General features: G+C 72.4%; 96 protein-coding genes and 1 pseudogene. 45 read left to right on the top strand and 52 right to left on the bottom strand.

The window, feature by feature from the left end; genetic code table 11:
* Nucleotides 1-209: 209 nt before the first annotated feature.
* Complete coding sequence (locus AC07BS_RS28160) at nt 210-1,730, bottom strand: ricin-type beta-trefoil lectin domain protein (protein WP_478934880.1); 1,521 nt, start codon at nt 1,728-1,730, stop codon at nt 210-212.
* Between the two features lie 107 nt (nt 1,731-1,837).
* Here AC07BS_RS28160 and AC07BS_RS28155 point away from each other — a divergent pair, with 107 nt between their 5' ends.
* The 5 genes from AC07BS_RS28155 to AC07BS_RS28135 all read left to right on the top strand — a co-directional run bounded on the left by AC07BS_RS28155 (nt 1,838) and on the right by AC07BS_RS28135 (nt 8,557).
* Nucleotides 1,838-3,232 (top strand): class II fumarate hydratase, encoded by a 1,395-nt coding sequence (locus AC07BS_RS28155; RefSeq protein ID WP_478934879.1) that lies wholly within the window; start codon nt 1,838-1,840, stop codon nt 3,230-3,232.
* A 145-nt stretch (nt 3,233-3,377) separates the two neighbouring features.
* Nucleotides 3,378-4,076, top strand: coding sequence for a cytidylyl-2-hydroxypropylphosphonate hydrolase (gene fomD, locus AC07BS_RS28150; protein ID WP_478642994.1), 699 nt, complete (start codon nt 3,378-3,380; stop codon nt 4,074-4,076).
* Between the two features lie 115 nt (nt 4,077-4,191).
* Nucleotides 4,192-4,866, top strand: a complete 675-nt coding sequence (locus AC07BS_RS28145; protein WP_478642995.1) for a class I SAM-dependent DNA methyltransferase — start codon at nt 4,192-4,194, stop codon at nt 4,864-4,866.
* Between the two features lie 57 nt (nt 4,867-4,923).
* Entirely contained in the window at nt 4,924-6,909 is a 1,986-nt protein-coding gene (locus tag AC07BS_RS28140) for a SpoIIE family protein phosphatase (protein ID WP_478934878.1), read from the top strand.
* 181 nt (nt 6,910-7,090) lie between these two features.
* Nucleotides 7,091-8,557, top strand: coding sequence for a catalase (locus AC07BS_RS28135; protein ID WP_478642999.1), 1,467 nt, complete (start codon nt 7,091-7,093; stop codon nt 8,555-8,557).
* 70 nt (nt 8,558-8,627) lie between these two features.
* Here the strand turns inward: AC07BS_RS28135 and AC07BS_RS28130 are convergent, their stop codons facing one another.
* On the bottom strand, nt 8,628-10,910 hold the full coding sequence (locus AC07BS_RS28130; RefSeq protein WP_478643000.1) for a transglycosylase domain-containing protein: 2,283 nt from the start codon (nt 10,908-10,910) through the stop codon (nt 8,628-8,630).
* A gap of 241 nt (nt 10,911-11,151) precedes the next feature.
* Here AC07BS_RS28130 and AC07BS_RS28125 point away from each other — a divergent pair, with 241 nt between their 5' ends.
* Both AC07BS_RS28125 and AC07BS_RS28120 read left to right on the top strand, forming a co-directional pair.
* The gene (locus AC07BS_RS28125; protein WP_478934877.1) at nt 11,152-12,087 is read left to right on the top strand and encodes an SPFH domain-containing protein; all 936 of its coding nucleotides are present in this window, start codon (nt 11,152-11,154) and stop codon (nt 12,085-12,087) included.
* Entirely contained in the window at nt 12,084-12,332 is a 249-nt protein-coding gene (locus AC07BS_RS28120; RefSeq protein WP_478934876.1) for a type II toxin-antitoxin system antitoxin, read from the top strand. Before AC07BS_RS28125 ends, AC07BS_RS28120 begins: the two co-directional genes overlap by 4 nt.
* Nucleotides 12,333-12,347: 15 nt before the next feature.
* Here AC07BS_RS28120 and AC07BS_RS28115 read toward each other — a convergent pair whose 3' ends face one another.
* The gene (locus AC07BS_RS28115) at nt 12,348-13,298 is read right to left on the bottom strand and encodes a hydrogen peroxide-inducible genes activator (protein ID WP_478643248.1); all 951 of its coding nucleotides are present in this window, start codon (nt 13,296-13,298) and stop codon (nt 12,348-12,350) included.
* A 204-nt stretch (nt 13,299-13,502) separates the two neighbouring features.
* Between AC07BS_RS28115 and AC07BS_RS28110 the strand changes: the two genes are divergently transcribed.
* Together AC07BS_RS28110 and AC07BS_RS28105 are read left to right on the top strand one after the other, a co-directional pair.
* Nucleotides 13,503-14,057, top strand: a complete 555-nt coding sequence (locus AC07BS_RS28110; protein ID WP_478643005.1) for a peroxiredoxin — start codon at nt 13,503-13,505, stop codon at nt 14,055-14,057.
* Nucleotides 14,058-14,068: 11 nt separating this feature from the next.
* Entirely contained in the window at nt 14,069-14,602 is a 534-nt protein-coding gene (locus AC07BS_RS28105) for an alkyl hydroperoxide reductase (RefSeq protein ID WP_478934875.1), read from the top strand.
* Between the two features lie 84 nt (nt 14,603-14,686).
* Here the strand turns inward: AC07BS_RS28105 and AC07BS_RS28100 are convergent, their stop codons facing one another.
* The 4 genes from AC07BS_RS28100 to AC07BS_RS28085 all read right to left on the bottom strand — a co-directional run bounded on the left by AC07BS_RS28100 (nt 14,687) and on the right by AC07BS_RS28085 (nt 19,844).
* A complete protein-coding gene (locus tag AC07BS_RS28100) occupies nt 14,687-16,093 on the bottom strand; it encodes an AI-2E family transporter (protein ID WP_478643010.1) in 1,407 nt (468 codons plus the stop codon).
* A gap of 128 nt (nt 16,094-16,221) precedes the next feature.
* Nucleotides 16,222-16,938 (bottom strand): aggregation-promoting factor C-terminal-like domain-containing protein, encoded by a 717-nt coding sequence (locus AC07BS_RS28095; RefSeq protein ID WP_478643012.1) that lies wholly within the window; start codon nt 16,936-16,938, stop codon nt 16,222-16,224.
* 406 nt (nt 16,939-17,344) lie between these two features.
* Nucleotides 17,345-18,667 carry a PhoH family protein gene (locus AC07BS_RS28090; RefSeq protein WP_478934874.1) on the bottom strand — a complete coding sequence of 441 codons (1,323 nt, stop codon included), beginning with the start codon at nt 18,665-18,667 and terminating at the stop codon, nt 17,345-17,347.
* 415 nt (nt 18,668-19,082) lie between these two features.
* Entirely contained in the window at nt 19,083-19,844 is a 762-nt protein-coding gene (locus AC07BS_RS28085; protein ID WP_478643015.1) for an isoprenyl transferase, read from the bottom strand.
* Nucleotides 19,845-19,955: 111 nt separating this feature from the next.
* On the opposite strand from AC07BS_RS28085, the gene mgrA reads away from it, so the two are divergent.
* Nucleotides 19,956-20,999 carry an L-glyceraldehyde 3-phosphate reductase gene (mgrA, locus tag AC07BS_RS28080; RefSeq protein WP_478643017.1) on the top strand — a complete coding sequence of 348 codons (1,044 nt, stop codon included), beginning with the start codon at nt 19,956-19,958 and terminating at the stop codon, nt 20,997-20,999.
* 373 nt (nt 21,000-21,372) lie between these two features.
* On the opposite strand, the gene AC07BS_RS28075 is transcribed toward mgrA, so the two are convergent.
* The 3 genes from AC07BS_RS28075 to AC07BS_RS28065 all read right to left on the bottom strand — a co-directional run bounded on the left by AC07BS_RS28075 (nt 21,373) and on the right by AC07BS_RS28065 (nt 24,532).
* Nucleotides 21,373-22,761: an MFS transporter gene (locus AC07BS_RS28075; protein ID WP_478934873.1), complete on the bottom strand. Its 1,389-nt coding sequence runs from the start codon at nt 22,759-22,761 to the stop codon at nt 21,373-21,375.
* Between the two features lie 173 nt (nt 22,762-22,934).
* The gene (locus AC07BS_RS28070) at nt 22,935-23,516 is read right to left on the bottom strand and encodes a TetR/AcrR family transcriptional regulator (protein WP_478934872.1); all 582 of its coding nucleotides are present in this window, start codon (nt 23,514-23,516) and stop codon (nt 22,935-22,937) included.
* A 275-nt stretch (nt 23,517-23,791) separates the two neighbouring features.
* Nucleotides 23,792-24,532, bottom strand: coding sequence for a prepilin peptidase (locus AC07BS_RS28065; protein ID WP_478934871.1), 741 nt, complete (start codon nt 24,530-24,532; stop codon nt 23,792-23,794).
* A 59-nt stretch (nt 24,533-24,591) separates the two neighbouring features.
* Here AC07BS_RS28065 and AC07BS_RS28060 point away from each other — a divergent pair, with 59 nt between their 5' ends.
* Entirely contained in the window at nt 24,592-24,954 is a 363-nt protein-coding gene (locus AC07BS_RS28060) for a DUF192 domain-containing protein (protein WP_478934870.1), read from the top strand.
* Nucleotides 24,955-25,079: 125 nt separating this feature from the next.
* Here the strand turns inward: AC07BS_RS28060 and AC07BS_RS28055 are convergent.
* The 3 genes and pseudogenes from AC07BS_RS28055 to AC07BS_RS28045 form a co-directional block, all read right to left on the bottom strand.
* Nucleotides 25,080-25,380 (bottom strand): annotated as a pseudogene (locus AC07BS_RS28055) (IS5/IS1182 family transposase); the annotation flags it as partial.
* Between the two features lie 241 nt (nt 25,381-25,621).
* A complete protein-coding gene (locus AC07BS_RS28050; protein WP_478934869.1) occupies nt 25,622-25,966 on the bottom strand; it encodes a VOC family protein in 345 nt (114 codons plus the stop codon).
* Between the two features lie 163 nt (nt 25,967-26,129).
* Nucleotides 26,130-26,657, bottom strand: a complete 528-nt coding sequence (locus AC07BS_RS28045) for a PadR family transcriptional regulator (protein WP_478643029.1) — start codon at nt 26,655-26,657, stop codon at nt 26,130-26,132.
* A gap of 140 nt (nt 26,658-26,797) precedes the next feature.
* Here AC07BS_RS28045 and AC07BS_RS28040 point away from each other — a divergent pair, with 140 nt between their 5' ends.
* Nucleotides 26,798-27,355, top strand: coding sequence for a hypothetical protein (locus AC07BS_RS28040; RefSeq protein ID WP_478643031.1), 558 nt, complete (start codon nt 26,798-26,800; stop codon nt 27,353-27,355).
* Nucleotides 27,356-27,525: 170 nt separating this feature from the next.
* On the top strand, nt 27,526-28,029 hold the full coding sequence (locus AC07BS_RS28035; protein ID WP_478643034.1) for a carboxymuconolactone decarboxylase family protein: 504 nt from the start codon (nt 27,526-27,528) through the stop codon (nt 28,027-28,029).
* 58 nt (nt 28,030-28,087) lie between these two features.
* On the opposite strand, the gene AC07BS_RS28030 is transcribed toward AC07BS_RS28035, so the two are convergent.
* Nucleotides 28,088-29,356 carry a hypothetical protein gene (locus AC07BS_RS28030; RefSeq protein ID WP_478643036.1) on the bottom strand — a complete coding sequence of 423 codons (1,269 nt, stop codon included), beginning with the start codon at nt 29,354-29,356 and terminating at the stop codon, nt 28,088-28,090.
* Between the two features lie 83 nt (nt 29,357-29,439).
* Nucleotides 29,440-29,994 carry an ATP-binding protein gene (locus tag AC07BS_RS28025; RefSeq protein ID WP_478934868.1) on the bottom strand — a complete coding sequence of 185 codons (555 nt, stop codon included), beginning with the start codon at nt 29,992-29,994 and terminating at the stop codon, nt 29,440-29,442.
* Between the two features lie 281 nt (nt 29,995-30,275).
* Here AC07BS_RS28025 and AC07BS_RS28020 point away from each other — a divergent pair, with 281 nt between their 5' ends.
* Together AC07BS_RS28020 and AC07BS_RS28015 are read left to right on the top strand one after the other, a co-directional pair.
* Complete coding sequence (locus tag AC07BS_RS28020; RefSeq protein WP_478643041.1) at nt 30,276-31,127, top strand: Scr1 family TA system antitoxin-like transcriptional regulator; 852 nt, start codon at nt 30,276-30,278, stop codon at nt 31,125-31,127.
* Between the two features lie 11 nt (nt 31,128-31,138).
* Nucleotides 31,139-31,330: a hypothetical protein gene (locus tag AC07BS_RS28015; protein ID WP_478643043.1), complete on the top strand. Its 192-nt coding sequence runs from the start codon at nt 31,139-31,141 to the stop codon at nt 31,328-31,330.
* A gap of 17 nt (nt 31,331-31,347) precedes the next feature.
* Here AC07BS_RS28015 and AC07BS_RS28010 read toward each other — a convergent pair whose 3' ends face one another.
* From AC07BS_RS28010 to AC07BS_RS27955, 12 genes are all read right to left on the bottom strand, one after another.
* Nucleotides 31,348-31,992: an OmpA family protein gene (locus AC07BS_RS28010; protein ID WP_478934867.1), complete on the bottom strand. Its 645-nt coding sequence runs from the start codon at nt 31,990-31,992 to the stop codon at nt 31,348-31,350.
* Between the two features lie 8 nt (nt 31,993-32,000).
* Nucleotides 32,001-32,570, bottom strand: a complete 570-nt coding sequence (locus AC07BS_RS28005; RefSeq protein WP_478643047.1) for a hypothetical protein — start codon at nt 32,568-32,570, stop codon at nt 32,001-32,003.
* 40 nt (nt 32,571-32,610) lie between these two features.
* Nucleotides 32,611-33,183: a pilus assembly protein TadG-related protein gene (locus AC07BS_RS28000; RefSeq protein ID WP_478643251.1), complete on the bottom strand. Its 573-nt coding sequence runs from the start codon at nt 33,181-33,183 to the stop codon at nt 32,611-32,613.
* Nucleotides 33,180-33,437 (bottom strand): Flp family type IVb pilin, encoded by a 258-nt coding sequence (locus tag AC07BS_RS27995; protein WP_478934882.1) that lies wholly within the window; start codon nt 33,435-33,437, stop codon nt 33,180-33,182. Before AC07BS_RS27995 ends, AC07BS_RS28000 begins: the two co-directional genes overlap by 4 nt.
* Nucleotides 33,438-33,609: 172 nt before the next feature.
* On the bottom strand, nt 33,610-34,509 hold the full coding sequence (locus AC07BS_RS27990) for a DUF5936 domain-containing protein (protein WP_478934866.1): 900 nt from the start codon (nt 34,507-34,509) through the stop codon (nt 33,610-33,612).
* Nucleotides 34,510-34,615: 106 nt separating this feature from the next.
* A complete protein-coding gene (locus tag AC07BS_RS27985) occupies nt 34,616-35,554 on the bottom strand; it encodes a type II secretion system F family protein (protein WP_478934865.1) in 939 nt (312 codons plus the stop codon).
* Between the two features lie 13 nt (nt 35,555-35,567).
* The gene (locus tag AC07BS_RS27980; protein WP_478934864.1) at nt 35,568-37,028 is read right to left on the bottom strand and encodes a CpaF family protein; all 1,461 of its coding nucleotides are present in this window, start codon (nt 37,026-37,028) and stop codon (nt 35,568-35,570) included.
* On the bottom strand, nt 37,025-37,480 hold the full coding sequence (locus AC07BS_RS27975; protein ID WP_478934863.1) for a TadE/TadG family type IV pilus assembly protein: 456 nt from the start codon (nt 37,478-37,480) through the stop codon (nt 37,025-37,027). Before AC07BS_RS27975 ends, AC07BS_RS27980 begins: the two co-directional genes overlap by 4 nt.
* A gap of 3 nt (nt 37,481-37,483) precedes the next feature.
* Nucleotides 37,484-39,151, bottom strand: coding sequence for a P-loop NTPase (locus AC07BS_RS27970; RefSeq protein WP_478934862.1), 1,668 nt, complete (start codon nt 39,149-39,151; stop codon nt 37,484-37,486).
* A gap of 69 nt (nt 39,152-39,220) precedes the next feature.
* Nucleotides 39,221-39,940: a Flp pilus assembly protein CpaB gene (cpaB, locus tag AC07BS_RS27965; protein ID WP_478934861.1), complete on the bottom strand. Its 720-nt coding sequence runs from the start codon at nt 39,938-39,940 to the stop codon at nt 39,221-39,223.
* A 175-nt stretch (nt 39,941-40,115) separates the two neighbouring features.
* Entirely contained in the window at nt 40,116-41,030 is a 915-nt protein-coding gene (locus AC07BS_RS27960; RefSeq protein WP_478643064.1) for a hypothetical protein, read from the bottom strand.
* 243 nt (nt 41,031-41,273) lie between these two features.
* Nucleotides 41,274-42,140: a trypsin-like serine peptidase gene (locus tag AC07BS_RS27955; protein WP_478934860.1), complete on the bottom strand. Its 867-nt coding sequence runs from the start codon at nt 42,138-42,140 to the stop codon at nt 41,274-41,276.
* A gap of 212 nt (nt 42,141-42,352) precedes the next feature.
* Here AC07BS_RS27955 and AC07BS_RS27950 point away from each other — a divergent pair, with 212 nt between their 5' ends.
* The 6 genes from AC07BS_RS27950 (at nt 42,353) to AC07BS_RS27925 (ending at nt 49,409) form a co-directional block, all read left to right on the top strand.
* Nucleotides 42,353-43,726 carry a M14 family metallopeptidase gene (locus AC07BS_RS27950; RefSeq protein WP_478934859.1) on the top strand — a complete coding sequence of 458 codons (1,374 nt, stop codon included), beginning with the start codon at nt 42,353-42,355 and terminating at the stop codon, nt 43,724-43,726.
* Nucleotides 43,727-43,957: 231 nt separating this feature from the next.
* Nucleotides 43,958-44,542, top strand: a complete 585-nt coding sequence (locus AC07BS_RS27945; protein WP_478934858.1) for a hypothetical protein — start codon at nt 43,958-43,960, stop codon at nt 44,540-44,542.
* Between the two features lie 131 nt (nt 44,543-44,673).
* The gene (locus AC07BS_RS27940; RefSeq protein WP_478643074.1) at nt 44,674-45,963 is read left to right on the top strand and encodes an alanine racemase; all 1,290 of its coding nucleotides are present in this window, start codon (nt 44,674-44,676) and stop codon (nt 45,961-45,963) included.
* 80 nt (nt 45,964-46,043) lie between these two features.
* Nucleotides 46,044-47,687 carry an N-acyl-D-amino-acid deacylase family protein gene (locus AC07BS_RS27935; RefSeq protein ID WP_478934857.1) on the top strand — a complete coding sequence of 548 codons (1,644 nt, stop codon included), beginning with the start codon at nt 46,044-46,046 and terminating at the stop codon, nt 47,685-47,687.
* 64 nt (nt 47,688-47,751) lie between these two features.
* Nucleotides 47,752-48,963 (top strand): pyridoxal phosphate-dependent aminotransferase, encoded by a 1,212-nt coding sequence (locus tag AC07BS_RS27930; protein ID WP_478934856.1) that lies wholly within the window; start codon nt 47,752-47,754, stop codon nt 48,961-48,963.
* 59 nt (nt 48,964-49,022) lie between these two features.
* A complete protein-coding gene (locus AC07BS_RS27925; protein ID WP_478934855.1) occupies nt 49,023-49,409 on the top strand; it encodes an SCO4983 family protein in 387 nt (128 codons plus the stop codon).
* A 59-nt stretch (nt 49,410-49,468) separates the two neighbouring features.
* Here AC07BS_RS27925 and AC07BS_RS27920 read toward each other — a convergent pair whose 3' ends face one another.
* The 7 genes from AC07BS_RS27920 to AC07BS_RS27890 form a co-directional block, all read right to left on the bottom strand.
* Entirely contained in the window at nt 49,469-49,945 is a 477-nt protein-coding gene (locus tag AC07BS_RS27920; RefSeq protein ID WP_478934854.1) for a hypothetical protein, read from the bottom strand.
* 81 nt (nt 49,946-50,026) lie between these two features.
* Complete coding sequence (locus tag AC07BS_RS27915; protein WP_478934853.1) at nt 50,027-50,251, bottom strand: DUF397 domain-containing protein; 225 nt, start codon at nt 50,249-50,251, stop codon at nt 50,027-50,029.
* Between the two features lie 133 nt (nt 50,252-50,384).
* Nucleotides 50,385-51,203, bottom strand: coding sequence for a helix-turn-helix domain-containing protein (locus AC07BS_RS27910; RefSeq protein WP_478934881.1), 819 nt, complete (start codon nt 51,201-51,203; stop codon nt 50,385-50,387).
* 14 nt (nt 51,204-51,217) lie between these two features.
* Nucleotides 51,218-51,727, bottom strand: a complete 510-nt coding sequence (locus tag AC07BS_RS27905; RefSeq protein WP_478934852.1) for a DUF6879 family protein — start codon at nt 51,725-51,727, stop codon at nt 51,218-51,220.
* Entirely contained in the window at nt 51,714-51,956 is a 243-nt protein-coding gene (locus AC07BS_RS27900; protein WP_478934851.1) for a hypothetical protein, read from the bottom strand. Before AC07BS_RS27900 ends, AC07BS_RS27905 begins: the two co-directional genes overlap by 14 nt.
* 121 nt (nt 51,957-52,077) lie before the next feature.
* Nucleotides 52,078-52,515, bottom strand: coding sequence for a hypothetical protein (locus tag AC07BS_RS27895; RefSeq protein ID WP_478934850.1), 438 nt, complete (start codon nt 52,513-52,515; stop codon nt 52,078-52,080).
* 370 nt (nt 52,516-52,885) lie between these two features.
* Entirely contained in the window at nt 52,886-54,724 is a 1,839-nt protein-coding gene (locus AC07BS_RS27890) for a phosphoenolpyruvate carboxykinase (GTP) (RefSeq protein WP_478643082.1), read from the bottom strand.
* A 268-nt stretch (nt 54,725-54,992) separates the two neighbouring features.
* Here AC07BS_RS27890 and trhA point away from each other — a divergent pair, with 268 nt between their 5' ends.
* Nucleotides 54,993-55,706, top strand: a complete 714-nt coding sequence (gene trhA / locus AC07BS_RS27885) for a PAQR family membrane homeostasis protein TrhA (protein ID WP_478643085.1) — start codon at nt 54,993-54,995, stop codon at nt 55,704-55,706.
* A 416-nt stretch (nt 55,707-56,122) separates the two neighbouring features.
* Nucleotides 56,123-56,758: a TetR/AcrR family transcriptional regulator gene (locus AC07BS_RS27880; protein ID WP_478643088.1), complete on the top strand. Its 636-nt coding sequence runs from the start codon at nt 56,123-56,125 to the stop codon at nt 56,756-56,758.
* A 52-nt stretch (nt 56,759-56,810) separates the two neighbouring features.
* Here the strand turns inward: AC07BS_RS27880 and AC07BS_RS27875 are convergent, their stop codons facing one another.
* The 3 genes from AC07BS_RS27875 to mca form a co-directional block, all read right to left on the bottom strand.
* Nucleotides 56,811-58,838: a thioredoxin domain-containing protein gene (locus AC07BS_RS27875; RefSeq protein WP_478643091.1), complete on the bottom strand. Its 2,028-nt coding sequence runs from the start codon at nt 58,836-58,838 to the stop codon at nt 56,811-56,813.
* Nucleotides 58,839-58,899: 61 nt separating this feature from the next.
* A complete protein-coding gene (locus AC07BS_RS27870; RefSeq protein WP_478643093.1) occupies nt 58,900-59,127 on the bottom strand; it encodes an RAMP4 family protein in 228 nt (75 codons plus the stop codon).
* Between the two features lie 4 nt (nt 59,128-59,131).
* On the bottom strand, nt 59,132-60,001 hold the full coding sequence (gene mca / locus AC07BS_RS27865; RefSeq protein ID WP_478643096.1) for a mycothiol conjugate amidase Mca: 870 nt from the start codon (nt 59,999-60,001) through the stop codon (nt 59,132-59,134).
* Between the two features lie 168 nt (nt 60,002-60,169).
* On the opposite strand from mca, the gene AC07BS_RS27860 reads away from it, so the two are divergent.
* Both AC07BS_RS27860 and greA read left to right on the top strand, forming a co-directional pair.
* Nucleotides 60,170-60,580 carry a DUF4307 domain-containing protein gene (locus AC07BS_RS27860; RefSeq protein WP_478934849.1) on the top strand — a complete coding sequence of 137 codons (411 nt, stop codon included), beginning with the start codon at nt 60,170-60,172 and terminating at the stop codon, nt 60,578-60,580.
* Nucleotides 60,581-60,805: 225 nt separating this feature from the next.
* A complete protein-coding gene (gene greA, locus AC07BS_RS27855) occupies nt 60,806-61,306 on the top strand; it encodes a transcription elongation factor GreA (RefSeq protein ID WP_478643101.1) in 501 nt (166 codons plus the stop codon).
* 143 nt (nt 61,307-61,449) lie between these two features.
* Here the strand turns inward: greA and AC07BS_RS27850 are convergent, their stop codons facing one another.
* The 3 genes from AC07BS_RS27850 to AC07BS_RS27840 all read right to left on the bottom strand — a co-directional run bounded on the left by AC07BS_RS27850 (nt 61,450) and on the right by AC07BS_RS27840 (nt 64,725).
* Nucleotides 61,450-62,310, bottom strand: a complete 861-nt coding sequence (locus tag AC07BS_RS27850; protein ID WP_478643103.1) for an ABC transporter permease — start codon at nt 62,308-62,310, stop codon at nt 61,450-61,452.
* Nucleotides 62,307-63,287: an ATP-binding cassette domain-containing protein gene (locus AC07BS_RS27845; protein ID WP_478643106.1), complete on the bottom strand. Its 981-nt coding sequence runs from the start codon at nt 63,285-63,287 to the stop codon at nt 62,307-62,309. Before AC07BS_RS27845 ends, AC07BS_RS27850 begins: the two co-directional genes overlap by 4 nt.
* Before the next feature lie 121 nt (nt 63,288-63,408).
* Nucleotides 63,409-64,725, bottom strand: a complete 1,317-nt coding sequence (locus tag AC07BS_RS27840) for a threonine ammonia-lyase (protein WP_478934848.1) — start codon at nt 64,723-64,725, stop codon at nt 63,409-63,411.
* 338 nt (nt 64,726-65,063) lie between these two features.
* Between AC07BS_RS27840 and AC07BS_RS27835 the strand changes: the two genes are divergently transcribed.
* From AC07BS_RS27835 to AC07BS_RS27825, 3 genes are read left to right on the top strand one after another with little or no spacing between them, the layout of a single operon-like run.
* The gene (locus AC07BS_RS27835) at nt 65,064-65,573 is read left to right on the top strand and encodes a MarR family winged helix-turn-helix transcriptional regulator (protein ID WP_478643112.1); all 510 of its coding nucleotides are present in this window, start codon (nt 65,064-65,066) and stop codon (nt 65,571-65,573) included.
* A 31-nt stretch (nt 65,574-65,604) separates the two neighbouring features.
* Entirely contained in the window at nt 65,605-66,072 is a 468-nt protein-coding gene (locus tag AC07BS_RS27830) for a sigma factor-like helix-turn-helix DNA-binding protein (RefSeq protein ID WP_478934847.1), read from the top strand.
* Nucleotides 66,069-66,323 carry a hypothetical protein gene (locus tag AC07BS_RS27825; protein WP_478934846.1) on the top strand — a complete coding sequence of 85 codons (255 nt, stop codon included), beginning with the start codon at nt 66,069-66,071 and terminating at the stop codon, nt 66,321-66,323. Before AC07BS_RS27830 ends, AC07BS_RS27825 begins: the two co-directional genes overlap by 4 nt.
* A 51-nt stretch (nt 66,324-66,374) precedes the next feature.
* On the opposite strand, the gene AC07BS_RS27820 is transcribed toward AC07BS_RS27825, so the two are convergent.
* The gene (locus AC07BS_RS27820) at nt 66,375-67,520 is read right to left on the bottom strand and encodes a cystathionine gamma-synthase (protein WP_478643118.1); all 1,146 of its coding nucleotides are present in this window, start codon (nt 67,518-67,520) and stop codon (nt 66,375-66,377) included.
* A gap of 148 nt (nt 67,521-67,668) precedes the next feature.
* Between AC07BS_RS27820 and AC07BS_RS27815 the strand changes: the two genes are divergently transcribed.
* The 4 genes from AC07BS_RS27815 (at nt 67,669) to AC07BS_RS27800 (ending at nt 70,213) form a co-directional block, all read left to right on the top strand.
* Complete coding sequence (locus AC07BS_RS27815; RefSeq protein WP_478643120.1) at nt 67,669-68,760, top strand: hypothetical protein; 1,092 nt, start codon at nt 67,669-67,671, stop codon at nt 68,758-68,760.
* A gap of 67 nt (nt 68,761-68,827) precedes the next feature.
* Nucleotides 68,828-69,487 (top strand): peptide-methionine (S)-S-oxide reductase MsrA, encoded by a 660-nt coding sequence (msrA, locus tag AC07BS_RS27810; protein ID WP_478643254.1) that lies wholly within the window; start codon nt 68,828-68,830, stop codon nt 69,485-69,487.
* 103 nt (nt 69,488-69,590) lie between these two features.
* On the top strand, nt 69,591-69,944 hold the full coding sequence (locus tag AC07BS_RS27805) for a DUF6247 family protein (RefSeq protein ID WP_478643256.1): 354 nt from the start codon (nt 69,591-69,593) through the stop codon (nt 69,942-69,944).
* Nucleotides 69,941-70,213 (top strand): hypothetical protein, encoded by a 273-nt coding sequence (locus AC07BS_RS27800; RefSeq protein WP_478934845.1) that lies wholly within the window; start codon nt 69,941-69,943, stop codon nt 70,211-70,213. Before AC07BS_RS27805 ends, AC07BS_RS27800 begins: the two co-directional genes overlap by 4 nt.
* 30 nt (nt 70,214-70,243) lie before the next feature.
* On the opposite strand, the gene AC07BS_RS27795 is transcribed toward AC07BS_RS27800, so the two are convergent.
* Nucleotides 70,244-70,576 (bottom strand): hypothetical protein, encoded by a 333-nt coding sequence (locus AC07BS_RS27795; protein ID WP_478643124.1) that lies wholly within the window; start codon nt 70,574-70,576, stop codon nt 70,244-70,246.
* Nucleotides 70,577-70,631: 55 nt separating this feature from the next.
* Between AC07BS_RS27795 and AC07BS_RS27790 the strand changes: the two genes are divergently transcribed.
* From AC07BS_RS27790 to AC07BS_RS27780, 3 genes are read left to right on the top strand one after another with little or no spacing between them, the layout of a single operon-like run.
* Nucleotides 70,632-71,294 carry a hypothetical protein gene (locus AC07BS_RS27790; RefSeq protein WP_478934844.1) on the top strand — a complete coding sequence of 221 codons (663 nt, stop codon included), beginning with the start codon at nt 70,632-70,634 and terminating at the stop codon, nt 71,292-71,294.
* A complete protein-coding gene (locus tag AC07BS_RS27785) occupies nt 71,291-72,610 on the top strand; it encodes a nucleotidyl transferase AbiEii/AbiGii toxin family protein (protein WP_478934843.1) in 1,320 nt (439 codons plus the stop codon). Before AC07BS_RS27790 ends, AC07BS_RS27785 begins: the two co-directional genes overlap by 4 nt.
* A gap of 38 nt (nt 72,611-72,648) precedes the next feature.
* Nucleotides 72,649-73,071 carry an acyl-CoA thioesterase gene (locus tag AC07BS_RS27780; RefSeq protein WP_478643129.1) on the top strand — a complete coding sequence of 141 codons (423 nt, stop codon included), beginning with the start codon at nt 72,649-72,651 and terminating at the stop codon, nt 73,069-73,071.
* A gap of 20 nt (nt 73,072-73,091) precedes the next feature.
* Here AC07BS_RS27780 and AC07BS_RS27775 read toward each other — a convergent pair whose 3' ends face one another.
* Complete coding sequence (locus AC07BS_RS27775; protein WP_478934842.1) at nt 73,092-73,814, bottom strand: DUF4232 domain-containing protein; 723 nt, start codon at nt 73,812-73,814, stop codon at nt 73,092-73,094.
* A gap of 205 nt (nt 73,815-74,019) precedes the next feature.
* Here AC07BS_RS27775 and AC07BS_RS27770 point away from each other — a divergent pair, with 205 nt between their 5' ends.
* Entirely contained in the window at nt 74,020-75,477 is a 1,458-nt protein-coding gene (locus AC07BS_RS27770; RefSeq protein ID WP_478934841.1) for a helix-turn-helix domain-containing protein, read from the top strand.
* A gap of 42 nt (nt 75,478-75,519) precedes the next feature.
* Here AC07BS_RS27770 and AC07BS_RS27765 read toward each other — a convergent pair whose 3' ends face one another.
* The gene (locus AC07BS_RS27765; RefSeq protein WP_478934840.1) at nt 75,520-76,083 is read right to left on the bottom strand and encodes a class I SAM-dependent methyltransferase; all 564 of its coding nucleotides are present in this window, start codon (nt 76,081-76,083) and stop codon (nt 75,520-75,522) included.
* A 56-nt stretch (nt 76,084-76,139) separates the two neighbouring features.
* Between AC07BS_RS27765 and AC07BS_RS27760 the strand changes: the two genes are divergently transcribed.
* Entirely contained in the window at nt 76,140-77,018 is an 879-nt protein-coding gene (locus AC07BS_RS27760; protein ID WP_478934839.1) for a helix-turn-helix domain-containing protein, read from the top strand.
* Here the strand turns inward: AC07BS_RS27760 and AC07BS_RS27755 are convergent.
* Both AC07BS_RS27755 and AC07BS_RS27750 read right to left on the bottom strand, forming a co-directional pair.
* Complete coding sequence (locus AC07BS_RS27755) at nt 76,936-78,156, bottom strand: DUF2786 domain-containing protein (protein ID WP_478643142.1); 1,221 nt, start codon at nt 78,154-78,156, stop codon at nt 76,936-76,938. The genes AC07BS_RS27760 and AC07BS_RS27755 overlap by 83 nt on opposite strands.
* A 337-nt stretch (nt 78,157-78,493) precedes the next feature.
* Complete coding sequence (locus AC07BS_RS27750; RefSeq protein ID WP_478643144.1) at nt 78,494-79,768, bottom strand: L,D-transpeptidase; 1,275 nt, start codon at nt 79,766-79,768, stop codon at nt 78,494-78,496.
* A gap of 319 nt (nt 79,769-80,087) precedes the next feature.
* Between AC07BS_RS27750 and AC07BS_RS27745 the strand changes: the two genes are divergently transcribed.
* Nucleotides 80,088-80,354, top strand: a complete 267-nt coding sequence (locus AC07BS_RS27745; protein WP_478643147.1) for a hypothetical protein — start codon at nt 80,088-80,090, stop codon at nt 80,352-80,354.
* Between the two features lie 40 nt (nt 80,355-80,394).
* Here AC07BS_RS27745 and hutH read toward each other — a convergent pair whose 3' ends face one another.
* The 5 genes from hutH to AC07BS_RS27720 form a co-directional block, all read right to left on the bottom strand.
* Complete coding sequence (hutH, locus tag AC07BS_RS27740) at nt 80,395-81,939, bottom strand: histidine ammonia-lyase (RefSeq protein WP_478643149.1); 1,545 nt, start codon at nt 81,937-81,939, stop codon at nt 80,395-80,397.
* Between the two features lie 113 nt (nt 81,940-82,052).
* Nucleotides 82,053-83,192 carry a GGDEF domain-containing protein gene (locus AC07BS_RS27735; RefSeq protein ID WP_478643258.1) on the bottom strand — a complete coding sequence of 380 codons (1,140 nt, stop codon included), beginning with the start codon at nt 83,190-83,192 and terminating at the stop codon, nt 82,053-82,055.
* Between the two features lie 185 nt (nt 83,193-83,377).
* Nucleotides 83,378-84,220: an enoyl-CoA hydratase/isomerase family protein gene (locus AC07BS_RS27730; protein ID WP_478643151.1), complete on the bottom strand. Its 843-nt coding sequence runs from the start codon at nt 84,218-84,220 to the stop codon at nt 83,378-83,380.
* A gap of 129 nt (nt 84,221-84,349) precedes the next feature.
* Entirely contained in the window at nt 84,350-85,459 is a 1,110-nt protein-coding gene (locus AC07BS_RS27725; protein ID WP_478643153.1) for an adenylate/guanylate cyclase domain-containing protein, read from the bottom strand.
* A gap of 193 nt (nt 85,460-85,652) precedes the next feature.
* Nucleotides 85,653-86,504 (bottom strand): biotin--[acetyl-CoA-carboxylase] ligase, encoded by an 852-nt coding sequence (locus AC07BS_RS27720; RefSeq protein ID WP_478643155.1) that lies wholly within the window; start codon nt 86,502-86,504, stop codon nt 85,653-85,655.
* 167 nt (nt 86,505-86,671) lie between these two features.
* On the opposite strand from AC07BS_RS27720, the gene AC07BS_RS27715 reads away from it, so the two are divergent.
* The 5 genes from AC07BS_RS27715 (at nt 86,672) to AC07BS_RS27695 (ending at nt 91,020) form a co-directional block, all read left to right on the top strand.
* Nucleotides 86,672-88,270, top strand: coding sequence for an acyl-CoA carboxylase subunit beta (locus AC07BS_RS27715; protein ID WP_478643156.1), 1,599 nt, complete (start codon nt 86,672-86,674; stop codon nt 88,268-88,270).
* A 63-nt stretch (nt 88,271-88,333) separates the two neighbouring features.
* On the top strand, nt 88,334-88,540 hold the full coding sequence (locus AC07BS_RS27710) for an acyl-CoA carboxylase subunit epsilon (RefSeq protein WP_478643158.1): 207 nt from the start codon (nt 88,334-88,336) through the stop codon (nt 88,538-88,540).
* 80 nt (nt 88,541-88,620) lie between these two features.
* On the top strand, nt 88,621-88,749 hold the full coding sequence (gene mmpB, locus AC07BS_RS27705) for a morphogenic membrane protein MmpB (RefSeq protein ID WP_478643161.1): 129 nt from the start codon (nt 88,621-88,623) through the stop codon (nt 88,747-88,749).
* Nucleotides 88,750-88,897: 148 nt separating this feature from the next.
* Nucleotides 88,898-90,349 (top strand): peptidoglycan D,D-transpeptidase FtsI family protein, encoded by a 1,452-nt coding sequence (locus AC07BS_RS27700; protein ID WP_478934838.1) that lies wholly within the window; start codon nt 88,898-88,900, stop codon nt 90,347-90,349.
* A gap of 59 nt (nt 90,350-90,408) precedes the next feature.
* On the top strand, nt 90,409-91,020 hold the full coding sequence (locus AC07BS_RS27695; RefSeq protein WP_478643166.1) for a Maf family protein: 612 nt from the start codon (nt 90,409-90,411) through the stop codon (nt 91,018-91,020).
* A gap of 46 nt (nt 91,021-91,066) precedes the next feature.
* Here the strand turns inward: AC07BS_RS27695 and AC07BS_RS27690 are convergent, their stop codons facing one another.
* A complete protein-coding gene (locus AC07BS_RS27690) occupies nt 91,067-91,630 on the bottom strand; it encodes a hypothetical protein (protein ID WP_478934837.1) in 564 nt (187 codons plus the stop codon).
* Nucleotides 91,631-91,778: 148 nt separating this feature from the next.
* Here AC07BS_RS27690 and AC07BS_RS27685 point away from each other — a divergent pair, with 148 nt between their 5' ends.
* Nucleotides 91,779-92,543, top strand: coding sequence for an IclR family transcriptional regulator (locus tag AC07BS_RS27685; RefSeq protein WP_478934836.1), 765 nt, complete (start codon nt 91,779-91,781; stop codon nt 92,541-92,543).
* A 294-nt stretch (nt 92,544-92,837) separates the two neighbouring features.
* The coding region (locus AC07BS_RS27680) for a biotin carboxylase N-terminal domain-containing protein (protein ID WP_158786612.1) at nt 92,838-92,938 on the top strand (101 nt) is incomplete at its 3' end.

Below are 92,938 nucleotides of genomic sequence, written 5' to 3'. Positions count from 1 at the left end.
AGGCACATCAGCCCGTCCGGCGTTTGAGGACAAGGCACAGCAGCCCGTCCGGCGTTTGAGGACAAGGCACAGCAGCCCGTCCGGCGTTTGAGGACAAGGCACAGCAGCCCGTCCGGCGTTTGAGGACAAGGCACAGCAGCCCGTCCGGCGTTTGAGGACCGGGGTCCGGGGCGGAGCCCCGGGGAAACGGCGAAAGGGCGGGTCAGGGGCTACGCGAACCGCTGCGACGCCGACCCGTCGCACTTCGCGAGCCGTACCGCGTCCTTCGCCCCCGCCAGGGTCAGGCACAGATCCTGCGCCGCCGCGGGCCGGTACGTGTCGCCGGTCCGCGTGAACCGCTGGTTCGTCCCCCCATGGCAGTCCCACAGGACCACCGCCGCGCCCGCCGCGTACTTCCCGCCCGGTACGTCCACGCACCGGTCGTGGGACAGGGCGGTGTGCAGCGAGCCCCGCTGCCCGTCGTACCACCACTGCTGGTTCCGGCCGCCGGAGCACGGCCAGCCGCCGACCGTCGTGCCGTTGGCCGTCGCGGCGCCGTACGCGTCCACGCACGTCCCCGTGGCCGCGCTCTTCAGCGGCCGGAAGGCGTCGTCCCACGTTCCCTCGTACAGGACGGGCGTCCCGGTGCTCGCCGGGTCCGCGCAGCCGCCCTCGCGCCATCCGGAGCGGTAGAGCTGGGTCAGGCAGGACGCGAAGGCGGCGTGTCCGCGCGCGTTGGGGTGGAAGGACTGCCGGACGGAGTTCTCGTTGGGCGGGAAGGGGTTCGCCACGTCGACGTAGAGGCCCCGGGCCCAGGTGTTCTCCATGCACACCTCGTGCCCGTGGAAGAGGCGCGAGTTGTCGAGGTACAGGGCGCCCGTGTCGCGCGCGGCCTTCCGCATGCCGCGTTCGAACGCCGGTACCGCGGTGTTCCGCCCCCAGGCGGAGTCCGAGGTGTGGCCGACACAGCCGCCGGGGAGCTTGCCGGGGAAGTCGGGGTTGTCCTCGAAGTCGGGGCCGATGGGGCTGGGGTAGCCCATGACGACGAGCTTGTAGTCGTCGTCCGCGTAGCCCGCGTCCGTCATGACCTTGCGCAGGTCGCGGACGGTCGCCTCGACCTTGGGCACCAGCCCGTCGACGCGGGCCTGCCAGCCGGGCGCGTACTTGGGCTCGCACGGTCCCTGGAGGGTCAGGTAGCGGGTGACGCAGTCGGTCATCACGGGGCCGAACTGGAGGTCGTCGTTGGCGCCGGCGACCAGCAGCACCATCTTCACGCGCGTGTTGCGCGCCTTGATCGCGAGCGCGTCGCTCTGTACGAGCTCGTCGGCGTACTGCTTGCTGCCGCCGACGCGGATGTTGCCGGTGTACGCGCCGGAGCAGGCGACGTTGTAGGTGACGTCGGCGGGGATGCCGGTGCGGTGGACGGCGGCGTCGGGCGAGCGGTGGCACCAGTTCACGGGGCCGTTCGTGCCGGGTTCGTAGGTGCCGACGCCCTCGCCGGATATCTCGCTGTCGCCGAGGGAGAGCAGTGAGGTCCTGCGTTCCGTGAGGGGGCGCTCGGCGGCGTCGCCGTAGAGCTTCCGGGCCTCGGCGGCGCGGATCTTCTCCAGTTCGGGTGACAGGGGGGTGGACGCGGCCGTGCCGCGCGGCTGGGCGGCCGCCGCGGGGGCGGTGACGGTCAGTCCGCCGAGCGCTGCCGCGAGGGCGGCGAGCGCCGCGAGGGAACATCGCAGGGTGGGTCTGCGTGTCATGGAGCCTCCCCGATTTCTGTTGTTACTCGCGGTATTTACTGGACGGTTGTGGCTTTGGGAACAGGACGGACGAGACAAACGCTGTGTTTGCCAGGAGGTACGTGACCATGACCGACAGCGAGCAGTACCGGATCGAGCACGACTCGATGGGCGAGGTGCGGGTCCCCGCGCACGCCAAGTGGCGGGCCCAGACCCAGCGGGCCGTCGAGAACTTCCCCGTCAGCGGCCAGCGCCTGGAGCGGGCGCACATCGCCGCGCTGGGCCGCGTCAAGGCGGCGGCGGCGAAGGTGAACGCCTCCCTGGGCGTGCTCGACGAGGACGTCGCCCGGGCGATCGCGGAGGCCGCGGAGGAGGTCGTGGAGGGCCGTTGGGACGACCACTTCCCCGTGGACGTCTTCCAGACCGGCTCCGGCACCTCCTCGAACATGAACGCGAACGAAGTCATCGCCACCCTGGCGAGCGAGCGGCTCGGCCGTCCGGTCCACCCCAACGACCACGTCAACGCGAGCCAGTCGTCCAACGACGTCTTCCCGTCGTCCATCCACATCGCCGCCACCGCCGCCGTGACGTCCGACCTGATCCCGGCGCTGGAGCACCTGGAGGCCGCGCTGGAGCGGAAGGCCGGGGAGTTCGCGGAGGTCGTCAAGTCGGGCCGGACGCATCTGATGGACGCCACGCCCGTGACGCTCGGTCAGGAGTTCGGCGGCTACGCGGCGCAGGTCCGCTACGGCGTCGAGCGGCTGCGCGCCACCCTGCCCCGGCTCGCCGAACTCCCCCTGGGCGGCACGGCCGTGGGCACCGGCATCAACACCCCGCCCGGTTTCTCCGGCGCGGTCATCGCCGAGGTCGCCCGCGCCACCGGGCTGCCGCTGACCGAGGCCCGCAACCACTTCGAGGCGCAGGGCGCGCGCGACGGGCTGGTGGAGACCAGCGGCCAGCTGCGCACGGTCGCCGTCGGCCTCACCAAGATCGCGAACGATCTGCGCTGGATGGCGTCCGGGCCGCGCACCGGCCTCGCCGAGATCAACATGCCCGACCTCCAGCCGGGCTCCTCGATCATGCCGGGCAAGGTCAACCCGGTGATCTGCGAGGCGGTCCTGATGGTGGCCGCCCAGGTCCAGGGCAACGACACCACCGTCGCCTCGGCCGGCGCCGCCGGGAACTTCGAGCTCAATGTGATGCTCCCGGTCATGGCGAAGAACGTCCTGGAGTCGGTCCGGCTGCTCGCCAACGCCTCCCGGCTGCTGGCCGACCGCGCGGTCGACGGCATCACCGCCAACGTCGAGCGGGCCCGCGAGTACGCCGAGTCCTCCCCCTCGGTCGTCACCCCGCTGAACCGGTACATCGGCTACGAGGAGGCCGCCAAGGTGGCCAAGCGGTCCCTGGCCGAGCGCAGGACGATCCGCCAGGTGGTCCTGGAGTCCGGCTACGTCGAGCGCGGCCTGCTCACCCTGGAGCAGCTCGACGAGGCCCTCGACGTGCTGCGCATGACCCGCCCCTGACCGCCGGACCACCCGGGGAGGTCCGGGGCGCCCGGGGGACGCCCGCCGGTGCGGGCGCCGCGGCCCGCTCTGGACCGTACCTTTGCGGCGCACATCACGGCGGACTCCCCCGCGCATCGGTGCCCCGGGCACCTAAGATCTCCGCATGACAGCGGACACGACGAGGACGACGGGCACGGCGGGCGGCGGCCACTGGGCGCCCGGGGACCACATCCTCTGGCGCTACCGCGGCAACGCCAGACCCGGTACCGAGGGCGGCATCAGCATCTGCCGCCCCGTCACCGTCGTACAGGACACCGACGAGCTGCTCGCCGTCTGGATGGCCCCGGGCACCGACTGCGTCAAGCCCGTGCTCGCCGACGGCACCCCCGTCCACCGCGAGCCGCTCGCCACCCGCTACACCAAGCCGCGCGCCACGTCCGTCACCCGCTGGTTCGGGCCCGGCGTGCTCAAGCTCGCCCGGCCCGGCGAGGCGTGGTCGGTCTGGCTGTTCTGGGACCTCGACTGGAGCTTCCGGAACTGGTACGTGAACCTCGAGGAACCCCTGGCGCGCTGGGCGGGCGGCGTCGACTCCGAGGACCACTTCCTGGACATCGCCGTCTACCCCGACCGCAGGTGGGAGTGGAAGGACGAGGACGAGTTCGCGCAGGCGCAGCACGCCGGCCTGATGACCGCCGACCGGGCCGAGCGGGTACGGGCCGCCGGGCGCGCGGCGGTCGGGCTGATCGAGGCCTGGGAGGCGCCGTTCACCGCGGGTTGGGAGGACTGGCGGCCCGATCCCGCCTGGACGGTGCCGGAGCTGCCGGCCGACTGGGACCGCACTCCCACACGCGTCGGAGCGTGAACGGGGGCGGGAAACGCTTGCCGACTCCCCGCGCGACAACCGTAGGATCGGCCTCCGCGATACTGCACAGCACGGCACGACGAACGACGGTCATGGTCACGGGAGGGGCGAAGCCGTGAGCGGTGGGGATGCACGGGACTACGACGGCTACGCCCGGTTAGGGCTGGACCGCAATGGACAGGCCGAGGCGTTCGACGCCATCGGCGACCGTTACGACGAGGCCTTCCCGCACAAGGAGGGCCAGCTCGCGGCCGGCGCCTGGCTGGCCGCTTCGCTGCCGCCGGGGTCCCGCGTCCTCGACGTCGGCTGCGGCACGGGGCTGCCGACGGCCCGTCAGCTGGTGGCGGCGGGCCACGAGGTGGTCGGCAGCGACCTCTCGCCCGGCATGCTCGACCTGGCCCGGGCCAATGTGCCCGGCGCGGTCTTCCACCTGGGCGACCTCGCCGACCTGCGGGACGGGCGGCTGGGCACCTTCGACGGCGTCGCGGCGTTCTTCGCGCTGCTGATGCTGCCGCGCGCGGAGATCCCGTACGCCCTGCGCATGCTGCACGGCCTGCTCAGACCCGGGGGCCTGATGGCGCTCTCCATGGTCGAGGCGGACGTCGACGACTTCGCCATCCCGTTCCTGGGCAACACGATCCGGGTATCGGGATACCTGCGGGAGGAATTGCGCCAGGTCGTGCGCGACGCGGGATTCGACATCGCCGGGGAGAGCTCGCCGGCGTACGCCCCGGCGAGTACGGACGTACCACCCGAGATCCAGCTCTTTCTCAACCTGCGCCGCGTCTGACCCACGTGTGCCCGCCCGGCGGGCGGGTACACGGCCCCGACGGATGGAACCCCACGCGTGACGGAGCATTCCAACTCCCACGGAAGACACCCCCTGCCCCTGCCGGGCCAGGGGCGCCGTGCGGCCGGTGATGCCGCGACCGAGCGCGCCCGCGAGGCCGCCCCGGCCGGCGGCGAGGCGCACGCCTGTGCCGAGCACGCGGAGGCCGCGGGTCCCGCGGCCCGCCCGGCCGGCCCCGGTGACGTGCCGCTCCCGGCCGGTCCGCCGGACGGCGGCAGCGGCGGCACCGGCCCCGCCGGCGTCGCCCGGACGCCGGAGCGGAACCCGGGCGGCGGGGAGCGCCTGCGGTTCGTGGGCGCGGCCACCCGGCGCATCGCCCGCGGCATCGACCTGGACGAGATCGTGCTGGGCCTGTGCCGGGCCACGGTGCCGACGTTCGCCGACGCGATCCTGGTCTATCTGCGCGACCCGCTGCCCGTCGGCGACGAGCGGCCGGTGGGCCCGGTGGTGCTGCGGCTGCGCCGCACCGACCGGCTGCCGGAGTACGTCCGCGAGGACCGCGAGGACACGGACGCCCCGCCGGAGGGGGTCCCCGACCCCGGGCCCGAGCTGACGGAGGAGGCCGCCGAGCGCTGCGAGGTGCGGATAGGCGGGCCGCTCGCGGAGGTGCTGCGCGGGGTCCGGCCCGTGTTCGGGGACTCGCCGGCCGCGCGGACGGCGCTCCCCGAGCTGCTGGGCGAGGGCCGGCGCGTCCCCCAGCGGCACCGTACGATCCTGGCGCCGCTGCGCGGCCGCCGCCGGGTGATCGGCGCGGCGGTCTTCGTACGCCGCGCGGACCGGCCCGCGTTCGAGGGCGACGACCTGCTGGTGGCGGCGCAGCTGGCCACCCACACGGCGCTGGGCGTGGACAAGGCCGTGCTCTACGGCCGCGAGGTCTACATCGCCGACGAGCTGCAGCGCACCATGCTGCCGGACTCGCTGCCGCAGCCCACCGGCGTCCGGCTGGCCAGCCGCTATCTGCCCGCGGCGGAGACGGCCCGGGTGGGCGGCGACTGGTACGACGCCATCCCGCTGCCCGGCAACCGGGTGGCGCTGGTGGTGGGCGACGTCATGGGCCACTCCATGACGTCCGCCGCGATCATGGGCCAGCTGAGGACCACCGCGCAGACCCTGGCGGGTCTGGACCTGCCGCCGCAGGAGGTCCTCCACCACCTCGACGAGCAGGCACAGCGCCTGGGCAGCGACCGGATGGCCACGTGCCTGTACGCGGTGTACGACCCGGTCGCGCACCGCATCGTGATCGCCAACGCCGGTCATCCGCCGCCCGTCCTGCTGCACCGCGGCGGCCGCGCCGAGGTGCTGCGGGTGCCGCCGGGCGCGCCGATCGGCGTGGGCGGGGTGGACTTCGAGGCGGTGGAGCTGGACGCGCCCGCCGGGGCGACGCTGCTGCTGTACACCGACGGCCTGGTGGAGTCGCGGATACGGGACGTGTGGACCGGCATAGAGCAGCTGCGCGAGCGGCTGATCGACACGGCGCGGCTGACGGGTCCGAACCCGCCGCCGCTGGAGCCGTTGTGCGACGAGGTGCTGGGGATGCTCGGCCCGGGCGACCGGGACGACGACATCGCGCTGCTGGCGGCGCGGTTCGAGGGCATCGCGCCGAGCGACGTGGCCTACTGGTTCCTCGACCCGCGGCCGCAGACCGCCCGCCAGGCGCGCCGCCTGGCCCGCCGGGCGCTGACGCGCTGGGGTCTGGAGGAGCTGACGGACGGTGTGGAGCTGCTGGTCAGCGAGGTGATCACCAACGCGGTGCGGTACGCGGAGCGCCCGATCACGCTGCGGCTGCTACGGACGGACGTCCTGCGCTGCGAGGTCGGGGACGACGTGCCGCAGCTGCCGCGGCTGCGGCAGGCGCGGCCGTCGGACGAGGGCGGCCGGGGGCTGTACCTGGTCAACAAGCTGGCACGGCGCTGGGGCGCGACCCGGCTGAGCACCGGCAAGGTGGTGTGGTTCGAGCTGCCGCTGCCGGCGCACGCGCGCTGAGGCCGGCTCCGGGGGCGTGGCGGCCCGCCGTCGAGGACAGAGGGCAGATCGACTTCCGGACAGTGTCATCCGGCCCGTTGCCGACGCCGTGTCGGCAACGGAAGACTGTCGGTGCCGCGGACCGGGCGGGCGCCCTTCCGCGGCACCGTCACGTCCACCGTCATCGTTCCGGGAGGCGTCCATGTCGGATTCGGCGCAGAGCGGCACCCCGTACACGACGAACAACGCCGGGATACCCGTGGAGAGCGACGAGCACTCGCTCACCGTCGGCCCGGCCGGCCCCATCCTGCTCCAGGACCACTATCTGATCGAGAAGATGGCCCAGTTCAACCGGGAACGGGTCCCGGAGCGGGTGGTGCACGCCAAGGGCGGCGGCGCCTACGGGCACTTCGAGGTCACGAACGACGTCAGCCGGCTCACCAGGGCGGACCTCTTCCAGCCCGGCCGGCGCACGGAGCTGCTGGCCCGCTTCTCGACGGTCGCCGGCGAGCTGGGGTCGCCGGACACCTGGCGCGACCCGCGCGGCTTCGCCGTGAAGTTCTACACCCGGCACGGGAACTACGACCTGGTCGGCAACAACACCCCGGTCTTCTTCGTGCGCGACCCGCAGAAGTTCCAGGACTTCATCCGCTCGCAGAAGCGCGACCCGCGCACGGGGCTGCGCGACCACGACATGCAGTGGGACTTCTGGACGCTGTCCCCGGAGTCGGCGCACATGGTCACCTGGCTGATGGGCGACCGGGGCATCCCGCGGACCTGGCGCCATATGAACGGCTACGGCTCGCACACCTATCTGTGGGTCAACGCGGACGGGGAGAAGTCCTGGGTCAAGTACCACTTCAGGACGGACCAGGGGATCGACTTCCTGACCCAGGCCGAGGCGGACGAGCTGGCGGGCCGGGACGGCGACGCCCACCGCCGCGACCTGTACCGGTCGATCGAGGCCGGCGACCACCCCTCGTGGACGCTGTACGTCCAGGTGATGCCGTTCGCCGACGCGGCCGGCTACCGCTTCAACCCGTTCGACCTGACGAAGGTGTGGCCGCACGGCGACTTCCCGCTGACCGAGGTGGGCCGGATGACGCTGGACCGCAATCCGGAGGACCACTTCGTCCACATCGAGCAGGCGGCCTTCGAGCCGTCCAGCCTGGTGCCCGGCATCGGCCCGTCGCCGGACCGGATGCTGCTGGGCCGGCTGTTCTCGTACCCCGACACCCACCGCTACCGCATCGGCCCGAACTACCAGCAGCTGCCGCCGAACCGGCCGCACGTGCCGGTGGCGTCGTACGCCAAGGACGGCCCTATGCGCTACGAGCCGGCGCGGGTGTCCCGCCCGTACGCGCCCAACTCCTACGGCGGCCCGGCGGCGGACACCGAGCGCTTCGGGGAGATCGCGGGCTGGCCGTCGTCGGGTGACATGGTCCGCGAAGCCGAGCGCCTCCACCGCGAGGACGACGACTGGGGCCAGGCGGGCACGCTGGTGCGCCAGGTCCTCGACGACGCGGCGCGCGACAGGCTGGTGGCGAACGTGGTGGCCCATCTGTCGGCGGGCGTGAGCGCGCCCGTGCTGGAGCGGGCGCTGGCCTACTGGCGCCACATCGACAAGGCGGTGGGCGACCGGATCGCCGCCGCGGTGAACGGCGGCTGAGGGCCCCGGAACGCCGACCGGCGGCCGCCCCCTCGAAGGGGACGGCCGCCGGTCGTGTGTCGTACGGGCGCTACTGCGGTGGGGCCTCGGGGACCCTGCCGCCGTTGGGCCGGGTGCCGTCGGTGGAGCCGCCGCCCGTGGGAGTCGTGGGCTGCGTGTTCGTCGGCTTCGGCGGGGTGGGCTTGGTGGTCGGCTTGTCCGTGGGCCTGTTGGTCGGCCGGCCCGACGGGGTCGACGTCGGCGACTGGGTGTTCTTCGACGGCGTGGTCGTGGGCGTCGGCGTGGCCGGCGTGCTCGGGGTGCCGGCGGCCGTCGGGGCCGGGGCCTGCGGGGCCACGAAGCCGTCCTCGGTCTCCAGGTCGAACTTGGCCTTGTCGTCCTCGTCGTCACCGTAGACGGACGAGGTGTAGGTGGACCAGATCCGGGCCGGGTAGGTACCACCGTTGACGCGGCCGCCGCCACCGGTGCCCTGGAGGGTCACCTGGGTGCCGCCCTGGCCCTCGCCGAAGAGGCCGACGGAGGTCACGAGACCGGGCGTGTAGCCGGTGAACCAGGCCGACTTGTTGTCGTCGGAGGTACCGGTCTTGCCGGCGACCTGGTAGTTCGCGTTGGCCACGACGTTGGCCGTACCGTCGTCGACCACACCGGTCATGACGGAGGTGATGCCGTCGGCGGTGTTGCGCTTGACGACGCGGTCACCGATGGCGTTCGGCAGCTTGAAGTCCTGGCCGCGCAGGGTGGCCGACTTGACGATGCTCGGCGTCACCTTCTTGCCGTGGTTGTTCAGCGTGGCGTACACGCCGGCCATCTCCATCGGGCTGGCGCCCATGGAGCCCAGCGACATGGCCGGGGTCTCCTCGAAGTCGCTCTTCATGCCCAGCTCGACGGCGGTCTTCTTGACCTTGCTCAGGCCGACGTCGACGGCCATCTGCGCGAAGACGGTGTTGACCGAGTCGTTCATCGCCTTCTGCACGGAGACGGCGGGGAGGGAGTACCCGTCCTCGTTCTCCGGCGCGAAGGGGATGTCGCTGCCCACGACCGGGCGGCGGTTGGTGGCCTCGTAGGACGTGCCCGCGTTGATCGGCTGGCCGCCCTGGGTCTTGGAGTTGTTCTCCAGCGCCGAGGCGAGGATCAGCGGCTTGAACGTCGAGGCGGGCTGGTAGTCGCCGCGGGTGGCGTTGCTGATCTGGTGGCTGGCGAAGTCCGCGCCACCGTAGAGCGCCACGACCTTGCCGGTCTTCGGGTCGACCGAGACCGCGCCGGCCTGGACGTGCCGGTCGACCTCACGGCTCTTGTCGAGGTCGTCCAGCAGACGGTTCTTGACCGCCTTCTCCAGGGCCGCCTGCTTCGTGGGGTCGATGCTCAGCGTGATCGTCCAGCCGCCGGCGGCGAAGATCTGCTCGGCGTCCTTGGCGCTGCGGCCCTCGCCCTCCTGCATGAGATCGCGGATGATCTCCTTCTTGGCGGCCTCCAGCATGTAGCCGTTCTGGCCCTTGAGCCCGGCGGCGGCCTTGGGCTTCTCCGGCTCCTTGAACGTCATGCCCTGGCGCTTGGAGGAGTCCAGCCAGTTCTGCTCGACCATCTTGTCGAGGACGTAGTTCCAGCGCTTCTTGGCCAGGGTCTTGCCGGTCTCGGTGGAGGCCGGGCCGAAGTCGTACTGGCTCGGGGCCTGCAGGAGCGCGGCCAGGTAGGCGCCCTCCTCCAGGCTCAGCTTGTCGACGTCCTTGTTGTAGTACGCCCGCGCCGCGGCCTGGATGCCGTAGGCCCCCCGGCCGTAGTAGCTGGTGTTGAGGTAGCCCTCGAGGATCTCGTTCTTGGACTTCTCGTCCTGGACCTTCAGCGAGATGATCAGCTCCTTCACCTTGCGGGTGACGGTCTGACGCTGGTCCAGGTAGTAGTTCTTGACGTACTGCTGGGTGATGGTCGAACCACCCTGCTTGCCACGGCCCATGACCGTGTTGAAGATGCCGCGGGCGGTGCCCTTCAGGTCGACGCCCGCGTCGGTGTAGAAGTTCTTGTTCTCGGCGGCGACCACCGCGCGCTGGATGTTCTCCGGCACCTTGGCCAGCGGGACTTCCTCGCGGTTGACCTCGCCGATGCGGGCGATGGTCTTGCCGTCCCTCGACTTGTAGACGTTGCTCTGCAGCTTCGCCTGGCCGTTGCCCTTCGGTACGTCCACGGAGAGGTACAGCGCGTAGAACGCGCCCACCCCCAGGGCGATGACGGCTATGAAATAGGCGAGCAGCTTCTTCCAGGTGAAGAACCGGCGTATGCCCTTCTTCTTGGGCTTCTTGCCGCCCGCGGCTGGGCTGCTGCCCTTGTTCTGCGCCTGTCGCGCTTGCGCTCGGCCCATCTCTCCCGTAGCTCCAGTCCGTCCGCCCCCAACCCAGCTCATGAAGCTAACACCGCAACTGCTCTCAAACGCCCATCGATCACGGCAATAACGGACGTGACATACAGCACCCCGGTCGGCGGGAACCGAGTGCGGCGTAGCGCGGGGAAACCGTACAGGGCCATAATGTGCTATCACTTTGATAGACAGCCGATGATGCGCGGCCGAGACTCCGCGCACCAGCCGAAACGGGGGGCGTCCCATGTCCGCGACCACCACAGAAAATCCGCCCGTCACCTCCGGGACACGCGTCCGCGAGCTGCCCGCCAGCGACATCGGCGGCGGCCTCGCGCTGTTCCTGGGCCTGCTCGGACTGCTCCTGGGCGCGGGGGCCGTGGCGGCGGGCGCCATCACCAGCTCCCACGTCGCCGGCGGGGTGACCGCGGCGATCGTGGCCGCCGGCATCCTGACCGGCCTCGCCGCGATCATCGCCATGAGCGGGCTGAACACCGTCGCCCCGGGCCAGGCGAAGGTTGTCCAGCTCTTCGGCCGCTACCGCGGCACGATCCGCACCGAGGGTCTGCGCTGGGTCAACCCCTTCACCAGCCGCGAGGAGATCTCGACCCGGGTCCGCAACCACGAGACGGCCGTCCTGAAGGTCAACGACGCCTACGGCAACCCCATCGAGCTGGCCGCCGTCGTGGTGTGGAAGGTCGAGGACACCGCGCAGGCCATGTTCGCGGTCGAGGACTTCCAGGAGTTCGTCTCCACCCAGACCGAGGCGGCCGTCCGGCACATCGCCATCGAGTACCCCTATGACGCCCACGACGAGGACGCGCTCTCCCTGCGCGGCAACGCCGAGGAAATCACCGAGAAGCTCGCCCAGGAGCTCCACGCGCGCGTCGAGGCGGCCGGTGTGCGCATCATCGAGTCGCGCTTCACCCATCTGGCCTACGCTCCCGAGATCGCCTCGGCGATGCTCCAGCGCCAGCAGGCGGGTGCGGTCGTCGCCGCGCGCAAACTGATCGTCGAGGGTGCGGTGGGCATGGTCGAGCAGGCCCTGGAGCGCATCAGCGAGCAGGGCATCGTCGAGCTGGACGAGGAACGGAAGGCGGCCATGGTGAGCAACCTGATGGTGGTGCTGTGCGGTGACCGGGCCGCTCAGCCCGTGCTGAACACCGGCTCCCTCTACCAGTGACGGACGACGCCGCCGGACGGGCGGAACGGCCGCGGCAGCGCAAACAGGTGCTGCTGCGGCTCGACCCGCTGGTCCACGACGCGCTCACCCGCTGGGCGAACGACGAGCTGCGCAGCGCCAACGCCCAGATCGAGTTCCTGCTGCGCAAGGCCCTGAGCGACGCCGGCCGGATGCCGAGGGAGGCCGGCGCGATGCGGAGGAGGGGCCGGCCGTCGAAGGCGGAACGCCCCCCGGGCACCGAGTAGCCGCCCGCCCCCGGTTCAGCGCCGTACGATCCGCACCGGCAGCCGTTCCAGCTCGCCGCGCAGGGCCCGCGCGAACTCCTCGAACTCGCCCTGGCGGGCCGCTCCGCCGCGCATCGCCAGGGCGATCCGGCGCGAGGGCGCGGGATCGGCGAAGTCGCCCGTGGCGAGATCGTCGCTGCGGCCCGTCTCGACCTTCAGGGCCGTGCGCGGCAGCAGGGTGACGCCGAGCCCGCCGCCGACGAGCTGCACCAGCGTGGAGAGCCCGGCGGCGCTCGTCGTCATGGCCGCGCCCTCGGCGCGCCCGGCCTCCCGGCAGACCTCCAGGGCCTGGTCGCGCAGGCAGTGCCCCTCGTCGAGGAGCAGCAGCTCCAGCTCGCGCAGCGCCTCGCGGGGGATGTCGTCGCGGCCGGCCAGCCAGTGGTCCCGGGGGGTGACGAGCACGAAGTCCTCGTCGAAGAGCGGGATCTCGGTGACACCGGGGGCGCCCAGCGGCACGGCGAGCAGCAGCAGATCGAGGCGGCCCTGAGTGAGGCCGTCCAGCAGCGAGGAGGTCTGCTCCTCGTGGACCTGGAGGTCGAGCCGTGGATAGCGGTCGTGGACCAGGCGCAGGACGGTGGGCAGCAGATAGGGCGCGACGGTCGGGATGACGCCGAGGCGCAGCACGCCGGTGAAGGGGGCGCGGGCCGCCTCGGCCTCCTCCAGGAAGTCCCCGACGGCGTCGAGGACCGTGGCGGCCCGGGCGGCGAGCCGCTCGCCCGCAGGCGAGAGCAGTACCTTGCGCGTCGTACGCTCGAGGAGCTGGATGCCGAGGGTCTCCTCCAGCGTGGAGACGGCGCTGGAGAGCGCGGGCTGGCTCATGCCGATGGCGGTCGCCGCGTCGCGGAAGTGCAGATGCGTGGCCACGGCGACGAAGGCGCGCAGCTGCGCCAGGCTGGGCTGACGGGGCCGCCCCGGCGGGGTCTTCACCGTGCCCGGCCGGGCCGCCGCGGCCCGCTCCGGTCCCCGCTCGGGCTGCCCCGGGGGTATGGACGACGTCACTGATAACCACCTCCGATCAACATCACCCAGTCTACCTATTTCCGCTATCAATGCCTCCTGTGGCACTGTGGTGGTCGTCCAACCCGCGGGAAACCTTGTGAACAGGGGTTTCCTCAGTTACAAGGAGAGCGCGTGCTCACTGTCGGTGACCAGTTCCCCCAGTACGACCTGACCGCCTGTGTGGACCTCGATGCCGATAAGGCGTTCGCGCAGATCGACAACAAGACCTACGAGGGCAAGTGGCGGGTCGTCTTCTTCTGGCCCAAGGACTTCACCTTCGTCTGCCCGACCGAGATCGCCGCGTTCGGCCAGCTGAACGACGAGTTCGCCGACCGTGACGCCCAGATCCTCGGTGTCTCCGGCGACTCCGAGTTCGTCCACCACGCCTGGCGCAAGGACCACAAGGACCTGCGCGACCTGCCCTTCCCGATGCTGGCCGACGCCAAGCACGAGCTGATGCAGGCCTGTGGTGTCGAGGGCGAGGACGGCTACGCCCAGCGCGCCGTCTTCATCGTGGACCCGAACAACGAGATCCAGTTCTCCATGGTGACCGCCGGTTCCGTCGGCCGTAACCCCAAGGAGGTCCTGCGGGTCCTCGACGCCCTGCAGACGGACGAGCTGTGCCCCTGCAACTGGACCAAGGGCGAGGAGACCCTCGACGCGGTCAAGCTCCTCGCGGGCGAGTGAGCTGATTCCCCATGGCCCTCGATGAGCTGAAGTCCGCCATACCGGACTACGCCAAGGACCTGAAGCTGAACCTCGGCTCGGTCATCGGCAACTCCGACCTTCCGCAGCAGCAGCTGTGGGGCACCGTCCTCTCCTGCGCGATCGCGACCCGCTCGCCGATCGTGCTGCGCGAGCTGGAGCCCCAGGCCAAGGAGAACCTCTCTCCCGAGGCCTACACCGCCGCCAAGTCCGCTGCCGCGATCATGGCGATGAACAACGTCTACTACCGCACCCGGCACCTGCTGTCGGACCCGGAGTACGGCAACCTGCGCGCGGGCCTGCGGATGAACGTCATCGGCAACCCGGGCGTGGAGAAGGTCGACTTCGAGCTGTGGTCCCTGGCCGTCTCGGCCATCAACGGCTGCGGCCTGTGCCTCGACTCCCACGAGCAGGTGCTCCGCAAGGCCGGCGTGAGCCGCGAGACGGTTCAGGAAGCGTTCAAGATCGCCGCGGTCCTCCAGGCCGTGGGCGCCACCCTGGACGCCGAGGCCGTGCTGAACGGCTGATCCGGCACCTTTCGCACAGCGGGCCCGGTCTCCTCCTCGGAGACCGGGCCCGCTGTGTTGTGTCCACTTCTGTGGCGCCGCGCGTCATTCCTCGCGGGGTACGGCGGGCGGGGCGGGCTCCGGAGTGCCGGACGCCGGGCCGGCCGACTGCTCCTTGGCGTACGCGCGGAGGTAGCCGACCACCGTGTTGGTCACCGCCACCAGCGGGACCGCGACCACCGCGCCCCCGATGCCGGCGACCATCGAGCCGGCGGCGACCGACAGGACCACCGCCAGCGGGTGGACACGCACCGCGCGGCCCAGGATGAAGGGCTGCAGGACGTGACCCTCGATCTGCTGCACCGCGAGCACCACCAGCAGCACCATCATCGCCGTGAAGACGTCGCGCGTGACCAGCGCCACGACCACCGCCAGGGCGCCGGAGACGACCGCGCCCACCAGCGGGATGAAGGCGAAGAGGAAGATGAACACGGCCAGCGGCAGATACATCGGCACATTGAGGAAGAACAGCCCTATGCCGATGAAGATCGCGTCGATGAGGGCCACTATCACCGTGCCGCGCACATAGGCCGTCAGCGTCGCCCACGCGCGCGGGCCGGCGCCGGCCACGCCCTCCCGGGCCCCGTCCGGGAACAGCTTGAGCAGCCACTGCCAGATGCGGGGGCCGTCGTAGAGCAGGAAGAGCGTGCTGAACATCGCGAGCAGAATGCCCGTCAGCACCTCGATGATGACCTGGACGCCCTCTATGCCGGCCGAGGTGATGTCCTTGGTGTTGGTGCCGATCGCCTCGCTGAGCTTGTCCGCGATGTTGTTGATCTGGCTCTCGGTGACATGGAAGGGGCTGTTGAGCAGCCAGCGCTTCAGCTCGGAGATGCCGTGCTGCACCTGCCGGGACAGGTCGTCGAGGTTCTCCGTCACCTGCCACACCACGAACCAGCCGACCAGCCCCATCACCACGAAGCCGGAGATGAAGGTCATGGCGGTGGCCACCCCGCGCGGCACGCCGCGCCGCCGCAGCCAGGCCACGGTGGGCTGGAGCAGCGCGGTGATCAGCAGCCCCGCGACGAAGGCCAGCACCACCAGCCGTACGGCGCTGATGACGCGCATCAGCACCCAGAGGGTGCCGGCCAGCACCAGCAGCCGCCAGCTCACCTCGGCCGCGACGCGCACGCCCCACGGGACGGCGGCGACCGGGTCCTGACGGGAGGCGGCGGTGGGCGGGCAGAGGGCCGATACGGGAACGGGCGCGGATCCGGGCGCGGCGCCGGACCCGGGCACGGCTCCGGCGGCCGGCCCCGGGACCGGCCCGGACGGCTGCGCGGCCTGCGACGGCGTGGCGGACGGCGGTGTGGCGGACGGTGCGGGTTCGGCGCCGGGCGGGGGCGTGGGCGCGTGCTCGCGACCGGCGGCGGCCCCACGGGCCTCCAGCCGTTCGGCGAGCCGCGTCAGGCCCGATCCCAGGCCGCCCACCCATCGTGGCAATCTGGACATTTCTCTTCCTCTACCCCCACTCCCCCGTGGCCATCCGTGCCGACGTTACCTGCCGCCGGACAGGCCGAAGCCCCCGGCCGCGTCGGGCCGGGGGCTTCGGGGGAAATCTGCCGGTCAGGCGCTGTCGCCTAGTACCACTGGTTGGCCTGCCAGAACGACCAGGCGCCACAGGGGCTGCCGTAGCGCTCGTTCATGTAGCTCAGACCCCACTTGATCTGAGTGGCCGGGTTGGTGCGCCAGTCGGCACCGGCCGAGGCCATCTTGGTGCCGGGGAGGGCCTGGACGAGACCGTAGGCACCGGAGGAGGCGTTGGTGGCCGTGTAGTCCCAGGTGCTCTCGTTGTTCACGATGTTGCTGAAGCACTGGAACTGGTCCGAGGGGACCATCTGGCGGGCCATCGCCTGGACCTCGGAGACCGAGTAGGAGCCCTTGACCGCGAAGGAGGACGCGTCGCGCGTGGCCGAGCGGCTGCTGACCTCGTCGTCCTTCTCGCGCTCCTTGGCCTTCTCCTCGGCCTCCTTCTTCTTGGCCTCTTCCTCCGCGGCTTCCTTCTTCGCGGTGGCGTCCTCGGCGGCCTGCTTGCGGGCGGATTCCTCGGCGTCCTTCTTCGCCGTGGCGTCCGCGGCGTCGGCCTGCGATTCCGCCTGCTGCGTGAGGGATGCCGTCTGTACCCGGGCGTTGTGTCCGGCGGGGATGTCCGCGAGGATCGTCGCGTCGGCGGCGGTGGCCTCGACCCGGTCGGTCGTGCCCTGCTCATTGCCCGAGGCGACACCGACAACGGCGCCGACGGTGGTGACCGCGGTGGCGGATGCCACGGCGAATCCCCGGACCGAGATCCGGCTCACACGCATTCCTTCCAGCATCGCCCGCTTAGGTGACCTCGCGGACGCGATCGTGCCCCTCGCGCTGGCCTCCGCGGGACGGCCCCGGGTGAACGGAACCATCTGGTCACGGGAGGCGCTGACCCGGTGGGCCCTCCACGGGGGAGGTCCGCGACATGCTCGGGCGGCATACGGCGACGCTGTGCAGTTGTCTGTGTTCCGCATCGCCCCCGGAGGGGTTCAAGTGCCGTATGCGGGGCCTGACAGGACCCAGACTCTGCCTGAACGGCACGCTCCGAGGCAATTCTTGGTTACGTGTGAAAGCTCACACGCCGTTTACTCCAGCCGTTTCCCGGAAAAGGAGGCGCGGAACGACAGCGCGCGGCTAGGCTCCTCGGCCCGCCGCGCGCCAAGTGGTTCACGCATCACCTCAGATGCGGCCGTCCTCCAGCATTTCGGTCACCAGTGCGGCGATCGGCGACCGCTCGGAACGGGTGAGCGTGACATGGGAGAAGAGGGGGTGCCCCTTCAACTTCTCCACCACGGCCACCACTCCGTCGTACCGCCCCACGCGCAGATTGTCCCGCTGTGCCACGTCATGGGTGAGCACCACACGTGAGTTGGCGCCGATCCGCGACAGCACGGTCAGCAGGACATTGCGCTCCAGCGACTGCGCCTCGTCCACGATGACGAACGCGTCGTGGAGCGAACGTCCGCGGATGTGGGTGAGCGGCAGCACCTCCAGCATCCCCCGCCCCACGACCTCCTCGATGACCTCGGAGGTCGTCACGGCCGACAGCGTGTCGAACACCGCCTGGGCCCACGGGCTCATCTTCTCCGCCTCGCTGCCCGGCAGATAGCCCAACTCCTGCCCGCCCACCGCGTACAGCGGCCGGAACACCATCACCTTGCGGTGCTGCCGCCGCTCCAGCACGGCCTCCAGCCCGGCGCACAGCGCCAGCGCCGACTTGCCCGTCCCGGCCCGGCCGCCCATCGAGACGATCCCGATCTCCGGATCCAGCAACAGATCCAGCGCCACGCGCTGCTCGGCGCTGCGCCCGTGGATGCCGAACGCCTCCCGGTCGCCCCGCACCAGCCGCACCGATCCGTCGGCCGTGACCCGGCCCAGCGCCTTGCCGCGCTCCGACTGCAGCACCAGGCCGGTGTGCACCGGAAGCCCGGCGGCCTCCGGGACGTCCACGCGTTCGGCGGCGAAGAGTTCGTCGATCCGCTCGGCGGTGACGGTCAGCTCCGCCATCCCGGTCCAGCCGGAATCGGTGATCGCCAGCTCGGCGCGGTACTCCTCGGCCAGCAGCCCCACGGACGAGGCCTTGATGCGCAGCGGCAGGTCCTTGGACACGACGGTGACGTCGTAGCCCTCGGCCTGGAGGTTGCGGGCGACCGCGAGGATGCGCGAGTCGTTGTCGCCGAGGCGGTAACCGGCGGGCAGTATGCCCGGATCCGTGTGGTTGAGCTCGACCCTGAGCGTGCCGCCCAGCTCACCGATCGGGATCGGCGAATCGAGCCGGCCGTACCGCACCCGGTAGTCGTCCAGCAGGCGCAGGGCCTTGCGGGCGAAGTAACCGAGCTCGGGGTGGTGCCGCTTGGCCTCCAACTCCGTGACCACCACGACGGGGAGCACGACTTCGTGCTCGTCGAAGCGGGACATGGCTCCTGGATCGGCCAGCAGGACGCTGGTGTCGAGGACATAGGTGCGCCGGTCGCCATCACGGCGCTTCTTGCTGGTCACCACGGGTGGACGAACCCCCTCGTGCAGAGGTTAAGGGCGCGCCGCCGTTGTGAGGCACGGCGGCGCGGGGAATGGGCCGGGTCCACGCCCTTCCAGGGATGCCGGTCGTCCGGCTCGCCGTGTCCGCCGTGCGGCCTGTCGGAGCCGCTCGGTGCGCACGGTCGTCGTCCTGGTGCAAAGGGCCTCCCGGGCGGGCGGCCCCATGCCGCCCGCTGGCAGAGCGACGGTCCCGGTTCGGACCGTCGACCTGCAGGGGATATTCCCGCTGGGCCGCTTGAGCATGCAACGGCATATGCGACGAGCAGGTGAACGATTGATCCGCCGTCACTCGTACTGGCGTTCAGCCGGATGCGCGGTTCGCCACTGCTGCGGGGAGGGGATGCGGGCCCGGACCCCGGGACGCGCCCCCGGACAGGCCCTAGGAGCCGTACCGCCGGTGGCGGGCCGCGTAGTCGCGCAGCGCGCGCAGGAAGTCGACCTTGCGGAAGGCCGGCCAGAAGACCTCGCAGAAGTAGTACTCCGAGTGGGCGCTCTGCCAGAGCATGAAGCCCGAGAGCCGCTGTTCGCCACTGGTACGGATGATGAGGTCCGGGTCGGGCTGGCCACGCGTGTAGAGGTGCTTGGTGATGTGGTCGATGTCGACCTTCTCGGCCAGCTCCTCGAAGGAGTCGCCGTTGTCGGCGGCCTCCAGGACCAGGGAGCGGACGGCGTCGACGATCTCCTGGCGGCCGCCGTAGCCGACGGCGACGTTCACGAGTATCCCGCCGACGTCGAGCGTGGCCTGCTCGGCCTCCTTGAGGACCGTCTGCGTCCGCGCCGGCAGCAGGTCGAGGGTGCCCACGTGGTGGACGCGCCAGCGGCCGTCGGCCGCCAGGTCGCGCACGGTGTTCTCGATGATGGTCAGCAGCGGGCCCAGCTGGTCGGCCGGACGGTCGAGGTTGTCCGTCGACAGCATCCACAGCGTGACGACCTCGACGTCGGTCTCGGCGCACCAGCCGAGCAGCTCCGAGATCTTGTCGGCCCCCGCCTGGTGGCCCTGCTCCAGCGTCAGACCGTCGGCCCGGGCCCAGCGGCGGTTGCCGTCGAGGATGACACCGATGTGCTTGGGCACCTGTGCGTGGTCGAGGCGGCCTTCCACCCGGCGTGCGTAAAGCCTGTACACCAGGTCGCGCAACTTCACTCTTCCTGCCCCTCCATGCCTCGGCGGTCGCCCCCGAAGGCGCCACACTACTGCCAGCGTGTCGCGAGGACCCAACTCGGCCCGTCACAGGACCGTGATAGTCAGATGCACATGACCGAAACCTCGCTCTACAGCGCGGCCGGAACGCGCTACGACTCCATGGAGTACCGGCGTACGGGCCGCAGCGGGCTCAAACTGCCCGCCATCTCCCTGGGACTGTGGCACAACTTCGGCGACGACCGCACCCTCGACTCGCAGCGGGCCATCCTGCGCCGGGCCTTCGACCTCGGGGTCACCCACTTCGACCTGGCCAACAACTACGGTCCGCCGCCCGGTTCCGCCGAACTGAACTTCGGCAAGATCTTCGCGCAGGACCTCCGTCCGTACCGGGACGAAATCATCATTTCCACGAAGGCCGGCTATCTGATGCACCCCGGCCCGTACGGCGAATGGGGCTCGCGCAAGTACCTGATGTCCTCGCTGGACGCCTCGTTGCGCCGGATGGGCGTCGATTACGTCGACATCTTCTATTCGCACCGGTTCGACCCGCACACGCCGCTGGAGGAGACGATGGGCGCCCTCGCGTCCGCGGTCCGGCAGGGCAAGGCGCTCTACGCCGGCATCTCCTCCTACAGCGCCCAGCAGACCCGCGAGGCCGCGCGGCTGCTGCGGGAGATGGGCGTGCCCGCCCTGATCCACCAGCCCTCGTACTCCATGATCAACCGCTGGACGGAGGACGACGCGCTGCTCGACACCCTGGAGGACGAGGGCATGGGCTGCATCTCCTTCGCCCCGCTCGCCCAAGGCATGCTCACGGACAAGTACCTCCACGGCATCCCGGAGGGCTCGCGCGCCGCACAGGGCAAGTCGCTGGACCCGGCGCTGCTGAACGAGGAGGTCGTGGGCCGGCTGCGCGGCCTGAACGCGATCGCGGAGCGCCGCGGCCAGTCGCTGGCCCAGCTCGCGCTGAACTGGGTGCTGCGGGACGAGCGGATGACCTCGGCCCTGATCGGCGCGTCGAGCGTGGCGCAGCTGGAGGCGAACATCGCCTCGCTGGACGCGGCTCCCCTCACCAAGGACGAGCTGGCCGAAATCGACGCGCTGGCGGTGAGCACGGAGGGTGTCAACATCTGGGCCCGCCGCGGGGAATCCTGATCCGTCCCTGTTACCCGAAGCACGATCCAAGATCAACTGCTGTGTCATACACGCTTCGATACGGACAGTGACACCGGGAAAAGAAAACGGGCCGGTCCGTGGGGGGGATACGGACCGGCCCGAGGGGGGGTTTCCACCATAACCGGTCGGAGGCCGTGGTTCACGCACCGGCGGGGGTGACAGCGCGTGGCGCGCTGACCCCCACACCAGTTTTTGATCTTGAACGGGGCGGCGGACAAGGCCCCTTCGGGGTTCGCGGATCCCAGCAATAGCAGGGCCGTGAGGCCTGACCGGCCATGCGGCACACGGGTCGCGGCCGGCCCGGCGGGTCACGCCGAAAGGTCGTGCAAAGTCATCATCGGCTTGACGGCATTCACGACGTCATTGACGTCACACGGGTGAGCGGACCCGATTTCGTGCACGAATCGTGACCATTCGAGGGAGTGTCGGGGACGGTTTCGGACTCGGACACGGGTGCGGTTTCGGCCACGATTCCGGAAACGGGGTCCGGAATCGGGGTGGGTGTGGTCGGAGGGGTCGGAGGGGTCAGTGGGGGCGATGGGTTCCGTGGGGGAGATTGCGGGCGGCGGCGCCGGACGAGGGCGGGCGGACGGCGGACCGGACCGGGCAGACGGCGGACGAGGGCGGGCAGGACGGTCACGGCGCCGACGGTGGCCAGCGCGGCTCCCAGCCACAGCGGCGCCCGTAGACCGTGGGAACCGATCACCACGCCACCCACCCAGGAACCGATCACCACGCCGAGGGTGATGAACGAGGCGTGGACGGTGTTCACCAGCGGCCGGGCGTTGGCGGCCCGCTGGACGCGGGTGGCCATGGCCGGGTTCATGGTGACGCCGACCAGGCCGATGCCCATCATGAACACCACCGCCGCGACCTTCAGATGGGCCAGCAGGGCGAAGCCCGCGAGGAAGAACGCGTTGAGCAGCAGGCCGCACAGCAGCACCGGCGCGGCGTGGCGGTCGGCGAGGCGCCCGACGACGAGGTTGCCGGCCACGGTGGCGGCCCCGTAGGCGATGAGCAGGACGGGGACGGCACCGGCGCCGAAGCCGGTGACCTCGGTGAGGATCGGGTTGAAGTAGCTGAACGCGCAGAACGTGGCACCGATGACGAAGGTGCTGGTGGTGAGGGCGAGCCAGAGCCGGCTGCTCCGGAAGACCCCCAGCTCCTCGCGCAGGCTCCCGCCGCCCTCGGCGTGCCCCACGGCCGGAACGCCGACGGCCGTGCACAGGGCGGCGGCGACGGCGAGGACGACGATGGCCCAGAAGGCGGCGCGCCAGCCCAGGGCCGTACCGATCACGGTGGACAGCGGCAGCCCGAGCAGGGTGCCGAGCATCAGCCCGTTCATGACGACGGCGATGGCGCGCCCGCGCACCTCGGGACGGGTCAGCTGGGCGCACATCGAGATGGCGACGCCGAAGAAGGCCTGGGAGGCGACGCCGGTGACGACGCGGGCCACGACCATGAGCGCGTAACCGGTGGCGGTGGCGGCCAGCACGTTGCCGGCGAGGAAGACGGCGAAGAGCACCATCAGGGCGGCCTTGGGGCGCAGACGGAGCACCGCGACGGTGAGGAAGGGCCCGCCGAAGGCCATGGCGAGGGCGAACGCGGTGATGAGGTAACCGATCCGCGGAACGGTGACGGCGAGCCCCTCGGCCATCTGCGGCATCAGACCGGCGACGACGAACTCGCTGGTCACCATGGCGAAGATGCCGAGGGCGAGGAGGTGGACGGCGCGTGGCACGGGGGTGATCCTCGATTCGTTTTGGATGGATCGGTTCAAAATGAGGGCATGGGGAGGGCGAAGGGCGCGGGAAGGGCGCGGCAAGAGCATGGGTGGCCTGCGCCCTGGGGCCCTGGAGCCCTGGGGCCCTGGAGCCCTGCGGCCCTGGAGCCCCGGATGGCGGGCCCCCGGACTCAGATGGCGTCGAGGGCGGTACGGGCCACGGCGCGGAGCGCGGCGGCGTCGGCGCCGGCGCGGGCGGCGACCCGGATACCGCTGATGGTGGCGATCACGAAGTCGGCGAGGGCGCGGGGGTCCCGGTCGGGGCCGATGTCGCCGTCGCGCTGCCCGGCGGCGAGGACGGCGGCGAGCGCCTCGCGGCGGCGGGCGTAGTCGCGTTCCAGGTCCCGCGCCACGTCGGCGTCGCGGGTGGAGAGCTCGACGGCGGTGTTGACGTAGAGACAGCCGCGGCCGTCACCGCCGGGGGCGGTCTCCTCGGCGACGATGCGGTGGAGCAGCGCCTCGATCTTCTCGCGGGCGGGCCGCTCCTCGGCGAGGATCTCGTCGAGCTCGCCGGTCCGGCGTTCGATGTAGCGGGCGAGGGCGCGCTGGAAGAGCGCCTGTTTGCTGTGGAACGTGTTGTAGATGCTGCTGCGGCCCAGGCCGGTGGCGTCGCACAGGTCCTGGGTCGACGTCGCGTCGTACCCGGCGGCCCAGAACGCCTCCATCGCGGCGTCGACCGCCCGCTCCTCGTCGAACTTCCTGGGTCGGGCCATAGTGGGAACGTAACAGGTTTTGGATCGGATGGTCCAATAGTGGAGGTGGGGCGTGGGGCCGGCACGGGCCCGGGGAGCCGGGCACGAAGCTGGGGCCGACGCGGGCCGGGGGCCTGTACGGGCCCGGGGAGCCGGGCACGAAGCTGGGGCCGACGCGGGCCGGAGGCCTGTACGGGCCCGGGGAGTCGGCGCGGTCCTGGGGCCGGTACGGACCTGGGGGCCGGTACGGACCTGGGGGCCGGTACGGACCTGGGGGCCGGCATCGTTCCGCGGAGCTAGGGGGTCCCCCACCCCCCTCCTCCCCCCGCCCCCACCACGACCCCCACCCACGCACCCGCGATCATGAATGGCCCCAGGGCCAGCGCGTCGCCGCGCCGGGCACGGCCCGTCAGCAGCAGGCCCGTTCCGTAGAGCGACCCCAGCAGCAGGCCGGCGAAGGCTCCCAGGAACAGCACGCCCCACCCGTACCAGCCCAGGGCGCAGCCGAGCCCGGCCGCGAGCTTGACGTCACCGAAGCCCATGCCGTCCGGACGCAGCAGGAACAGGGTGAAGTAGCCGGCCGCCAGCGCCAGTCCGCCCAGCAGGGCCCGCGACCAGGACCCCGCCGAGCCGGGTATCAGCGTGGCCGCGCCGAGCAGGGCGGCCACGCCGGCCGCCAGCGGCAGGGTCAGCACGTCCGGCAGCCGCCGCACCGACCGGTCGACCCCCGCCAGCACCACCGCCACCGGCGCCGCCAGCAGCCACACCGCCAGCTCGGGCCGCGCCCCGGCCGCCGCCGCGAGCACCGCGCACGCCAGGGCCGTCACCACCGCCGGCCACGCCGCCCCCGGCCCGTACCTCCCTCCGCACACCCCGCACCGCGCCCGGCCCGCCCACCCCGCGACGGCGTGGCCGCAGGGACCGGCCGAGCGCCACTCCTCCTCCGGCTCCACGGCCAGCCGGAACCGCGCGCGCGGCACCAGGGCCCCGGCGACAGCTCCGTACACGGCCGCCGCGGCGATCAACAGCGAGTCCATGCCCCGAGGTTACGCACGATCGCCACCTCCCGCCGGGGCCTGTGGATAACCTGTCCTGCATGGTCAGCCGACAGGACGGAACAGCCCAACTCCGCGTCACGGCAACCGGGATGCTCGTCCCGCTGGAGATAGCGACCTCCTTCCGCGCCCGCTCCCGCGGCCTCCTCGGCCGCGACGCGATCGAGGGCGCGCTGCTGCTGACCCCCGCCGGCGGAGTGCACACCTTCCGCATGCGCTTCCCCATCGATGTGGCCTACCTGGACCAGGACTTGACCGTCATCGCCGTACGCACCATGCCCCCGGGCCGGCTCGGCGCCCCGCGCCTGCGCGCGTGCAGCGTCCTGGAATCGGCAGCCGGCACGATGGCCGCCTGGGGCCTCCACACCGGCGCCCGCGTCGAGATCGTCCCGGACACGCCCTAGGACCGTGGGGCCGTATCGAGCAAGCGAGCGTGACTGGATGAGTGGCGCTTGCCCGATCCGTGTGCGCCGGGCTCGACAGTCGGGCTGTCGGCGCGGAGGCCGGCCATCGGAGGGCGGGCTCGCCAGGCGAGCGCGGTGGTCAGGCCAGCCGCTCCGGTGTGCCGGAAGACCATGCGGAGGTTGTGGCAGGCACCACTCTCCTCGGGCGCCGTCCTCGCCGCGCAGGAGGAGCTGGCGGCCCACTTGGCAGGTCATGATCTGCCCGAAGACAGGTTCGACGATGGTCTTGCGGTGGCTGCAGGCCCTGCGGCCAGGTTGGTCCGCAAGCTTGCGGGCCATGCGCTCCTTCAGCGTGGCGTTCTTGGGGATCCGTCCGCGAGGCGCGGGCGAGACCTGCTCATCGTGGCCGAGTCGGCCGACGGCCATGGACGAGGACGCCCAGGCAGCGGCGGAACCGGGCGATCGAGCGGTAGTGCGGGGCGAACACCCGGTTCCGCTTGTCAACCCCTGCCGCACGCACCCCCGGACGCCTCGACTCAACCGGCTTGGCCTCGAACAACCCGTCCTGGTCACGCATACCAGGGTTATCCGTCCCGCGCCCCAAGCCGCGTGTTCGACCTGGTCCGTTGCCGGCGATCAGGTTTCGCCGGTGTGCTTACGGCGGGTTTCAGTGTCCCGCCGGGGTCCATGCGGCAAGCTCGTTGCCACCCGGCTCCCGAAAATGGAAGCGCCTGCCGCCGGGGAAGTCGAACGCCTCGACGGTGACGGTGCCGCCCGCCTCGAGCACCGCGTTTCGCGTCTCCTCCAGGTCGTTCACCCGGATCACGGCCAACGGCCCGGCCGGGGCTTCCGAGGGGTCCTGCTGGAAGCCGAGGCTGACTCCACCACCGCAGTGCACGTCCGTGTATTCCGGACCGTACGGGGTCGCCGCCCAGCCGAAAACGGCCCCGAGGAACTCTGCCGATTCCCGAGCTGAAGCAGTCGGAAACTCGACCATCGTAAAGCTGATCACGCGTTGGATCATACAAAGCCGCTGAGGCCACGTCCGTCCAACCTGGCGGCTCGTCCGCAATCCAACAACCCTACGGCCACGCCCTAACCCGCCCGCCGGGTTGCCGGTCACCGACCCGCGCTCCCAGCCACAACGCCGTTGCGGTCTCAGGCGAGGGGCATCGTCATCGCTCCCGGGTCTTACGCAGTTCTTCGGTGGCCCAGCGGGCCCATTCCTCGCGCATGGCGGTGAAGCGCAGGCCGTATTCGAAGGCGAGGCGTCCGTTGACGGACAGGGGATCGTCGCCCCAGTCGATCTTCCCTTCCAGTTCCGTCAGCGCCGCGTGCTGTCCGGCCGCGCGTTCCGCCTCGCCCATCAGGTAGGTCATGGCCTCCACCGGGGTGAGGTGGTTGAGGAAGAAGACGCGCAGGAGGGCGTCGCTGCGCCGGACGGTCTCGGGCGGGGGCTCGGTGAGCCAGCGGTGCAGCTCGGCGCGGCCTTCCTGGGTGATGGCGTACTCCTTGCGGCCGCGGGGACCTTCCGCCGCGACCTCCAGCAGGCCGGCCTTGGTGAGCTTGGCGAGCTCGCCGTAGACCTGACTCTGGGTCGCCGGCCAGACATTGCTCAGCGAGGTCTCGAACCCCTTCATCAGGTCGTACCCGCTGGCGGGTCGGTTGGCCAGCAGGCCCAGCATCGCGTGTCTCAGGCTCATACCCACCACTCTACCCTCCACACCTGACATGTCGAGAGTGGACAGTCCAGCTCTGACATGTCATAGTTGGAATGTCGGCCGGGGGGCCGGCACCGACACCCGGCCACTTTCGGCCACCGACACCCGAGGGGGACTCTTCAATGAACTACCTGCGCGGCTTCCTGCCCTGGATCGCCTTCGCCGTCGTCTCCTCGTCCGGCTGGCAGTGGGGCGCCGCCGCGGGCCTCGTCACCGCGATCGCGCTGCTGATCAAGGAGCGCACGGCCGGCACCGCCGGGGAGTCGCTGATCCTGGAGTACAGCACGGCGGCCTACTTCGCCGCGCTGACCGCCCTGGCCTTCGCCCTCCCGCACAGCGGGCTGCGGCACTTCGGCGGCGCCATGTCCCTGGGCTGGCTCGCCCTCACCGCCTGGGCCACCCTGGCCGTCGGCCGCCCCTTCACCACCGGCATAGCCAAGCGCCAGGCCCCGGAGGCGGTGTGGAACACCCCGCTCTTCCGCCGCATCAACGTCGTGATCACCGCCGCCTGGGCAGCCGCCTTCACCGCCACGGCCGCCGCCGTGACCGCGGTCAGCGCCCTGGGCCTGGGATCCGGCATCTCCACGGCCGTCCAGATCGCGGGCTTCGCACTCCCCGCCGCCTTCACCGCCCGCTACCCCGACCGCATCCGCGCCCGCCACGCCCAGGCCGCCCGGTAACCCGGTAACCCACATCGGCGACCAGCCCGGGCGACGACCCCTGTGACCGGGAGCACACCCGGCAGATCCATCCACCGGTCACATCCCCCTCCCCCGGCCCGTCATGGGAGTGAAGGCGGCGCGGCGGCGAGGACGGCGCGACCGCGGGATCGTGTGAAGGGAGCACCACCATGACCGCACGTTCGATCACCACAGAGGTTCCGATGGCTTCACGGATGGCCGACCCCGGCGAGCTCGTGCCCGAGCTGGCCGAGGTGTCGGCGGCGCTGTTCCGGGCCACCGGCAACCGCTCGGTGCCCCGCACCACGATCAGCCTGCTCCAGCTGCGCGCCGGCCAGATCGTCGCCAACACCTACCTGACCGTTCTGCACACCTCGTTCCTGCGCAAGGCCGACGAGTCGGAGGAGCGCATCGCCTCCGTGGCCTCCTGGCAGGACTCGCCGTACTTCACCCCCGCCGAGCGCGCCGCCCTCGCCCTGGTCGAGGCCGTGCTCCAGCCGTCCCCGCACGGCGAGCGGGTGTCCGACGAGCTCTTCGCCGAGGTGTCCGAGCACTACGACGAGAAGGCCCTCGCCACCCTGATGATGGCGATCGGACAGGTCAACTTCTTCATCCCGATAGCCCTCATCGCCAAGCCGGTGCCCGGCCGCTCCTTCTCGGACCCCTGGGTCTGATTCCGCACCGACCGCGCCCGCCGCGCGGAGACGCCGTGACCGCGGCCATGCCGCCGCCTCACCCGTTCCTCCGGCGCGCCGCCAGCGTCCAGACGCCCAGGCCCAGCAGCAGCGTGGATCCGGTGCCGACGCCGACGTAACCGATGAGGCGCAGGCGGTGGTTGCGGGGGGTGCCGGCGCCCGCGGCCGCGACGAGTTCACCGCCGACGGCGCCGGCGGCCCGGCCGGAGGCGTCGTCGTCCCGGCCCGCCTTCCTCGCTGCCGCCACCTCGACCTTGAGCGTCACCGGCACGCCCCCGTCCGTCGCACCCCCGCGCACCTTGGGGTTGAGGCTGACCTGGAGGTAGTACCAGCCCGCGAAGCGCATGCCGCGGGCCGCCTCGCCGCCGGTGCCGCCAGTGCCGTAGCCGGCGGGGGGCGTGGCGAGGGAGACGGTCGCGGGGGTGCCCTGGTAGCCGCCGGTACGGTTCATGACGTAGCCGCGGGCGGTGTTGCTGAGGCCGAGCCGCACCCCGCGCACCACGTACGGCCCGGCGCCCCGGCTCGCGCCGAACTCCGCGTCGGCGAAGAGCTGTTCCCCGACGTCGACGGCGATCCGGTAGAAGCGTGTCTCGCCCGGCCGCAGCTCGTCCTTCCAGGCGCCGGGGCGGAGCTCGGCGGCGTCGTTGAAGCCGGTGCCACCCGCGACCCGTTCCCCCTCCCCCTGCGGCGGGCCCGATGGTGCCCGCGAGCTCCAGCCGCCGGGGGCGGGCGGCGCCTCCGTATCGTTCCGCTGGGGCGCCTCCGTGACGTGCTTCAGCTCCAGCGGTACGGGCGCCGCGTCCCCGCCGGTCGCGTCGCCGCGCTGGACGACGAAACGGTACGTGCCCGCGCCCGCGCACGGCCCGCCCGCCCGTACGACGCGCTCCGCGTAGTCCGCCACCGGGTAGGCGCCACCGGCCGACAGGAACGACCTGCTGCGCGCGGCCCCGCACGGGGTCCCGTCCGCCGTCTGCAACGCCACGTCGATGCCGTCCCGCAGCCCCATCGCCCCACCGGGCCTCGGAACGGCCACCGCCGACACGTACGCGCTGGACTGCCCGTCCAGTTCGACCGTGTAGTACTTCTTCTCGCCCGGCGCGATGCTGTCCGTGTACGCGCCCGCGCCCGCCTTCAGCGGGGGCGCGTCGGCGCCGCCGCCCGCGCCCGTGACGGGTATCGCCCCGGAGGCCATCCGGTACCCGGCCGGTCCGTCGACCGCCATGGCAGCCGGTGCCCCCGCCGCCGACGCCCACGTCATCATCGCCGCCAGCGCCGCCGCCGTCCCGGCGAACCACCCGCCCCTCATCTCCCGCCTCCCTCAGCACTCCCCTGCCGAACCGGGCGGGGCCCATCCTGCCGTGGTGAGCGGCGGGTCCGCGACCGTTCGGCTCAGCGCAGCGCCGCCGCGTACGCCGCCGCGCCCGTACGCGGCAGACTCACCCAGACCCGGGTGCCCTCCCGCGCGGGCGCGGGCTTCACCACGCCCCACGTTCCCCTGCACTCGTGCACCACACACCCCAGCAGGTACAGGAACTTGTGCCGGCGCGCCGCGCACGCGGCGGCGCTCGCCGGATCCGCGTGGTGCACGTGCGGGTCCCACAACACGATCCGGATGCCGTCGTGCTCCTCCTCCCACCCGATCGAGAGGTAGAGGATGCTGCCGGGTTCGAACAGCGCCGCGCAGGCGACCAGTTCGCCGGTCGCCTGCAACGCGGGCGGCAGCAGCTCGGTCAGCCCGTGCGCGCTGAGCGCGTTCTGAACGCTCATCCGCGCGACGAGGGACGCCTGCGGATCGGCGGGGATCGCGTAGCTGTACGACAGCTTGCGGCGTTCCCGTAGTGGGGTGGGCGTGTGGTGGAGGTGGTCGGCGGGGTTCCGCGCTTCCGGAGTGACGGTGGGGCAGAGGCTCGCGGGGGATACGGGCAGGGGCAGAGGCATGGACATGCGGCAGCTCCCGTCAGGGGGTGGGTATGCGATTCGGCCCGGGGGCGACCCGGTGGCTTGTCTCCCTGACGCGGGCACGCCTCTCCCAGGGCAGGAGGTGGCTGGACATGCCCACGCGATGCGCTTCCGGCTGGCGCCGGGGCCGTTCGATGGCGGTGCACGACCGAAACTAGCGAGCACAGGTGGCGCGGCGCCACCTCGCCGGTGGCATCTACCCGAAGGGGTGAATCCAGGCCTCTCGCACGGGGAACGCTCCCTTCGAACACAGTAGGAAGGGACGCATGCCACCCAGGACAACACCCACCGAACGCCAGAAGCGTCTCGGGTACGAGCTGCGCAAGATGCGTACAGCAGCAGGCGTTTCCACCGAGTACGCCGCTGGTCTGCTCGGCCTCGATCGAGGGAAGATCAACAACATCGAGGCCGGAGTGCGCGTGATCGCACCTGACCGCCTCAAGACGTTGGCCTGCAACTACGCCTGCAACGACAGGGCTTACATCGCGGCTCTCGTCTCCATGGCCAGTGAACGCGAGCGCGGCTGGTGGGAGAAGTTCAGAGGGACCCTGCCAGTAGGCCTGCTGGACATCGCTGAGCTCGAATGGCATGCCACTCGCGTGCTGACAACGCAGGTGATGCACCTACCGGGGCTTCTTCAGACGGAGAGCTACGCCCGTTCCATCTTCGACGGCGTGTTGCCGCCCCTGCCCCGCCTGGAGGTGGAGCTGCACGTCGCGCATCGCATGGAACGCCAGCAGGTCCTCGGCGGAAGCAAGCTGTTGGACTACACGGGGTACATCCACGAAGCAGCACTGCGCATGCAGTTCGGCGGGAGGGCTGTGACGCGGGAGCAGCTCAACCACCTCCTGCTCATGTCCGAGCGCGAGAACATCGTGCTGCGCGTGGTCCCCGTCGAAACCGGGGCATTTCCCGGAGCGGGACATGCCATGTTGTACGCGGAGGGTGCGGTTCCGCGACTCGACACAGTTCAGCTCGATTCAGCACGGGGGCCCGCCTTCGAGTACGCCGACTCCCAGCTGGAACGCTTCCGCGCCCATCTGGGTTGGATGGAACAGGCGGCTCTTGACCCGAAGAAGTCCCGCGACTTCATTCGTTGCATCGCAGCCGACCTCTGATGGAGACGACGATGAACCGCATCACCTGGGAAGAGCCGTTCTGCGGCACAGGCAACAACTGCTTCCGCATAGGCACCGACACAGCCGGCAACGCCTACATCGCCGTCGCCGGGGACGAGGAGCACCCCCTCACCGACACCCGCGACGCGTTACGCGCCCTCATCCTCGACATCAAGGCCGGGAAGGCCGATCACCTGCTCTGACTCCATGAACGCCGCCGCTAGCCGCCGCGCGGGAAGCTGACCTCGACGCGGCGGTTCTTGCGGCGGCCGTCCTCCGTGCCGTTGTCCGCGATGGGGTACTGCTCGCCGTAGCCGCGGATCTCGTACCGGATCGAGGACGAGCCCAGGTGTTCGGCGAGGCGGCGCTGGACGGCGTTGGCGCGGTCCTTGGACAGGGCGACGCCGTGGTCGGCCGAGCCGAGGTTGTCGGTGAAGCCGAAGACGCGCAGGGCCGTGGCGTGCTGCTTACGGGCCTCGTCGGCGATGACGCGGATACGGGCGGCCGCGGGGTCGCTCAGCCGGGCGCTGTCCTTGTCGAAGAGGACCTCGGCCTGGAGCGCGAACGTGACGTCGGTGTTGGTGTCCTCGCGGCGCTCGCCGCCGTCGTCCGTCTCGATGACGGACTTGATGTCGAGGACACGGCCCGGGGCGAGGCGCGCGCCCGGGCGTAGCCTGAGGCCGGGGGCCTTGGCGTCGATCCTCACCGGGGGCGTGGTGCGGGCGGAGGTCCGGGCGTCGGTGTCGGCCCGGCCGGAGGCGGGGGCGGGGGCGTGGGCGTGGGCGTGAGCGGGGACGACGGCCGCGAGGACCGCCGCCGTGGCCAGCGCCGTGCCGCACAGGGGCCGTCGGATGGTCGGCGACATGGGACCGCTCACCCGGCGAGGGGGATGTGGACGGACGGCATGGTCGGGAGCTGGAAGTCGACGGCCTTGACGTCGTCCGGCGGGGCGGGGAACTGCGCGTAGAGGGCGCGGCTCTCGCCGGGCCGGATGTTGACGAGGCCCGTGGTGCACAGGCATTCGCCGTCGGTGTCGCGGAGGACGAGGTAGCGCTTCTTGCCGGTCGCGTCGACGAGGGAGGCGCCGGACACCGAGGACTGGGACTTCATCTCCGTCTCCTTCGACCTCCAGGTCAGTGACGTGTAGGGCTTGGAACCGCGGTTCGCGACGGTGCCGTCGACCGTGACGAAGCCGCCCTTGTCGCGCCTGGCGGAGTGGAGGAGCACGACGATGCCGTCGGGTCCGCGCATCTCGCCGATGGTCGCGCTGGGCCGCGGGGTCGGTCTACTGCCGCCGCCCGGCGGCGCGGTGGAGTTCTTCGCGGAGTTCGCGCCGGCGCTCTTCGCCCCGTCGCCGTCGTCGCCGCCCCCGCAGCCCGTCAGGGCGAGGGAGGCGAGGGATATGGCGACCAGGAGGGCCGCTCCTGCCGTCCGAGAGCTCATGGGTCGTGTCCGTCCGTCGGGTCGTCCGGGATCGGTCGGTTCAGTCCGTCAGTCGTACGGTGAACAGGTCCGCCGCCGTCACGGCCGTCGGGGGCCGCCGGGGGTCGATGACCACGGTCTTGTCGTCGCAGGTCAGGGTGAGGACCGCGGCGGCCCGGGGGGCGCAGCGGGGGGCGACGACCGCGGTGGCGGCCGCCGTGGCGCGGGTGTGCTCGGTGCCGGGGACCACGGAGGGGCCGAGCGGGCGCGCGGAGGTGACGCCGACGCGGAACGAGCCGGGCGCGTCGCCCTCGCCGCAGGTGATGGCGGGGCGGGCACCGTTGGCCTCGGCGTACGCGGCGGCGGCGCGGCAGGCCCGGTCGCGGTCGGCGCCGTGGCCGGCGAGCCAGCCCGCCCAGTCGCCGCCGGTGGCCGTGGCCGCCGTCAGGAAGCCGGTGCGCAGCTGGTCGCGGTAATCCTGGGCCGCGGCCAGGGCGGCGGCGTCGGCGGCGGTCTGGGCGGTGTTCCTGGCCGCTCCGGCCCGGCCGACGACGAACAGGGCGAGCGCGACGAACAGCAGGGCCGCCACCGCCGTGATGTAGAGGGGGAACGCCTGGCCGGCGTCCCGGCTCAGCCGGTGATCCGCTGGATCTGGTTGGTGATGGCGGTGGCGATCATCGTGCCGAAGTCGGTGGTCGTCAGTACGAGGATGATCGCGACGACGACCGCGATGATGCCGAGGTATTCGACGGAGGTCTGTCCCCGGTCGTTCAGACGGCCGTTCAGACGGTCGTTCAGGCGGCCGGTCAGACGGTCGTTCGGACGGTCGTTCCAGTGCGACTGCCCCACCCGTGATTCCGCTCGTGTCTCCCGTGAGCTCCCGCTCATCCTGGTCCCCTCCTCGGTCGGTGCGTTGCCGGACCTTTTCCCTTCCCTCACTGGGCAGTTGGGACACCACGCGCCTCACCCCCGATCCTCCGGGCCCCCGGCCCCCCGGTCCGCGCACCACCGTCCCACAGCGCGTTGCACCCGCGAAGCGTCTTCACGTTCTTCACCCATCTCAGTCGCCGGTGAGCGGGCCGAGGTCCGTGCCCGAGCCGAGGAAGAAGGCCGCGATCAGCAGGATCATGGTGCCGGGGACCATGAACGTGGTGATGACCATGGTGGCTTTCGGTACGGCCCGGGCCGCCCGGCGGCGGGCGAGCTGGGCGTCGGTGCGGCGCATATCGGTGGCGATGCCGATGAGCGTGTCGACGATCGGGGTGCCGAGCTCCTCGCCCTGCTGGAGCGCGGTGACGAACTGGGCGACCTGTTCGGAGTCGTTGCGTCTGCGCAGCTCGTCGAAGGCCTGGCGGCGGCTGACGCCCATGTCCATCTGGCGGAGGGTGATGCGCAGTTCGTCGGCCCATGGCCCCTCGTAGCGTCCGGAGACCCGTTCGAGGGCCTGGCGGAAGCCGAGCCCGGCGCTGACCACCACGGCGAGTACGTCGAGGAAGTCGGGGAGGGTGCGTTCGATGGCGTCGCGGCGTTCGCGCACGGCGGCCCTGATGCCGACCTCGATCCAGAAGAGGCCGAAAGCCACCAGCAGCAGGGCGAGCAGCGGCTGTCCCTTGAGGAGCATCACGAGGGCGCCGCCGAAGCCGAGGGCGCCGTAGACGGCGCGGCGGGCGGCGTAGCGGTCGACGGTGAGGCCGCCGGGGTTGCCCGCGCGGTCGATCCTGCGGCGGACGGCGGCGACCCTTTTGTCGCCCATCAGGCGCAGGACGAGCGGGGCCCAGCGCATGCCGAGCCGGTCGACGGCCGAGCCGACGGCCGTCGTGCGCGTCGCGCCGACCTCCAGGGCCACGGCGAGGTCGGGGGGCAGCCGGGCCTCGCCGCGGCAGAGCGCGACGCCGTAGCAGATGCCCACCGTCGCGGCGGCGGCCAGCAGGGCCAGCAGGAGTCCGAGTCCCGGTCCCATGTCGCTTCTCCTTGCCCTATACGTCGATGCCCTGTACGTCGATGCCCTGTACGTCGAGGCTCTGTACGTCGAGGCTCTGTACGTCGAGGCTCTGTACGTCGATGCCCTATACGTCGATCCGCGCCAGGCGGCGGATGAGGAGGAATCCCAGCGCGTACAGCGCGAAGGCCGCGACGACCGCGAGCTGTCCCGCCCAGCCGTCCGTCATCCGTTCGATGGAGCCGGGGGCGATGCGGTCCATGAGCAGCAGGGTGCCGATGCCCATGAGCGGGACGACGTAGGCGGTGACGGTGACCTGGGACAGCTGGGTGCGGACCTCGCGCCGGGTCTCCTTGCGCTCTTCCAGGGTGGAGGTGAGGTTGCGCAGCGAGCTGACGACGGTGCCGCCCGCCCGGTTGGAGAGGACGAGGGTGGTCACCAGCACCACGAGTTCGCGGGAGGGAAGGCGGTGGGCGAGTTCGCCGAGCGCCTCGTCGATGGAGTGGCCCACGGCCAGCCGGTCGGCGACCTTGGCGAGTTCCTCGCCCGCCGGTGCCTCCATCTCCTCGGCCGCCATGCCGAGGGCGGTGCGCAGGGCCAGTCCGGCCTGGGTGGCGTTGGCGAGGATGCGGGCGAGTTCGGGCAGCTGGTTGATGAACCGCTCGATGCGTTTGCGGCGTTGCCAGGCGAGCCAGGCGTACGCCGACCAGATCGCGACGGCCGCCGCGAGGGGGCCGAAGAAGGGGGCGAGGGCGGTGGCCGCCAGCAGCCACAGGCCGGCGGCCGCAGCGGCCGTGCCCACGGCGAACTCGCCGACGGTGACGTCGAGTCCGGTCGACGCGATCCGCCGCTCCAGGCCCCGGCCGATGGGGGTGGCGCGGAGCCGGCGGTCGGTGCGCACGAAGTACCGGGCGCGGCCGGCGGGCGGCGGGGCGGGGGCTTCGGCGAGGCGCTCGACGAGCGCCCGGTGGCGGTCGCGTCCGGTGGTGTACGCGCGGACGCCGGCGACGGCCAGCGCGCCGCCGGCGAGGGTGGTGCCGGCGGTCAGCAGGGCCAGGGCGTCCATGGGCGGTTACCTCTCACCTGGGTCCGGTGTGGCGGGTGCGGGCGGCGCCGGGGAACGCGGCGACGCCATGGGCGGCGGGTACGGGCTCGTTGGCGAGCCGGAGGCGTTCGGCGGCGCGCGCGGGGAGCGGGAAGTGCGCGAAGGCGCCGCGGACGACGCGGTCGGCGCCCAGCGGTTCGGCGTCGAAGCGGGAGACGGTGGCGAGGCGGTACCCGCCGGTGGGGGCGGGGGCGGGGGCGTCGGGGTACGTACCCCCGCCCGGCCCCGGCAGCGACCCCGACCCCCGCCCCAGCTCCCACCCCGGCCCCGACCCCGGCCCCGGCTCCGATCCCGGCCCCGGCACCGGCTCCAGCAGGGCGATCTCGGCGACGCGCCGGGTGCCGTCGGCGTGCCGGGCGAGCTGGACCAGGCAGTCGACGGCGCTGTCGATCTGGTCGCGCAGGGCCTCGTACGGGATGCGGACCTCCGACATCGAGGCGAGGGTGCGCAGCCGCAGCAGGGCGTCCTCGGCGCTGTTGGCGTGCACGGTGGCCAGGGAGCCGTCGTGGCCGGTGGACATGGCCTGGAGCATGTCGAGGGTCTCGCCGCCGCGCACCTCGCCCACGATGATGCGGTCGGGGCGCATGCGCAGGGAGTTGCGGACGAGGTCGCGGATGGTGATGCGGCCCTTGCCCTCGACGTTGGGGGGCCGTGACTCGAGGCGGATCACGTGCGGCTGCTGGAGCTGGAGTTCGGCGGCGTCCTCGACGGTGATGATGCGCTCGCCCTCGGGGATCAGGCCGGACAGGGCGTTCAGGAGGGTCGTCTTGCCCGCGCCGGTGGGGCCGGAGACCACGATGTTGAACTTGGCCCGGACGAGGGCGCCGAGCAGCATCAGCATGGGCTCGTCCAGCGTGCCCATGCCGATCAGTTCGCGGAGGGTGTAGGCGCGGGGGAAGCGGCGGATGGTGAGGGTGGCGCCGTCGAGGGCGAGCGGCGGGATGATGACGTTGACGCGCTCACCGCTGGGAAGGCGGGCGTCGACCATCGGGTTCGATTCGTCCACGCGGCGGTTGACGGTGGAGACGATGCGTTCGATGGTCTGCATCAGCTGCTCGTGGGAGGCGAAGCGGACGGGGACGGGCTCCACCCGGCCCGCGCGTTCGACGAAGATCCGGTCCGGGCCGTTGACCATGATCTCGGTGATGGACGGGTCCTCCAGAAGGGGTTCCAGGACGCCCAGGCCCAGGGCCTCGTCGACGACCCTGCGGACGAGGCTGTCGCGCTCGGCGGTGGAGAGGACCGGGCCCTCGCGGCTGATGATGTGGCCGAGGACCCGTTCGAGACGGGAACGCCGCTCGGCGGCCGTCAGGGCCGACATCTCGGCGAGGTCGATCTCCTCCAGGAGCTTGGCCCGGTAGACCGGCACGAGGTGCCCGGCCTCGCGGCCGTCGGACCGGGCCTCGGGGGCGGTGATGCGGTCGCGCAGGCTCACGGGGCCGCCCCCGGGGGGTCGGCGGGGCAGGGCATGGTGGCGTGCCGGGTCACCGTGAAGGCGGTGCCGGGCAGGACGGCGGGGACGCGCACCGTGACGGTGGCGGTGACCCGGTCCGGGCCACCGCCGCCCGCCGCGCCGGCGTCGCCCGCCGCGCCGGCGCAGCGGGGCGCGTCGACCGTCGCGCGCCCGGCGACCCACGCGGTCATGGCGGCGGTACCGGCCACCGCGGGGGCGGCCTCCGGCTCGTCCAGCGTGGCGGTGCGCGCCGCGGCCCGCGCCCCCGTACCGGCCTGCTGCGTGGCGAACGCGGCGAGCCCGAGGTGCACGGCGGCGAGGGCGACGAGGAGCAGCAGCGGCAGGAACCCGATGAGCTCGAGGGAGGCGGATCCCCGGTCGCCGGTGGCCGGCCGCGCGGCCGCCGGGGAGGACCCGTACGTGCGGGTCGCCATCCCTCAGTCCTCCCGCGCCACGCCGGCCGTGCTCTCCACCGGCCAGGGCCAGGTGACCGCGCCCGGGAGGAGGACCGGTACCCGTAGCCGTACGCTCGCGCGGTAGACCGCGCCGTCCGGGCCGCAGGACGGTTCGGCGCGCCAGGCCCCCGGCAGGTCCTGGCGGGCCGCCGTCGCGCAGTCGCGGCCCACCGCGCCGGCGCGGGCGCCCTTGTCGGCGGCGTGGCCGGCCAGGGAGTAGGAGTAGCCGACCAGGACGCACTGCCAGACGACCGCGAGCGCCACCAGGATCAGCGGCAGGATGCCGGCGAACTCCACGGCCATCTGGCCCCGGTCGCCGCCGTGGCGGCGCCGGAAGCGGCCGATCGGCAGGAGGGTGCCGCTGGGCACCGGCGTGAGCTGGTCCGGGCCCGTGCCGCCCCCGCCGCCACCCCCTATGGCCCGGCGGCGGCCGGCGTGGGCGCCGGAGGGGCGGCCGCCGGACGGCGGGGCGGCCAGGCCGAGTTCGCCGGCCAGGGCCCACAGCGCCTGCCGGACCCCGGAGCGGGCGTCGAGGTCCTGCATGCGCCCGGAGTCGACGGCGCCCTGGAGCTCCTTGTAGCCGGCCGGGACGGTGGTCCGGGCGGTACGGGTGCCCGTGGTGCGGGCGACGAGCGGGGGCTGGATCTCGGCGGTGCGGGTGTGTCGGTTGACCACGGTCGTCGTCTCCTCGGCCTTGCGGATCTGCAGCCGTTCCCACATGCGGACCATGCGCCGGGCGGCGCGTACGGACACCACGTCCGGCGTGGTGACGAGTAACGCCACGTCCGCCGTCTCGATCACGGCGGCGCCCGCCGCCGTGATCTGGGTGCCGCAGTCGACGACCACGACGTCGTGGCGGGCGCGCAGGGCGGCGACGATCTGCCGTGCGGCCAGGTCGCCGACGTCCTCGCCGCGTTCGCCCTCGGCGGGGGCGAGCAGCAGGCCGAGGCCGGTGGGGTGGGGGAAGACGGCGTCCCGCAGGACCCGGGGCGAGATGTCGCTGATGCCCGCGAGGTCGGCCACGGACCGCCGGAACCGCACGTCCAGGTACGAGGCGACGTCGCCGGACTGGAGGTCGAAGTCGGCCAGGGCGACGCCGCGCCCGGCGGCGCACGCGGCGAGGGCGAGCTGCACGGCGGTGACCGTGGTGCCGACACCGCCCTTGGCGCCCACGACGGCCACGAGCCGGCCCCCGCCGGCGGCGGCCCCGCCGGGCACCCGGGGGTCGTCCCCGGCGCCCAGGTGGCGGCGCACGCCGGTGGCCCAGTGGGCGGCGGCCTGGACGCGCGCGGCCAGCTCCTCGTACGACGGCGGCAGCGCGGCCAGCCCGCGCGCCCCGCAGTCCATGGCGGCGGCGTAGAGGGCGGGGCCGGCCTCGGCGCTGAGCAGGACGACGCCGGTGGCGGGGAAGCGCAGCGCGATGTCGCGGACGAGTTCGAGGGCGGGGACGGGCCCGATGCGCTCGTGGACGAGGACGACCTCGGGCAGTTCGCCGACCGAGGCCGCCGCCAGCACGGCGAGGGTGTCGAGGAGGCGGGTCGAGTCGGCGACGGTCCGCAGCGGCTCGGTGCCGGGAAGTCTGCCGAGCAGCCCGCCGAGGGCGCGGGCGGCGTCCGGGTCGCCGACGGCCGGAAGGATTCTGATCGTCACCGTGGGCCTGCCTCTCCATCCACAACAGCCGCCGGTCCCGGGCCTCTTCCGCCCGTACCGGCGCGCGGGCTACTTGTCGCCGTCGAGGGTGTACGTACGATCGCCGCCGGAGACCGGCTCCTCGCCGCCCGGGGCGAGCAGGGCGAGCCGGACGTGGGAGGCGAACGACTCGGCGTAGGCGACGCGTTGGGCGTCCTTGGTGCCGAGGGCGAAGGTGATCGGCACGGCCTCGCCGGCCTGCCGGGTGGTGGCGCCGCTCCGCCCGTCGCCGTCCCGCTTGAGGGGGGTCAGCCGGCCGACGTCGATGACCTGCGCACCGCTGACGATCACCTTGGAGACGGGTTTGGCGCCCTGCTCCTTGGCGTCGAAGGTGGCGTAGATGTTGACCTTCGAGCCGGGCATGATCTTGCCGGCGACACCCGTGGCCGCGTCGATCATGATGGCGATCTCCTGCTGGCCCGGGGCGAGCGCGGGCCGGGCGACGATCATGTCCTTCTGCAACAGGGACCCCTTGCGCAGCGGGGTGACGGCGATCTTGCCGCGCAGGGCCGAGAGGTCGGTGACGGCGGTGGACGGCAACCAGCGCCGCGGCATGGAGATCCGCTCGAACTCCCCCGGCTCCAGGTCCCGGTAGGCCGGGACGTCGGACTTCAGCCGGTAGGCGGCCACCTCGGGGCCGACCTTGGACGCGGTGTCCTCGATGACGGCGAAGACCCCGGCGAACGCGCCGAGGGCGCAGAGGACCGACAGGAGCAGCAGGACGATCCCACGGCGCTGGCGTGAATTCATCGGACGGCGAACCTCGTTCGGGGCCTCGGACGGGGGCGGACGCTACGGACGGGAACGGACGGGGACGGACGGGAACGGCGGGACGACAGGGAGCGCGGGTCGGACGACAGGGTCGTCGGGGACGGCCGGAAGCCGGGACAGCCAGGACGGCCGGGAAGCCGCGGGGACCGCCCGCTCAGCGCCCCGCCCCCACAGCCCTCGGCGGCGCCGGCGCGCCCGGTGGACCGATGGCATGGGCGTGAGCATGCGCGCGGTCCCGGTCACCCCGCGCCACAGGGGCGCGGCAGAAACCGCAGCGGTCGCCGATGAGGTCCAGGCCGCACCAGTGGCACTCGTCCCGGCGTACGGACGAGACCAGTTGGTACAGCACGGACGGGTCGGGGATGGCGGCGGCGAACTCGACGGCCCGGTGGGTGCCCCACCAGCGCCGGGACTCGGCGGGCAGGGGCTGGATCTCCTGGACGCCCTGGACCCGCCAGTGCGGGGCCAGGGCGCCGGTGACCCAGTCCTCGCCCCTGGGGGGCCGGGAACGGGCCACGGTCATGCGGGTGGCGAAGGAGGGGCCGGCGGGGGGCTCGCCCGCTCCGGCGCGGACCAGGTGCGGCACGGGGCTGACCACGACGCCGAAGCGCGCGCCGGGCAGGAGCGCCGCCGCGTGCGTACCGAGCCCGACCTCGACGCGGTCGAGCCGGGCGACGGAGGCGAGTTCGGCGCCGGCGTGGATGTAGTGGGTGAGCAGCCGGGCGGCGCAGGCGAGGACGCCGGGGCCGAGGTCGGAGACGGACAACTGGCGTAACTGGCGGGCCAGTACGGCCACGGCCAGGGGCGGCAGGGCGATCGGCAGCAGCGCGATGCGGTCGCTCTCGAGCACCGCGCGCACGGCGTGGAGGCGGTGCGCGAAGGCGGCCGGGAGGGACTCGGGGTACAGGACGACGAGGTGGCCGTGACGTTCGACGAGGGCGGCCGCCTCGGCGACGGCGGCGTCCAGCGGCTGGGCCTCGGGGGGCTGGAGCACGGCGGCGGCCGGAACGGAGCCGCCGGGCAGCGGCAGCACCAGGTCGGAGCTGGTGACCGCTATCGCAATCGGCACGTCGGCTTCCCCGTTCACTCCGGCCGCGGGGGCGTGAGGCGGTCACGGATCGATTCCTGCCCGGTGCTTGGTGCCTCCGCACTTTATCCACGAATGGAGCGGCTGAGAACCGTTCCCCGTTCTTTGCCCCACGAGCCGGTGGCACGGCCCGGCGCCCCTTGACGAACCTCGACGAACGGCCCCCGCGCCCGGCCGGTGGCCGGACGCGGGGGCAGGGGCGGCGAAGGGCGCGCGGGCGGCCGGTCAGCGGACCCCCGCGACCTCCTCCTCCGTCGGCTTCGGCAGCTCGCAGCCCGGCAGGTCCAGGTCGAGCTTGTTCCCGGCGGCGAAGCACTTGGTGATGCCGTACGTCTGCTGGGCGTAGTTGATGCCCCGGCGGACCGTGACGTTGCCGTTCTCGTCGACCTCGCACGGGTTGTTCATCGTGCAGCGCTCGCCGCTCTCGTTGCCCGTGTTGTTGACGGCGACGACCTTCCCGGTGGACGTGTCGACGACGGGCGAGCCGGACGTGCCGCCTATGGTGTTGCAGGAGGGCGTGTAGCGCAGCGAGTCCTTCCAGGTCCAGTCGCCCTCGCGGAGCTCGTGGACGAACCCGTCGACGTTGCACGAGTAGATGCGCTTCCAGTAGCCGGAGACGACCTTGATGGACGATCCGGCCGCCGGGCGGTCGGCCGACAGGCTGAGCGCGTTGATGCCGTACTGCTGCTTGATCTTCCCGTAGGTGGTGTTCAGCTCGTACAGCGAGACGTCGGTGTCGGTCATCGTGGCGTACGCGACCTTGGTGGCGCGCAGCGTGGCGACGCGGCCGGCCGTGCCGTTGAGCAGGCTGAAGGTGCGGCTGGACGGCTGGTCGGTGATGACCTCGCCGGCGCCGGGCATGCCGGTCTCCAGGCAGTGGCCGTTGCTCATCACCAGCGCGGGGTCGCCGTCGGCCGAGCCGGGCAGCCGGATCAGCGAGCCGGAACAGTTGCTGAGCGCGACGGTGCCGGCGAAGTCGACCGCCTTGGTCTTCGCGGGCGCGGGCGCGGCCGCCGCTGGCGCGATACCGGCCCCGACGCCGGCTCCGGAGAGCAGCAGCGTCGTGAGCGCACCGACGAGAGGTCGTCTCATGGGGGGTGGTCCTCTCAGATCAAATGCCCATCAGTTTTGACGTGTGCATTGTTGAGGTCGCCGGGACCGGACAGCAATCAACCGGTCTGAAGTGCCGGGGAAGTTGGCCTGATTCACCCATCCGGCCTCTTGACCCGTGCATGTCAGCAATCGAACACTGAAAAGGCTCACCCCCCACATTCGTCGCACGAACGGGCCCCTCAGGAGGTCTCATGCGACCCCCCACCCCCCACCACCCCCGCGGACGGAACGGCAGACTTCTGACCGCCGCCGTCGCCGGCCTGCTCGCCCTGGCCGCCGCCGCACCGGCGTCCTCCGGCAGCACGCCCGGCCCCGGCACCGCGGAACACACCGACCGCACCCTCGCGTACGAGGTCACCGGCCCCCGTACGGCGGCCCAGCGCACCGCCGTCGCCGCGACCGGGGTGTCCGTCGACGCCGTGCGCCCCGGCTCGATCGTGATCACCGCGGACCCCGGACAGGCAGAACGCGTCCGCCGGATGGGCTACCGGCTGCGCGTCCTGCCCGGCCCGCCCGACCGGAGCGCCGGACTGAAGCCCACACCGTTCGACTTCCCGCCCGCGGACGCGAAGTACCACAACTACAAGGAGGCCATGGCGGAGATCGACGCCGACATCGCCGCCCACCCCTCCCTGATGAGCAAGCAGGTCATCGGCAAGTCCTACGAGGGCCGGGACGTCATCGCCGTGAAGATCGCCGGCAACGGGACCGCGACGGCTCCCGCCGGCGCACCGGCCGACGCGGCCAGGCCCGAGGTGCTCTTCACCGCCCATCAGCACGCCCGCGAGCACCTGACCGTGGAGATGGCGCTCTACCTGCTCAAGGAGTTCGGCACGCAGTACGGCAAGGACCCGCGCGTCACCAAGATGGCCGACAGCCGCGTGATCTGGGTCGTGCCCGACCTCAACCCGGACGGCGGCGAGTACGACATCGCCTCCGGCACGTACCGCAGCTGGCGCAAGAACCGCCAGCCCAACACCGGTTCGTCCTCCCGGGGTACCGACCTCAACCGCAACTGGAACTACAAGTGGGGCTGCTGCGGCGGTTCCTCCGGCAGCACCGGCTCCGAGACCTACCGGGGCTCCGGGCCCGAGTCGGCCCCCGAGGTGAAGGTCGTCTCCGACTTCGTGCGCGGCCGGGTCGTGGACGGAAAGCAGCGGATCAAGGCCGCCATCGACTTCCACACCTACAGCGAGCTGGTGATGTGGCCGTTCGGCTGGACGTACGACGACACGGCACCGGGCATGACGCAGGACGACCGTGACGCCTTCGCCGCGGTGGGTACGTCCATGGCCCGCAGCAACGGCTACACGCCGGAGCAGTCCAGCGACCTGTACATCACGGACGGCACGATCGACGACTGGCTGTGGGGCGACCAGAAGATCTTCGCCTACACGTTCGAGATGTATCCGTCGTCCGCCGGCGCCGGCGGCTTCTACCCGCCGGACGAGGTCATCGACCGCGAGACGGCGCGCAACCGCGACGCGGTGCTCCAGCTGCTGGAGAACGCGGACTGCATGTACCGCTCGATCGGCAAGGAGCAGCAGTACTGCGCCGCCACCTGACGGCGCCACCTGACACCGCCCGCGGGGCCGGTCCGACCGGGCCGGTCCCGCACCCGTTCCGCGCCCGTCCCGCACCCGTTTCGTGGCGCTTGCGTACCGGTTCCGCCCCGGAGCCGTACCGTCCGCGCAACAGGCCCCGTCACGATTGGATCTCGCCGCTCCCCCTGATGTAGAACACATCGTCGATCGAGCATGATCACGACAAAATTCCGACACGGGGGAAGTACCACCATGCGCTCAACTCGCCACGTCATCGGCGCCGTCGCCCTGGCCGCCGCGCTCGCCGGCGGCCTGACCGCCTGCGGTCCGGAGGAGGACAAGAGCGCCGGCTCCTCGGGCTCGGGCGCCTCCGCGGCGGCGAAGCCGTCGAAGGGCTCCGGGAAGGCGGACGGCGCCAAGGGCGACCACTCCGGCCACGAGGGCCACGAGGGCCACGGCGAGGACGACTGCGGCAAGCCGCCGGCGCCGCCCACCGGCTTCAAGATCATCGAGGTGGGCCTCCACCGCGACATCAGCGTCGTCGAGGCCTTCGACACCAAGCCGGTGTGCACGCCGAACGACTGGATCTACCACGGCGACGGCGGCACCCCCAAGGGCTACAAGCTCCCGGCCGACATCAAGGCCGAGCTGTCCACGGGCTCCGGCTCGCACAAGAAGGTGACCCGCGAGGAGCTGTCGAAGCACATCGACGCCTGCCTGCGCAACGACTACAGCCAGATCAAGGAGCCCTACTCCTGCCACGGCAACGTCTACGAGGTCACCCTCAACGACAAGGGCGACACCATCAAGACGATGCGCGAGCGCTGGTCCGTCTGACCTTTTGCATGCGTTCCGTACCTTAGGTCCGTTGACCCCATCCGGACCGGAGTGTTAAACAGCCGCGAGCGCCTCCCACATCCAAGGGTGTGGGTGGTGCGGGTGTTGCACACGATCCGACGGGAGACCCCATGGCCCCCATAGCCGACGACGCCGTCGACCGCCTCGCCGGAGAACGGCTGGACCACCGCTTCAAGGGGCTGCCCCCGGACGCGGACGGCCGGACCGTCGGCGAGCTGGCGGCCGAGCGCCGGTCGCTGTTCACCGGCGGCTTCACCACCCCGGTGCTGGCCCTCTCCGCCGAGGCGCTCGACCACAACCTCGCGGTCATGGAGCGCTACGCCGCCGGGCACGGCCTGGCGTTCGCCCCGCACGGCAAGACCTCCATGGCCCCGCAGCTCTTCCGGCGCCAGCTGGAGCACGGCGCGTGGGGCATCACGGCCGCCACCCCCGCGCAGGTCCGCGTCTACCGTGCCTTCGGTGTGCGGCGGATCTTCCTCGCCAACGAGGTCGTCGACGCCGCCGCGCTGCGCTGGCTGGCGGGCGAACTGGCCGCCGACCCGGAGCTGCGGATCATCACGTACGTCGACTCGGTGCGCGGCGTCGAGCTGATGGACGCCGCCCTGCGCGACGCGGGCGCGGGCCGCCCGCTGGACGTCGTCGTCGAGCTGGGCGCGGCGGGCGCCCGTACGGGCGTCCGCGACGAGGCCCGGGCCGAGGCCGTCGCGGACGCGGTGGCCGCCACCGGCACCCTGCGGCTGGTCGGCGTCGCCGGCTACGAGGCCGAGATCCCGGACGCGGACACCGCGCTCGTCGACGCGTGGCTGCGCCGGCTGACGGGGCTGGCGGTCGCCTTCGACGAGGCGGGCCGCTTCGCCGGGGTCGAGGAGATCGTGGTGAGCGCGGGCGGCAGCGCGTGGTTCGACGCCGTCGCGAGCGTCTTCGCTGAGCTCCCGCCGCTGTCCGCGCCGGTGCTCAAGCTGCTGCGCTCCGGCGCGTACGTCACGCACGACGACGGGCAGTACCGCCGCAAGACCCCCTTCAACCGCCGCCCCGACGAGGGCGCCCTGCAGCCCGCGTTCCGGCTGTGGGCCCAGGTCGTCTCCCGCCCCGAGCCCGGCATGGCCTACGTCAACGCGGGCAAGCGCGACGTCTCCTACGACCTCGACCTCCCCGAACCCCAGGTCATCCGCTCCGCCCGCGACGGCTCCCTCCGCCCCGCCACCGGCCTGACGATCACCCGCCTCGCCGACCAGCACGCCTTCGTCTCCCTCACGGGCGAGGAGGCGGAACGCCTGGAGGTCGGCGACTGGGTGGGCCTGGGGCTGTCGCACCCGTGCACGGTGTTCGAGAAGTGGCCGCTGATTCCGCTGGCGACCGAGGCCGGAACGGTCACGGACTACGTGCGGACGTTCTTCTAGCCTTGTCCTCACACGCCGGACGGGCTGAAAACAGCCCGTCCGGCGTGTGAGGACCGTGGGCGGGGTGGGGAGAGGCCCTCATGGACCTCGTCATCCGCAACGCCCGCGTCATCGACGGCACCGGCCGCCCCTCCTACCGCGCCGACGTCGCCGTGACCGAAGGCCGGATCGCCCGGATCCACCCCGAGCGCGGTGCCGGCCCCCGCCCCTCCGCCCGCCGCACCCTCGACGCCACGGGCCTGGCGCTGAGCCCCGGCTTCATCGACATGCACTCCCACAGCGACCTGGCCCTCCTGCGCGACCCCGCGCACGTGGCGAAGGTCGCGCAGGGCGTGACGCTGGAGGTGCTCGGCCAGGACGGTCTGTCGTACGCGCCGGTCGACGGGCGGACGCGGGCCGAGGTGCGTACGGCGATCAGCGGCTGGAACGGCGACGGCGCGGACGTCGACGCCGGCTGGCACACGGTCGGCGCGTACCTCGACCGGCTCGACCACGGCTTCGCCGACGAGGGCATCGGCGAGGGCATCGCGGTGAACGCCGCGTACCTCGTGCCGCAGGGCACGGTCCGGATGCTGGCCGTCGGCTGGGAGGACCGGCCGGCCACGCCCGCCGAGCTGGCCCGGATGCGGCGCCTGGTGGCGGAGGGGCTGGAGCAGGGCGCGGTGGGGATGTCGTCAGGGCTGACGTACACGCCGGGGATGTACGCGGACGACGCGGAGCTGACCGCGTTGTGCCGGGTGGTGGCGGCGTACGGCGGCTACTACTGCCCGCACCACCGTTCGTACGGGGCGGGGGCGCTCGCCGCGTACGCGGAGACGGTGGCCGTCGCGCGGGCGGCGGGCTGCGCGCTGCACCTGGCGCACGCGGTCATGAACTTCGGGGTGAACGAGGGGCGCGCGCCCGAGTTGCTCGCGCTGCTGGACGCGGCGCTCGCGTCGGGCGCGGACATCACCCTCGACACCTATCCCTACACGCCGGGCTGCACCTCGCTGGTGGCCCTGTTGCCGGGGTGGGCGCACGAGGGCGGGCCTGAGGCGGTGCTGGGCCGGCTGCGGGACGCGGCGGCCGCCGAGCGGATGCGGCACGCCCTGGAGGCCGAGGGGTCGGACGGCTGTCACGGGGTGCCGGTCGACTGGGACACGGTGGAGATCTCGGGGGTGGGCTCGGCGGGGCTCGCCGGCCATGTGGGCCGGACGGTGGCCGCGGCGGCGCGCGAGCGCGGCGAGCGGCCCTGGGACACGGCCCGCCGGCTGCTGGTCGAGGACCGGCTGGGCACGACGATCCTCCACCATGTGGGGGACGAGGGGAACGTGCGCGCGATCATGCGGCATGTCGCCCACACGGGCGGGAGTGACGGGATTCTGCACGGCGCGAAGCCGCACCCGCGCGCCTACGGCACGTTTCCGCACTACCTCGGACGGTACGCACGGGAGCTGGGCGTGCTCCCGCTGGAGGAGTGCGTGGCGCATCTCACGTCGCGGCCCGCGCTGCGTCTGGGGCTGTCCGACCGGGGGCTGATCCGGCCCGGAAACATCGCCGACCTGGTGCTCTTCGATCCGGACACGGTCGCCGCCGGCGCCACTTTCGAAGCCCCTCGGGGCCTTCCGACCGGCATTCCTTATGTCCTGATTGCCGGACGCTTTGCGATGGAAGACGGCCGGCGGACGGACGTACTGGCGGGGCGCACGGTCCGGCGCTCCGGCGCGGCCCGGCGGGGGGCGTGAGGGCGGCGCGAGGCCCGTGGGAAAGGGCGCGCGGCCCGTGGAGCGGCCCCGTAGGGTGGCCGTCATGCAGGTGATCCAGTCAACGAAACTCGCCAACGTCTGCTACGAAATCCGTGGCCCGGTGCTCGAGGAGGCCATGCGGCTGGAAGCGGCAGGTCACCGCATCCTCAAGCTGAACACCGGCAACCCCGCGATCTTCGGGTTCGAGTGCCCGCCCGAGATCCTCGAGGACATGCTGCGCAACGTCGGCGACGCGCACGGCTACGGCGACGCCAAGGGTCTGCTCTCGGCCCGGCGCGCGGTGGTGCAGCACTACGAGACCAAGGGCATCGAGCTGTCCGTCGAGGACGTCTATCTGGGCAACGGCGTCTCCGAGCTGATCCAGATGTCGATGCAGGCGCTGCTGGACGACGGCGACGAGGTCCTCGTCCCGGCCCCGGACTACCCGCTGTGGACGGCGTCGGTCTCGCTGGCGGGCGGCACGGCGGTGCACTACCGCTGCGACGAGCAGTCGGACTGGATGCCGGACCTGGCCGACATCGAGCGGAAGATCACCGACCGCACCAAGGCCCTCGTCATCATCAACCCGAACAACCCCACGGGCGCGGTCTACGACGACGAGATGCTGCGCGGCCTCACGGAGATCGCCCGCCGCCACAACCTGATCGTCTGCTCCGACGAGATCTACGACAAGATCCTCTACGACGGCGTCACCCACACGCCGACCGCCGCGATCGCCCCGGACCTGCTGACGCTGACCTTCAACGGCCTGTCCAAGTCCTACCGCGTCGCCGGCTACCGCAGCGGCTGGATGGCGGTCTGCGGCCCCAAGGCCCACGCGGACAGCTACATCGAGGGTCTGACGATCCTGGCGAACATGCGGCTGTGCGCCAACATGCCCGCCCAGTACGCGGTGGCCACCGCCCTCGGCGGCCGGCAGTCGATCAATGACCTGGTGCTCCCGGGCGGCCGGCTGCTGGAGCAGCGCGACGTGGCGCACGAGCTGCTGACCCGGATCCCGGGCGTGACGTGCGTGAAGCCGAAGGGCGCGCTGTACGCGTTCCCGCGCCTGGACCCCAAGGTCTACAAGATCAAGGACGACCGGCAGATGGTGCTGGACCTCCTCCGCACCGAGAAGATCATGGTCGTCCACGGTACGGGCTTCAACTGGCCGGAGCCGGACCACTTCCGCCTGGTCACGCTGCCGAACGCCAAGGATCTGGCGGACGCGGTGACCCGGATCGGCAACTTCCTCGACGGCTACAGCCAGGTCTAGACAGTTTTAGACACGGTCTAAGTTAGGATGGCCTTCAGAGGTAACTCAGGAGGCCATCCATGTACGAGCCGATACGCACCAGATCGGTCCACGCACACGGGCCCCACCGCTCCCGCCAGGAGGAGCTGGACACCCGACTCGCCGAGCACCTGACCGCCCTGCTCACGGTGACGGACGAACTGCGGGCCCTGACGCCGGCACCGTCCCTGGACGAAGCGGCCGGACGCCTGACCGCCGAGATCGAACGTCTGACCGGCCACACCCCGCTGCGGGCGACCCCGACGACGGCATCCTCCGCACCGGCCGCGCTCCACCAGCGGGCGCACATGCTCGCGGGGCAGGCGCTGGTCGTCGCGACGCAGCGCGGCGACGCGCGGGGCGCGGCGCTGGCGTCGGAACGGTTGCGGACGCACGCGGCGGCACTGGGCATCACGGACCGGATGTAGCGACTTCCGGGATCAGCGTGACGGAACGGGGCACTCCCCTCTTTCGAAGAGCGCCGTCGTCACGCGTGGGCCTGACCGGCTGGACAGAGGAGCCCGGGCGCGGCGCGGTTGGGCGAACACGTCACGAGGGCGACCGAGTGGAAGACGGTGCCCGTCAGATAGTGGCCGAGGGACACGTCCCCTCCCCAGGTGAGACGTTCGACCGCGGCCTTCACCAGGAGAACCAGCCTGGTCGCCTCCCGATCCTGCTCGGAGGCGAAGCGGGGTGCGAATTCGGTGACCTGGAGGCCGAGCCATTCGCCGGCGTCCTGGGGCTCCTCCCATGTCCCCCGGATCATCGAGGGTGGTTTCATCAGCCAGTGCGCCGTCTGGATCGGCGGCACGTCGGAGGTCGGGAACACGGCCACGGTCTCCCGGTACCGGTCGACCACGTCCTTCTCGCTGGTCGCCGTGGGGGCCTGGCCGGGCGGTCTGCGGATGCTCTCCTTGTCGAACGTCTTCTTCTCCCCGAGCCACGCGTAACCGTGATGGTGCACCGCTGCTCCGTTCCATGGGGTGGCGACGGCCCCGCCCGTCGGCGCGCGGGCAGGGCCGTCGGTTCAGGTGGCGCGGGTGGTTCAGGCGGACAGTTCGAAGCGGGCGGGGTCGATGCCCGCCGCGTTCAGCTCCGCCGTGGTGAAGCGCAGCGGCTCGGCGCCCGGGCGCTTGCTGTCGCCCATGGCCCACGCGTCCGGCCCGATCTTCGCCAGCGTCACGCACGCCTCGCCGTCCGGATGCGTGTTGCCGCCGCATGCCTTGGCGAACTCGGCTCCCTCGACCGGGAGCTTGTACAGGTCGGTCATCGTCGTGTCCTTCCTGATCTGTCCGACAGCCGCTGAGTACTCGCACCCGTTGGTCCCGGCCGCCATCGCGTACTCCTTCGCTGCCGTCTGTGGGTGTCAGCAGCCGATGGTGTCCGAGTCGGGGCGCCAGGATCTAGCTGGTTTCCTGTTCGTGAAAGAAGTCGTCCCGGATGGCCTCGACGACGGCTTGCATGTCGGCGCCGTAGACAGCGGCTGAGGCGAACCGCTCGAACGTCTCCGTGTACTGCTGAATGTCTCTCGGCTCCCGCGTGCTGACCTCCGAATGGAATGTCTCCACAATGACCAGCCGATCGTCATGCAGGCTGAAGCACGTCATCGGGAAGTCCGGCATCAAGCCGGACAGCGGGATCACGCCGAGCCTGACGTTGGGCAATCGGGACAGGGACAGCAGTCGGTCGAGTTGCAGCGCCATGACGACGGGCATGCAGATGCGCCATCTCAAGACGTGCTCACAGATGAGGAAATCGAAGGTCCGGCGTGGTTCGTAGAGCACAGCTTGACGCTCAAGCCGTGCGGCTACCGTCCTGGCCTTGGATTCGTCGGACAAGCCCGGCGGCAGGGAGAAGATGGCGGAGGCGTACTCCGGTGTCTGGAGCAAGCCGGGGATCAGTTGCCCCTGAAAGAGCCGGAGAACGGTTGTCCGGGCCTCGATGGCCTTGATCGCCTTCTGGTGTTTCCAAGGCCCCATGCGGCGCAGCACACGCCATGCCGTCGCCTCGGTGGCCTCGGCTCTCGCCGCGTCCAGGAAGTCGGCCTTGGCCGCTTCCGAGATGCCCAGCGCGGTCAGGATCAAGTCGGTGTCGGTAACGCTGGGCAGGACCTTGCCCGTCTCGATCTTTGAAAGCTTCCCTGCGGACATGGCTGCCCTGCGGGCGACGGTCTCACCGGTGAGTCCCGATGCCGTCCTGAGCGCCCGCAGAGCAGTTCCCAGTTCCGTGCGCCGGCTCAGTGGTGCGTGCTCCAGTACTCCGCGAACGGAACGGCGTGAGCCGAGGCAATGTCCCGGTACTGCCGATACTCGGCGAGCCGACCCGGCGGCAGGAGCTCGGCTCCCAGGAACTGCCCGCCCTCCGTGTAGTGCATCCGGTAGACGTCGGCATCATCGAACAGCCAGAAGTCGTGATCCGGGAGACCTGCCACATCCCTCTCCGACAGGTCGATGATTCCGATGGATTCACCGGCCGTGATGTTCCCGGGGTATGCCGACAGCTCATAGCGGAGGTAGTCGGTGAGTGGCGACCGAAGGACGTGCACTCGGGACACGGACTTCCCTCGGTCGGTCATGGACCGTACCCATGGATTGTCATGCCACTCGGGCGGCATCGGCTTGCCTTCCAGGAAAGCCTCGAACTCTTCCCGCTCGTCCTCGACGTCGTAGACGGCGAGGGTCTCCAGTCGGAACGCCGAGTGCTCGAAGCTGTCGAACAGCCGGCCGAACTCCTCACCGCTGAGCACGGAAGTACTCCTCCAGGACGGCGGCCGGAACCAGGACGGCGGTCTCCCCTTCGGGCAGGTCGAGCTGGGCCAGCCGTTCGGGGTCGGTGACGACGTACCCCTGAACCACGTAGCTTCCCGCGTCCTCCGTCGCCCACAAGGTCGGGCACGTACCGTTCTTGCAGTCCGGATCACCCGACAGCTTCCGCAGCATTCCGTCGCCCCCTCGCATCGGTGGTGCGTCCATCATGTCGATGCTCCCGATGCGGTTACGGCACGGTCAAGGACTGATCCTTTCCAGAACACGAAAGTCCCTCCGGCTCTCCCGCCTCAGGGCACCGTGGAGAACCTGACGTGTAACGCCTCGCCCCCTACCCGCATGGGCTCGGCGACCCGCTGACCACGGCGCGCTCACCGGCGCGGAGCGCTGCTCGCACCGCCGCGGCGCCCAGTACGGCAGCAGGAGGAGATACCTCCGTCCCGCCCTCGGCGGCGGCTTCTTCCGCCCGCTCCCGGCAGCAGGCCGGGCACAGAGCCTCCCCCTCCACCGGGCGGAACAGGCGCGACTGGACGTGGTCGCCCTGGCATTCGCGCATGCTCGCCACGCGTGGCTCGGCCGGGGCGTCCGGGACGGTGCTCTGCTCGGTGAACGACGGCGCTGGTGGCATCTTGCGCATCAGACGGTTGCGGACCAGGGCCGCCGCCGAGTGAACGCGTTCGGGAAGCCCCAGCGTGAGCGCCTCACGCAGGTCGGTCAGCGAGGCACCGCGCAGGAACCACTCGGCGGCCAGCGGCGCCAGTCCCGCCACTTCCCGCCCCGTCAGGCGAAGTCGCCGTTCGCGGTGCGAGACATGGGAGAGCGCCAGGGCGCCGCGCTCGATCAGTTGGGAGGCCTTAGCTCCAGGCGGGTGTAGACCCCCTTCGCTGGTTACCCCCGGCGTCGGGGGTCGCTTCGTTCACGGTGCGAAGCAACCCGATTACGCCGCGACCGTAGCGCATCTCCCCGCACGGACGCGGCCCTTCCGGCCGATCGTCCGTCCGAAGGACCACGGGTCGCCGTTCAGCCGGGTCCTGGCTTTCGGAGTGCGTCGTCCCCCGTACCGTCGCCGCTCCCCGGCCGGGCGGTGAGACCACGACGGCCGGGGCGGGCGGATGGGCGGATGGGCGGATGGGAAGACGTCAGCCCAGCCGCTGCACCAAGGCGCGGTACTCGTCCCACAGCTCCTTCGGCGTGTGCTCACCGAAGGTCTCCAGGTGCTGCGGCACCAGACCCGCCTCCTCGCGCCACACCTCGCGGTCGACCGACAGCAGCAGGTCGAGGTCGGCGTCGGCGATGCGGAGGCCGTCGGTGTCGAGGGCCTCCTTCGTCGGCAGGACGCCGATGGGGGTCTCGACGCCCTCGGCGCGGCCGTCGAGGCGCTCGACGATCCACTTCAGCACGCGGCTGTTCTCGCCGAAGCCGGGCCAGACGAACTCCCCCGCCGCGTTCTTGCGGAACCAGTTGACGTAGTAGATCTTCGGCAGCTTCGACTGGTCCCGGTCGGCGCCGACCTTGATCCAGTGGCCCATGTAGTCGCCCATGTTGTAGCCGCAGAACGGCAGCATGGCGAACGGGTCGCGGCGCAGCTCGCCGACCTTGCCCTCGGCGGCGGCGGTCTTCTCGGAGGCGACGTTGGCGCCGAGGAAGACGCCGTGCTGCCAGGAGAAGGACTCGGTCACCAGCGGGACGGCCGTGGCGCGGCGGCCGCCGAAGAGGATGGCCGAGATCGGCACGCCCTTGGGGTCCTCCCACTCCGGCGCGATGGTCGGGCACTGGGAGGCGGGCACGGTGAAGCGGGCGTTGGGGTGGGCGGCGGGCGTGTCGGCGCCGGGGGTCCAGTCGTTGCCGCGCCAGTCGGTCAGGTGGGCGGGCTTCTCCTCGGTCATGCCCTCCCACCAGACGTCGTCGTCGTCGGTGAGGGCGACGTTGGTGAAGACCGCGTTGCCCCAGAGGGTCTTCATGGCGTTGGCGTTGGTGTGCTCGCCGGTGCCGGGGGCGACGCCGAAGAAGCCGGCCTCGGGGTTGATGGCGTAGAGGCGGCCGTCCTCGCCGAAGCGCATCCAGGCGATGTCGTCGCCGATGGTCTCCACGGTCCAGCCGGAGATCGTGGGCTCCAGCATGGCGAGGTTGGTCTTGCCGCAGGCGGAGGGGAAGGCGGCGGCGACGTACTTGGGCTCGGCCGCGACGGACGCCGGCGGGGTGAGCTTGAGAATGAGCATGTGCTCGGCCAGCCAGCCCTCGTCACGGGCCATCACCGAGGCGATGCGCAGGGCGTAGCACTTCTTGCCGAGCAGGGCGTTGCCGCCGTAGCCGGAGCCGTAGGACCAGATCTCGCGGTCCTCGGGGAAGTGCGAGATGTACTTGGTGGAGTTGCACGGCCAGGGGACGTCGGCCTCGCCCTCGGCGAGCGGCGCGCCGAGGGTGTGGACGGCCTTGACGAAGAAGCCGTCGTCGCCGAGCTCGTCGAGGACGGCCTGTCCCATGCGGGTCATGGTGCGCATCGAGACGGCGACGTAGGCGGAGTCGGTGATCTCGACGCCGATGGCGGAGAGCGGCGAGCCGAGCGGGCCCATGCAGAAGGGCACGACGTAGAGGGTGCGGCCGCGCATGGAGCCGCGGAAGATGCCGCCCTGACCGTCCTTGCCCGCGAAGATCTCCCGCATCTCGGCGGGGGCCTTCCAGTGGTTGGTCGGACCGGCGTCCTCCTCCTTGGCGGAGCAGATGAACGTGCGGTCCTCGACGCGTGCCACGTCGCTGGGGTCGGAGGCGGCGTAGTAGGAGTTCGGGCGCTTGACCGGGTCGAGTTTCCGGAACGTGCCCTTGGCCACGAGCTCCTCGCACAGGCGCTCGTACTCGGCCTCGGAACCGTCGCACCAGACCACACGGTCCGGCTGGGTGAGGGCGGCGATCTCGTCGACCCAGGAGATCAGCTCCTGGTGGTTGGTGGGGGTGGTGGGAGCCGCACTGGTGCGCGCCACGATCGCTCCGTTCCGCCGGGACCCGCGTGCCCGGCGTCAGATGGTTGAGGGTGGAGCGGTCCCTGCCGACGATGTCCGCAAGGTCCGCCTCTGCACATGTATGCCCCTTGGGGGCTGCGACCCAGACGCTTCGTGACCGCTCATCCGGTGCCGCCCGCACTCATTTGATCATCCGACTACTCATCCGATCTGTCCAGGGGGCACCCCCGTGAGCATCACCACGTGATACCTGTCCGTAACCTACGGTCCCGTAGGTAGCATGACGGCCATGACTCCCGCGCCCGACGCAGCGCAGCTCGCGCTCTCCGCGCCTTCCGCGCCCACCCCGCCCCCCGCGCCGGACCTCCCCGCGAAGCCACGGTTGCGCGGCTGGCTGCACGCCGGGATGTTCCCCGCCGTGCTGATCTCCGGCGTCCTGCTGACCGCCCTGGCCGACAGTCCGCGCGGGCGGGTGGCCTGCGCCGTCTACGTCCTCAGCGCCTGCCTGCTGTTCGGCGTGAGCGCGCTCTACCACCGCGGCGACTGGAGCCCGCGCGCCACCGCCGTGCTGCGCCGCCTCGACCACGCGAACATCTTCCTGATCATCGCGGGCACCTACACACCGCTGACGATCCTGCTGGTGCCCGGCGGCCGGGGCGAGGCGCTGCTGTGGGCGGTCTGGGCGGCGGCCGCCGCGGGGATAGCCTTCCGCGTCTTCTGGGTCGGCGCCCCGCGCTGGCTCTACACGCCCTGCTACATCGCGATGGGCTGGGCCGCCGTCTTCTTCCTGCCCGACTTCCTGCGCAAGGGCGGCATCGCCGTCCTCGTGCTCGTGATCGTCGGCGGCCTCCTCTACTCGGCGGGCGGCGTCATCTACGGCATGAAGCGCCCCAACCCCTCACCCCGGTGGTTCGGCTTCCACGAGGTGTTCCACTCACTGACCCTGGCGGCCTTCGTCACGCACTACGTCGGCATCTCGCTCGTCGCCTATACGCACGCCTGATACACGCACGCCCGAGACGCCGCTCCGCCCGCCCGGGAGCCGGGTGCCGCGCGCCGGCACCCGGCTCCCGTGCATTCGACCCCCGTGCACCCGGCTCCCGGGCACCCGGCTCCCGGGCGCCGGTCGTGGCCGGGAGGCCACGGCCACCCGCCAGGTCAGGCCCCCCACCCCGGCCAGCACCACGGCGACCACCGCCACCTCGCCCAGCAGCACATAACCACCGACGCACAACACAGCGGTCAGCAGAGCCGCAACCGTCATGACCCACCCCTTTCGGAACTGACGACGAGTCACCTGCCCCGCACACGGGGTCACACACCCCGCCGGCCATCAGAGCCCCGTCAACGACGGCCCGGGCCGCCCCTCGGGGGCCGCCCCGAAGGCCGCCCCCGAAGGCCAGGGGCCGATGACCGAGAATGCTGCCCATGGCCTCAGCACAGACGTCCTCCGGCGCGCGGCCCGCCCCCCGGCTGGGGCTGCGCGAACGGAAGAAGATCCAGACCCGGCAGGCGATCCGCCGCGCCGCCTTCCGGCTGTTCGCGGAACAGGGGTACGACGCCACGCCGGTCGACCGGATCGCCGAGGCCGCCGACGTCTCCCCCAGCACGGTCTTCCGCTACTTCCCCACCAAGGAGGACATCGTCCTCGACGACGGGAAGAAGCCGCTGCTGGAGGAGGCCATCCGGGCCCGCCCCGCCGGCGAGCCGCCCGCCGAGGCCGTACGCGCCGCCCTGTGCGGCGTCCTGCGCGAGGCCATGGAGAACGACCTCGACGAGCTCCGCCAGCGCACCCGCCTCATCCACGAGGTGCCGGCGCTGCGCGGCCGGGCGGCGGAGAGCATGGTGGCCACCGGCCGCATGCTCTGCCGCGTCCTCGCCGAGCGCACCGGCCGCTCCCCCGACGACCTGGAGCTGCGGGTGGCGGCCGCCGCGGTCCTCGCGGCCATGCAGGAGACGATGATGCACTGGGTCGACCACGGCCAGCCCGCCGACCTGCTGCTGCCACTGGCCGACCGGGCCCTGGGCACCCTGGCCCGGGGCCTCACCCCCTGAAACAGAGGCCTCACCCCCTGAAACAGAGGCTTCAGCCCCTGAGACAGAGGCTTCAGCCGCCCAGCCGGGCCGCCAGCGCCTTCGGGTCCGCCGTCGGCGCGTCGCAGGTGAAGCGGCGGCAGACGTAGGCCGCCGGGCGGCCGTCGAGCAGCCCCCGGTCGCGCAGCAGCGGCACCTCGTCCGCGCCCGGCTCGCCCACCGCGACGGCCAGGCCGGGCGCGGTCGACAGCAGCGCCGTGTGGTGCAGCTGCCGGGTGACGGGGTGGTCGGCGGGGCCCACGACGGCCACCTCGCGGGGCCCGTCCAGCAGGGCCTCGGCGACCGCGAGCCCCCAGCTGACGAAGCGCGGCGCCTTCGGGCCCAGGGTGCGTACGACGCCCAGCGCCCGCTCGGCCGCCTCCCGGTGCGCGGTGCCGCCGGTGTAGGCCGCGTACGTCAGGAGGGCGCCGGCCGCCGCCGTCCAGCCCGAGGGTGTGGCGTTGTCGGTGGGGTCCTGCGGGCGGCGGATGAGGATCTCGGCGTCGTCGGCCGTGTCGAAGAGGGCCCCGTCGATGTCGGTGAAGTGCACGAGCACGGCGTCCAGCAGCAGCCCGGCGAAGTCGACCCACACCCCCTCGCCGGTGACCGAGGCCAGGGTGAGGAAGCCCTCGGCGACGTCCGCGTAGTCCTCCAGGACGCCCGCGTGGCCGCCCGCCACGCCGTCGAGCGAGGTGCGGTCCAGCCGGGCGTGCCAGTCCATGTGGACGCGGACCAGCAGGTCGGCGGCGTCCGTGGCGGCCTGGATCAGGTCCGGGCGGTCGAAGTAGGCGCCGGCCTCGGCGAGCGCGGCGATCGCCAGGCCGTTCCAGGCGGCCACGACCTTGTCGTCGCGCCCCGGCCGGGGGCGCTCCGCGCGGGCGGCCAGCAGCCGCTCCCGTACGGACGCGATCCGCGCGGCGTCGGCCAGGAGGTCGGTGTCGGGCAGCCGCAGCACCGACGAGCCCTGCTCGAAGGTGCCCTCCTCGGTGACGCCGAAGTACTGGGCCGCGAGCGCCGCGTCCTCGGCACCGAGGACCTCGCGCAGCTGCCGGGGCGTCCACACGTAGTAGGCGCCCTCGACGTGCCGGCCCGTGCCGTCGTCGCTGTCGGCGTCCAGGGCCGACGCGAAGCCGCCCTGGGCCGTGCGCAGTTCGCGGATCATGAAGTCCGCGGTCTCCAGGGCGACCCGGCGGGCGAGCCCGGAGCCGGTGGCCCGCCACAGGTGCGCGTACGCCCGGCAGAGCAGGGCGTTGTCGTAGAGCATCTTCTCGAAGTGCGGCACGATCCACTCGGCGTCCACCGAGTACCGGGCGAAGCCTCCGCCGAGCTGGTCGTAGATGCCGCCCCTGGCCATGGCCTCGCAGGTCGCGGCGGCCATCTCCAGGGCCGCCTCGGAGCCCGTGCGCACATGGTGGCGCAGCAGGAACTCCACCGTCATCGCCGGCGGGAACTTCGGGGCGCCGCCGAAGCCGCCGCGCGTGGCGTCGAAGTCGCGGGTGAGGCCGAGCAGCGCGCCGTGGAGGTCCTCCGGGCCGGGCGGCGCGGAGGTGTCCACGGCGAGGGTCCGCTCGGAGAGATCGCGGACGATGCGCCGGGCCACCTGCCCGACCTCGTCGCGGCGGTCGCTCCAGGCGGCCCGTACGCCGTCGAGCACCTCACGGAAGGACGGCATGCCGTGCCGGGGCTCGGGCGGGAAGTAGGTGCCGAAGTAGAAGGGCTCGGCGTCGGGGGTGAGGAAGACGGTCATGGGCCAGCCGCCCTGGCCGGTGGCGGCCTGGACGGCCTCCATGTAGACCGCGTCGACGTCGGGCCGCTCCTCGCGGTCGACCTTGACGGCGACGAAGTGGGCGTTAAGCAGCTCGGCGGTGGCCGGGTCCTCGAACGACTCGTGCGCCATCACATGGCACCAGTGACAGCTGGAGTACCCGACGCTCAGCAGCACCGGCACACCCCGGCGCCGGGCCTCGGCGAAGGCCTCGGGCGACCAGGGCCACCAGTCGACCGGGTTGTCGGCGTGCTGGAGGAGGTACGGGGACGTCTCGTGCGCCAGGCGGTTCGGCATGGTCCCCATCCTTACCCACCGGCACGCCGGGAGGGCGCTACGGCACCCGGGACGGCCGGGGTCAGGCCGTCCGCTCGGCCTGACCGCCCTCGCCGGGCTCCGGCGCCTCCTCGAAGTCCACGCGCTTCATGTGCTTGTTCATGCTCTTCATGAGCAGCCACACGGCTCCGCCGATCACGGCGAAGACGATGAAGCCGAGCACACCGGGCGTGACCTTGTTCTTGTCCAGCTCCTCGGCGGCGAAGGGCACGAGGTGGGTTGCGGCGAGGGTTGCAGTCGCGCTCATCATGGGGTCAATTGTTGCGGATACCCGCGAAGAGGTCGTCCTCGGGGAGGGAGGTGTCGACGAGAGACTTCGCGAGCTCGTACTCCTCCGTCGGCCACACCTCGCGCTGGATGTGCATGGGCACCTTGAACCAGCCGCCGTCGGGGTCGATCTGCGTGGCGTGGGCGATCAGGGCCTTGTCACGGATCTCGAAGAAGTCGGCGCAGGGCACGAAGGTCGTCAGGGTGCGCTCGCGGCCCATCTCGTTCCAGCGCTCCAGCCACTCGCCGTAGGGGGAGTCCAGGCCGCGCTCGATCAGCGCGTCGTGCAGCGCCTGGGTGCGCGGGCGGTTGAAGCCCTGGTTGTAGTAGAGCTTCTGCGGCTGCCAGGGCTCGCCGGCCTCGGGGTAGCGCTCGGGGTCGCCCGCGGCGTCGAAGGCCACCATCGTGATCTTGTGGGTCATGATGTGGTCGGGGTGGGGGTAGCCGCCGTTCTCGTCGTACGTGGTGACCACGTGCGGACGGAACTCGCGGATCAGCTTCACCAGCCGGCCGGCCGCCTCGTCGACGTCCTGAAGGGCGAAGCAGCCCTCGGGCAGCGGGGGCAGCGGGTCGCCCTCGGGAAGGCCCGAATCGATGAATCCCAGCCATTCCTGCTTGACGCCCAGGATGTCGCGGGCCTCGTCCATCTCCTTGGCCCGGACCTCGTGGATGTGCTCCTCGATGTAGGGGTCGCCCTGGAGCTTGGGGTTGAGGATGGAGCCGCGCTCGCCGCCCGTGCAGGTCGCGACCAGCACGTCCACCCCCTCGGACACGTACTTGGCCATCGTGGCCGCGCCCTTGCTCGACTCGTCGTCGGGGTGGGCGTGAACGGCCATCATTCGCAACTGCTCAGTCAAGGCTCGATCCTCAGTCACTGGTCTGGGCCCCTCCATCGGTGTCCGGGGGCGCCTCCTATAGTGACCGAAGCGGGCGGGTTTTCATTCCGGGTTCGCGGGACGAAGCGCCCGGCCGGTGAGCGAACCGCCCGGAACCGGCCCTACCGGCCCTACCAGGAGGAACGATCGATGGCTGCGGACCGCGGAGCCCTGCCCGAGGGCCGCTACGGCCGCTCGGCGGACGAGCGCGCCGACCGCAAGCTGAAGATCGTCGGGGCCGTGCTGGGTACGGCGCTGCTGGGCTTCATCGGCTGGGCGGGTGTGCATTACGTCACCTCGACCGACGGCAGCACGCAGCTGCTGCGCTCCAAGCCGCTCGACGACCACACCGCGCAGGCGGTCCTGGAGATCCGCAAGGGCAAGGACGAGGCGGTCGTGTGCACGATGCGCTCCCTGGGCGCGGACGGTGCCGAGGTGGCCCGCAAGGACTTCCGTTTCGACCGTGACGCCACGCATTTCACCGAGCGGGTCACGCTGCGTACGACCGCGCACGCCGCGGCCACCGAGCTCGAGGGCTGCCGGACCGAACAGCGCGGCTGAGCGACTCCCGCGGCGGTTCGAGGGGGTCATCACCGACCCGCTCTGACCTGCATTGACGTGATTCTTGCGCAGTTTCTCCCCTTTACTTCTTCCCCCTTTACGGACGTAATTGTTAGGCTCGTGGTTTCGCCCACCTTTGAAGGTGCACCCTTCTGAGGAGGGCGTTCATTTGTATCGAGATGCCTACACCGGCAATCTCACCCCCAGTACCGACGAGGAGCACCTGTGACCCAGACCAGCGACAACGTCACCTGGCTGACTCAGGAGGCGTACGACCAGCTCAAGGCCGAGCTGGAGTACCTGTCTGGTCCCGCTCGCACCGAGATCGCGGCGAAGATCGCCGCGGCCCGCGAGGAAGGTGACCTGCGAGAGAACGGCGGTTACCACGCGGCCAAGGAGGAGCAGGGCAAGCAGGAGCTCCGCGTCCGCCAGCTCACCCAGCTGCTCGAGTCCGCCAAGGTCGGCGAGGCCCCGGCCGTCGCCGACGGCGTGGTGGCGCCCGGCATGGTCGTGACGATCGCGTTCGACGGCGACCCCGACGACACCCTCGCGTTCCTGCTGGCCTCCCGCGAGTACGCCAGCTCGGACATCGAGACGTACTCCCCCCAGTCCCCGCTGGGCTCGGGCGTCAACGGCAAGAAGATCGGCGAGGACGCGCAGTACGAGCTGCCCAACGGCAAGAAGGCCATGGTCCGCATCCTCGAGGCCAAGCCCTACCAGGCCTGAGCCACCGGACACGGCGGACGCCGAGGCCCCGGCCCCCTTCGCGGGGGCCGGGGCCTCGTGCCGTACGGGCGCCCCGCGCGGCCGGCCCTACGGGGCCGGCTCCACGCGATCGGTCCCGCGCGATCGGTCCCGCGCGGCCCGCCCTACGCGGTCGCCGAGCGGTACTTGCGGACCGACAGGGCCCGGAAGGCCGTGATGATCAGCAGGGACCAGATCAGCGACGCCCACACCGGGTGCTGCATCGGCCAGGCCCCCGGCACCGGATAGCCGGGCGGCAGGTTGCCGAACAGCTCACGGGCCGCCTGGACGGTGGCGCTGAACGGGTTCCACTCCGCGATCACGCGCAGCACGGTGGGCATGTTGTCCGCCGGGACGAACGCGTTCGAGATGAAGGTCAGCGGGAAGAGCCAGATCAGGCCGCCCGACGTGGCCGCCTCCGGGGTGCGCACCGACAGCCCGATCAGCGCGCCGATCCAGGAGAAGGCGTAGCCGAGCAGGAGCAGCAGGGCGAAGCCGGCCAGGGCCTTGGGCACGCCCTCGTGGATGCGCCAGCCGACGATCACGGCGACGATCGCGAGGACGACGAGCGTGAGGGCGGTCTGCACCAGGTCGGCGAGGGTGCGCCCGGTGAGCACGGCCCCGCGCGCCATGGGCAGCGAGCGGAAGCGGTCGATGAGGCCCTTGTGCATGTCGTCCGCGATGCCGGCCCCCGCGCCGGCGGTCGCGAAGGTGACCGTCTGCGCGAAGATGCCCGCCATGAGGAACTCGCGGTACGCGGCCGGGTCCGTGTTGCCGCCGACGGAGATCGAGCCGCCGAAGACGTAGCTGAACAGCACCACGAACATGATCGGCTGGACCAGCCCGAAGATGACCACCTCGGGTATGCGGATCATACGGATGAGGTTGCGCTGGGCGACCACGAGGGAGTCGCGTACGGACTGGACGGCTCCGCCGCGCCCGCGGGGCACCGGGCGCCGGGCGAGGGTGTCGCCGGCCGCGGTCATGGCGTCGCCCCTTCCTGCTCGGGGCCTTCGTCGCCGGTCTCGGCGACATGGCCGGTGAGGGATATGAAGACGTCGTCGAGGGTGGGGCGGCGGAGCGCGATGTCGTCGATCTCGACCCCCCGGGCGTCGAGTTCGCGGATCACCTCGGCGAGCAGCTTGGCGCCGCCGGAGACGGGGACGATGACCTTGCGGGTGTGCTCCTCGACGGTGAACTCGCCCTTGCCGTAGGGGCGCACGATCTCGACGGCGAGCGGGACGTGCGCGCGGTCGTGCACCACGAGCTCGACGCGTTCGCCGCCGGTGCGCGCCTTGAGCTGGTCGGACGTACCACGGGCGATGACCTTGCCGTGGTCGATCACGCAGATGTCGTGGGCGAGGTGGTCGGCCTCCTCCAGATACTGCGTGGTGAGCAGCAGGGTGGTGCCGCCGGCGACCAGTTCCTGGATGACCTCCCACAGCGCCTGGCGGTTGCGCGGGTCCAGGCCCGTGGTGGGCTCGTCCATGAACATCACGGGCGGGCTGACCACGAGCGCCGCGGCGAGGTCGAGGCGGCGGCGCATGCCGCCGGAGTAGGTCTTGGCGGGGCGGTCGGCGGCGTCGGCGAGGTTGAAACGTTCCAGCAGCTCACCGGCCCGCTCCTTCGCCTCGCGCGCGTTCATCTGGTAGAGCCGGCCGACCATCCGGAGGTTCTCACGGCCCGTCAGATATTCGTCGACGGCGGCGAACTGGCCGGAGAGGCCGATGGCGTGCCGGACCTCGTTGGGCTTCCGCAGCACGTCGATCCCGGCCACGACGGCCCTGCCGCTGTCGGGACGGATGAGGGTGGTGAGCACGCGCACCGCGGTGGTCTTGCCCGCGCCGTTGGGGCCCAGCAGTCCTAGGACGGTTCCTTCAGGGACGTCGAGGTCGACGCCGTCCAGAGCCGTGACGTCGCCGAAGGTCTTGACCAGGCCTTCGGCGTAAATCGCGCCTGGCATGGATGTTCTCCCCGTTTCGGGTGACGTAATAGACGATTTTACGTTCGCGAGCCGTGTTCCGCCCCGTGAATGATTCCCACCGGATAAGAACGCCCCCCGCACCTCTTTCTGTCACGGGATATCAGGACAGCACCGGATATCCCGCCGCACGCAGCGCCTTCCGTACCGCCGCGCTGTGCTCGGGCCCCGCGGTCTCCAGGTGCACCTCGACCTCCGCCTCGGTCAGCCCGATCCGCGGACCGGTACGGACGTGGCCGATGTCGACGACGTTGGCCCGGGCCCGGGACAGCACCTCCAGCAGGCCGGCCAGCGCGCCCGGACGGTCCGTCAGCCGCAGCCGGAGCGAGAGGTAACGGCCCGCCGCCGCCATGCCGTGGCGCAGCACCCGTTGCAGCACCAGCGCGTCGACGTTGCCACCGGACAGGACGGCCACCACCGGCCGTTCGCCCGCCCGTCGGCCCTCCCGCGCGGCGTCCCCCACGTCGGCCCCCGCGGCGTCCCCCGCGTCGTCGCGTCCGTCGTCCGCGGCCGTCCCGGCCCCCCGGCCCCGGAACGCCGCCGGGTCGGCCAGCAGCGCGGCCACCGCGCTCGCCCCCGCCGGCTCCACCACCAGCTTCGCCCGCTCCAGGCACAGCAGCAGCGCGGCGGCCAGCTCGTCCTCCGACACCGTGCGCACCTCGTCGACGAGTTCCCCGACGATCCGGAACGGCAGGTCGCCCGGGCGCCCGACGCGGATGCCGTCGGCCATCGTGGCGGGCGCCTCCAGGGTGACCGGGCGGCCGGCGGCCAGCGACGGCGGGTACGCGGCCGCGCCCGCCGCCTGCACTCCCACGACGCGCACGTCCGGCCGGAGCGCCTTGACGGCCACCGCGATCCCGGCGATCAGCCCGCCCCCGCCGACGCCCGCCACGACCGTGCCCACCTCCGGGCACTGCTCCACGATCTCCAGGCCCACCGTGCCCTGTCCGGCGACGATGTCGGGGTGGTCGAAGGGGTGGACGAGGACCGCGCCGGTCCGCCGCGCGTGCTCCCGCGCGGCCTCCAGCGTCTCGTCCAGGTCCTGCCCGCGCAGCCGCACGTCGGCGCCGTAGTCGCGGGTGGCCGCGACCTTCGGCAACTGGGCGCCCTCCGGCATGAAGACCGTGGCCCGTACGCCCAGCAGGGTCGCGGCGAGCGCCACGCCCTGTCCGTGGTTGCCGGTGCTCGCCGCGACGACGCCGGCCGCCCGCTCGGCGGGGCTCAGGCCGGCGATCCGCACATAGGCGCCGCGGATCTTGAAGGAGCCGGTGCGCTGGAGGTTCTCGCACTTGAGCCGGACCGGCGTGCCCACCAGCCGGGACAGGTGGCGGCTGGGTTCCAGGGCGGTCCGCTGCGCCACCCCCGACAGCGTCCGCCGTGCGCGCCGGACGTCGTCCAGGGACACCGGTGGTGCGGCCATGGGGTCAGTATCGCGCCGCCGCCGGGAGCCCGCGCGCACTCCCCGGAAGCGGGCGCGAAGACCCGGAAGCGCCCCCCGGGATCACCGGCCGCGCACCGGTGCGGAGCCGGAACGGACCACGTCGGTCCCCGGCGCGGGACGGGCGCGGCACAGGCCCGGCACAGGCCCGGCGGGGGCGCGGCACCGGCGCGGCCCCGAACCGGAACCGGCCCCGGATACCGGCATACCGACCGGTTTGCCGAGCACTGGTACGAACGGGCGCCGGGCCGCGTACTCTGTCCCCCATTCTCAGCAGTTCCCAGCCCTTTCCCTGCCGTCGCACGAAGTGAGTCCCAGCCATGCCCACCCCTCAGGACATGACGACCGACCTCGCCCCCGGCGTCCTCGACGCCCTCCAGCACCAGGTTGCCGTCTTCGCCCGCCGCGCCGAACAGACCCGGCTCGGCGGCGTCGGCCGGGTCCACAACTCCATGGACCGCGCCGCCTACCTGCTGCTCAACCGCCTCGACCAGGAGGGCCCGATGGGCGTCAAGGCCCTCGCCGCCGGCATGGGCATCGACTCCTCGACCGTCACCCGCCAGGTGGCCCCGCTGGTGGACACCGGCCTGGTCAAGCGCACCTCGCACCCCGAGGACGGCCGCGCCGTCGTCCTCCAGCTCTCCCCGCGCGGCAAGGCCCGCCTGGAGGAGGTCCGCGCCTCGCGGCGCGAGCTGATGGCCCTGGTCACCCAGGGCTGGGCGGAGGACGAGCGGGAGATCTTCTGCAACCTCCTCACCCGCTTCAACGCCGCCCTCTCCGACATCCACTTCACCCAGGCCCCGCAGGTGCCGCCGGCCTCGGCCTCTTGACCGGATCGCGCCCCTGCCCTGTGCTGGAGGGGTGCGAGAACGCCGGGCCGCCCGGGAGCGCCGCCGCGCCCGGGAGTTCGAGGCCTTCGTCGGGGGCGCCGGCGGCCGGCTGTTGCACGCCGCCCGGCTGCTGACCGGTGAGACGGTCACCGCCGAGCGCCTGCTGACCGCGGCCCTGGCCCGTACGTACGCCGCGTGGGACACCCTCGCCGGCGACGACCCGTACGACCGCGCCCGCCAGGAGCTCGCCCGGCACTACGCCCGCGCCGCCCGCCACCGGCGCCCCGCCGCGGCCGGACCGCTGGGCGCCTTCCCGCCGCGCGAACGCCTCGTGCTCGTACTACGGCTGTACGAGGACGTCCCCGAGGAACAGACCGCGGCCCGGCTGGACGTGTCCGTGCGGTACGTACGGGCCGTCTGCGCGCGGGCGGCGGCCATGGGCCCCGCGGCCCGGCATGAACCGTCGTGGGCCCTCGTCGAGGGTCGTGATCCGTCATGAGCCGCCAGGACCGGGCGGAGGAGCGGCTCCGCGCCCTGCTGCTGGCCGGTCCGTACGCGCGGGTCCCCGCGGGACTGGCCACGGAGGCCGCCGCGCGGGGGCGGCGGCTGCTGCGGCGGCGCAGGGCGCTGCGGGCCGCCGGATGGACGCTGCTCGTGGCGGCGGTGCTGGCCTTCTGTGTGTGGGCCGCCGTCGCGGAGCCGTGGGCGGCCCGGCCGGCGGAGCACACCCCGCCGGTGCGGGACTGGTGAGCGGGAGCCCGGCGGACGCCGGGCGAAACGATCCCGCGGGCCCGGAAACGCTCAGCCCAGCGCCTGCGTCAGGTCGGCCACCAGGTCGTCCGCGGACTCGATGCCCACCGAGGCGCGCACCAGGTCGGCCGGGACCTCCAGCAGGGAGCCGGCGACCGAGGCGTGCGTCATGCGGCCCGGGTGCTCGATGAGCGACTCGACGCCGCCCAGCGACTCGCCCAGCGTGAACAGCTTGGCACGGTTGCAGACCTCGACGGCCGCCTCCTCACCGCCCGCGACGCGGAAGGACACCATGCCGCCGAAGGCGCGCATCTGCTTGGCGGCCACCTCGTGCAGCGGGTGCTCGGGCAGGCCCGGGTAGTAGACCTGGGTCACCTTGGGGTGCGCGACGAGCATCTCCACCACGCGCTGGGCGTTGGCCGTGTGCCGGTCCATCCGCACGGCGAGGGTCTTGATGCCGCGCAGCGTCAGCCAGGAGTCGAAGGGGCCGGCGACGGCGCCCATCGCGTTCTGGTGGTAGGCCAGCTCCTCGCCCAGACCGGCGTCGGAGGTGATCAGGGCGCCGCCGACGACGTCGGAGTGGCCGCCCATGTACTTGGTGGTGGAGTGGACGACGACGTCCGCGCCCAGCGCCAGCGGCTGCTGGAGGTAGGGGCTGGCGAAGGTGTTGTCCACGACCAGCTTGGCGCCCGCCTCGTGGGCCACGCCCGCGACGGCGGCGATGTCGGTGATGCCGAGCAGCGGGTTCGACGGGGTCTCGACCCAGACGACCTTGGTCTGCGGGCGGATGGCGGCACGCACCGCGGCCGGGTCGGAGGTGTCGGCGACCGACCACTCGACGCCCCAGCGGCTCACGACCTTCGCGAAGAGGCGGAACGTGCCGCCGTAGGCGTCGTTCGGGATGACCACGTGGTCGCCGGGCGCGAGCAGCGTGCGCAGCAGGCAGTCCTCGGCCGCCAGGCCGGAGGCGAAGGCGAGGCCCCGCACGCCGCCCTCCAGGGCCGCGAGGTTCTCCTCCAGGGCCGTGCGCGTGGGGTTGGCGCTGCGGCTGTACTCGTAACCGCCGCGCAGCCCGCCGACGCCGTCCTGCTTGTAGGTGGACACTTGGTAGATGGGCGGCACGACGGCCCCGGTCAGCGGGTCCGCCTCCTGCCCGGCGTGAATGGCGAGGGTCTCGAAGCTGTGCTGGTCGCTCATTCACCCGAGAGTAGCCCCCGTTCCCCTGAACGCTCCTGTTCACTTGTAACGTGCGGATGAACGATCCGCCGTTCCGCGGCGTTGTATCCGTGTATCCGTGCCGGCGTCCACGTGCCGGCCCTCGTCCTCCCAGCTTCAGGACCGTGTCATGGAGTTCCTCGTCATCCTGCTCGTCGTCGTACTGCTGTGCGGCCTCCTGGCGCCCGCGCTGCGCCGTCGCCGGGAGGCGCGGGCCGCCGCGGCGGCCGGCGCCGGCCCCGCCGTGGACCCGCTGCACGGGCACGGATTCGCCCCGCCCGGGCAGTTGGACATCCGTCTGCCGGGGCCCGACCCGGACCTGCTGGCGGCCGTCGACGAGGCCCGCCGCACCCAGGACTGGAAGCCCGCCGCCGACCTGCTGCGGCGCACCGACGCCGCGACCGCGTCGGAGCGGCGCTGGCAGCGGGTGCAGACCCTGGCCGGTGCCGCCGTCCACGAGCTGGCGGAGACCCCCGGCACGGGCGGCATGTGGCTGCGCCACTGGCGGGTGGTGGCGCCCGAGGACGCGGGCGGCGCGATGGTGCAGGCCGAGTTCCTCGTCCAGCAGGCGCTGCGCGACCCGTCCTCGCAGGACTACCGGATGATCCTGGAGGAGGCCCGCACGGTCTGCGCCGAGGCGGCGCGGCTGGCCCCGGACGACGTGGTGCCGGCGATCATCGGCCTGGGCGTGGCCCGCGGGCTGGGCGCGAGCGAGGCGGAGTTCCAGTCCGCCTGGGAGGCCGTCGTCTCCCGGGCCCCCGGGCACATGGGCGCGCACCTGGCCGCCCTGCGCTACTGGAGCGCGAAGTGGCACGGCTCCCGGGAGCGGGCCGAGGCCTTCGCCCGGCAGGCGGCGGCCGGCGCGCCGCAGGGCAGCCTGCTGCCGGCGCTCCCGCTCTTCGCGGTCCACGACCACCTGCCGGACGTGCAGCTGGTGCGCGGGCTGTTCCAGGGCACGGTGATCGGCGACGCGATCGAGGGCGCGCGGTACGCGGTGGCGCACGCCCCCGAGGACCACCCGGTGCTGCCGCACGTCCGTCACCTGCTGGCCTGGTTCCTGGTGCGCGCCGAGCGGTACGGGGAGGCTCTGGAGGAGTTCCGCAGGACGGACGGCCACATCGGGGCGATCCCGTGGACGTACGAGGCGGACCCGGTGGCGGCGTACACCTCGTACCGTGCCGTGGCCGTCGCGGGCTGGGAGTCGGGCCGGAATTCCGGCTGAGCCCCGTCCGTTGCAGGAGGTGACGCCAGCCGTCGCGTCCCCGTCCGGCCACCCGTTGGAGACCGCCATGCTGTTCGGCCGCCGCCCGTCCGCGCTGCCCACCCCCGACGAGGCCCTGCCGGGCCGCCCGGAGCCGGGCTTCCCGCTCCAGGACCGGCACACCGTCCTGGGCACGCCGCTGGCCGGCCCCTACCCCGAGGGCCTGGAGACGGCCGACTTCGCCCTGGGCTGCTTCTGGGGCGCGGAGCGGAAGTTCTGGCAGGCCGAGGGGGTCTGGACCACGCTCGTCGGCTACCAGGGCGGGCACACCCCGCACCCCACGTACGAGGAGGTCTGCAGCGGCCTCACCGGCCACACGGAGGTCGTCCGCGTGGTCTTCGACCCGTCGGTGACCTCCTACGCCGCCCTGCTCAAGCTCTTCTGGGAGTCCCACGACCCCACCCAGGGCCACCGCCAGGGCAACGACCACGGCACCCAGTACCGCTCGGCGGTCTACACCCACTCCCCGGCCCAGCAGACCGAGGCCGAGGCCTCCCGCGACGCCTACGCCCCCGTCCTCCGCGCGGCGGGCCACGGCCCGATCACCACGGAAATCCTCCCGGCGGGGCCGTTCCAGTACGCGGAGACGTATCACCAGCAATATCTCGCCAAGAACCCGGCGGGCTACTGCGGGATCGGGGGGACGGGCGTGAGCTGCCCGATCGGGGTGGCGCGGGCCGAGGGCTGACGTCACGGGGTTCGCTCTTCCCTCACTCGTTCGAGCGGAGGAAACGCGCTCACGGCCGATACGCTGAGCCGCGGCGATCAGAATCACGCCCATGGGAGCAGCCATGACCACCTCCGCCGCCGGGCAGCCGCTCATCCCCCAGCCGCCGGCCACGGTCGCCGCGCTGCGGCAGGCCCTCAGTCAGATCGCCCCTGCCGCGCTACCGGCCTTCACCAGGGAACTGGACCAGGCGGCCGACCAGTCCCGGCAGGGCTCCGATCTGGCGCCGCTCCAGCGGTTCATCGCCCAGTGGGCCGTCTATGTCCACATCCAGCGCCTGCCCGACCTGGCAGCGGACCTGCGCCGATGGGAAGACATCGCCGAGTCGGGCGACGCCGCCCAGGCACGGCGGGCCGCCTCCGAGATCGGGCGGATCCTGGACGAGGCCCACGCGGCCATGGGTCTGTCGGCCCGGTGAGCCCGGACTGGCGATGGGAGTACGCCCCGGATGAGGATCACATGGCGGGCGACATCCCCGTTCACGTGGTGGCGGAGGTGGAACGCCTGGCCGGTCAGCTCGTCGAGCTCGCCGGCACGGGCGTCGATCTCAGCGACGTCGGCAACGGCCCACGACCGGGTGGTCTGCGCCGCATGGACGCCGTCGGCGGCTGGTTCTCCTTCCTGGTGGCTCCAAGGGATCCACTGATCATCATTGTCCGTATCGTGCCCCCGTTCGACGCGCTGTAGCCATCTCCACGTCGAGGCCCCTGGCGGGTGTCAGGGAGCCGGCCGGCGGCGGTCCGTCGTCAGGGCCGTGCAGGCCAGCGCCGCCACGGCGCCCGCTGCCAGGAAGCCGCCCGTCGAGCGCCAGGACAGGACGGACCACTTCGACTGGGCGGACAGCAGGGAACCGGTGCTCAGCCAGGAGCCGGCCGAGACGGCCGAGAGGGCGGAGCCGATCGAGCCGACCGACAGGACGCTGCCGACCGAGCCGACGGACAGCACCGAACCGACCGAGCCGATGGAGAGCACCGAGCCCGTCGAGCCGATCGAGAGTATGGAGTCCCGCGACCACAGGGACAGGGACGAGTCCGCGGCATGCTTCGACATGAGGCGATCGTAGGCCGCGAAGGAGGGGCGACGGGTCGCCTGACATCATCGGCCGGTGACACCCAGCACCAGCGGCATCGACTTCCGCGGCGACTTCGAGGCCCATATCACCGTCCGCGCGGACACGACGGACGACGTGGACCGGCTGGCGGCGTACGCGGCCGCCGCCGGGCTGAAGTTCACCCACATCGTCCTGGAGCGCGGGCGGACGCCCGGGCAGCCGATGGTGACGTTGCGGGCGTCCGGGGGGCTGGAGGAGGTACGGGGGACGGTCGAGGAGGCCGGGCGCGGGCTGCGCGCTGCCGGGTTCGCGGTACTGCGGACGAAGATCGAGGCGACCCCCTGGGCCGACGGGGTACCGGCCGGCGACGAGGAGGCCGTGGCGCTCGGCCCCCGCTTCTACTTCGAGCACCACGTCAAGCTGCTGCTGTCGCCCGGCGCGGACACCGCCGCGCTCGCCGCCGTCGCCGACCGCCGCGCCGCGCACCTGTCGCGCAACGCCCGCCGGACGCGGCCGGACGGCCGGGCCGAGCGGTTCGTGACACAGCGCTGCCGCCCGGTCGGCGACCGCGCGGCGCGGGCCCGCCTGGAGGAGCTGGTGGCGGCCCTGCGGCCGCACTGCGACGAGATCGTGTCCGTGGAGCGGGAGTTCGTCGTCCACGACAGCGACGAGTCGCTCGACGCCGGCTGGATAGATGAGGAAGGCGCGGGGGCATGACGGCGACGCCGTGGGAGCGGTTCGGGAACGGGCCCTGGGACGACGACCTGGTCGTCCCGCAGTCACCGCCGGACGAGGAGACGCGCGCGGGCCAGGACCTGCCGCGCACGCTGCGGCCGGTGGCCGGGGACGGCGTGCGGCAGAGTCCCGCGTACGACCCGGCGGCCAACCACCACCGGATGGGCATGCGGTTGAGCGAGCCGCACTTCGCCGACGCGCGCCGGGGCGCCGCCTGGTACGCGGCCCGGCGCGCCGCCCTGGACCTCGCGCTGGCGGCGGTGGCCGCGTCCGAGTGGGCCGGGCATCTGGTGCTGCGCGGCAGCATGCTGCTCGCCACCTGGTACGGGGAGATGGCCCGCGAGCCCGGTGACCTGGACTTCGTGGTCGTGCCCGCCGACTGGCGGCTGGACGATGCCCGCACCGACGCGATGCTCGACGGCATCGCCCGCGCCGCCGAGGAGCGGACGGCGGGCGGACCGGTCCGGTTCGACGCCGCCTGCGCGGTGAGCGACGAGATCTGGACGTACGACCGCGTGCCGGGCCGCCGCCTCGTACTGCCCTGGTCCGCGGCGGACGACGGCATACCGGCGGGCACGGTCCAACTCGACTTCGTCTTCGACGAGAAGCCGCCCGACCCCGCCGAGCCGGCCGGCGGCACGGCCCTCATGACGGCGAGCCGCGGGGTGTCGCTCGCGTGGAAGCTCCTGTGGCTGGTGACGGACCGCCATCCGGAGGCCAAGGACCTCTACGACGCGGTGCTGCTGGCCGAGGACCCGGAGACACGGCTCTCCCACGACCTGCTGAGCCGCGTGCTGCTCGGCGGGGGCGGGCCCTGCGACCTCGGCTGGATCCTCTCCCAGGCGGCCGAGTCCGACTGGGACGAGTACCGCAAGGACCACCCCCTGTTCCGCGAGACCCGCACCGGCTGCCTGGCCCGCCTGGCCGTCGCGCTCGCCCCCGTCTTCGACCCGGACGGGCCCGGGACGTACGCGCGGCTGGCGACGGCCTTCGCGGACACGACCGCGCTGCTGCGCGACGCGTACGCGGCGGGCGGACTGGAGGGGGTCGAGGCGTGGTTCACCCGCCACCGGGTGCCCACGGCGGAGGCGCTGGTGGCCGTGCGCGAGCTCCTCGGCCCGGCGGAGCACAGCCTGCGTGACGCCGCGGACGTGCTCCTCTCGTTCCGCGACCGGCGGCACGGCCGCGACGAATCCCTGTACGAGAACGGCTGGACCGGTGCGCCGTACGAGGTGGCCGCGCATGTGGAGGCCGCGGAGGCCGCGGAGGCCGCGGAGGCGGAACCGCCCAGGATCTGATGGGAATGCGCCGGACCCGCCCCATGGTTGGAGCGGCCATGAGCGAACCCTTCAACGTCACCATCACCGTGCGCGGCTACGAGACCGACTCGCAGGGCCACCTGAACACCAGCGTCTACATGCAGTACGCCGAACACGCCCGCTGGGCGATCCTGGAGGCGGCCGGTGTCCGGCAGAGCGCCCTGCTGGAGAAGGGGGTGGGCCCGGTGAACCTGGAGACGAACCTGCGGTTCCACCGGGAGCTGCGGGCGGGTGACGAGGTGCGGGTCAGCTGCGCGTTCGCGTGGAGCGGTGGGAAGACGTTCCGCGTCGAGCAGCTGCTCACGACGCCGGACGGGACGACGGCCGCCGAGGTCACCAGCGTGGGCGGGCTGATGGACCTGCGGGAGCGCCGGCTGGTGGCCGACCCGACGTCGTACTTCCAGGCGCTGGCCGCCGACCTGCGCGTACTCGGTCTCTGACGGCCACACGTACGCCGTGATCAGGACAGGGCGTCCTCGACCGTGGTCACCCAGTAGGTGACGCGCAGCGAGTTGTCGATGTGCACGCCCTTGCCCTGGAGGGCGACGTCGGTCATCTTGTCGCTGCCCTCGAAGCCGATCTCCAGGCTCCGGGCCGTGTAGCCCTTGCCGCCCCGGCCGTCACCGGCGGACAGGATCACGCCCGCGTAGCCCTTCGTGCCGGGCCGCAGCGAGGTGACCGCTTGCGGCTTGGTCTGCTCCATGACCGGCGGGACGGACTGGGCGCCCTCGAACTTGACGACGGGGTAGCCCGGCAGGTCGCACAGCTCGGAGCCGGTGTTGGTGATCGTGAGCAGCATGTGGTTGAGCGGGCGGGAGACGGGGGTGGCCACGACCTTGGTGTTGTCGGCGGTGCAGGGCACGCGGTTCGCCGGCGCGTCCGGGTCGGCGTGGGCGGCCGGCGCCGACGCGTGGCCCCCTCCCTTGCCGGTTCCCGAACCGTTCGTCCCCTTCGCGGTGGGGGCCTTGGCGGTGGCCGACCCGCCGGGCGTGGTGGCCGGCTTGTCCCGGGCCGGCGACTGGGCGGGCTGTGCGGGCTGGGCGGACTGGGCGGACTGGGCGGACTGCGAGGCGGCACCCTCCTCGCGGAGTCCCTCTCCCTTGTCGCACGCCGTCAGGGCGAGCGCGGCGATCGCGAGGGAGGCGATGGCGAGCGGACGGGGCCGGCGGACGGAGGCGCGCATGGCGGATCTCTTTCTTCACGGGCGGGCAGCGGAGCGCCGCTCGACCGGATCCGGGAGCGGCGTGCTTGGATGACGAAAGCTTGTGCGACGCCGTGTCCTGGGCACCAGCTTCGCTGGCCGATCAGGGACGCTGGAACGTTGACACCGGCTCTGACCTGGGGGAATGGGTGTCCTCTGGAACGAGGACATGGGACGGAGGAGTGGCGTGGGGGCGAGCGATCTCGCGCAGTCGCTGCGATCGCTGAAGGAGCGGTCCGGCCTGAGTTACGGAGTGCTGGCCAAGCGGCTGCACGTCAGTACGTCGACCTTGCACCGGTACTGCAACGGGTCGACCGTGCCGACGGAGTTCGCTCCGGTCGAGCGGTTGGCGCGCCTGTGCAAGGCCACGCCGGAAGAGCTGATCCAGGTTCACCGGCAGTGGATCCTCGCGGACGCGGAGCGGGACCGGGACCGGGGGCGTAAGTCGCGGGCGGACGGAGCGTCAGCCGCGGCCGCCCAGCCGGAACCCACGGCTCCGGCAGCGGAGGAGGCGACGACGGCCCCGGTCCTGGTACCCGACGTGGCGGCCGCCCCTCCCGCTCCCGCCGGCACGCGGCCGGACGGGACGACGCCCCCGGCGTCGTCTCCCCCGGCGTCGTCTTCCCCGGCGTCGTCTTCCCCGGCGTCGTCTTCCCCGGTCTCGTCTCCCCCGGTTTCGTCGAACGGCCGCCCACGGCGGGAGCGGCGGTCCCGGAAGGCCCTGCTGGCCGCCCTGGCCGTCACCTTGGTGATGGCCTCCACCGCGCTCGCCGTCGGCCTCACCGGCGGTGGCGACGACGACAAGAGGACCCGGCGCCCCGGAGCCTCCTCCTCCAAGGGCGCCGCGCTGACCGGGCCCGGCAAACCCGGGACGGGCCCGGGCGCCACGCCGTCCTCCTCCCCGGAGGAGAAGGAGGAGAAGGAGGGCGGCGAGCCCACCGCCTCCGCCGGGCCGGACGGCACCGTGTCCCCGTCCCCTCCCTCCGCCGGCAAGCAGGACGGCGACGACAAGGGCAGCGACGACAAGGGCGGCGACGACCGGGCCGACGCTCCGCTGACCGTCCACACCCGGCCCTACGCCTACGAGAGCCCCTGCTCCCAGAGCTACCTGGTCAACCGGGGCCCCGACCAGATGCCGAAACCTCCCATCGAGCAGGACGCGCCCGCCTGGGTGTCCGAGCTGGGAGCCGTCAGCGCCGACAACCAGTTCGTCAAGGTCACCCTGCAGGGGGCCGGCACGGACACGGTCGTGCTCGAAGAACTGCACGTCCGGGTGGACAGCACGAACGCGCCGCTCGCCTGGAACACCTACGCCACGGGCGTCGGCTGCGGCGGTGACGTGGCGACGCGGTCCTTCGGCGTCGACCTCGACGCCGGGTCGCCCGCCCTCACCCCGATCGCCGGCCAGCGCGCCTTCCCGTACAAGGTCAGCCGTACCGACCCCGAGGTCTTCTACGTCAAGGCCGACGCCAAGCAGCACGATGTGCGATGGCATCTGGAAGTGCAGTGGTCGAGCGGCAACCGGCGCGGAGTGTTCAGGATCGACGACCAGGGCAGGCCCTTCCGCACCAGCGGTTCCGCGGGCAGGCCGTCGTACCAGCAGCCGCCGGGGGACACCCGGTGGTCACCCGCCCCCCGGGGCTGAGCTGCTGACCGTCACCAACACCGGCTCCGAGCCCTGCACCGCCTAGGCGGTGGCCCGGAAGCGGAAGCTTCCCTCTCCTCGCTCCACCTCCACCTCCGCGAACCCCGCGGCGCGCAGCCGGTCGCCCAGCGTCTCCGGCGGGACCGGCACACAGGTGTCCCCCAGGTGCACCAGCCGGAAGCGCCGGGCGTCCAGCGCGTCGCAGCCGGTGAAGAGGCCGCCCGGCCGCAGCACCCGCCGGGCCTCCGCGAAGAGGAGGTCCTGCCGCCACCGCGACGGTACGTGGTGGAGCATCGTGAAACAGGCGACGGAGTCGAAGCGGGCGTCCGGCCACGGCAGATCGGTGGCGTCGCCGTGGACGACCTCCACGCGGTCGCCGAACTCGCGGCGCAGCCCCGCCGCCGAGGCCCCGTCGATCTCGATCACGCTCAGCTCGCGCACCCGCCGTAGGAGGACGCGGGTGGTGGCCCCGTAACCGGGGCCGATCTCCAGCGTCTCGGGGCCGAGGGTCACGCCCTCCAGGGCCCACGGCAGCAGTTCGTCCTCGACCGCCCGGGCCCACCTCATGGAGCTGCACAGGCGACGGTGTATCAGGTTCATCGGCATGACACCGAGGCTAGGAACCGGGCACACATGTCGTATACGGGCCAGGGAGACAGACGATGTCGCGAAACGGACAGCACCAGGGGCGGCGGGACGGGCGGCAGGACGGGCAGGTCGTCGCGCCGGAGGGTGGTGCCGTCGCCGTCGTCAGCTTCGCCCTCCACGGCGACGAGTGGTTCGGCGAGCACCACCACGGCGCCCACCAGCTCGCCTGGGCGCCCCATGGCGTCCTGGCCGTGCGCGCCGACGGCCGTACGTGGGTGCTGCCGTCGAGCGTGGCGCTGTGGATCCCGGCCGGGGTGCCGCACGCCACCGGGGCCAGGCGGGCCTCGCTGCTGCGCAGCCTGTACTTCTGGCCCGACCGCTGTCCGCCGCCCTGGGGCGCCGCGCCCTGGGACACCCCGCAGGTCGTGCCGGTGTCGGGTCTGCTGCGCGAGCTGATCGGTCACCTCGCGCAGGACGGTCTCCCCGCCGAGGCCCGCGAGCGCGCGGAGGGCGTGGTGCTCGACCAGCTCCGGCCGATGCCCGTGACGACCGTACGGGCCCCGCTGCCGGACGATCCCCGGGCCCGGCGCGTGGCCGAGGCCCTGCGCGCGGACCCGGCGGACGACCGGACCCTCGCGCAGTGGGGCGCGCAGGTGGGCGCGAGCGCCCGTACGCTGGCGCGCGCCTTCACGGACGGGACCGGCATGTCGTACGGGCAGTGGCGCACCCAGCTGCGGCTGGAGGCGGCGATGCCGCTGCTGGCGGCGGGGGCCACGGTGTCCGCGGTGGCCCGCCGGGTGGGCTACGGCTCGCCCAGCGCGTTCGTGGCGGCGTTCCGGCGGGGCGTCGGGGTGTCGCCGGGCGCGTACTTCACGAGCCCTTCCGACGGGAGAGGCGCGCCGCGTCGGCGGCCCGCCGGCCCTGTTCCCAGCCCTCGGCGTCCCGGCCCCTGAGCCGGTGCGAGGTGGTCTCGGGGAACAGCCGCCCGGCGGTCTCGCCGACGGCCACGTCGCGGGCGGCCAGGACGGGCAGCACCTCGGGACGCGCCTCCTCGGCGGCGACCTCGCGCACCGCCGCCGACAGCCGGTCGGCGATGCGGCCGGCGTAGGCGATGAGGAAGGACTCGCGGAAGTCGCGGGTGCGGCGGGAGCGGCCGCGGGCGTGGTGCTCGTCGGCGGCGCGCCGCATGGCGGCCGTGGCCTGGACCAGCAGCGAGGTGTAGAGGAGTTCGACCAGCTCCAGGTCGGCGTCGAAGCCGACGACGGTGGAGAAGCCGTACTCGTCCGACCACACGGCCTGGCAGTGGTTGGCCGCGGCCACCGCGTCGAGGAGCAGCGCCTTGGCGGACTCGTACGGGCCGTCGACGCCGATCCGGCAGGCGCCCGGGCCCTCGGAGGAGGTGCCGCCGCCCTCGGCGGCGAGCAGCGCCTCGTCGATCGAGTGCCGCGCCATGAGCTCCTGGGCCTTCGCGGAGAGGGCCTCGGCCTCCTCGGGGAACTGGGTGGACTCGGCCTTCGCCAGCAGGGCCCGGACGCGCCCGAGCATCCGCGGCGGGACGGCGGCCGCCGCGGTGGCGGATATGTGCGCGGTGCCCGGCAGCGAGCCCAGCACGCCGATCCGGGGCAGCGCGTCGACCAGGCGCAGCGCGCCGAGCGCGCAGGCGGCCGTCTCGAACCGGCTCAGCCGCTCGCGCCGCGCGAAGCCCTCCAGGAACGAGTCGTCGCCCTCCCACCACTCGTCCGCGCCGAGCTCCCGCAGCTGGGCGGCCCAGCGGGCGCCGAGCGTCTCGGGCGCATAGCGGCGCGCCTCGGCGGCGATGACGTCGACCGTGAACCGCGTGCCGGAATCGTCCAGTTCGCGGCGTACGAGCCGGACGACGTCGGCCGGCTGCCAGCCGTACTCCCAGCACCGCCGGAGGATGCCCGAACCGACCCGCAGCACGGCGGCGGAGACCGCCTCCCACCCGGCCGGGGCCGCGGCGAGGCCGGACGCGGCGGCGTAGACGGCGTCCTCGAGCGCGTCCCCGCGCACCGCCCGCAGACCACGCAGGGCGGCGGAGACGGTTTCCAGGGGCGGCTCGTTGCTCTGCACGGTGGCGGGCTCTCTTCCATGAGGGGAGGGGAAGACTCCATTTTCCCGCACCCCCTGGAGCGGCACCTCACCGCCGTCCGGCGGATAGCGTGACCTACACCCGCCCCCACCGGAGGTCACCGTGAGTGCGCGGCCGGACGGCCCCTACGGCCCGTTGAGCAGAGCTTCGCCCCGCTGCGCGCCTTCGTCCACTCGTGGGCGACCCCCAGCGCGCCGCCCGGTTGCGTCATGGCCGCCGCCGGGTCACGGCCGGACTTCCCACGGGAGTGGGAAAGGCCCCCTCGACGTCACCCGTCGAAGGGGCCTTCTCACCCGCGGCCGGGCCGCGAGGTGCGGGTCAGGAGCCGGTGGCGCTGCCCGCGACCCACTTCGCCCAGTCCATGTTCCAGCCGTTGAGGCCGTTGTCCGGGGAGATGGTCTTGTCGTCGGAGTTCTTCACCTCGACGACGTCACCGAGCAGCGAGTTGGTGTAGAACCACGAACCCGGGGTGTTCGGGTCGTTGGCGCCCTGCTTGTCCTCCAGGCCCACGCAGCCGTGGCTGGTGTTGGAGACGCCGAAGACGCCGCTGCCCCAGTAGTTGCCGTGGATGAAGGTGCCGGACGTGGACAGCCGCATGGCGTGCGGCACGTCCTTGATGTCGTACTCGCCCTTGCCGTCCTTCTTGGTGAAGCCGACGGTGGAGCCGTCCATCCGGGTCTCCACGAACTTCTCGGAGATCACCATCTTGCCGTTGTACGTCGGGCTCGTCGGGCTGCCCGCGGAGATCGGGATGGTCTTGATGGTCTTGCCGTCGCGCACGACCGTCATCTGGTGGGTCTTGGCGTCGACGGTGGCGACCTGGACCCGGCCGACCGTGAACTTGATCGTCTTCTTCTGGACGCCCTTGAGGCCCGGGGCGCCCTCGACGCCGTCCAGGTCCATCTTCAGGGTGACCTGGGAGCCGGCCTTCCAGTACTCCTGCGGGCGGAAGTCCAGGCGCTGGTCGTTGAACCAGTGACCGACGACCTGCTGGCCGCTGCTGGAGGTGACCGCCAGGTGGGACTGGACGGCCTTGCGGTCCTTGATCGGCTTGTCGAAGTTGATCGAGACCGGCATGCCGGCGCCGACGGTCGAGCCGTCCTCCGGGGTGAAGGAGCCGATGAAGCTGTTGTCGGGCGAGACGGTGGAGAAGGCCGAGTTCTCGGTGGCCTTGCGACCCTTGTCGTCCGTGGCCTCCGCGGAGACCTTGTACTTCGTCGAACGCTCGAGCTGCTTGTTCGGCTTCCAGCTCTTCTTGTCCGAAGATATTGAACCCTCGACGGGGGTGCCCTTGTCCGTCGTCATCTTGACGCTGGTGAGCGTGCCGTCACTGACCGTGACGCCGACCGCGTCGGCGGAGATCCCGGCGTTGGTGGTACCGCCCTTGGGTGTGATCTTGATCTGCGCCTTGGAGGCGTCCTTGGCCGCCGCGGCGTCGACCTGACCCTGCGACTTGCCCTTGCCGTCGCCGCCGCCGCTCTTGGCGTCGTCGTCGCCACCGCAGGCGGCCAGAGTCAGTACCCCACCGAGCACAGCGGCCGCGGCCACGAGGCCCTTGCGGCGCTTGCCGTACGTCATCACACGCATCTCCATCGTTCCTGGACCCCGGAATCCCCCGAGCCGATCGTGGGGCTCGTAGGGCTACACGTATCCCGGCTACTACTTAGGGAACGCCTGCGCCCTCCGGTCCGTTCCACGCCCCGGGCGATTGTGGGGAAGACCACGCCAGTAAATCCCCTCCGGGGGCAACCATGGCAAACGGGGTCTTGACAACGGCCTTACACAGGTTCCACAGGCCCCCGCACCCCCGCGACTTCCCCCCGGGCCACCGGTATCACTAACATCGTGTCAGTCGGGACTCGCCGAAGCTCCACGACCCCCAATCTCCATCGTCGCAAGGGGGATTCATCCTGTGACCACCCGTCGCCCGCTGCTCACCGCCGTCGCCGCCGGCACACTGCTGAGCGCGATGTGGTTCGTACCGAGCGCCAACGCGACGCCCGACCACCGCACGGCGAAGCCCCCGGCCGCCACAGCGCCGCGGACGTCCGAAGTGGCCCTGGCGGACACCGGCGGCGTGGACACCACGCCGTACCTCTTCGGTGGCATCGCGTTCGTGGCGGCCGGGGGCGCGATGGTCACGGCCGCCGTACGCAGGTCGCGCACGGCGGCTCGTTAAGGGCCCGGCCCGGGGAAAGGGCCTCCTCGGGCCCCCGGGATCAGGCCAGCGGGCCCGTGACGCTCTCGGCGGCCTCCACCAGGCCACCGGCCCGTACGAAGGCGTCCGCGGCGGCCAGGTCCGGGGCCAGGAAGCGGTCCCCGCCCGGGCCCTCCACACCGGCCGCGCGCACCGCGGCGATGACCGCCTCGGCGGCCGGGCCCGGCTTCAGGCCCTCGCGCAGCTCGATCGCCCGGGTGGCGGCGACCAGCTCCACCGCGACGACCTTGGCCAGCGCCTCGACGGCCGTGCGCAGCTTGCGCGCCGCCGACCAGCCCATGGAGACGTGGTCCTCCTGCATGGCGGAGGACGGGATGGAGTCGACCGACGCGGGCACGGCCAGCCGCTTCATCTCGCTGACCAGCGCCGCCTGCGTGTACTGGGCGATCATCAGCCCGGAGTCGACGCCCGCGTCCCCGGCCAGGAACGGCGGCAGGCCGTGCGAGCGGTTCTTGTCGAGCAGCCGGTCGGTGCGCCGCTCGGCGATGGACGCCAGGTCGGCGGCCGCGATGGCCAGGAAGTCCAGCACGTACGCGACCGGCGCGCCGTGGAAGTTGCCGTTGGACTCCACGCGCCCGTCGCGCAGCACGACCGGGTTGTCGACGGCGGAGGCGAGCTCGCGGTCCGCGACCAGCCGCGCGTGCGCCAGCGTGTCCCGGCCGGCGCCCGCGACCTGCGGCGCGCAGCGGATGGAGTAGGCGTCCTGCACCCGGGGGGCGTCGTCCTGGTGGTGCCCGGTGAGCCCGGAACCCGCCAGGACGGCGAGCATGTTCGCGGCGCTGGCGCCCTGCCCGGGGTGGGGGCGGATGGCGTGGAGCTCGGGGGCGAGGACCTTCTCGGACCCGAGCAGCGCCTCCAGCGACAGGGCGGCGGTGACGTCCGCGGACGTGATCAGCCGCGCGAGGTCGGCGCAGGCCATGACGAGCATGCCGAGCATGCCGTCGGTGCCGTTGAGGAGCGCCAGCCCCTCCTTCTCGCGCAGCTCGACCGGCTCGATCCGGTGCTCGGCCAGCAGCTGGCCGGCCGGCCGGACGACGCCGTCGGGCCCCTCGGCGTCGCCCTCGCCCATCAGCGTGAGCGCGCAGTGCGAGAGCGGCGCGAGGTCGCCGGAGCAGCCCAGCGAGCCGTACTCGTGCACCACGGGGGTGATCCCCGCGTTGAGGATGGCGGCCATGGTCTCGACGACGAGGGGGCGTACGCCCGTGTGTCCCGAGGCCAGCGTCTTCAGGCGCAGGAACATCAGCGCCCGCACGACCTCGCGCTCCACGCGCGGGCCCATGCCGGCCGCGTGCGAACGGACGATGTTGCGCTGCAGCTGGGCGCGCAGGTCGGGGCTGATGTGGCGCACGGCCAGGGCACCGAAGCCCGTCGAGACGCCGTAGACGGGATCGGGCTTGGCGGCCAGGTCGTCGATCACCTGCCGGGAGGCGGCGACGGCGGCCAGCGCCTCCTCGGACACGACGACGCGTGCGGCGCCGCGCGCTACGGAGATCACGTCCGCCGCGGTCGTTCCGTGCGTCCCCACCACCACAGTGTGCATATCCATATTCAGGCACCCTAGGGACTGAATCGCCAGCTGTCACTACCCCTTTTTCTCACGCCCTTCCCGTGCCCTCCTCCGGCTTCCCTCCTGCTACAACGCGTGCACGGACGCATGCCTTACCCCGAGCGCCCCCGGAACCGGCGGCGCTCCGTCCCCGCCCCCGGCACGGGCGGCGGCGGCCGGTCCGCCATCCGCACCACCGGATCCGCCAGGCCCCCGTCACGCCCCGCGACCACGGGCCGCGCCGACCGCGCCGCCTTCGCCCGGTACTGCGCCGCGTCGGCCAGCCGGAACAGCCGGCGCGCGGAGCGCACCTCCCCGATCGGGTCCCCCGTTGAGGCCACTCCGCACGCGACGCCCTCGCCCAGCTCCAACCCGGCGGCGCGACGGCACAGTTCGCCGGCCACCCGCACCACCTCGTCCGCCGCCGGACCCACCGTCAGCAGGCAGAACTCGTCCCCGCCCAGCCGCGCCGCCAGGGCGCCGGGCAAGCGCGCCCCGCACAGCGACAGCACCGACCCGAAACGTTCCAGCAGCCGGTCGCCCACCGCGTGGCCCAGGGTGTCGTTGACGGCCTTGAGGCCGTTGAGGTCGCAGACGACGAGGCTCACCACCGTGCCGTCCGCGAGGTGGGCCTCCACGGCCTCGTCCAGCCGCGCGTCGACCGCGCGCCGGTTGGCCAGCCCGGTCAGCGGGTCGGTGAAGGCGAGCCGCCGTACCTCCTCCAGCCGCTCGGTCTGGACGATCCCGGCGGCCGTCACCGCGGCCAGCACGGTGGCGAACTCGGCGTCAGCGGGCCCGAGGACGGGCGCCCCGACACGGCGCGCGACGTACAGCTCGCCCCAGGCCCGCCCGTGCAGCACGATCGGGGCGACCACGCAGCAGCCCCGCCCGCGGCGTCGCAGATCGGCGACCCGCTGGTGCCGGTACGCGCCGCTCCCCGCGTCCGTACGGGCACCCTCGTCCGGGCCGGCGGCGGCGCCCGCCTCGGTGGTCTCCACCCAGGCCCGCGGCTGCCCGCCCGTCCACTCCTCGTGGAGGAACTCGGTGATCTCGGGGTAGTCGTGGACGGGATAGGACTCGTCGGCGGGGAACCGCTCCTCCCCCGCCGCCCGGTCCCCCGCGTTCACCAGGACCCGCAGGCGGCCCCGCTCCCGCTCCCACACCGAGACCGCCGCGAACGTCCCGCCCAGCGCCCGCCGCGCGCCCTCCGCGGCGACCTCGACGGCCTCGTCGAGCCCCTGCGCCGCCGCCATGGCCTGCGACAGTTCCACCACGGCCCGCAGGCGGGCGTCGTGGTCGTCGCGGTCCCCGTCACCCACCACCCGAGCCTCGCATTCAGCCGCCGTGCGCGGCTTCCGCACTCCAGCGTAAGAACGTCGGACTCATTCCGCTTTACGACCGGGCCACGGATTGCCGTAAGCGGGCCACGGGTTTCCCGTCACTCGCCGGGCCAGTTCGGCTTCCGCTTGTCGTTGAACGCGGCGACGCCCTCGGCCCGGTCGCCGGAGAAGGCCACGGTCCGCCAGGCCGCGTCCTCCACCTCCAGCCCGGCCCGCAGGTCCAGCCCGTGCCCCAGCCGCAGCGCCCGCTTGGCCGCCCGCAGCCCGACGGGCGAGTTGGCGGCGATACGGGAGGCCAGGGCGAGCGCCTCGGCGCGGTCGCGGCCCTCCTCGACGACCAGGTCGACCAGGCCCAGCCGGCCGGCCTCGGCGGCCTCCACCCGCCGCGCGCTGAAGATCAGCTCGGCGGCCCGGGCGGCGCCGACGCGGCGCGGCAGCAGCTGGGTGCCGCCGCCGCCCGGGATGACCCCGACCGACACCTCGGGCAGCCCCACCACGGCGGTGGCGTCCGCCACGATCACGTCGCAGGACAGCGCGAGCTCGAAGCCGCCGCCCAGCGCGAAGCCGTGCACGGCGGCGATGGCCGGCACGGGCAGGTCGAGCACGCCCGTGTAGGCGGCGCGCGCGTACGGGCGCTGGCGGCCGAGGTCGGCGTCGGTGAAGGAGTTGCGCTCCTTGAGGTCGGCGCCGACGCAGAAGGCGCGTTCGTGGGTGGAGGTGAGGACGACGGCCCGTACGGCGCGGTCGGCCGCCAGCGCGGCGGTGGCCTCGGCGATGCGGCGGCCCATCTCCGTGGAGACGGCGTTCATGGCCTTGGGACGGTCCAGGACGAGCTCGGCCACGTGGCCGTCCTCGTGGCGGCGGACGGCGACCCACTCGCCGAACCGCTGCTCCTCCGTGCCCGGCTGCTCATCCCTGCTCAGCTGCTCACCCGTGCTCATTGCGACGACCTCCGGCGGACGTGAACGATCGTGAACCGACTGCCGGCGATCATCGCAGCCGCCGGGCGCGCCCGGAAGGCCCCGGCGGGCGGGCAGGCGGGAGGCGATCACCGCCCACCGCCCCGTCCGTCAGGTGTCCCGCCGCGTGAGCAGCCACGGCTCGACGACCCCGAGCCCGCGCACCGGCCGCTGCCACATCGGTTGCAGCGCGAACCGGTACTCGGCGTGCGGCTCGCCGGCCTGTTCGGCCGCCGCGACCTCCGCCTCCGACTTCGGCGCCTCGCCGCTGCGCGCGAGCTCCTCCGCGAAGGCGCCGTCCACCAGGACGGCGTCCTTCGGCGCTATCGAGGTCAGCCGGCTGGCCAGGTTGACGGTGGTGCCGAAGACGTCGCCCATCCGCGTGGTGACCGTGCCGAAGGCGATCCCGACCCGCAGCTCCGGCATCGTCTCGTCGTGGGTGAGCGTCTCGATGAGCCGCAACCCGATCTCGGCGGCCGTACCGGCGTCGTCGGCCGCGAACAGCACCTCGTCGCCCAGCGTCTTGATCAGCCGGCCGCCGTGCGCGGCCACCAGGTCGGCGGCGGTGGTCTCGAAGGCCTCGACGAGCTCGCCGAGCTCCTCCTCCTCCAGACGCCGCGTCAGCCGGGTGAAGCCGACGAGGTCGGCGAAGCCGACGGCGAGCCGCCGGTCGACCATCTCGGCGTCGTCGGCCGCCTGGACGACCCGGCCGGTGGCGGCGGCGAGCTGCCGCCGCCAGACGTAGACGAGGAACTCCTCCAGCTCGGGCAGCAGCAGCTCGACCAGCGGATAGGTGATCTCCGTGCGGGTCATGCCCTCCTGAGGCTCGGTCAGACCCTCCAGGAAGGAGTCGATCTGCCAGTCGGCGAGCCGCGCCGTGGTCTGCCCGGTGGACCGGGCCACCTGCACGGCCATGGGCTCGCTGAGCAGCCCCGCCTCCACCAGACCCGCGAGCCGGCGCAGGGCCAGCACGTCCGCCTCGGTCAGCGCCCTGGCCTGGCCGATGTCGGCGAAGCCCATGGCGCGCCAGAAGCGGGCCGCGAGGTCCATGGACACCCCGGCCGCGCGGGCGGCCTGGAAGGGGGTGTAGCGCCGCTCGGCGCCGAGGATCAGCGCCTCCAGCCGGAGCGCGAGGGGGTCTCCGCCCTCGTCGCCGCCCTCCTCGCCGAACTCCTCCTGGGCGGTTCGGCGCGCCGCACTGTCCGTCTCGTCGGCGGTCACCGGCCGCCCCCTGTCCGATCCGTGCGCACTGCCCTGCCGATCACTGCTTGCCTGGGTTCCCGGCACAACGATACGTCAGGTGTGCCGTAGCTCACTCTCCTGACGGCCCCGCGCTCACTCTTTACGACCTTTACGGGACTCCTTTACGCGCCCATTAAGACGCCCGGCCGCCCGGCCCGGCCGCCCGGGGTCCTCACGCCCCGGCCGGGCGCAGGTGGACGATGTCGCCCGCGCCCACCGGCCGCTGCACGCCCTCGGCGGTCGCCAGCACCAGCCGCCCGTCGCCGTCCACGGCCACGGCCTCGCCGACCAGTTCGCGACCGCCGGGCAGTTCGGCCCGTACGGTGCGGCCGAGGGTGGCGCAGCCTGCCGCGTACGCGTCCTGGAGCCGGCAGGCGGCGGGGTCGCCGCCGGCGGCGCGCCACGCCTCGTACCACTCCTCCAGCGAGCGCAGCACGGCCCGCAGCAGCGGATCGCGGTCGACGACGCGGGCCCCGGCGAGCGCCAGCGATCCGGCGGCGGGCACGGGGAGCTCGTCGGCGCGCAGCGAGACGTTGAGCCCGATGCCGACGACGACGCTGTCGCCGGCCCGCTCGGCGAGGATGCCGCCGGTCTTGCGCTCGGCGCCGTCGATGGTGACGAGCAGGTCGTTGGGCCACTTCAGGGCGGTGTCGACGCCGGCTGCGCGGGTGAGCGCGGTGGCGGTGGCGACGCCGGCGAGCAGCGGCAGCCAGCCCCAGCGTTCGACGGGCACGCCGGGGCCCGGGGTGAGGCGGACGGAGAAGAAGAGCCCGGAGCGCGGGGGCGCGCTCCAGGTGCGGTCCAGCCGGCCGCGGCCCGCGGACTGCTCCTCGGCGACGAGCACCGCGCCCTCCGGTCCGGCGGAGGAGGCGAGGTCGGTGTTGGTGGAGCCGGTTCGCCGGACGACGTCGACGGAGGTCCACAGGGCGCCGGGGCGCAGCAGACCGCGGCGCAGGGCGACGGGGTTGAGCGGCGGCCGGTCGAGATCGGACCAGCGGTTTCCGGAAGCGTCGGAGGGGGTCATGAAGGCCACCATAGGAGGAGAAGTGCGGGGGAAACCGGACGGTCGCGATGTGGCCAACGACGCACTGCCGCAGCGCATCCGCGCGGCTACCCTACGAACCGGTAGCACGGCCTGTCCCACCCTTACCGGACTGTCCCACCCCTCTGGACGAGCAGGAGCCGCATCCCGTGTCCGAGCCAGACGCCATTGGATTCGACATCCACACCACCGCGGGCAAGCTCGCGGACTTGCAGCGCCGGATCGAGGAGGCGACGCACGCCGGCTCCGCCCGGGCGGTGGAGAAGCAGCACGCCAAGGGGAAGCTGACGGCGCGCGAACGGATCGATCTGCTGCTGGACGAGGGGTCGTTCGTCGAACTCGACGAGTTCGCCCGGCACCGGTCCACCAACTTCGGCATCGACGCCAACCGCCCGTACGGGGACGGCGTGGTCACCGGCTACGGCACGGTCGACGGCCGCACGGTCTGCGTGTACTCGCAGGACTTCACCATCTTCGGCGGGTCGCTCGGCGAGGTCTACGGCGAGAAGATCGTCAAGGTGATGGACTTCGCGCTGAAGACCGGCTGCCCGGTCATCGGCATCAACGACGGCGGCGGCGCGCGCATCCAGGAGGGTGTGGTGGCGCTGGGCCTGTTCGCCGAGATCTTCCGGCGCAACGTCCACGGCTCCGGCGTCATCCCGCAGATCTCCCTGATCGTGGGACCCTGCGCGGGCGGCGCGGTGTACTCCCCGGCCATCACCGACTTCACGGTGATGGTGGACAGCACGTCGCACATGTTCATCACCGGGCCGGACGTCATCAAGACGGTGACCGGCGAGGACGTCGGCTTCGAGGAGCTGGGCGGCGCCCGGACGCACAACACCACCTCGGGCGTGGCGCACCACATGGCGGCGGACGAGAAGGACGCCATCGACTACGTCAAGGCGCTGCTGTCCTACCTGCCGTCCAACAACCTCTCCGAGCCGCCGGCCTTCCCGGAGGAGGCCGACCTGGAGGTCTCCGACGCGGACCGCGAGCTGGACGTGGTCATCCCGGACTCGGCGAACCAGCCGTACGACATGCACTCCGTGATCGAGCACGTGCTGGACGACGGCGAGTTCCTGGAGACGCAGGCGCTGTTCGCGCCGAACATCATCACCGGCTTCGGCCGGGTCGAGGGCCGCCCGGTGGGCGTCGTGGCGAACCAGCCGATGCAGTTCGCGGGGTGCCTGGACATCGACGCCAGCGAGAAGGCCGCCCGCTTCGTGCGCACCTGCGACGCCTTCAACGTGCCGGTGCTCACCTTCGTCGACGTCCCGGGCTTCCTGCCGGGCACCGACCAGGAGTACAACGGCATCATCCGGCGCGGCGCCAAGCTGATCTACGCGTACGCGGAGGCGACGGTCCCGCTGATCACGGTGATCACGCGCAAGGCGTTCGGCGGGGCGTACGACGTGATGGGCTCCAAGCACCTGGGCGCCGACCTCAACCTGGCCTGGCCGACCGCCCAGATCGCGGTCATGGGCGCCCAGGGGGCCGTCAACATCCTCCACCGCCGTTCCCTCGCGGCGGCGGAGACGCCCCAGGCGCAGGAGGAGCTGCGGGCGAAGCTGATCGCGGACTACGAGGACGCGCTGCTCAACCCGTACGCGGCGGCCGAGCGCGGCTACGTCGACGCGGTGATCATGCCGTCGGAGACGCGCCGCCAGATCGTGCGGGGGCTGCGGGCGCTGCGCGAGAAGCGCGAGGTGCTGCCGCCCAAGAAGCACGGCAACATCCCGCTGTAGGCCACCAGGGCCGCGCCCGTGCCGGGGCGCGGCGAGGACGATCACCGACGAAGGGACGCTGACGTGATCAAGGTCGTACGGGGCAACCCGACACCGGAGGAGCTGGCCGCCGCACTGGCGGTGGTTCGGGCCCGCGCGGCGGCGGGTGCCGCCGCCGCGCCCGAGGCCCCGGACCGTTCGGAGTGGTCGAACCCGGCCCGGCTGGCGGCGGCGCACCGTACGCCGCACCCGGGCCCGCGCGCCTGGCGCACGACGTACTGGCCCGCCTGAGCACGCCCGCCGTGCCGCGCCGTGGCGCCTGAGTACGCGTACTCAGGCGCCCTCGCCGTTCCGGGCCGACCATGGAGGTCATGCTCTGGTCCGACCCGTCCGACGAACCGCCCGAGGAACTGCGCGAGGCGCAGGACATGCTCAGGCGGGCGGGTCTCGTGCTGGCCGTGGGCGTGATGCTGCTGTTCCTCCTGCTGGGGACGCTCTGACACCCGCCCTCTTCGGCGTATCGCCGCCCGCCCCTTCCGTCACAGTCGCCTCATAGGTTTGTCCTGACCGCAACCACATTCGCCCGATTCACGTCATGGCCAGTGTTATGCCGCACATATCGGGACATCCGTGGGAGTCGGTCGGACCATGAACAAACCCGTACGCCATATAGCCGTCTTCAGCGGGCTGCTCGTGTTGTCTCTGCTCGTCCGCGCCACCTGGGTGCAGTTCGTCCGCGGGGACGAGCTGGCCGATCACGAGCACAACCGTCGCGTCGCCATCGCGAGCTTCTCCCAGCCGCGCGGCGACATCATCGTCGGCGGCCGGCCCGTCACGGGCTCGGCGACCACCGACGGCGACCTGAAGTACAAGCGCACCTTCACCGACGGCCGGATGTACGCGCCGATCACGGGCTACTCCTCGCAGAGCTACGGCAGCTCCTACCTGGAGGGCGTGAACAACAAGCTGCTCAGCGGCACCGACAACCGCCTCTTCCTCCAGCGCACGGCCGACATGATGTCCGGGAGGAAGCCGCGCGGCGGCGACGTGGTCACCACCATCGACCCCAAGGCCCAGAAGGCCGCCTACCAGGGCCTCGGCGACCGCAAGGGCGCGGTCGTCGCCCTCGACCCGCGCACCGGCGGGATCCTCGCCCTGGCCTCCACGCCCTCGTACGACCCGTCCGTCTTCGCCGGCAACGGCAAGAAGGACCAGGCCGCGTGGGACGCGCTGCAGAAGGATCCGGACAAGCCGATGAACAACCGGGCGCTGCGGGAGACCTACCCGCCCGGCTCCACGTTCAAGATCGTGACGGCCGCGGCCGCCCTGGAGAACGGCCTCTACACGGACGTCGACGCCGCCACCGACTCCCCCGACCCCTGGATCATGCCGGGCACGGTGACCCGCCTGCCCAACCAGAACCCCAACGCCCCCTGCAAGAACGCCTCGCTCAACGTCGCCATGCAGAACTCCTGCAACACCGTCTACGGCAAGATCGGCTCCGATCTCGGCAAGGACAAGCTGCGCGCGACGGCCGAGAAGTTCGGCTTCAACCAGGAGTACTTCGTCCCGGTCCGGGCCAGCAAAAGCACGTTCCCCCAGGACATCAACACGTCCCAGACCGCCATGGCCGGCATCGGCCAGGGCAGCCTGACGGCCACCCCGCTCCAGGTCGCCATGGTGACGGCCGCCATCGCCAACGACGGCAAGCTGATGAAGCCCTACATGGTCGAGGAACTGCGCGGCCCCGACCTCTCGACGCTCGAGAAGCACCAGCCGGAGCAGATGTCCCGGGCGGTCTCGCCCGAGGTGGCGAAAAAAATCCAGCGGATGATGGAGGACACCGCGACCAAGGGCACCGGCAAGGCCGCCCTCATCGACGGCGTCACCGTCGGCGGCAAGACCGGCACGGCCGAGCGCGGCGCGGGTCGGAAGAACCTGGCCTGGTTCATCTCCTACGCCAAGACCGCCGACGGCTCGCCCGTCGCGGTGGCGGTCATGGTCGAGCCCGACGACAACGTGCCGGACGAGGAGATCTCCGGCGGCAAGCTCGCGGGCCCCATCGCGCAGAAGGTCATGCGGGCGGTGCTCGGCAAGTGAGCCGGAGCCGGGTACGAGCGGGGGCGGGACCGGGTCCGGGACCGCCTACCCTGGCCCCCATGAGCAACCGCACCCCGTCCCGGCGCCTCGTCCTGGCCTCCCAGTCCCCCGCCCGCCTCGGCCTGCTGCGCCAGGCCGGCCTCGCCCCCGAGGTGATCGTCAGCGGGGTCGACGAGGACGCCCTCGACGCGCCGACCCCCGCCGAGCTGGCGCTGGTCCTCGCCGAGGCCAAGGCGGCGGCCGTGGCGGTCCAGGAGGCGGCGGCCGGGGCGCTGGTCGTCGGCTGCGACTCGGTGCTGGAGCTGGACGGCCAGGCGCTCGGCAAGCCCGCCGACGCCGAGGAGGCGACGGCCCGCTGGAAGTCCATGCGCGGCCGCTCCGGCGTCCTGCGCACCGGCCACTGCGTCATCGACACCGCCACCGGCCGCAGGGCCTCGGCGACGGCCTCCACGACGGTCCGCTTCGGGGAGCCGACCGACGCCGAGATCGCCGCCTACGTGGCCTCCGGCGAACCGCTGCACGTCGCCGGGGCCTTCACCCTGGACGGCCGGTCGGCACCGTTCGTCCGCGGCATCGACGGCGACCCCGGCAACGTCATCGGCCTGTCGCTCCCGCTGCTCCGGGACCTGCTCGCCGAGCTCGGCACCGGCATCACCGACCTGTGGGCCTGAGGGGGCCGGCGGGGCCGACGGGGCTCGGACGCGCCCTGGAGCGGCTCTAGAGCGGCAGCGCGCTGGTGGCCTGGCCGACCTGCTTCAGCTGGTTGAGCTGGTTGAGCTTGCTGAGGCCGTTGATGACGCCGGGGTGCAGGCTCTGGTCCTGCGAGGGCGCGACGTCCGGCGCCGGGGGCGCCATGGGGGCGCCCGCCGGCGGCTGAGCGCCCTTGGCCTGGCCCTGCCCCTGAGCCTGCTTGCCGTGGGCGGCCTTGGCGGGGGTGGCCTTGCCGGGGGTGGCCTTGCCGTGGGCCGCCTTCGCCGGGGCGGCCTTGGCGGGCGCGCCCTTGGCCGGCGCACCCTTCGCCGGAGTGCTCTTCGCGGGCGCGCCCTTCGCCGGGGCGCCCTTGGCGGGCGTGCCCTTCATGGGCTTGCTCTTCGCCGGAGTGCCCTTCCCCGAGGCATCGTTCGCCGGGGCGCCCCGCTCGGGCGCGGTGACGTGGATGTCGCCCGCGGTCGAGGACGGAGGCGGCGCGACCGGCGTCGGCGCGGCGACGGCGGTGGCCGCGGAGGACAGGGACAGTGCGGCGCCGGCCAGAGCGGCAGCGGCAGCGATGCGCTTGATCATGACTTCTTCAACGATGTCCGCCCATATCGGTCACGAACGGCTGAGCCGCCCGGGGGAACTTCGGGCACGCCAGGCATACTTCGCGGGCCGCGCGCCTGTGCGAATCTGGAAGGCCCGCCCGTACGCCCCGTGAAGGAGCCCGCCCGCCATGCCGCAGTCCCTGGACCGCGCCCTGGACCTGCTGGACGCCGTCGCGGCGTCCGAGGGGCCCGTGCCCGCCAAGGCGCTCGCCCGGCAGCTCGGCTGCGGACTGTCCACGGTCTACGAGCTGCTGGGCACCCTCACCGCGCGCGGCCACCTGGTCCGTACGCCCGCCGGCTACGCCCTCGGCTACCGCCTCCCGGCCCTGCACCGCGCCTTCCAGCGGCAGATGCGCCTGGCCGACGAGTTGCAGGAGCTCCTCGTCGCGGCCCGGCGCGCGGCGGGCGCGGACACGTACTTCAGCGCCTACCGCGACGGCGGTGTCGCCGTCCTGGCCGGTGCCGCCACCGGGCACCCCGCCACCGGCGGCTTCACCACGGGCCGGGACACCGTGCCGCACGCCACCGCCCACGGCAAGGTGCTGCTGGCGGCCCTGCCGCGCGCGGCCCGGATGCGCCAGCTGACGGTGACCGGCATGCCCGCCGTCACCCCCCGCACCATCACCTCGGCGGAACGGCTGGACGCCCAGCTGCGGCAGGTGCGACGGGAGGGCATGGCTGTGGAGATCGAGGAGTGCGCGTCCGGGGTGGCCTGTGTGGCAGTCCCTGTGCCGGTGCTCGCGCCGGGCGCGCCCGCGGCCGTGTCGGCGGCGCTGCCGCTCGACGAGTTCCACCGCCGCGGACGGCAGGTGACGGAGGCTCTGCGGCGGACGGCGGCGCAGGTCGCCACATTCCACGGCCTGCACGACATCAGCCGCCCTACCGGCGGGTAGATCTCTGGAAACGGACCCTCACCGCCCGGGACGGCACGCAAACTTTGTGTCACCCGTTCGTAGGGACTCCACAAAGAATCGGCGGCGTCGCTCGCGGGCGCCCGCCGAGACCTTGACCACAACATCAGGCGGCGGGCGCGCGAGATGACCCGGCGTACCGTGGAGGACCTGGGGACTTCGGTCCGGGAACGGCTCCCCTTTCACGCTCCGTGTGGGCAAGGTCACCCCGGAAGTCGGGTCGGCACAGAGTGTCGCCAGTACCTAAACTCACCTTGTTTCAAGGAGGGAGCCATCGTGCGCAAGGTGCTTATCGCCAACCGAGGCGAAATCGCTGTCCGTGTCGCTCGTGCGTGCCGGGACGCGGGGATCGCCAGTGTGGCGGTCTATGCCGATCC

It is taken from the genome of Streptomyces sp. NPDC044063 (assembly GCF_056434285.1).
This window is presented reverse-complemented; position numbering and strand designations above follow the sequence as displayed.

Excerpts from the sequence above, each read along its gene's own strand:
- AC07BS_RS27805 (WP_478643256.1), top strand. The coding sequence starts at position 69,591 with ATGACCACCTCCGCCGCCGGGCAGCCGCTCATCCCCCAGCCGCCGGCC.
- AC07BS_RS27925 (WP_478934855.1), top strand. The coding sequence starts at position 49,023 with ATGTACGAGCCGATACGCACCAGATCGGTCCACGCACACGGGCCCCAC.
- AC07BS_RS28005 (WP_478643047.1), bottom strand. The coding sequence starts at position 32,570 with ATGAGCTCTCGGACGGCAGGAGCGGCCCTCCTGGTCGCCATATCCCTC.
- AC07BS_RS27935 (WP_478934857.1), top strand. The coding sequence starts at position 46,044 with ATGGACCTCGTCATCCGCAACGCCCGCGTCATCGACGGCACCGGCCGC.
- AC07BS_RS27780 (WP_478643129.1), top strand. The coding sequence starts at position 72,649 with ATGAGCGAACCCTTCAACGTCACCATCACCGTGCGCGGCTACGAGACC.
- AC07BS_RS27785 (WP_478934843.1), top strand. The coding sequence starts at position 71,291 with ATGACGGCGACGCCGTGGGAGCGGTTCGGGAACGGGCCCTGGGACGAC.
- AC07BS_RS28125 (WP_478934877.1), top strand. The coding sequence starts at position 11,152 with ATGTCCGCGACCACCACAGAAAATCCGCCCGTCACCTCCGGGACACGC.
- AC07BS_RS27835 (WP_478643112.1), top strand. The coding sequence starts at position 65,064 with ATGCCCACCCCTCAGGACATGACGACCGACCTCGCCCCCGGCGTCCTC.
- mmpB (WP_478643161.1), top strand. The coding sequence starts at position 88,621 with ATGCTCTGGTCCGACCCGTCCGACGAACCGCCCGAGGAACTGCGCGAG.
- cpaB (WP_478934861.1), bottom strand. The coding sequence starts at position 39,940 with ATGAATTCACGCCAGCGCCGTGGGATCGTCCTGCTGCTCCTGTCGGTC.
- AC07BS_RS27945 (WP_478934858.1), top strand. The coding sequence starts at position 43,958 with ATGCGCTCAACTCGCCACGTCATCGGCGCCGTCGCCCTGGCCGCCGCG.
- AC07BS_RS28160 (WP_478934880.1), bottom strand. The coding sequence starts at position 1,730 with ATGACACGCAGACCCACCCTGCGATGTTCCCTCGCGGCGCTCGCCGCC.
- AC07BS_RS27845 (WP_478643106.1), bottom strand. The coding sequence starts at position 63,287 with ATGCCAGGCGCGATTTACGCCGAAGGCCTGGTCAAGACCTTCGGCGAC.
- AC07BS_RS28020 (WP_478643041.1), top strand. The coding sequence starts at position 30,276 with ATGCCACCCAGGACAACACCCACCGAACGCCAGAAGCGTCTCGGGTAC.
- AC07BS_RS27950 (WP_478934859.1), top strand. The coding sequence starts at position 42,353 with ATGCGACCCCCCACCCCCCACCACCCCCGCGGACGGAACGGCAGACTT.
- AC07BS_RS27765 (WP_478934840.1), bottom strand. The coding sequence starts at position 76,083 with ATGCCGATGAACCTGATACACCGTCGCCTGTGCAGCTCCATGAGGTGG.
- AC07BS_RS27820 (WP_478643118.1), bottom strand. The coding sequence starts at position 67,520 with ATGAGCGACCAGCACAGCTTCGAGACCCTCGCCATTCACGCCGGGCAG.
- AC07BS_RS27730 (WP_478643151.1), bottom strand. The coding sequence starts at position 84,220 with ATGAGCACGGGTGAGCAGCTGAGCAGGGATGAGCAGCCGGGCACGGAG.
- AC07BS_RS28155 (WP_478934879.1), top strand. The coding sequence starts at position 1,838 with ATGACCGACAGCGAGCAGTACCGGATCGAGCACGACTCGATGGGCGAG.
- AC07BS_RS27955 (WP_478934860.1), bottom strand. The coding sequence starts at position 42,140 with ATGAGACGACCTCTCGTCGGTGCGCTCACGACGCTGCTGCTCTCCGGA.
- AC07BS_RS27860 (WP_478934849.1), top strand. The coding sequence starts at position 60,170 with ATGGCTGCGGACCGCGGAGCCCTGCCCGAGGGCCGCTACGGCCGCTCG.
- AC07BS_RS27840 (WP_478934848.1), bottom strand. The coding sequence starts at position 64,725 with ATGGCCGCACCACCGGTGTCCCTGGACGACGTCCGGCGCGCACGGCGG.
- AC07BS_RS28105 (WP_478934875.1), top strand. The coding sequence starts at position 14,069 with ATGGCCCTCGATGAGCTGAAGTCCGCCATACCGGACTACGCCAAGGAC.
- AC07BS_RS27875 (WP_478643091.1), bottom strand. The coding sequence starts at position 58,838 with ATGCCGAACCGCCTGGCGCACGAGACGTCCCCGTACCTCCTCCAGCAC.
- AC07BS_RS28100 (WP_478643010.1), bottom strand. The coding sequence starts at position 16,093 with ATGTCCAGATTGCCACGATGGGTGGGCGGCCTGGGATCGGGCCTGACG.
- AC07BS_RS27850 (WP_478643103.1), bottom strand. The coding sequence starts at position 62,310 with ATGACCGCGGCCGGCGACACCCTCGCCCGGCGCCCGGTGCCCCGCGGG.
- AC07BS_RS27825 (WP_478934846.1), top strand. The coding sequence starts at position 66,069 with ATGAGCCGCCAGGACCGGGCGGAGGAGCGGCTCCGCGCCCTGCTGCTG.
- AC07BS_RS28065 (WP_478934871.1), bottom strand. The coding sequence starts at position 24,532 with ATGGACTCGCTGTTGATCGCCGCGGCGGCCGTGTACGGAGCTGTCGCC.
- AC07BS_RS27975 (WP_478934863.1), bottom strand. The coding sequence starts at position 37,480 with ATGGCGACCCGCACGTACGGGTCCTCCCCGGCGGCCGCGCGGCCGGCC.
- AC07BS_RS27775 (WP_478934842.1), bottom strand. The coding sequence starts at position 73,814 with ATGCGCGCCTCCGTCCGCCGGCCCCGTCCGCTCGCCATCGCCTCCCTC.
- AC07BS_RS27990 (WP_478934866.1), bottom strand. The coding sequence starts at position 34,509 with ATGGGACCGGGACTCGGACTCCTGCTGGCCCTGCTGGCCGCCGCCGCG.
- trhA (WP_478643085.1), top strand. The coding sequence starts at position 54,993 with ATGACTCCCGCGCCCGACGCAGCGCAGCTCGCGCTCTCCGCGCCTTCC.
- hutH (WP_478643149.1), bottom strand. The coding sequence starts at position 81,939 with ATGGATATGCACACTGTGGTGGTGGGGACGCACGGAACGACCGCGGCG.
- AC07BS_RS28010 (WP_478934867.1), bottom strand. The coding sequence starts at position 31,992 with ATGTCGCCGACCATCCGACGGCCCCTGTGCGGCACGGCGCTGGCCACG.
- AC07BS_RS28040 (WP_478643031.1), top strand. The coding sequence starts at position 26,798 with ATGAACTACCTGCGCGGCTTCCTGCCCTGGATCGCCTTCGCCGTCGTC.
- AC07BS_RS27795 (WP_478643124.1), bottom strand. The coding sequence starts at position 70,576 with ATGTCGAAGCATGCCGCGGACTCGTCCCTGTCCCTGTGGTCGCGGGAC.
- AC07BS_RS27930 (WP_478934856.1), top strand. The coding sequence starts at position 47,752 with ATGCAGGTGATCCAGTCAACGAAACTCGCCAACGTCTGCTACGAAATC.
- AC07BS_RS27940 (WP_478643074.1), top strand. The coding sequence starts at position 44,674 with ATGGCCCCCATAGCCGACGACGCCGTCGACCGCCTCGCCGGAGAACGG.
- AC07BS_RS28070 (WP_478934872.1), bottom strand. The coding sequence starts at position 23,516 with ATGGCCCGACCCAGGAAGTTCGACGAGGAGCGGGCGGTCGACGCCGCG.
- AC07BS_RS27695 (WP_478643166.1), top strand. The coding sequence starts at position 90,409 with ATGAGCAACCGCACCCCGTCCCGGCGCCTCGTCCTGGCCTCCCAGTCC.
- AC07BS_RS27685 (WP_478934836.1), top strand. The coding sequence starts at position 91,779 with ATGCCGCAGTCCCTGGACCGCGCCCTGGACCTGCTGGACGCCGTCGCG.
- AC07BS_RS28060 (WP_478934870.1), top strand. The coding sequence starts at position 24,592 with ATGGTCAGCCGACAGGACGGAACAGCCCAACTCCGCGTCACGGCAACC.
- AC07BS_RS27870 (WP_478643093.1), bottom strand. The coding sequence starts at position 59,127 with ATGATGAGCGCGACTGCAACCCTCGCCGCAACCCACCTCGTGCCCTTC.
- AC07BS_RS27880 (WP_478643088.1), top strand. The coding sequence starts at position 56,123 with ATGCTGCCCATGGCCTCAGCACAGACGTCCTCCGGCGCGCGGCCCGCC.
- AC07BS_RS27900 (WP_478934851.1), bottom strand. The coding sequence starts at position 51,956 with ATGATGGACGCACCACCGATGCGAGGGGGCGACGGAATGCTGCGGAAG.
- AC07BS_RS27720 (WP_478643155.1), bottom strand. The coding sequence starts at position 86,504 with ATGACCCCCTCCGACGCTTCCGGAAACCGCTGGTCCGATCTCGACCGG.
- AC07BS_RS28045 (WP_478643029.1), bottom strand. The coding sequence starts at position 26,657 with ATGAGCCTGAGACACGCGATGCTGGGCCTGCTGGCCAACCGACCCGCC.
- AC07BS_RS27760 (WP_478934839.1), top strand. The coding sequence starts at position 76,140 with ATGTCGCGAAACGGACAGCACCAGGGGCGGCGGGACGGGCGGCAGGAC.
- AC07BS_RS27735 (WP_478643258.1), bottom strand. The coding sequence starts at position 83,192 with ATGGCGGCGGCGCAGGGGCTCGACGAGGCCGTCGAGGTCGCCGCGGAG.
- AC07BS_RS28030 (WP_478643036.1), bottom strand. The coding sequence starts at position 29,356 with ATGAGGGGCGGGTGGTTCGCCGGGACGGCGGCGGCGCTGGCGGCGATG.
- AC07BS_RS28135 (WP_478642999.1), top strand. The coding sequence starts at position 7,091 with ATGTCGGATTCGGCGCAGAGCGGCACCCCGTACACGACGAACAACGCC.
- AC07BS_RS27985 (WP_478934865.1), bottom strand. The coding sequence starts at position 35,554 with ATGGACGCCCTGGCCCTGCTGACCGCCGGCACCACCCTCGCCGGCGGC.
- AC07BS_RS28130 (WP_478643000.1), bottom strand. The coding sequence starts at position 10,910 with ATGGGCCGAGCGCAAGCGCGACAGGCGCAGAACAAGGGCAGCAGCCCA.
- AC07BS_RS27915 (WP_478934853.1), bottom strand. The coding sequence starts at position 50,251 with ATGACCGACCTGTACAAGCTCCCGGTCGAGGGAGCCGAGTTCGCCAAG.
- AC07BS_RS28035 (WP_478643034.1), top strand. The coding sequence starts at position 27,526 with ATGACCGCACGTTCGATCACCACAGAGGTTCCGATGGCTTCACGGATG.
- AC07BS_RS28015 (WP_478643043.1), top strand. The coding sequence starts at position 31,139 with ATGAACCGCATCACCTGGGAAGAGCCGTTCTGCGGCACAGGCAACAAC.
- mgrA (WP_478643017.1), top strand. The coding sequence starts at position 19,956 with ATGACCGAAACCTCGCTCTACAGCGCGGCCGGAACGCGCTACGACTCC.
- fomD (WP_478642994.1), top strand. The coding sequence starts at position 3,378 with ATGACAGCGGACACGACGAGGACGACGGGCACGGCGGGCGGCGGCCAC.
- msrA (WP_478643254.1), top strand. The coding sequence starts at position 68,828 with ATGCTGTTCGGCCGCCGCCCGTCCGCGCTGCCCACCCCCGACGAGGCC.
- AC07BS_RS27995 (WP_478934882.1), bottom strand. The coding sequence starts at position 33,437 with ATGAGCGGGAGCTCACGGGAGACACGAGCGGAATCACGGGTGGGGCAG.
- AC07BS_RS27690 (WP_478934837.1), bottom strand. The coding sequence starts at position 91,630 with ATGATCAAGCGCATCGCTGCCGCTGCCGCTCTGGCCGGCGCCGCACTG.
- AC07BS_RS28025 (WP_478934868.1), bottom strand. The coding sequence starts at position 29,994 with ATGTCCATGCCTCTGCCCCTGCCCGTATCCCCCGCGAGCCTCTGCCCC.
- AC07BS_RS27750 (WP_478643144.1), bottom strand. The coding sequence starts at position 79,768 with ATGGAGATGCGTGTGATGACGTACGGCAAGCGCCGCAAGGGCCTCGTG.
- AC07BS_RS27815 (WP_478643120.1), top strand. The coding sequence starts at position 67,669 with ATGGAGTTCCTCGTCATCCTGCTCGTCGTCGTACTGCTGTGCGGCCTC.
- AC07BS_RS27700 (WP_478934838.1), top strand. The coding sequence starts at position 88,898 with ATGAACAAACCCGTACGCCATATAGCCGTCTTCAGCGGGCTGCTCGTG.